The organism is Amycolatopsis sp. NPDC114503 (genome assembly GCF_055633655.1).
On record NZ_JBVKDT010000001.1, the window covers coordinates 301,112 to 412,969 of the forward strand.

Consider the following 111,858-nt stretch of genomic DNA (forward strand, 5'->3'; position numbering starts at 1 on the left):
CGGCGAACTCGTCGTCCCCGCGCACCGTCTCACCCCTGTTTCCCGGTTGTCCTGCTGTCCAGGTTACGGGGGCGGGAGACGTGCGTCGATGTAATGGCTGGTCAGTCTTGTCTCAATGCGACGCATGGTGTTCGGGGAGGTGCTTGGGGTCAGCGTTGGGCGCGCGGGTCGATCAACGAGTTCAGATCGAGCTTGATCGGTGCGCCCGCGACCTCCAGCTCGACGGAGCCGGAATGCTCGCCGGAATTCTCGTAATCACCGTCGATGAGCCGGTAGGCGATCATGCTCACCGGCGGATCCAGATCGACAATCCAGTAATGCTCGATTCCCGCATCGGCATACTCGAAAAGCTTCGCACCCAGATCGACGTGTTTGGTGCCCGGGGAAAGCACCTCGATCACCAGCTCGGCATCGGCCGCCGCGATGCGAGCCGGGTTGGCCTCCGCGACCTCAGCGGAGGTCACCACGACATCGGGGACACGGATCGTCAGCGGGTCTCGCACAGGAGCAGCTCCGCCTCGGCACCGGCGCTCATCTCCGGGCAGAGCCGCTCGTCGAGCAGGAAGGCCAACCGCGTCACGGACCGCAGGTGAAACCACATCGGACGCGGCGACGGGACAAGATTCCCGTCAACGACCTCGCATCGAGGCTCCAGATTCTCCGGAAAGCCCGCCCCATCAGCAAGAGGCAGCACGACGCGAGAGTCAGCGTTGGGCGCGCGGGTCGATCAACGAGTTCAGATCGAACTTCACCGGAACCCCCGCGACCTCCAGCTCCACCCCGCCGGAATACTCGCCGAAATTCTCGTAATCCCCGTCGATCAACCGATACGCGATCATGCTGATCGGCGAATCCAGATCGACAATCCAGTAATGCTCGATCCCCGCATCGGCATATTCAAACAGCTTCGCACCCTGGTCGACCTCCTTGGTGGCAGGCGAAAGCACTTCGACCACCAGGGAAACGTCGCTCGCCCCGATCCGCGGGATATTCGCTTCGATGAGGTCCGACGGCGCGATCAGCACGTCCGGCACCCGCACCGTGGGCGGGACGTCGGCCAGCACCGTCTCGAATTCCCCGACCGCCACCAGCTCCGGCGGCAGCTGCATCGTCAGCAGATACGGCAATCTGCTGATGATCAGCTGGTGGAGCGACATCGGACGCGGCGACACTGACAGGACCCCTTCGACGACCTCGACTCGAACCTCCGGGTGCGCCGGAAGGTCCGCCCAGTCGTCAAGGGTCAGGAGGTGGTGAGGCCATTCCAGGACACTCATGGCTTCTCCTTCACCGACAGTGACTGAGAGCAGTGTCCCATGTTACCCGGAGCATCCGCCAGCGCGTGACGCACCGTGTCCGGATCACTTCCCGCTGAAGTCACCCGACGGGGAGCCCCAGCCGGACGGGTCGTCCGACAGCGCGCGGCGGCGGGCGTTTTCCTCGCGGACCCGCTTCACCTCCGCCTCGATGTACTCCTCCTCGTAGCGCTGGAACACGCGCGCCGGGTTGCCCGCCACCAGCGAGCGCGCCGGGACGTCCTTCGCTACCACCGAGTTCGGCTGCACCGTCGCGAAGTCACCGATCGTGACGCCCGGCATGATCACCACGAGGCCGCCGATAAAGCAGCCCTTGCCGATTTTCACCGGCTTGCGTTCGATCAGATCGCTGCCGGAATGGTTTTCCAGCGCCATGTTCGCGAGCCAGCTCGAATGCGTGAACACGAGCGTGTTCAGCCCGATGCTGGTGTGCTCGCCGATTTCCAGCCCGCCGCTCGCGTCGAGGACCGCGCCCTCGCCGACCCAGCAGTGCTCGCCCATCGTGAGGTTGTCCGGGCTGACGATCTTGGCCCGTTCCCGCACGCGGCACGACTCCGGCAGGCCGAAGAACTTGGCCCGCTCGGCGTCGTTCATGTACTGCGTGACGAGGTCGTTCAGGATCATCGGGCGCAGCCGGTTGCTGCGCTCGTCGTCGAAGAACATCAGTTGTCCGCCACCAGTTTCGTGAGCACCCGCAGGTGTTCCTCGGCCACTACGTCCAGTCCGAAGTTGTCCCGGACCATCGACGCTTCCCGCTCGGCGATCCGCGCGCGTTCCTTCGGATCGTCCAAAAGGGACAGCACCGTGGTCGCGACCGCCTCGGCATCGTTGGGTCGCACCAGCAGGATGTTCTCGCCGTTGTGCAGTTCGATGCCGGGGTAGTTGTCCTCGGTGACCGACGCGATGGTCGCGGTGCCGGACAGCATCGCCTCCAGCGACGCGGTGCCGCAGCCGCCGTTGAGGTCGTGCGTGACGATGTCCGCGGCCGCGAAGTACGCGGGCACGTCCGCCTTCGGCACCGCGCCGGTGACGATCAGGGCGTCGGAAACGCCCAGTTCCTTGGCCCGCTGCTGGAAAGCGTCGTGATACACCCGGCCGACGACCACCACGCGCAGCCCGGGGTGCCGCTCCAGGATCGCGGGCAGCGCCTCGATCAGCGGCAGCCGGTCGCGCAGCGGGATCACGTGCCCGAGCGACACGATCAGCGGCGCGTCCCCGATTTCCAGTTCCGCTCGCACGTCCTTGGTCACCGGCTTCGCGAAATGCCCGGTGTCCACCGCGATCGGAAAGTACTCGGAGTTGTCGTCGCTCGTGCCGTAGCGCTGGACGCAGTAATCCACACCCTGCTTGTCGAGGATGATGTAGCGCGGGCGCAGGTACTTCAGCACCGGGTTGACCAGCATCGCGTCGAGCGCGCGGAACACCCGGCCGTACATCTTGTTCTCGCTGATCAGCAGCGTGTGAATGGTCAGCAGAACGGGCAGCTTGTGCCGGCGCGCGTAAATGCCGACCATCCAGGACAGGTCGAAGAACTGCCCGTGCAGGTGCACCGCGTCCGGTTTGAACTCGTTCAGCAGCCTCCACAGCCGCCGCCAGTTGCCCGGCCGCATCGACGCGAACGTCATGTCGAAGTCGATCGACAGGCCGAGCTGCGGCATTTTCACCGCGGGCAGGCGCACGACGCGGTATCCGTCGCGCTCCTCTTCCGCCGGCGCGTCACCGTAGGCAGCGGTGATCGCCAGCACTTCGTTCCCGGCGGCCGCGTACTCGGCGGCCAGCGAGGCCGACATGTGCGCGCTTCCGCCCACTCGCGGCGGGAAGAAGTTGTTCACCACCACGATCCGCATGGGCTTTCCTTCTGCCGGGCCCGCAGTGCTCATTACGCATTCCCCTCGGAAGACGCGCCGACGGAAGTACTCACTCGGAGTCCCGCACCAAGGCGCGCATGCCCTCTTCGACGGTGATGGTCGGCTCCCAGCCGAGCACCTCGCGGGCGCGGGTGATGTCCGCGGCGCGGCGGGAGACGAGGACGTCGCGCTTGTTGAAGACCGGCTCGACGTCGACGCCGACGGCCTCGATCAGGATCTTCGCCAGCGTGGCGATCGAGGTGTCGATGCCGGTGCCGATGTTGATCGGCATGTTCGACTGCTCCGACTCCAGCGCGGCGACGACGCCCTTGGCGAGGTCGGTCACGTGCACGAAGTCCATCGACTGGTCGCCGGCGCCGTCGATGATCGGCGGCTGGCCGGCGCGCAGGCGCTGGATGAAGTGGTTGATGACCGAGGTGTAGTACGCCTCGATCTTCTGGCCAGGGCCGTACACGTTGAAGAAGCGCAGCGCGTTCCAGGAGAGGCCCTTGGTGCGCTCGTAGAAGCCCAGCATGTCCTCGCCCGCGCGCTTGGAGATGCAGTACGGGGTGAGCGGGTTCAGCTTGTCGTCCTCGTGCATCGGCAGCCGCTCCGGCTCGCCGTACACCGAGGCGGTGGAGGCGAACACCAGGCGCTCGACGCCCTCGTCGGCCGCGGCCGAGAAGACGTTGTTGTTGCCGACCATGTTGATGTCGATCGACTCGCCCGGGTCCGCGACCGACTTGTTGATCGACACGGTGGCGAAGTGGATCGCGTGCGTGCAGCCGCGGATGGCCTCGCGGACGCCGACGCCGTAGCGCACGTCCTTCTCGACCAGTTCGACCTTGCCGGTGGCGACGAACTCGTTGACGCGGTCACGGTCGCCGCGGGTCATGTTGTCGAAGATCCGGATCGAGTAATCCTTCTCCAGCAGGATCGGGATCACGTGCGAGGCGATGAAACCGCCGGCACCGGTGAAGAAAACTTTCTTGTCGGACATGGGTTCTCCTCAGGAAGGTCGGCGGCTCAGGAAAGGGCGGACACGGCTTCGCGCACGGTGGTGACCACGCGCTCGACTTCGCTGTCGGTCAGTTCCGCGTGCATCGGGATCGCCAGCTGGCGGCGGAAAGCGTCGGCGGACACGGGCAGCGGCTGCTGCTCGCCGTACACCGGCTGCAAGTGGGAGGCGTAGGTGCCGAAGTTGCACTGCACGCCCTGTTCGCGGATCCGCAGAGCCAGCGCGTCGCGGCTGATCTCCGGGGCCACCGTCATCAGGTAGGCCTGCCACGGGTGTTCGCGGTCGGGCGCCTCGACGGGCACGGTCAGCGCGTCGACGTCCTCGAACGCCTCGTGGTAGCGCTTGGCGACCGAGCGGCGGGCGGAGAGCAGGTCGGGCAGCCGGTCGAGCTGCACGCCCATGATCGCGGCCTGGATGTCCGACAGCCGGAAGTTCCAGCCGAGCTCGTGGAACGTCGGGATCGGCAGTTCCTGCGAGCCTTCGCGGGTGAACGCGGGCTCGATGCCGTAGGTGTGGATCTTGCGCGCGTGCGCGATCAGGTCCTCGCGGTTCGAGACCAGCGCGCCGCCCTCGCCCGCGGTGATGCCCTTGCGGCCGTGGAAGGAGAACGCGGCCAGGTCGGCGAGGCTGCCGGCCGGGCGGTTGCGGTAGGTCGCGCCCGCGGAGCAGGCGGCGTCCTCGAACAGCCACAGGCCGTGCTTGTCGGCGATCGCGCGGTACTCGTCGAAGTCGCCGGGCTGGCCCGCGACGTCGACGGCCAGGATGCCGACCGTGCGCGGCGTGATGAGCGCTTCGATCGAGGCCGGGTCGGCGCTGAAGATGTCCGGGCGGATGTCGGCGAAGACCGGCTTCGCGCCGGCCTGTAGCACGGCGTGGCCGGTCGCCGGGAAGGTGTAGTCCCCGACGATCACCTCGTCGCCGGGCTGGACGCCGAGCACCTTCAGGCCAAGGAACAGGGCGGAGCCGCAGTTGCTGGTGGTCAGAGCGTGCGCGGTGCCGGTGGTCTGCGCGAACCGCTCCTCGAAGCGACGGCACGCCGGGCCCGCGCCGGCCAGCCAGCCGGAACGGAACACTTCGGCGACGGCTGCGAGCTCTTCGTCGCCGACGGTCGGCTTCCCGAGCAGGACGGGTTCGCCCACTGTAGATCTCCTGTGCATCGGGGTGTCCCGCATTGCGCGGGGTCGCGCCAAAGTGTATAGAAGTCGCGCTCGACGCCTGTTTCGGGGACAGAACCCACGGGTAAACACCCGATCCGGGCATAGGCTCGCGGGATGCGGATCGGGGTACTGGGGGCCGTCGTCGCGTGGGACGGCGCGGGCGGGACGGTCGCCGTGGGCGGCCCGCGAGGCCGGGCGCTGCTCGCGTTGCTCGCGGCGGACGCCGGGCGGTTCGTGTCCGCCGAGCGGCTCATCGACGGGCTTTACGGCGAGGAACCGCCCGACGGCGCGGCCAACGCGCTCCAATCACAGGTCTCCCGGCTGCGCAGCGCGCTGAAACTGCCGATCGAACTCACCTCGGCGGGGTACCGCCTCCGGATCGAACCGGACGAAGTGGACGCTCATCGTTTTGAACGACTGGCCACCGAAGGCCGTCGCGAACTTGCCGCGGGCGACCCGACCCGGGCTAGCGATCTGCTCGGCGAGGCGCTGGCGCTGTGGCGCGGGCCGGCGTTCGCGGACGTCCCCGCTGTGCCGGTCTGGGAGGTCCAAACCACCCGGCTGAACGAGCTGCGCGCCGAGGCAGCGGCGGACCGGGTCGATGCGGAGATCTCTCTCGGCCGCGCCGCCGACGTCCTCGACGAGCTGCGCACAGCCGTCGCCGAGAACCCCCTTCGCGAACGGTCACAGGCCCAGCTGGTGCGCGCCCTGCACGCGGCCGGCCGGACCGCCGAGGCGCTGGCCGCCTTCGAGGACGCCCGCCGCACGCTCGCCGACGAGCTGGGCGCGGACCCTGGTCCAGACCTCACCGAGGCGCATCTGGCCGCCCTGCGCGGCGAGTCCGCGAACGCCGCGACGCCGTTGCCCGCACAGCTCACCAGCTTCGTCGGCCGGGACAATGAACTGAAGCAGGTCGCCGATCTCCTGCGGCAGGCCCGGCTCATCACCCTGCTCGGTCCGGGCGGGACCGGGAAGACGCGGCTGGCCATCGAAGCCGCGGCGGACGCGGGACCCTGCGTCTTCGTGGAGCTGGCCCCGCACGTCGCCGACGACGTCCCGCAGGCCGTCCTCACCGCGCTAGGCCTGCGCGAGGGGGCTCGCGGCCGCCAGGATCCCGTCGAACGGCTTGTGTCGGCATTGCGCGACCAGGCGACCTTGCTGGTGCTGGACAACTGCGAACACGTCATCGCCGCGGCAGCGCGATTGGTCGCGCAGCTGCTGCCCGCCTGCCCCGGGCTGCGAGTGCTCGCGACGAGCCGGGAACCGCTCGGCATCACCGGCGAACAACTCGCGCCGATCCCCCGCCTGGCCGTTCCGCCGCCCGGCGATCCAGCCGCCGAGACCTATCCCGCGGTACGGCTGTTCCTCGACCGCGCTCGGGCGAGCGACCCCGCATTCCGGCTGACCGACGAAATCGCGGCCCACGTCGTACGGATCTGCACCGCACTCGACGGCCTTCCGCTCGCCTTGGAACTGGCCGCCGCCCGGGTGCGCACGCTGCCCGTCGCCGACATCGCCGCCCGGCTCGACGACCGCTTCCGCCTCCTCGCCCGAGGCAGCCGCACCGCCGACGAACGGCACCGCTCGCTCCGCGGCGTCGTCGAATGGAGCTGGGACCTCCTCGATGACGACGAACGCCGCCTCGCCCGCCGCCTGACCGTCTTCACCGGTGGCGCGACGCTCGCGTACGCCGAGCAGGTGTGCGACGTCCCCGTCGACCTGCTCACCGAACTCGCCGACAAGTCGCTCGTGGAACCTTCGAGCGGGCGCTACCGAATGCTGGAGACGATCCGCGCGTTCTGCGCGGAAAAGCTCGACGCCGCCGGCGAGACCGAACGCTTCCGGCACGCGCACGCACAGGCATTCCTGCGTCTCGCCGAGGAAGCCGACCCGAAGCTGCGTACCGCGGAACAGCTGGACTGGCTGCGGAAAATCGACGCCGAGTACGACAACATCGTGGCCGCGCTCCGCTGGTCGGCCGCAGCGGATCCCTCGACCGCCTTGCGGATCGCCACCGCGCTGTCGATGTATTGGTGGCTGCGCGGACGACGTTACGAAGGCGCGGCGCTTTCGATGGAAATCGTGCGCCACTGCCAAACGGAACCGCCGGAAGGGCACCGCGAGCAATTCCTCATGTGCCTGCTGACCGCGATGGCCGGTGCCCCCGAAGCCGCCGAGACGGCGAACTATCGGTCCTATGTGGAGCAGTACCTAGTGGACAGTTCCTGGACCCCGGAGCATCCGATGATGCTCATGCTGTCCGGCGTCGTGCTCGGACCTCCGGAGGACGACGATGCGCGGCTTCGGCTGTCCGGGCTCCAAAACCACCCCGACCCGTGGCTCACCGCGCTCGTGCCGATGGGCGACGGTCTGCGCTCGGTGCTCGCCGGAGAACTCGACGAAGCCGAGCGCGGCCTGCGAGAGGGCGAAGCGCGTTACCGAGCACTCGGCGAACGCTGGGGGCTGTCGATGGCGCTCGACCACCTGTCGCAACTGCTGGTTTTGCGCGGCCGTCACGAGGAAGCGCTTGCTGCGATGACCGAGTCCCTGTCGCTCATGCAGACGCTCGGCGCGACCGACGACTACGCGGACCTGCTGTGTCGCCGCGGCGACAGCCGGGCGTTGCGCGGCGACCTCGACGGCGCGAAGGCCGACTACGAGCAGACCGTCGAACTGGCCCACCGCACCGGGATGCCCGAGACGCGAGGCAGCGGCCACGTCGGACTGTCCGGCCTCGCCCGCCGCTCCGGCGATCTGGCCGCCGCGCGGGCTCTCGCCGAGCAGGCGCTCGCCGAATGCACGGCGGACTCGTTCTCGGCCGCCATGGTGCGGGCAGCGGCGTCGATCGCGCTCGGCTGGATCGACGTGGCTGAGCACCGCCCGGAGGACGCTCGCCGCCGGATGCGACTCGGGGTCGAGACCGCGCACCGCTGGCATGACCACGGGTCACTGGCCACCGCGTTCGAGGGCGTCGCCGGCGTCTTCGCCGAGGAGGGCCGGTTCGCCGACGCCGCCGCTCTGCTCGGCGCGGCAGCCGCGGTGCGCGGGGCCGCCGTGCCCGGCCAGCACGATGTCGCGCAGGTCACCGCAGCCGCGGAGAAGGCTCTCGGACCCGCCGGGTTCACCTCCGCTTACACCGCCGGTAAGCAGCTCGAACCGCATCAACGGCTCGCGTTGGCCGGATTGTCCCCGGTTCAGTGAACAGGTACCACGCCGTCGGGGGGTACGCAGCGCCGCACCGAAGCGCGTAGCCTTCCCTGCCGTGCGGAACGTCGTGGTGATCGGTGGGGGAATCGTCGGGCTGTCGGTCGCGTGGGAGCTGTCCCAGCGCGGGCAGGACGTGACGGTGCTCGAAAAGGAAGCTCGCTGGGCTGCGCACCAGACCGGGCACAACTCCAATGTCGTGCACGCCGGGCTCTACTACAAGCCGGGCTCGTTCAAGGCGCGGATGTCGGTCGGCGGCAACCGGTCCATTGTGGATTTCGCCCGGCAGTACGGGGTGCCCGTGCAGGTGTGCGGCAAGCTCGTGGTGGCCACGCGGGAGGAGGAGATCCCCGCGCTGGACACGCTCGCCGAGCGGGCCGAGGCCAATGGCGTGCCCGCCAAGCGGATCACCCCCGCGGAGGCCCGCGAGTACGAGCCGGAGGTGTCCTGCGTCGCCGCGCTGCGCGTGGAGTCGACCGGGATCATCGACTTCCCTGCGGTGTGCGCGGCGCTCGTGCGGCTGCTCGACGAGGCGGACGCGGACCTGCGGCTGAACACGCCCGCGCTGGGCATCCGCCCGGCTCGCGGCGGCGGCGTCGAGGTGGCCACCGGCACCGAGGTGCTGCACGCGGACGCACTGGTCAACTGCGCCGGCCTGCACGCGGACCGCGTCGCCGAAATGGCCGGCATCACGCCGAGCGCGCGCATCGTGCCGTTCCGCGGCGAGTACTACGAGCTGAAGCCGGAGCGCCGCCACCTCGTGCGCGGCCTGATCTACCCGGTGCCGGACCCGACGCTGCCGTTCCTGGGCGTGCACCTGACCCGGATGCTGGACGGCAGCGTCCACGCGGGCCCGAACGCCGTGCTCGCGCTGCGCCGCGAGGGCTACCGCTGGGCGGACGTGTCGGTGAAGGACCTCGCCGACGTCGCCCGTTTCCCCGGCGTCTGGAAGCTCGCGCGCAAGTACGCGTACCCGACGGGGCTCGAAGAGGTGCTGCGGTCGTTCTCCAAGAAGCGCTTCGCCGCCAGCCTCGCGCAGCTCGTGCCCGCAGTCACCGAGGACGACATCGTGCGCCACGGCTCCGGCGTGCGCGCGCAGGCGTTGCGGCCGGACGGTTCACTGGTGGACGACTTCCTCATCGAGTCCACAAAGGACCAGGTGCACGTGCTCAACGCGCCGAGCCCGGCGGCGACGAGCGCGCTGGAGATCGCCAAGTACATCGCCGACCAGGTGACCGACTGAGCCGTCCGATCTGTCCTATGTAGACGGTTCAGCCGGGCAGATTCCCCGACACCATCGGGATTCCGGCCTTGATGGCGTCGCATGCCTTGGTCTTGTCCGACAGCTGCCCGCTGACGATCTGGATCGAGGCGGTGTCCGAAACCGCGAGCCCGGCCGCGCAGATCACGCCGCCGGAATCGTTGAAGTTCGGGAACAGCGACCACTTCCGGCCGTTCGCGTCGATCTGCTCGGTCGGCGCGACCTCCATGCCGGGCCAGCGTTTCAGCGGTACATCCGGGCCGACCCAGACCTCGAACGGCTTCTGCCCGCCGTCTCCGTCGGTGTCCTTCCACAGGCAGTAGGTCACGTTCGGCGAGATGACCTTGGAGCTGTCCAGTTCGCCGTTCGGCACCATCTTCAACTGCTGCGCCTGCTCCGGCTTCAGCAGCTGACACGGGTTGACCGACGCGAGCGGCCCGGTCGGCGCGGTGCCTTCCGGCGGGGTGCTCGGCGCGATCGGCGGCGCGGGCTGTCCGCCCGGCAGATGCGCGGCGGCCTGCGGGACGACCTTCTTCGCGCGCTCGCACGCCTGCGCTTCGTCCGAAAAGGACACACTCACGAAGGCGAACGACTTAGGCCCGAGCGTGGTGTACAGGTCGCAGCTGCCGCCCATGAAGCCGGCGTAGCGCGTCCACGGAAACCCGCCGAGCTGCACCGGATCGGCCTTCTTGATGGCACCCTGGAGGTAGTCGTCGAGGCTCAGGTCCACCGACCAGCCGACGGACATGACGATCGTGTGCTCGGTGTCCGTCGCCGTCCACAGGCACATCGCGGGCGCGCGCTGCTCCTTGCTGGCCTTCACCGACCTGCCCTGCGGCTTGTAGCCCAGCCCGGCGAGCTGCTTCGCGTCGAGCAGCGCGCACGGGTCGACGACCGGCGTGACCGGCCCCTGCCCAGGCACCGGCGAAGCCACGCCGCTCACCTGCTGCGTGCACCCGGCGAGCAGCATCGCGGCCGCCGCCAGGGCGACCGCCGCACCTTTGAACCTCATCAGCTGCCTCCTCCGCTCCGCACCCTACTGACCAGTGCCGTTCCGCACCTGCGGAACGGGGAGGAACGACCCGGCGATCACGGCTTCGGCACCGCACGCCGCACGACGAGCGCGGACACCCCGGACGCCACCACGACCACCGCGGCGGCGGCGATCGCGATGGCCATCGTGGTTCCGCTCACCTGTGGCCGAAGGGGATGCGAGTTCGGCACCAGCAGCACGACGCCGGAGCCGATCGCCGCGAGCAGCAGCCCGAAAAGCCAGATCCGCAGCGAGCCCTGGCGAAGCGTCGCGAGAAACTGCGCGTCCGCCGACCGGAACATCGGCCGCCGGTCCCGCCCCCGGATCAGCATGACCCCGTTGACGACTAGGCAGAACGCCGCGCCGCCGATGCAGATCAGCCCGAACCGGAACGACGCGTGCGTCCCCTTTTCGGCGGTGAAGAGCAGCCAGCCAGCGGTCGCGAGCACCGCGAAAGCCAGCGCGTAGTCCGCTGCTGCCAGCGAACCCGCCTTGCGCAGAGCAGGAACCAGTGCTCTGCGAGATTCCATCTGAGGTTGTCTCGCCTTCGCGAAGTTCAGCGCTTGACCGGCTCCAGCACCTCGAGCCCGCCGAGGAACGGACGCAGCGCCACCGGCACCCGGACCGAACCGTCGGCCTGCTGGTGGTTCTCCACGATCGCGACGATCCAGCGCGTGGTCGCCAGCGTGCCGTTCAGCGTCGCGGCCGTCTGCGGTTTGCCGTTGTCGTCGCGGTAGCGGACCGACAGCCTGCGGGCCTGGAACGTGGTGCAGTTGGACGTCGACGTCAGCTCGCGGTAGGTCTCCTGCGTCGGGACCCACGCCTCGCAGTCGTACTTACGGTAGGCGGACGTGCCGAGGTCGCCGGTCGCGGTGTCGATGACCCGGTACGGGACCTCGATCGCGGCGAGCATGTCCTCTTCCCAGCCCAGCAGCCGCTCGTGCTCGGCCTCGGCGTCCTCCGGCTTGGCGAAGACGAACATCTCGACCTTGTCGAACTGGTGCACGCGGATGATGCCGCGGGTGTCCTTGCCGTACGACCCGGCCTCGCGGCGGTAGCAGGACGACCAGCCGGCGTAGCGGCGCGGACCGGAGCCGAGGTCGAGGATCTCGTCCGAGTGGTAGCCCGCGAGCGGGACCTCCGACGTGCCGACGAGGTACAGGTCGTCGTCGCGCAGCCGGTACACCTCCGAAGAGTGCGCGCCGAGGAAGCCGGTGCCGGCCATGATCTCCGGGCGGACCAGCGACGGGGTGATCATCGGCGTGAAGCCGTTCGCCATCGACCGCGCCACGGCCATGTTCAGCAACGCGAGCTGCAACTGCGCGCCGACGCCGGACAGGAAGTAGAACCGCGAGCCCGACACCTTCGCGCCGCGCTCCATGTCGAGCGCGCCGAGGCCTTCCATCAGCTCGAGGTGATCGCGCGGGGCGAAGTCGAACGACGGCACCTCGCCGACGGTCTTCAGCACCGCGAAGTCGTCCTCGCCGCCGATCGGCGCGTCCGGGTGCACGAGGTTCGGCAGGATGCGGAACAGCTGGTCGAACTCTTCAGAAGCCTCGTTCTGCTCGACTTCGGCGGCCTTGACCTGCGCCGACAGGTCCTTGGCGCGGGCCAGCAGGGCGGGCTTGTCCTCCGGAGAGGCCTTCGGCACCTGCTTGGACACGGACTTCTGCTCGGCCCGCAGCTTGTCGGCGGTGGCGATCGCAGAGCGGCGGCGCTGATCGAGGTCGAGCAGCTTGTCGACTACTCCCTCGTCCTCGCCACGGGCACGCTGCGACGCGCGCACGGCTTCCGGGTCTTCGCGCAGAGTCCTGGGGTCAATCACGCACAGAAGGGTAGTCGCAGGCCAGCCACGAGTTCGACGCGGTTTCCCGTACACACTGTGCGGCGCCCCGAAGACAACCCGACAGTCTGATCGTTGTCGCCCGTTTCCCGCGCTCCCCATACTCGCTAGAACCCGGAGCGGAGGGAACTCACATGACCGACGACCTGCTCTCGCGCCACCGCGCGGTGCTCCCGTCCTGGATGTCCCTGCTGTACGACGAGCCGATCGAAATCGTGCACGCGCAGGATCGCCGTCTCACCGATTCCACCGGCCGCACCTACCTCGACTTCTTCGCCGGCGTGCTCACCAACGCCATGGGTTACGACATCTCCGAGATCAGCGACGCGGTCCGCAAGCAGCTGGACACCGGCGTCCTGCACACCTCGACCCTGTACCTGATCCGCTCGCAGGTGGAGCTGGCCGAGCGGATCGCGCGGCGCTCCGGCATCCCGGACGCCAAGGTGTTCTTCACCAACTCCGGCAGCGAGGCCAACGACACCGCGCTGATGCTCGCCACCCAGTACCGCCGCAGCAACCAGGTGCTGGCGATGCGGAACTCGTATCACGGCCGGTCGTTCGGCACCGTCGCGATCACCGGCAACCGCGGCTGGTCCGCGTCCTCGCTGAGCCCGATCAAGGTCAACTACGTCCACGGCGGCTACCGCTACCGCAGCCCCTTCCGAGACCTGCCCGACGCGGCCTACATCGACGCCTGCGTTGCCGACCTGGTGGAGCTGCTGGAAACCGCCACCGCGGGCGACGTCGCCTGCCTGATCGCCGAACCGATCCAGGGCGTCGGCGGCTTCAGCGCCCCGCCGGACGGCCTGTTCAAGGCGATGAAGGAAGTCCTGGACGACCACGGCATCCTCTTCGTCTCCGACGAGGTCCAGACCGGTTGGGGCCGCACCGGCGACCACTACTGGGGCATCCAGGCCCACGACGTGGTGCCGGACATGATGACCTTCGCGAAGGGCCTGGGAAACGGCCTGGCAGTAGGCGGAGTGGTTGCCCGGGGCGACGTGATGGACTGCTTCAAAGCAGAGTCGTTCTCCACTTTCGGAGGCAACCCGGTGTCCATGCAGGGCGCGCTGGCCGTCCTGGACTACATCGACGACCACGACCTGCAAGCCAACTGCAAAGCCCGCGGCGACCAGCTGATGCGCGGCCTGCGCGCGGCGAACAGCCCGTTCGTCGGGGAGGTACGCGGCAAGGGTTTGATGATCGGCGTCGAACTCGTCGAACCGGGCACCACGACGCCGAACGTCCGCGCCGCCAAGCAAATGCTGGAAGAAACGAAAAACCGCGGCCTGCTCATCGGAAAGGGCGGGCTGCACAAAAACGTCCTGCGCATCGGACCGCCGATGACGCTCACCGAAGCCGAGGCAGCCGAGGGTCTGCAGATCCTGCTCGACTCCCTGGCCGCGCTGTCCTGACCGTTCGCTCCGGCGATTTTGTCGTACCCCGGTGCGAAGATCCGTGCTCGTGAACACCGAACAGTTCTGGGCGCTGATCGACGAGGCACGCCGCCAGGCCTCCGCACCGGAGGACAGCTACGAAGTAGCCGAACAAGCCTGCGCCCTGCTCGCCGCGCGTCCGCGGGAGGAGATCGTGGCCGCCCAGCAGATCGTCTGGGACCTGCTGGCCGACTCCTACCGCGGCCCGCTGTGGGCAGCCGCCTACCTGGCCAACGGCGGCTGCTCAGACGACGGCTTCGACTACTTCCGCGGCTGGCTGGTCCTGCAAGGCCGGGAGGTCTTCGAGCGGATCGTGGCCGCCCCGGACGAACTGGCCGACCTGCCCGCGGCGCGCGAGGCCGCGGGCAGCGGCGAAGAACTGGAGTGCGAAGCCACCCTGGGCCTCGCCTCAAGCGCGCACATCGACGCGACCGGAGAGGAGCTCCCCGCTGACTCGTTCACCATCCGGTACCCGCCGCTCGACCCCGACTGGGAGTTCGATTACGAGGACGCCGACGAGATGCGGCGCAGGTTGCCTCGCCTGGCCGCGGCCTACTTGAACTGACCCCCGTGCGGGAACTCCGCCAGCACGGCAGCCGGTCAGCGCCGGACGAAGCGGGCCACGTGCTCGGCGAGCGTCTCCCCCGCGTCCTCCTGCAGAAAATGCCCAGCCCCAGCGATCGTCGGATGGTCCAAACCAGCCGCCCCGCGCATCGAACGCTGCAAAATCGGCGCCATCGCCCCAGTAATCGGATCCCCGTCCGAAAACGCGCACAGGAACGGCACATCCAGCTCAGTCAACACAGCCCGAGCCGCCCGGTTCGCGTCCGAAGCCGGGTCGTCCGGCCGCGTCGGCACCAGCCCCGGCATCGCCCGCGGCCCGGCCTTGTACATCTCGTTCGGGAACGGCGCGTCATAAGCCGCCCGGACGTCTTCCGGCAGCGCGGTCTGGCAGCCGGACTGCACGCACCGCCCGACGTCCAGGATCTGCGCGCCCTCCACCGCCTCCCGGAACTTGTGCCACACCGGAGGCATGTCCACATCCCCGGTCGGCAGCCCGGTATTGGCCGCGACCACGCCGGCGAAGCGTCCCGGGTTCTCGGCCACCAGCCGCAGCCCGATCAGCCCGCCCCAGTCCTGTCCCACGACCGTGACGCCGTTCAGCCCCAGGACGTCGAACGAGAACCGGCGCATCCACTCCACGTGCCGCGCGTAACTGTGGTCGGCGATCTCCGCGGGCTTGTCCGACCGCCCGAACCCGACCAGGTCCGGCGCGATAGCCCGCAGCCCGGCGTCGGCCAGCACCGGAAGCATCTTCCGGTAGAGGAACGACCAGCTCGGCTCGCCGTGGAGCAGCAGAACCGGCGGCCCGTCGGCGGGTCCCGCCTCGACGTAGCCGACTCTGATCAGGCCGCCGTCCGGGTCGGACAGGTCGGTGTACTGAGGTTCGAACGCGAAGTCGGGCAGATCCGCAAACCGGTCTTCCGGCGTCCTGAGCAATCGCACGGTTCCCACGTTAGTGGGAACGGGACCGCGCGGCAGTGCGCGAACGCTACGAAATCGCGACCGCGACGACCAGCCCGAGCCCGAGGTGCGCCGCCGCGACGACGATGCTCGCCGGAGCGAACTTCTCGCTCTGGATCGTGGACCCGACATCGATCCGGGTCGCCCACTCCAGCAGCCGCACCGCCAGCACCTGCACGATGACGCCGATCAGGCCGTAGACCAGCGACGTGATCAGCCCGGCGGTCAGGTCGCTCGCGGAGCTGTAGATCGCCACGACCACGATGAACGCCATCGACAGCAGCCCTGACGCGGTCACGATCACCGCGTTCGGCAGACCGCGGGTGACGAGTTTCGACAGCTTGCCCGGCGTGGTGAAGTCGATCGCGTAGAAGCCGGCGAACATCAGCAGCAGGCCGACGATGCCGTACAGCAGGATCGCGCCGATCCCGCGCACGAGGTCGGATCCGAACGTTGCGGGCAGCGCGAGCGTCGAGGTCACGGGGTCTCCCTGGATGGCCAATTCAGCCGGTGGAATCGGACATCCAGGGTTGTATCACGACTCCGGGATCCGGTGCGGCACAAACGCCGCGCCGTCGTCCGTGACCAAACCGCTGGTCTCGCGGATGCCCAGCCCCGCCGACTGGTCGCCGACGATCCACGCGCCGAGCGCGGGCCGGTACCCGTCGAACTCCGGCAGCGGATCGAACGCCTGGTAGACGTAGCCTTCCGCGCCGTACACGCCGTCGGTCTGCGTCTCGTATCCGGTGGCCACGATCTGCACGTTCGCGCCCTCGCGGCCGAGCTTCGGCTTGCGCACGTACTCGGTGAGCAGGCCGGGGTCGTCAGCGAACGCGGGCAGCAGGTTCGGATGCCCGGGGTAGTTCTCCCACAGCACCGCGAGCAGCGTCTTGTTCGACAGCAGCATCTTCCACAGCGGTTCGACCCACAGCGTGCGCGGCATGGTCTCCACCGCGAACTTGCCGAACTCCTCGTCGACCACCCATTCCCACGGGTACAGCTTCACCACCGTGGACATCTGCGCCTCGGCGAGGTCGACGAACCGCTTGAGCACCGGGTCCCAGCCGATCTCCTCGATCGCGAGCCCGACCGTGTCGAGCCCGGCCTCGGCGGCGGTCTCCTGCAGGTACGCCGTGGTCACGTGGTCCTCGCCGCTCGGGTCGGCCGCGGACCAGGTGAAGTGCAGTTCGTTCGACGGCAGCTTGCCGCCGAGTTCCGCCCAGCGCTCCACCAGCTTCTCGTGGATGGAGTTCCACTGGTCGTCTTCCGGGAAGACGTCGGTCTTCCAGTGCCACTGCAGCAGCGACGCCTCCAGCAGCGTGGTCGGCGTGTCCGCGTTGTACTCCAGCAGCTTGGCAGGCGATTTGCCGTCGTAGCGCAGGTCGAAGCGGCCGTAGACGTGCGGGTCCTGGCGCTTCCACGACTCCGCGATGTGCGGCCACACCCACTCCGGGATGCCGAAGCGCTGGTACTGCTCGGTGGTCACGACGTTGTCGACGGCCTCCAGGCACATCGAATGCAGCAGTTCGACGTCCGCCTCGAGCGAGAGCACCTCGTCCATGTCGAAGACATAGTGCACCGACTCGTCCCAGTACGGCCGCGGCTTGCCGGTGCCGTCGCGTGCCGGGGTGCCGTAGACCAGGCCCTGCTCTTCGACGATCCGCTGCCAGTCGCGGCGCGGTTCCCGCCGGTCCCGATACACCTACGAGCCTCCGCTCTTGCCGGTCCCGCCGGTGCCTCCGGAGGTGCCGCTCTTGCCGCTGATGCCGAACCCGCCGCGCTGGACGCTGGTGCCCGACTTGGTCGAAACGTTGGTGTTGCCCGACGGCGCGGTGTAGCTGCCGCCGGAGACGTGCTGCCCGATGTTCCCGGTGCCGCCGTAGTTGTAGCGGTACTGGGTGAACCCGCCGCCGGGAATCGGGATGAACCAGAACCCGCCGCTGTAGTGCCCGCCGTTGCTGATCGCGTAGTTCTCGTCGCAGTACTTGTCGTCCTGAATGACCCCGTCGGACGTGACGCAGGACGCGGTGACCTCGGCGGGCTTCGCGATCGTGTAGAACGTCGCGACCAGCCCGACGAGACCGACAGTGACCCCGCTGCCGATCAGGATCTTGCGTTTCGTGGCCGCCTTCGCGTCGGCCGCCTCCCGCGCCGCGAGGGCTTCCTGCCGCTCGCGTTCCTGGTCGGCGATGGCCTGTTTGCGGGCCCGTTGTTCGGCCACCGAGGGCTGCCGCGGCTGCGTGTTCGCGTCCTGGAAACGCATCGAACCCGGCTTGGTCGGCTCCTCGGGCGGCTGCACGCCGCTGTTGTCGTCTTGCGTCATGTGCGCTCCGTAATCCCCCAGCACTGCAAACCCCGTGTTCCACCCTAATCGACCCGGCACACGCGCGGTTCATGCGGCGCGGGCATCATGGGTATCGATGTCTCAACGCTCGGAGCGGTTCCCTTCGCGTATGCAGACCCTGACCACCCGCGTGGTGATGGCCGGGGTGTTCTTCGGCGCGGTCATCGCGCTGGCCTTGAGCGTCGCCTTCTCCTGGACCGACACGCTCGCCGGCGGCGGCGCGGGCGGCGGGGAGGGCAAGCTCAGCGAGGCCGCCCAGCAGGCGTTCCACTCGCCGCCGGGCACCTGCCTGACCTGGAACGCCAAGGACGCCTCGGACGCGCACCAGGTGCCGTGCGCGCAGCCGCACCTGTTCGAGGTCACCACCGTGGTCGACATCGGCGCGAAGTTCCCGCAGCAGGCTCCGTTCCCGAGCCTCGACCAGTGGCAGGACATCGCGCAGCAGCAGTGCAACAGCGACGTGCGGCCGTACCTCGGCCATCCGCTCGACCCGTACGGCAAGCTCACCACCAACCTGCTGCGGCCCACGTCGGCGCAGTGGTCCGGCGGCGACCGCCAGCTGCGCTGCGGCCTGCAGTTCGCCGGTCCGGGCGGCGGCCTGCAGCCCACCACCGGCGCGGCGAAGACCCAGGACCAGTCGATGGTGTGGGCCCCGGGCACCTGTCTCGCGCTGGTCGGCAAGGGCGTCGGCGACCCGGTCGACTGCAGCAAGCCGCACTCCTACGAAATGATCGCCACGCTCGACCTTGCCTCGCACTTCAAGGACGGCTACCCGAAGCTGGACGACCAGAAGTCCTGGCTCGACACCGAGTGCAACAAGGCCGCGAAGGACTACACCGGCAGCTCCGACCTGTCGGCGAAGAAGCTCATCCTGGGCTGGGACTCGCGCGAGCAGGAGAGCTGGGACGCCGGGTCCACCAAGGTCAACTGCAAGGTCGCGGCCACGCTGCAGGACGGCAGCGGGTTCCAGGCGGTCACCGGCAGCGTGAAGAGCGGGTCCTCCGGGTCGTCCGGCCAGCAGCAGAGCCCGCCGCCGAGCTCGGGTTCCGGCGGGAACTGAAGCGGTGCCCGTCGAGATGAGCCAGGCCCGGTTCGAGGAACTCGTGGCCGACGCGCTCGACCAGGTGCCCGCGGAGTTCGCCGCGGCGATGGACAACGTCGTGGTGCTGGTCGAGGAGTTCAACGAGGAAGCACCGGACATCCTCGGGCTCTACCACGGCATCGCGCTCACCGAGCGCACCAGCCACTACAGCGGCGCGCTGCCGGACCGGATCTCGATCTACCGGGAGCCGATCCTCGACATCTGCGACACCGAGGACGACGTCGTCGAGGAAGTCCTGATCACCGTCATGCACGAACTCGGCCACCACTTCGGCATCGACGACGAGCGGCTGCACGAACTCGGCTGGGGCTGATTCCGGCGGAACCCCGCCGGCCCGTTGCTCTTCTCTGATCAACAACGCAGCGCCACCACGGAAACCACCGAAGGTCACCAAAGCGTCACGGAACGCGCCTGATCTCTTTAGACTGTCCTGATCAGGCAGTTTCCTGTTCCCGTGAGGTGGTTTGTGTCGCATCGGACGACGGACGGCCGGCTGCGCTGGCTGCTCGCTTCGAGCGGCACGTCGAACCTCGCCGACGGCATCGCCAAGGTCGCTTTCCCGCTGCTGGCCACCACGCTGACCCGCGACCCGGTCGAGATCGCCGCGCTGTCGGCGGTCCAGTTCCTCCCGTGGCTGCTGTTCGCCATCCCGGCGGGCACGCTCGTCGACCGGATCGACCGCAAGAAGGCGATGATCGCCGCGAACGCGGTGCGCGCGCTGGTGGTCGCCGGGGTCACCGCGCTGCTCGCGTTCGGCACGATGGAGATCTGGACGATCTACGTCGCGTCGCTGCTCGTGGGCATCGCGGAAACGGTCGCGGAGAGCGCGGCGAACGTGCTGCCGCCCGCGCTGGTCGGGGCGGACCGGCTGGAGAGCGCCAACAGCAAGCTGCAGGCGTGCGAGATCGTCGGCCAGACGTTCCTCGGCGGCCCGGTCGGCAGCGCCACCTTCGCGATGTTCGCGGTCTTCCCGTTCCTGCTCTCTTCGGTCGGTTTCGCGGTCGGCGCCGCGCTGCTGCTGGGCATGGCGGGCAGCTACCGGCCGCGGCAGGAGACCAAAACGCACATCCGGGCGGATTTCGCGGACGGCTTCCGCTGGCTGCGGCGGCATTCGCTGTTGCTGCGGCTGCTCGCGATCGCCGGCCTGCTCAGCCTGATCAGCGAGCTGGCCCAGGCGCAGCTGGTGCTGTACGCGCTGGAAGACCTGCATTTGTCCGACGCCACCTTCGGCGCTTTCGCGTTCGTCGGCGGTGCCGGAGGCCTGCTCGGAGCCGGGCTGACGCCGCGGCTGGTCCGGCGCATCGGACGGCGGGCTGTCCTAGTCGGCGGGGTGTTGTTCTGCGCGCTCGGCTTCGGCGGCATGGGACTGGTGCGCCAGCCTGTGGTGTCCGCGGTGCTGTTCGGCGTGTTCGCGGCGGCGGTGGTGGCGGTGAACGTGGTGCTCGCGACCGCGCGCCACACGCTCGTGCCGGGCGAGTTGCTCGGCCGCGTGCTCGGGGTCTGGCGGACGGTCGTCTGGGGCGCGATTCCGCTCGGCGCGCTCCTAGGCGGACTGCTCACGAAGCTGCTCGGCTCGGCGGGCGACACCTTCACTGCTTCCGGCGTTCTGCTGCTGTTCGTGACCGCTTACGCACTGTTCGCGCTGCGCGGACGCCCGCTCGATGACAAAACGGCTTCGACCGGAGACGGAGTCCGTTCGCAGCAGTGATCTGGCGCGGTTTTGGTGCTGGAATAGCACCTCACCCCGGCCGCCGGAGGTATGCGATGACTGCACTCGACACTCCGCCGCTGCCAGACGACGACCGTGACACCGACCTTGAGTCGCCGCCTTCCGCCGCACGACGGCCGCTCGTCCTCGCCGCCGTCGCCGGGTTCGTGCTCGGCACCTGCGTGGTCGGGCTGCTGTGGGGGTTGTCCGGCCAGCGCGCCGGAGCGAATGTCGACGCCGCGGCCGCGTGCGCCGCTTTCGCTCGCGCTGGGCACATCCCGGACACCACGGGTGGCGTCGACGCGGCGCAGTTCACCCGGATGTCCGACGATTCGGTGCACCGCGTCACCGGCGCGATGGAGCTGGCCAAGGCGGCGGCGACCTTCGACGGCACCTACCAGCCGCTGGCCAAGAGCCTCGAAGCGGTGAACAAGATGGTGCTCGCCAGCCGCTTCGACAACCGCGACGGGCAAGCCGCGGTCGTCCAGGCGGAACAACTCTGCGCGCGGGGCTGATCCCCACGCGCAGAGCCTCGCCTCAGGCCTTGTGCACGGTCTTCACGCCGAGCTGCTTGCCCGGGATGTTCGTGCCCGCGCAGCCGAGGCCGTCGAGCGGCACGAACTTCGACGCCGTCTCCTGCGGCAGGTACACGCGAAGGCCCTTGACCTGGGTCGGCTTGCAGACCGCCGGGTCGAAGTTGCGCACCTGCGCGAGCTGGAGGTCCGCCGCGGCGGACTGGCCGGGAGCCAGCTTCACCGGCGCGCCCTTGGCGCCGTCGCGATCGGCGGCCGGGCCGATTTGCGCCCCGTTCTCGCCGCCGACGTAGGACACGCCAGGGAAGCCCTGGATGGTGCACGGTTTGCCGCTGGTGTTCTTGATCAGCAGCGGCCGGTACTCCGAACCCGCGCCGGCGTCGCCGCCGCCCAGCGACAGGGAAACGTCGCCGGCCTTGCACAGGCCGTTGTCGGCGGGCGGCTTTTCGGCCGGTGCCGAGCCTCCGCTGGGTGCGGACGACGCGGAAGAAGGAGCGGACGACGCGGCGGACGACGCCGACGACATCGGGCTGCTCGACGGGGTGTCCGAACTCGCCGGGCCGCTCGCGGCGGGAGCGCCCTGGCCGCACGCGGAAAGCAGCAGCGCACCCGACGCGCCCACTGCGGACAGGAAGACCAGGGAAAACCACGGTTTCTTCGTGTTTGCCATCTCACTCGCCTCGCTGTGCTGGTGAACGCCGAACTGGGTGGAACCTCTTCCGGAGGACGTGCCAGGTCCGGACGGGGTTGCTCCGCATCCGGTGAGTTCCCCACCGGATGCGGGTTCACTCAGCGTTTCCCCGCACGAGTGATCAACCGCTCACGAAAGGCGGGTGTCCACCCACCGCAGGCACTCCCACCCGTGGTCCCGGGCTTCCAGCTCGACGAACTTCGTATTCGGGATCAACTCCTCGTTCGCCAGCTCGGCGGGCACATTCGAGGCCAGCCACTCCCCGGCGAGCCGGATCGCGCCACCGTGGCTGACCAGCACGACCACTCCGTCCGGCGACGTTTCCTCGTGCTTCGCCCGCAGCTCGTCGGCCGCGCCGAGCATCCGGTCGCGCACCTGCGTGCCGGTCTCCCCGCCGGGGATCGAGACGTCCATCTCGCCTTCCGTCCACGCCTTCACCACGCGCAGGTAGATGCCGATCGAGTCCAGGTCGGTGTTGCCCTCGAGGTCCCCGGCGTCGACCTCCTTGACCCCCTCGATCACCTGCACGTCGAATCCGAACACCTCGGCCAGCGGTGCCGCGGTCTGCTGCGCACGCACCGCCTCCGACGCGTACACCGCCACGATCGGTTCGGATTTCAGCTGCTCAGCGAGCGCCGCGGCCTGCTCCCGGCCGAGTTCGGTGAGCGGCGGACCAGGCAACGCGGTGTCGAGCGCGCGGCGGACGTTGCCCTCGGTTTGTCCGTGCCGGACCAGCAGCAACCTCATGCGCCCTCTCCCTTCAAAACCGCGCCGACCCACGCCTGGGCGTCGAGGAAATCCTGGTTCCCCGCGCCCTCCTCGATCGTCGCGGCGACCTCGTCGGCCCGCGGGTACGAACCGAGAAAGCGCAGGTGAGAGCGTCGGCGCAGGGCGGTCATCGCGTCGATGATCCGGGGTTCGGCGACGTGGCCCTCGAAGTCGATGAAGAACCGGTACTCGCCGAAGTTGCTGCGCGTCGGCCGGGCGTCGATCCGGGTCAGGTTGATCCCGCGACCGGCCAGCTCCACCAGCAGGTCGGACAGCGTCCCGGTGCGATTGACCGCGGCCGCGACGATCGACGTGCGGTCGGCTCCGGTGGGCGCGGGCAGTTCGCCCGGGCGACGCACCATGAGGAACCGGGTCTGCGCGTCGCGGACGTCGGCGACGCCGGTCGCCAGCTCCTCCAGCGGGTAGTGCTCGATCGCGACCGGCGCGGACACCGCCGCGTCGAAATCGCCCTCCACCACGCCGACCGCAGCCGCCGCGGTGGACGACGAGGCGACCGGGGTGGCGTCCGGCAGATTCGCCTCCAGCCACTCGCGCACCTGGGCGAGCGCGTGCGGATGGCTCGCGACGGTGCGGATTTCGCCGCTGCCCGGCCGTTTGAGCACGCTGAAGTGGATAGGCAGGATCGTCTCGGCCGTAGCGACGAGCGGATCCCCGTCGCTGAGCCCGTCGAGCGTCGCGGGGACCACGCCCTCGACGGAGTTCTCGATCGGCACGCACGCGGCGTCCGCGGCACCGTCGCGGACGGCCTGCAGCGCCAGCCGGACGGTCTCGTAGGGGGTCAGGTCCTCGCCCGGCGCGAGCGCGCGGGCGGCCTGCTCGGTGAACGTGCCCTGAGGGCCGAAATACGCGATCCGCAACACGAGAGCCAGGCTAGCGACCGCGTGCGTGGCGCTTTTCACTCGGACAGCCGGTGGCTAAACCGGTTACGCCGGGTGGCGTTTTTTGCCATGCTTGAACGGTGACCGCCGACTCAGGCACACACGCCGGGCACGGGGAAGCCGTTTCGCCGGATTCTCCCCGAACGCCGGAATTGGTGCTGTGCGCCGTCGATGAACCGCTGGCCGCGGCGTGGACCTCCGCCGTGGCGGGTTTAGGCGGCTCCGTACGGGTGCACCGCGGTTCGGTGCTCGACATCGCCGCGCAGGCGGTGGTCAGCCCGGCCAACTCCTACGGCTGGATGCGCGGCGGGATCGACGCGGTCTACGCACGGGCGTTCCCCGGCATCGAGCAGAGCGTGCGCAGCGCGGTACTGGCTTCTTACGGCGGTGAGCTGCCGATCGGCGAGTCGGTGATCGTCCCGACCGGCGAGTCCGAACCGGCGTGGCTGATCAGCGCGCCGACTATGCGCGAGCCCGGCGAACGGCTGCCCGCCGACACCGTCCACCCGTATCTCGCGGCGCGCGCGGTGTTCCTGCAGTGGCAGCGCGGACAGCTGGATTCCGGCCCGGTCGCCTCGGCGGTCCGGACGATCGCGATGCCCGGTCTCGGCACCGGCGTCGGCGGCGTGGCCCCGGCCGCCTGCGCCCGGCAGGTCGCCGCGGCATGGCAGGAAGTTTTCGGAGCCAACGGTCACCTTCGGTGATCGCATCCCCGCCGGTTGAGGGGTGCGTGCATCACATCACAGCGCGTTCACGCGCGGTAAGCCCTACCGTTGATACGGCGTTACGGAAGTAGCGCAGACGGAGCCAGCGCAGGCGACGGCCGAGGAGTGTGCGATGCCCACACGGGTCCGTGAACTCAGCCCTTATGTAGAGCTGCATCGGGAACAGTGGCGGGAGCTGCGCAGCTCCACTCCGCTGCCGCTGACCGCGGACGAGCTGGTCCGGCTCCGCGGGCTCGGGGAGCAAATCGATCTCGCCGAGGTCGCCGACGTGTACCTGCCGCTTTCGCGGCTGATCAACCTCCAGGTGAAGGCCCGGCAACAGCTGTACGAGGCCACCACGACGTTCCTCGGCGAAGACTGTCGCAACACCAAAGCGCCGTTCGTGATCGGCGTCGCGGGCAGTGTCGCGGTCGGCAAGTCGACCACCGCCCGGATCCTGCGCACCCTGCTCGCCCGCTGGCCCGACCACCCGCGCGTCGACCTCGTGACGACGGACGGGTTCCTCTACTCGCGCGACGAGCTGACCCGGCGCGGGATCATGCACCGCAAGGGTTTCCCGGAAAGCTACGACCGGCGCGCGCTGCTGCGGTTCGTCACCGAGGTGAAGTCCGGGGCCGAGCGGGTGTCCGCGCCGGTGTACTCGCACCTGGCCTACGACATCCTGCCGGACCAGGAGCAGGTCGTGGAGCGGCCGGACATCCTGATCATCGAGGGATTGAACGTCCTGCAGCCCGGCCCGAGCCTGACTGTCTCGGATCTGTTCGATTTCTCGATTTACGTCGACGCGCACATAGACGACATCGAGCATTGGTATGTCGAGCGATTCCTGAAGCTGCGGCACACCGCGTTCGCCGACCCGGCGTCGCACTTCCACCATTTCGCCGGCCTGGACGACGACGAGGCCCGCGAAGAAGCGCGGCACCTCTGGCGCACCATCAACGAGCCGAACCTGATGGAGAACATCAAGCCGACCCGGCCGCGTGCGACGCTCGTGCTCCGCAAGGACGCCGACCACGCCATCAACCGTGTTCGACTGCGGAAACTCTGACTTTCACCCACACGCGCCTCACCGGTCTCGCTCTGCACAAAGGTCGGATAATTGACCGATCGGCCAGCGTCTTCGTAACCACTTGGCCGATACCCGCGCATCCCTCCGCAAGCGACCCTGAAAGCAGCAGGAAGTCGCACCTGACCTGCGAAGGAGGCCACGATGTTGACTATCGTCCTGACCTGGGTCGGCGCGGTACTGGGATTGACGCTGCTGGTCGCGATGGCCGCGGGGGCGTTCGTCGTCGACTTCGACGACGCGCTGCGCGAACGGCGGCTGAAGGCACGCAGCACGGCGGAGCCGACCAGCTGAGGCCTGAGCTTCGGGTCCAGGCAAGATGTGCGGCATGAGTCCGGTGAGCCGCGCGCGCAAGAAGAGTTCCCTACCCACCGCCCCCAGCGTCAACGGTCTGTTCAAGGACGTGCTGCGGGACTTCTCCGCGGTCGCGGCCGAGCCCGGTCCGTTCGACATCGACCTGCTCGGTTCCGAGGTCGTCGGGCAGTGGCGGGACGTCGTCGTGGAGGACGAGCCGGAAAGCCAGCTCGGGCTTGAGCTGATCGCCTTCGCGCAGCGCAAGATCACGCCCGGCGCGGCGGCGCTGCTGGCCGCGCTGAAGGTACTGGCCGAGTCCGAAGAGGAGCGTTCGGCGGCGGCCGAGGCGCTGGGCGTCGTGCTCGGCCGCGGCATCCCGGAGCCGGAGTGGGCCGCCGAGGTCGGGCAGGTCAGCGTCGGCGAATGCTGGCGCACCGGGGATGTTTACGGCGACGAATCGTCGCTGCTGTGCGTCTTTTCCCGAGGCGACCACTCGCTCGGCCTGCTCGCGCTGCTGGACTTCACCGAGGGCGGCCGGGTGCGCGACCTGGTGGTCATCGAGGAGCCGCACGAGGTGCTCGCCGAAATGCGCTCGCAGGTCGAGGAAGACGGCGAGCTGGTCGTACTGGACAAGATCGAGCCCGCCGACGCGCACCGGCTGCTGGTGTCCGGGATCGCGGCCACGGACAGCCTGGACGAGCCGGACGTCGGCGAGGACTACACGCGATTCCACGCCATCGCGCTGACCTGGGCGCGTTCGCTGCCGGAGCCTTCCGCGGTTCCGCCGGTCGCCGAGTGGACTGCCGCGCAGCGCGAGGAAGCCGTCTCCCAATTCCTCGCGGACACGAACCTGCCGGACGCCGACGCCGCCCGCGAAATCGCCACCCTGCTGGTGGACCACGGCTGCCGCACCGAACCGGCCGCACCGCTGCGCGTCGGCCCGGAAAAGCTGGCGCGGTTCCTCGAATCCTTGCTGGACGGCGAATACGAGCTGGAAGACGAGGACGCCGTCGCGCCGGTCGTGCTGTCCTGGGCAAGCTGGGCCGCCGCTCGCGCCGGACTGTCCGAAGTCGCGATCGCGGCGTTGCTGGAAGAGGTCACCGAATACCTCGGCGAATACCTCTCGGACGACGACGAGGAAGACGACTTCAGCGATTACCTCGACGGCACCGAATCCGCCGAGGAAGCCCTGGAAGTGGTGGCCCGCCGCCGTTTCGCGGTGCCCGAACTGTCCACAGTGATCGGTGACGAGGAACTGACCGACCTCGACCCTGGCGACCCGGAACAGCGCCGGCTGCTGGTGATCGGCGCGCACCCGGAGTACCACGAGTCGCTGGCCGCGGAGGAATTCGACGGCGCCGACGGCCTCCGCCTCGCCCTTGAGACGTCCATTGTGGACCAGCTGTGGGACGACGAGCCCGCCGAAGTGTGGACCGCCGCGCAGAACCTGCTGCAGCAGGACCTTTCCCGTACCGATGTCCTCGAGCGCCTGGTGACTGTCCTCGAAGGACAGTTGACCGAAACCGAGGAGGAAGACCAGCTGGACTACGACCTGGACGCCTACCGCGCCGCCCTGGCCGAAATCTAGCCCTTCGGAAGCGCGATCCGGGCCGACCGGATCTCCGCGAGCAACCGGGTTTTGCGGCGGTGGACGTTCACCAGCTCGGCGACGTAGCCGGTGAACTCCTCCGCCGTGCCCGCTTGCTTGTGCAGGGTGCGCAGTTTTTTGAGGCACTGCGCGGCTTCCCGGTACGCGCCTGCTTCTTTTTGAGCGATCAGCTGCTCGATCCGCTCGCGGTATTCCGGTATGGAGTCTTCTTCTTTTTGCGGGGTTTCCGCCTGGCGCGGTGCCGCTTTCCGCCGCGGTGCTTCTTTCCGCTGCGGCTCCTCCACCCGCTCTGGCTTCTCCGCCCGCACCCGCGTCTCTGCCTGCTGCGGCTCCTCCGACCGCACCCGCCGCGACTTCTCCACCCGCTCCGGCTTCTCCGCCCGCGGCCCCTCCACCCGTCGCCGCGCCCCCGCCCGCTGCGGAGTCAGCACCCGCGCCGCGTAAGCAATCGCCTCGCCGTGCCGCCCGGCCGCCCGCAACACCCGGACAATCTTGAGACTGACGTCCACCCGAGGCGGCTTGGCCGCGAGAATGGCGACCAGCCCGTCCACGTCCCCGCTGGCCTCGGCGATTTCCTCCTGCAGCCGCCGCGCGATCTCGACCTTTTCGGGCTGCTTCACGCGCAACACTTCGTCCACAATGGACTTCATCCGCGCGAGCCCGCCCTCCCCGAGCGCCGCCGCGAAATCCGCCACCGCGACCGCCCGCCCGCTGAACGCCGCCTCCAGCACCCAGTCCGCGAGCTGCCCCGGCTCCGGCGGCCGAGCCGCACAAGCCCGCGCGTACAACGCGACCGCCTGGTCAAGCCGCTCCTCGAGGTCCGCCGCGAGGTCGCCGTGCTGCTCCAGCATGCCCACGATGTCGTCCACCGCCCGCCGAGCGAGCGGCGCGAGATCAGCGCGGCTGCCGGAGTCGAGCAGCCGCCGCACAGTATCGAGAACCGCACCGATTTTGGCGGTGTACTCGACCGGGTCGGGGACGCTCACGGGAACAGTCTGCCGTATGGCCCGTAACCGGCGTGTGGGCCAACGGCGTACTCTTTTCGGCCCAACCCGGACACCCCAGGTGAGCACCGCGCGTGATAGTCAGGTCCAGTGACCCTAGACGACCTCACCCAGCGCCTCCGCGACTTCGCCGCCGCCCGGGAGTGGGAACCGTTCCACACCCCGAAAAACCTGACGATGGCCCTGTCCGGCGAAGTAGGCGAACTGATCGCCCTGTTCCAGTGGCTGACGCCGGAGGAGGCCGCGAACTGGCGCGCGGACCCGACCCAGGAATTCAACGTCCAAGACGAAATCGCCGACGTCATGCTGTATCTCGTCCGGCTGGCGGACGTTCTGGGAATCGACCTGCTGGAAGCGGCGAACGCGAAGGTGGACCGCAACGAGAAGAGGTTCCCTCCGCTAGCCCGGTGAACCGGCCGCCGCCCGCTTCGTCTCGTCGAGGTACCAGCCGCCGACCAGCGCACCGACCGCGAACACGGCCAGAAAGATCCCCGGCCCCACCCCCGCACCGCCGAACATCGCGGCGACGGTGAGGACCATCAGGACGAGTCCGATTCCGATCAGCACCCGCCCGATGGTCACCTTGCCCGGCGGGGTCATGGCCGGCACTGCCTGGGCGACGGCGAACCGTTCGGTCCGGCTCGCCGCCTGCGGACGACTCTCCTCGACTGCCGGCTCATTCTCAGTCGGCGCGCTGCCGAACCCGAGCACCGCCGACGCCTCATCAAGCCTGACGACTCGCGCACCAAGTTCTCCCGCCCGGGCAAGCCGCGGCTCGGTCTCGCGCACGTCCGTGTCATAGACCAGGTGTGTGACCGAAGCAGTCAACTTCTTGGCCAGCTGTAACCCCTCCGCCAAGACCCGTGCTCGCACCTGGTCGGCCCCTGCGGTCGTGCCGAGCACCAATACCCTCGTCGCTTTCCGGCCAGCGGAGGTGACCCGAAGATCGGCCACCGCATCAGCTGCCCCAAGCGCCTCCGCGACCTGCCGCAACTCCCGTTCCTCGGCAGCTGTTACCACCCCATCGAATTCCGCCACCCGGCGCAATTCGGCGACGAATTCGGCATGCACCCGACGCACCTCCGCGTCGGACATCCCGGCTTCAGCCGCGAGACCGGCCAACGTCCAGGCCTCTTCTTCGGAGAGAAACTGGTCGCCCACCGCCTCCGCGAGCAGGTCAAGGTAAGCCCGATCGCCGTCCGCGAGGCCGACCCGGTCGACCGCTCCTGCCATCCAGCCCTTCTCGTCCACCAGTTCATCCCGACGCCGCACAGCGGGAGCGCCAGCCGCGTAGCGAGGCAACATCGCATAGCTCGGTGCCACGGGGAGCCGCAGACGGTGCGTTCCGATGAGGGCGGCGATTGCCTGCGCACAGGCACGCGCGGACGGTCCCGCGAGATACGCCGGAAAGTCGGCGATGCCGAGCGCGCTGGCGATCGTGCCAAGCCGATAGTTGGGCAGTTCCAACGCTGCCCGCGCGGCATCCGCGAGTGAAACCCCAGGCAAGGGAGGAAGCCGTACGCCGAGACGTGTTGTTTCGACAGCGAGAAAGCTCGAAGTCTGTGCCAGGTCGGCTGCCACCAGCACGGCACCTCGACATAGCTCGAGCAACGGGCCGAGAATATCGGCGAACGCCGGAGCGTCGCGCAGGTCCGCCGCAGTGACCCGGTGCAGATTGGTCCGGCCGCTACCGGCCTGCTCCCCAGGGGCGACCAAGGTCGTCAACTCCCCCAGCACTGTTCCGTCTCCGAGAAACCGCACCGCCCCGACCTCCACGACCCGTCCTGAGCGGAGGCCAGTGGTCTTGAAATCGATCGCGACGAACGAAATATCCTGGGCAGGCACCTGCCCGTCCGCAGTCAAAGACAGCGGTTCGATCAGCTCAGTCATCGTGGACGCTTTCTCCTGGGGTCGGCAAGACCATCGGAAGGAGAGGTCGTTTCGTCACCGCTCCGCCCTGGTTTCCTCGATTCGTGACGAACCCGTTACCCCGCCAATCCGCAATTCGCGTGATGATGGCTAGTTGCGCGTCCGGCGCGTAACGCCGAACGGGGCTTCCGCGAATACCCTTCGGCACGCGAACTTCCGGAACGAGGAATTTTCCCGAATGGACCCGACCTCGACTCGCCCTTGGCAGAGAATGCCGAAGTGGCTCACGATCACCCTCGGTGTTTTCGCCGTCCTCTTCGTCCTGGGCGCGATCTTCGGCAAGGCTCCGCAAGAGCCGACACCAGCCGTTGCAGCGGCACCTATGCCACCCACGCCCACTACATCGACGCTGGTCAGCACGACCACCACCTCGACGACGCCGCCGATCTCGTATACCGTGGAATCGGTGAACGACGGTGCCACAGTCGTCATCGCGGGCACCGACGGCTCGCATCGGACCGTTCAAGTCCTCGGCATCACCGTGGCCACCGGAAACAACTGTTACGCAGCCGAAACTCTTGCGTGGGCGAAACTCAAACTGACCAATGCCGCGGTGCGGGTGACAACGGACGCGACCGCAGGCGTGGCACTCACGTTGGCCGACGGCTCCGACTACGCGACCAGCGCGCTGCAGAGCGGCCACGCCCAGCTCGCCGCCAACGTCTCGTCAACTGCATTGGCCACCGCCGAGTCGGCTGCCAAACAAACGGCCGCCGGGCTATGGGCCGAGCCGTGCAAAGGAATGATCACCGCGCCGACGCCAGCGCCTCCGGCTCCTCCCGCGCCTCCGGTCACCCACGAAGAGCCGCCGCAGCCGCCGGCCGAAGAACAGCCGCGGCCCGACCCGAAGCCTGCGCAGGTCTATTACAAGAACTGCGCTGAAGCAACCGCCGCGGGTGCTGCTCCGATGAAGATCGGAGAACCGGGCTACCGCCCAGGCCTCGACCGGGACCACGACGGAACAGCCTGCGACAAATAGGGGCCTGGCGGCGGTGCCGGAAAGCACCGCCGTTCGCCCGATGATCACAGCGCCTGAACATTTTCCTCAAGGTCGTTCAGCAGAGCGTGCATCGGACCCCAGCACATCATCACCGTGTCGCGATCAAGCTGCAGCCGGTCGGCGAGTTCTTTGCGCGGGTGCACGAAGTTCCGAAAATCGCGGACGGTGTCCACGAACTTCGCCGCGTCAAGCTGAATCCAGTCCTTGCCGTGTGCGATGTCGATGAGTTCTTTAAGGCTGACCCGCTCAGCAGGTTTGCGTCCGTTTTTCGCACGCGCGTCCGGGAACCCTTGTGCGGACAGCTCCTCGTCCCGTTCGAGCAGCAGCTGAAGCAGCACTCCCTCGACCAGGCTGCCAATGCCGATCACAGCCATCGTGTAGGCACCGCCAGACTCGCAAATCCTGGTCTCATCCAGCCGTCGCACGAGCGTGTCGACCGTCCGCGGGTCGGCGATCAGCCGTTCGATCCGCCGGCGGAAGTCCGCAGGCTCCGCGAACGTCGGTCGATCGCCGTCGCTCTTGATCTCCCCGACCACCGGCCGACCCGACACATAGGTGACTGCCAAGCCTTCGGGAGCCAGCTTCTCGTTCACCGTCGTCCGGAACTCTTCGGCGATCACAGCCCCGTCGTCGTATTCGATCGGGTCGCACACCCGGCACAGCAATCGCTCGATTTCCGCCCGGTTGTCCGCGCGCTCCTCCATCTGCTCCCGCAACCACGAGATACGCGCGGACCCGTCGTACTCCGGCGGATCCGCCCATCCCGCGCGCTCCAGCAGTTCCGCGAGTTCGAACCCGCGCTTCTCGTAGGGGCCGCCGATGTCGGCGATCGCTTCGGCGAGCCGTCCGACAGTCCGCGCGTCGAGCGGAAACATCAGTCCTCCTCCTTGTTCGCGAGATCCTGCGCGATCTCGATGGCCCTGCCGAGGCGCTCCACGATCTTTCGTCCGCGCCGCTTGCACCCGAGTTCGTCCATCGCCTGTTTCAACCGGGCATCACGGTCGAGCAGCAACCCGTCCGACATCAACCACCGACAGATCTCGATCAGCTCTCGCTCGCTGTATTCCTGGATGGGCAGGCCAGGGACAACGGGCGGCCGCGAGCCGCGCTCCGCAGCGACTTGAGCAGGTTGGCTGACCGGCACCTGCAGAGGAGGCGGCGCGGCTGGCTCCGCGTCCAGTTCGGCCATTGCCTGCTCCCACGCTTTCACGATGCGATCAGTTTCCGTTGCCGGATCGGCGAACCACGCTGACGACCACAACCGGCGGAACCGCCAGCCGAGCCGTTCCAGATGCGTTTGCCGGAGCCGGTCGCGATCCCGCGCGCTGGCCGAGCGGTGGTAGCGGTCGCCGTCCGCTTCGACCGCCAAAACCATGCGGCCAGGTTCGGTGCGATGCCCGAGCGCGAAATCAATGCGGTATCCGGAGAAGCCCCACTGCGGGTACACCGGAATCCCACGAGCCCGCAACGCCGCATCGATGGCCTTCTCGAACCCGTTGAGCCCGACTGGTTCCTGTTGCCCTACCTGATTGATCTGGCCGCCCGAGGCGGCGAATTCCAAGTACTGGCGCAACAGCTCCGTGCCGGTCATGCGATCCGAAGGCGCAAGGTCGTGTGCGGTGAACGACGAGACCACCGTCATCCTTCGCTTGGCCCGGGTCACCGCGACGTTCAGCCGCCGTTGGCTGCCACTGCGGTTCAGGACACCGAAGCCTTGCCGGTTGATCCTCCCTGCCGCGTCACGGGCAACGCCGACGCTGAGGATGATGGCGTCCCGCTCGTCGCCTTGGACGCTTTCCAGATTCTTCACGAAGAACCTCCGGCCGACCGGGGCCTCCTGAGAGAAGAAATCGTCGAGTTCGCGATGCTGGGCACGAGCCTCGCTCAGCGCCCGTTCGATCCGAGCCTGGTGCGTCGTTCCGAGAGTGATCACCCCAAGGCTTTCCCCGGGACGCGTACGTGCGTGGTCGAGCGCTAACTCGACCACCCGTTGCACTTCCGCCGGAGACGAACCACGCTGTCCCGGCGACGCTTCCCCGGCCACCACCTCAAGGATGACCGGACTGTCCTGATGCGCGCCGGGGAAAGTGACCAGGCCATTGCCGTAAATCTTCTCGTTGGAGAAGGCGATCAGCCGTTCGTCAGCGCTGCGGTAGTGCCAGCTCAGCATGTGCGTCTGCCGATCCGGCACGATCGGACGCAGCGCGGTAAGCACCGACTCGTAGTCCGAGAGGATTCCCTCGGCTTCTTCGTCCCCTTCGTCGATGACGAGGGCCTTTTCGAAGAAGTCCGTCGGCGGCAGCTGCTCCTCGTCCCCCGCGACGACCAGCCGATGCCCTCGCATGACCGAGGTAATGGCGTCGTGCGGGCGAATCTGACTCGCTTCGTCGAAAATCACCAGGTCGAACAGGCGCTCCGCGGGGAGCATGCGACTCACAACGAGCGGGGACATCGCCCAGCACGGCCGGACCGCGAGAAGCACTTCGGAGGTCTGCTCCACCAGCTTCCGGACCGGCAGATGCCGAGATCGCAGACTTGCCTGCCGCTTCAGGATTTGCGTCTGATCGGGAAAGGCGTCCCTGGCCTCCATCGCCCGCCGCGCCACCTGCCTGCGCACTCGCGCCGCCGAGTTCTCCAGGTGTGCCACGTCCGATTTCTGGAATTCTCCTAACACCCGGTTCTGCCGATCGGCCACGAACTCACGGAACGCGGGGACTGTCAGCTTGAGTTCCTCGTCGATCGACCGCAGCCAGATCCGGTAAAAGACCGTCCACGCCTGCTCCGAACCGAGGTTCAGCTTGGCGATCTCCGCGATCAAGCCGCTCAGACCGAGCTGGCGGAACTCGTCGGAGAGTGCGGTCAGCGTCGGCATCCGAAACAGCAGGTCGCGATCCTGCTGCAGCTGGTCAATCCGGTGTTCCACCTCGGGAGTGGATTCGGTTTCCAGCTCAGGCCGCCGAGCGGACAACGCGACCACGGCGAGCTGGCGACGCAGCTCCGCGTACTGCGCCATCATCTCGCTCAGCCCGGTCACGTGAGCGGGCTGAGCGTGCGCACCGCCAAGCTCGCGCCACCGACGTCGTTGATCGACTATCTGTGTCAGCCTCACATGCAGCTCAGTTCGCTTCCGGATGCCGTGGGCCGACATCGCGCGCAACTGCTTCACCAGTGCCCGACGTTTACGCCAGGGCAGCTGCTGAGGGTATTTCGCGCGCGTGGTGCGGTCGGCGGTCGCGTAATGGAAGGCATCGAGCTGCATGCCGAAGATGTCGGGTCCGAACGCTTGCACGGTGCGTTCGACCTCGTCCAGCAGTTCGAGGATGACCTGCCAACCCGCGATGCCGGGCGGCTCGGCCAGACCGGCGCGGCCAAGCAGCGCCCGCATGTCGTTCTTGCCCTCGCGCAGAGTCTTCCCGGCCAGCCGGTCCAGCTCCACGAGCACTCGGCGGACATCCTCCTCGGTCCGGATTTCCGCCCTGCACCACTGTGTCGTCTCCGCAGCGACCCGCAGCCCGCCGAGTTCGACGTATTGCCGGAGTTGGCCTTGCAGTCTTTGGACCACGTCGCCGGTCAACGCGGCTAACTGTCCGCCCTGGAATACACCACTGATCTCCGGACCCGGACCAAGGGCCAGCAACCGCTCCCGCACTTCGTAACCGCTCAGACCCCACGGCCGGCGGGGCAGGTGCAGCTCGCTGGAGTGCTCCAGCAACCGTTGCCGTGCGGAGACCAACCGGGCATGCAGGTCTTTGCTATCGACCTGGCCCTGCTGCTGCAGCCTCTCCAAGCTGTCCCCGAGCTGCTTCGCGACCTCGCGCTTGGTCGCTTTCTGCTGGTGCAAGTCGAGGACCAGACCGTCCAGGTCGACCGCGGCCAGCCGGTTCAGCACTGCCTCGATAGCCGCCTGCTTCTCGGCGACGAACAGCACGTTCTTGCCGGTGGCGGCGGCCCCGGCGATGATGTTCGCGATGGTCTGACTCTTGCCTGTACCGGGCGGCCCCTCGATGAACACATGCCGCCCGGACAGTGCGGTGGAGATCGCCCGGTGCTGCGAAGAGTCGGCGTCCTGCACCAGGAACTCGCTCGCCGGTTGCAACTCGTCGACCGCGGGCGGGACGAACCCGGCCGCCTCTCCGAGCAGCGCCTCTTTAGCCTGTTCGTCGCCAGCCAGCGCGGCAATGACGTCGTGGCTCGCGAGCAGTTCGGTAGCGGCGGCGAGATCCTCGACCATCGGAAGCTTGGCGTAGTTGAAAACGCCGAGCACGACCGCGTTCTCCAAGCTGAGTTCGATGCCATGCCGGGCCGCCGCTTCAGCGAGCGCGCGAAACACCGCCTCGGCCTGCTCGCGATGGCCGGTTTCCTCGGCAAGCACGGATTCGACGTGTCCTGCGAACTCCGCTGGATCCACGGCCACGCCGTACTCCTCGTTGAGCACGTGCAGCAGGATCGGGTTGACTTCGGCCTCGTCGGTGACTTCGAGCGTGTAGTCGCTTTCGGACGCGGTGCGGGCCTTTACCGCCATCGCACGGATGAGCAGCGGGGCACGCAGCTTCAGCACCGGCTTGGCACCCTTGTGCTGTTCCGGAGCAGTCCGTACGAACCCGAACGCCATCCGGCCGACTTCGAGCCCTTGTTCCTCCTCGAACATCTGGATCTTCCGGCTGAGCGATCGAGCGCGTACACAGGCGTCGCGATGCCGCTCCCGGTCCGGAAACAGCTTCCGCAAGACCGCCTTTTCGCCGCTGAGCACGGTGCCGAGCGCCTCCGGGTCGGCATCGGTGAGGTCGAGACAGCCCTGTTTGGTGTTCTTGAACGCCAGCATCGTGTTCGAAGTACTGAAGTCGATCAGCATCTTGCGCCACTCGCTGGCTGCCTCGGCGACCTTCGCCAGCCGCCGCGGATCGATCTGCGCGGTCATCCCGCTTCCCCTCGCCAGAACGGTATTCCGGACCCGGTATCGCCAGGTGCCCGCCGTTCTGCGACGAGCCGTACAGAATGACAGACCCGCAGGCGCGGCGAAAGCGCTGCCGCTGTCCCTCCTGTCCGGCGACACTGGGGACATGATCGGCGCTCAGCCCTGAACTGTGACAATTCCGGACAATGATCCACTCGAACGGCCGTGTCCGACGGAGGCGACGTCACCCGCTGGTGTCGTGCGGCACGACCGGCAGACGAACCGCCCCATGCCCCGTAACCTGGACATATGCCGATCCAGGTGCTGCTAGTAGACGACCACGAACTCGTCCGGCGGGGCCTGCGCGACCTGCTCAGCGACGAGGCCGACCTGGAAGTGGTCGCCGAGGCCGGGAGCGTTGAAGAGGCGCTCGCGGTGGCTATGCACGTCGAGCCGGATGTCGCGGTCGTGGATGTGCGGCTCGGCGACGGCGACGGCATCACGCTCTGCCGCGAGCTGCGGTCCAAGCCGAATCCGCCGGCCTGTCTCATGCTCACCGCGTTCGACGACGAGGAAGCCATGGTCGGCGCGATCATGGCGGGGGCTTCGGGTTATCTGCTCAAGCAGGTGCGCGGTCAGGACGTGGTGAACGCGGTCCGCGAGGTCGCCGCCGGGCGGTCGTTGCTCGACCCGGTCAGCACCGCCCGCGTGCTCGACAAGCTGCGCCATCCGCCGACCGACGAGCTGGCCGCCCTCACCGATCGCGAACGCGACGTCCTGGAGCTGATCGGGCAGGGGCTGTCGAACCGCGAGATCGCCGAACGTCTTTTCCTCGCCGAAAAAACGGTGAAGAACTACGTGACGTCCGTGCTCGCGAAGCTCGGCATGCAGCGCCGCACCCAGGCCGCGGCGTGGATTGCCCGGCGCGGCAAGTGAATCAGCTTCCCGCGACGGCGCGTCCGTAGCGTTCGGACAGCAGCTGCAGCAACGGGATCAGCTCCGGCGGCGACTCGACGGTGAAGTCCATCATCAACATTCCAATGTAGACAGCCACCGTGTCCAGACTGTCCGCGCCGGTGACGAGGACGCACTGGTTCTCGCCGATGGGTTCGACGACGCCGACCGTCGGGTTGATCCGTGCCAGCACCTTCTCCACCGGAGCGTCGATGCGCAGGCGCGCGTGCACGAGCCAGCCGCTCGCCGCGATCGTGCGCATCGCGAAGGCCGTGTAATCCCCGCCAGGCAAGGGATTCGGCTCGAACCGGCGGCGGGTCGGCATGCGTGGCTCCATCAGGTCGATGCGGTAGGTCGCCCAGCTGCCGTCCTGCGGATCGCGGGCGACCAGGTACCAACGCCGCTGCCAGCTGAGCAACCGGTACGGCTCGACCAGCCGCAACTCGCCCGCGTAGTCGAACCGGAGCCATTCGACGTGCCGGATCGCCCGCGCGACCTCCTGCAAGACGGCTCCGTCGACCTCCGGATCAGGCGCGTCGGTGCCGGTGTTCTCCGGACCGCGGTCGATCGTCGACCGCAGAGCGTCGACCGTCGGACGCAGCCTCGCCGGCAACACCTGTTCCAGCTTCGCGAGCGCCCGGGTGCCTGCCTCGTCGATCCCGGAGATGCCCGCCGCGGCCCGCAGCCCGACCGTGACCGCCACCGCTTCCTCGTCGTCCAACAGGAGCGGAGGCAGCTTCCCGCCAGAACCGAGCCGGTAGCCGCCGACGTTCCCGCGCGTCGCCTCGACGGGATAGCCCAGGTCACGCAGCCGTTCGACGTCGTTCCGGATCGTCCGGGCCGAGACGCCCAGGCGTTCCGACAGCTCCCTGCCACTCCGCCCGGCCGCGCTCTGAAGCAGTGCGAGAAGCGCCAGCAACCGCGCCGTCGGATCGGCCATCGAAACTCCTTTTTCTATTAGGAACTGATCCTACCTATTAGCCTCCTAGTGTTCTTCTCATGACGAACGCAACCGCCTCCCTCACCCTCCGCCCCTTCGCCGTCGAGATCACCGACGCCGAACTCGCGGACCTGCACGACCGCCTTGCCCGCACCCGCCTGCCGCAGCCGTCGCCGACCGACGATTGGGACGCCGGCACCCCGAACGCCTACCTGCGGACGGCGATCGAGGCGTGGCGGCGCTTCGACTGGCGCGCCGCCGAAGCTCGGATCAACTCCTTCCCGCACTTCACCACCGAGATCGACGGCCAGACGTTCCACTTCATCCACGTCCGCTCCGCCCACCCCGGCGCGACGCCGCTGCTGCTCGCGCACACCTATCCCGGCTCGTCGGTCGACTACCTCGACCTGATCGACCGCCTCGTCGACCCGGTCGCTTACGGCGGCCGCGCCGAGGACGCCTTCGACGTCGTCGTCCCCGACGCGCCCGGCTACGGCTTCTCGCAGCCCGTCGCCGAGTCGGGCTGGACAGTCGCCCGCGTCGCCGCCGCGTACGACCGGCTGATGCGCGGCCTCGGGTACGAGAGCTACGGAATCCACGGCTCGGACAACGGCGCGATGACCGCCCGGGAGCTCGGTTTGCTGAACCCGGAGGGCTTCCTCGGCCTGCACGTCCTGCAGCTGTTCTCGTTCCCGTCCGGCGACCCGGCCGAGTTCGAGCGCCTCGACCCGGCCGACCACGCCGGTCTCGCGCACATGCAGTGGTTTCAATCAGTTGGTGGCTACAACACGATGAACGCCTCGCGCCCGCAAACGGTTTCCGTCGGCCTCAGTGACTCCCCGATCGGATTACTCGCCTACAGCGAGCTGTTCAACTCCTTCGGCAACGGCACTTCGCTTGTGCCGCTGGAAAAGATCCTGCTGGAGGTGAGCGTGAACTGGTTCGCCAACGCCGCTTCCGGGATGAGCCGCAGCTACCTGGAGAACGCCCGCGCGGAGGCCGAACCGAGGGTGAGCGACGCGCGCACCGGCGTGGCCGTGTTCAAGGACGACTTCCAGACCATCAAGACCTTCGCCGAACGCGACAACACGAACATCGTGCACTGGAGCCGCTTCGAGGAAGGCGGCCACTTCGCGGCGCTGGAACGCCCCGACCTCCTCGCCGGCGACATCCGCGCTTTCTTCGCTGCGCGCGACTGACTCCTGCTGATTCCACGCCCAAACCCCGCCCGCATTGCTGCGGACGGGGCTCTCGGCGTCCCAGACGAAGCTGAGGGTAGCCGACTGCCGTGGATTGATTCACCCAATTGAGTGCCGAATAGATGTTCGATTTCTCGATACCATGGGTGACGGCTCGGTGGCAGGCGGAAACGTGGGGAAGGAGCGTGTTCGATGACTCGTGAAGGCTGAATCTCTTGGTGCGCGGTGTGTTCACAGCGGTGGGTTCACAGCGGCGCGAGGTTGAGACAGCGTGTTTGCTGCGAGCGATTCGGGACAGAGGCAGTGCGTTCGCTGCGATTCCGAGGCGACGGATTCGATACGACGGTTGCGCGGTGGCTGGGTTTTAGGCAGCGGGTTTGAGGTGGCGGCCCGAAACAGTGCTAGGTCTCCGCAACACTGGGCCAGTGTGGCGTTTCAGTGTGGCGTTTCGGCGCGACGTTTCGGCACAGCACCAGGTCGGCACCATGCCGGATCGACGTGGCGTCTCGGCGCGGCACTAGGTCGCCGCAACGCGGGGTCGACGACACAGTGCAGGTTACGCAGCGCGGCTGACGTGACGAGTCCGACGCAATGACAGCTCGGTTGGCGATGTGGTTACCGCGACGTGCTCGTCGCGGCGCGGTAACTGCCGCCCAGGCTCGATGCCAGGCGGGCTATCGCGTTGCAGGACATGGCAATGCGGTTGCTGCGGTCGATGCAGGGCAAACCGTCACGGCCTGTTGCGGCGTGGCGGCCTCTTGCGGCATGGCAGCCCGTTGCGGCGTCGCGGCCGGTTGCGGCGTCGCGGCCCGTTGCTGAGTGGCAGCACGCTGCAGCGTCGCGACCTGTTGCGACGTGGCAGCACGCTGCAGCGTCGCGACCTGTTGCGACGTGGCAGCACGCTGGGGCGTGGCGGTCCGTTGCAGACGTCGAGTTGAAGCTGCGATCAGTGCCGTCGCGCTGCAGCACTTCCCTTGCGGCGAGACTGTTTTACCAGCCGTGCAGCGCGATAGCTGTACCGCAGTTTGACCGCGTCGCCAACCGCAGCGACGAGCTACTTCCTTGCGGGAAGCGCAATGCCACGCACCGTGAAACGTCACCGCGGCCGTGCTCCAAGGCACCGCACGACGTTGCCGCACGCGTGTCGATGCAATGCAGTCACCACGATGCGACTACCAAACCCCTGCACCACAACGTGATCACCCCAGCGGCAGATCAAACGCGACAAGCGTCCCCAAACTAGGCGAAGAATTGAGGAAAAACCGCCCACCAGCAGCATCAGCACGCTCGGCGAGATGCCGAAGCCCCCGGGTCGCCACCCCTTGCGGAACCCCGGATCCGTTGTCCCGCACGCGAAGCTTCACGCCCTCAGCGTCGCGGGTCAACGTCACGCGGGTTTCGCTGGCACCGGAGTGTCGGACCACATTGGACAGTGCCTCGCGCAGCGCAGCGCGGATGTGGTCGGCCCGCTCAGCCGGAATGTCGGCGAACTCGCCGGACAACTCCAGGGTAGGCGGATACCCGAGCAACTCGCCGGCGATGCGCACTTCGCCGCGCGCGGATTCGGCGAGGTCGGTCGGGGTGCCGGGGTCGTGGCGCGGCTCCGGGGAGCGCAATGCGCGCACGGTGCCGCGGATTTCCTCGATGGTCTGGTCCAGCTGGTCGATCGCGTCGGACAGCCGGGCCCCGTCGGCCTGCGCGAAGCGTTTGCGCATGTTGCGGCGGACCCGGTCCAGCTGCATCCCGGTGCCGTAGAGCCGTTGCACGATCACGTCGTGCAGCTCGCGGGCGATACGTTCGCGCTCCTGGTAAAGCGTCACGCGATGCCGAGCGTTCGCCCCCTCCGCCAGCGCGAGCACCACCCCGGCCTGCGCCGCGAACGCCGCGAGCATCTCAACCGTGCCCGCGGAAAACGGCTCGCGTCCCTGTCGTCGATACACCGTGAGCGCGCCAAGCACCCGCCCGCCAGACCCGAACGGCGCGGCCGCGAACGGCCCGTACCCGCGAAGTTCGTCCGGCACATACGGTGCCGTCCGCGGATCGACGATGAAGTCCTCCGCCGCGATCGGCTCGCTCCCGCGCGCGACCTGACCCGCCGCGGAGTCCGTCTCGAGCGTCAGCCCGCGCAACTCCCCGACCGGTCCGCCTTCGACGTCACCCGTCGGCGCCTCCGCGAGCAACCCGTCGACCCCATACGCCGCCTCGACCACGACGCGCCCGTCGTCGGCGCTGACCATCGCCAGGCCGAGGTCCGCGTCCGCGAGTTCAACAGCCCTGGCCACGACTGTTTCCAGCACCGCTTCCGGGTCGTCCCCGGACAGCGCGGTGCTGGTGATCTCCGTAGCCGCGGAGAGGGCGCGCGCGGCGAGTGTCGGGTCCATGAGCAACTCCGACCTTAGCGCGGACCCCAGCCCCAGACCCGAAATCGTGACCGTCACCAACAACCCTCCGTCACGCCGCCACCCGCGGCAACGCCCGCCGCACGACGCGCCCGTCCCGAACCTCGAAAACCATGTCCGCTTGCAGCTCTTCGTCCGCATTGTGCGTTACGTGGACAACCGTCCGTCCAGCAAGCTCCGTACGCAACATCGCCCGCAACGCCCGCGCCGTCGGCTCGTCAAGATGCGACGTCGGCTCGTCAAGCAGCACCAACTCCGCCGACGGAGCCGCCAGCAACGCCCGTGCCAGCGCCACCCGCTGCGCCTGCCCGCCGGACAACCCAGCCCCGGCACTGTCGAGAACCGTCGCCAAATCCAAGTCCGGCAACTGCGCCTGATCCAGCACCCGCCGCAACTCGGACGTCTCCGCCAGCGGATCCGCGAGCCGCACATTCTCCGCCACAGTCGTCGACACCAACATCGGCTCCTGCGGCGCCCAAGCCACCTTGCCCGGCACAACAACCTCGCCCGCTCGAGGCTGAAGGAACCCCAGCAGGGCCGCCACCAACGTCGACTTGCCAGCCCCGCTCGGCCCGACGACCGCCACATAAGCCCCGGTCGGCACGCTCAACTCGACGTCCTTCAGCACCGCCTCCCCGCCAGGCCACCCCAGCTCAGCACCCCGCAACCGGACCGCGGCTGGCCGGTCCAGGCCCGGTTCACCCCCAGGCTGAACGACCTCGTCCCGCACTCCCGCCGGTCGGGCAACCGCGCGAACTGCTTCCTCGCGCACGTCCTCGATCCCTGCAAGGTCCGTCGCGAGCTGCTCCCTCGGCGCTGCCCCGCCATCCCCGATGGCTGCCGCGCACTGCCCGCCTCGCGCCGTCGCGCCAACCCCGGCGACCGCAGCATCCGTCGCGAACTGCCCGCTTCCCGCCGTCTCGCCAGCCCTGGCAGCAGCAGCGTCCATCGCGCGCCGACCGCTTCCCGCCATCCCGCCAACCCCGACGACCGCAGCATCCATCGCGAGCCGCCCACTTCCCGCTGTCCCGCCAGCCCTGGCGGCAGCAGCATCCGTCGCGAACTGCCCACTTCCCGCCGTCCCGCCAACCCCGGCGACCGCAGCATCCATCACGCACCGACCGCCGCGCACAGCTCCGCCGTCGTCCGCAGCCTTCGAATCCGCTCCATGCTCGAGCCCGGCAGAACCGCCCGCACCCTGCGACCGCCCGATCTCCGGCTCGCCAACCACCGCACCAAGCCGAACCCGAGCCGCGCGCAGCGTGTCCCAATGCACCGCCGCCTGCGGAAGCAGCGCCAAAACCTCCGCCAACGCCAACGGCACCAACGCCAGCAGCGGTGCCATCACGCCCGCCAGCTCCCCGCGGCCGACCGCCCCCGCGGCCAGCATCGTGCTGACCACCGCAGCCGCCCCGGTCACCAGCGTGATCAGCGCATCCGCCGCGCCCGCACCGAACGCCTGCCGTCGGGTGTCGGCTGCCAGCTGAGTGTCCGTCGAGGCCAGGTCGCGGCGACGCGAAGCCGCCCGGCCGTAAGCAAGCAACTCCGCCGCCGACGAGAACAGCACCAAGACCCGCGCCGCGACGTCACGCCGTCCGGCCGCGAGGGCCGAAGTCGCGCGGCGTTCCAAGCGCAGCGCAATCGCTGGTGCGGCCAAACCGACCAACACCGTCAGGGCCAGCACCAAACCGGCCGACGGCAAGACCATCGTCTGCACCGCGATAGCCCCGGCCGCGACCAACCCGACCACGATCGGCGGCGAGACGACTCGCGGCAGCAAATCCCGCACAGTGTCGACATCCGTCACCAGTCGCCGCTGGCTCTCCCCGGCTTCGAGGCTGCGCGCCGGACCCAACCGCACCAACGCATTCCACAGCCGAACCCGCAACCGTCCGGCGATCCGGAAGGCGGCGTCGTGCGTCACGAGCCGTTCGACATACCTGAGTCCGGCCCGTCCCAGTCCGAAAGCGCGTACCCCGACGACGGCGACGGTCAAGGTCAGAATCGGCGGCTGCAAGGACGCTTTGGCGATCAGCCAACCGGAAGTCGCGGTAAGGGCGATCCCGGCCAAGAGCGCCAAGGCACCCAGGAAGGCACCGGAGAAGAGCCGTCGGTCGAGCAGCATGCGCCAGGGAATCGGTCGCGCATCGGGACTGTCCGAAGTGGACTCAACGACCACGTCAGGAGCTGAGTCCGCAACCGCCACCGCGGCAGAACGTTCGTGCGCAGCGATTACCGCCGCGGCCCCGTTTTCGACAGCTCGCTCGACGGCATCCAACACCCGCCGCGCGTTGACGTCGTCCAGGTGCGCGGTCGGCTCGTCCAGCAGCAGCAACCACGCGCCCGCTTGAATGCGCAGCAACGCCCGAGCGACGGCGACGCGCTGGCGTTGTCCCAAGGAAAGCCGGTCGACCGGACGGTCGGCGAGACCGTGCAAACCCAGTTCGCTGAGCACTGCGTCGACGTCAGGTCCAGCAAGCTCTTCCCGCACAGTGCCGCCGCTGAAGACCGGCGACTGCGGAACCCACGCGATGCCGGCACGCCACCGTTCGAGGTCGGCTTCGGCGAGCGGGACGTCACCGGCCATGACCGACCCGTCGTAGGACGGCACGAAACCCAGCAGTGTCGCCAGCGTTGTCGATTTGCCGCCACCGCTCGGTGCGCGCAGCCACACGATCTGGCCGCGGCGGACCTCGAAACTCTCGCCGTCCGGGGCGAATCCGCCGCGCCGGGCGACTTTTAGGTCGGACACAACCAACGATCCACAGGGTGCGGTGCGCGTTCCTTCGGCCGGGACCGGCTCCGCGAGCACCGCGGTCACCCGGCGGACCGCTTCCACCCCGTCCTCGCTCGCGTGGAATGCCGCGCCGACCGCGCGAATCGGCTGGTAGCACTCGGGAGCGAGGATCAGCACGCCGAGTCCGATCGCCAGCGGGAGCGATCCCGAGACGAGCCGGACTCCGATCACGACAGCAACCAGCGCGACCGACAGCGTCGCGGCGAGTTCCAGCACGAACGCCGAGGAGAACGCGACCTTCAACGTCTTGAGCGTCGCGCGACGATGCCGTTCCGACAGTTTCTGTACGGTTTCGGCCTGTGCGTCAGCCCGCCGGAACGCGGTGAGCACTGGCAGCGCCCGCACCAGTTCGAGCAGCAGACCGGACATCCGGTGTACCGCGTCCGTCGCGCCGGAGACGCGGTCGGCGGTGAATTTCCCTACCAGGACAGCGAACATCGGCAGCAACGGGACCGTCGCGGCGATGATCACCGCCGACGGCCAATCTGTCCACAGGATCGCCGCGCCTGCCGCGAGCGGGACGACCGCGGCGGTGACGAGCGCGGGGAGATACTCGCGGAAGTAGGAATCGAGTGCGTCGAGGCCACGCGTGACGAGCGTCGTGAGTTCGCCGTGGCCGCGTCGGGCCAGCCATTCCGGGCCGAGGCGCAACGCGTGATCGACGACGCGGGCGCGCAGGTCGCGTTGCACGGTCGCGGCGGCGCGTGCGGAGACAACCCGCACCGCCCAGCTGGTGCCCGCGCGGCCCACGACGAGCGCGAACAGGACAGCCAACTGGACGGTGCGGCCCCCTTCCCCCAGCCCCCGGGAGACTACGTCCGCGAGGATGTCTGCTAAGAGAAAAGCTTGTCCGACAAGGAAAACCGCGTTGCCGAACGACAGCACCGCGACCAGGATCAGCGCTCGGCGCGCGGCCGGCCCCAAGGCCGAGAGCGCGCCGAGCGGACCCTTGCCCGGCCGCACTGGGTCCATGGGGGACCCGGTGGCGGAAAGGGGTGCGCGGCCGGGAAGTTCAGTCATAGTCAGTGCGCCGCCGGGATGTGCTGGACGCCGATGCGCTTGCGGAAAACCCAGTAGGTCCAACCTTGGTAGATCAGCACCGCTGGCGCCCCGAACGCGCCGACCCAGGTCATCACCGTCAGCGTGTAGTGGCTGACCGCGGTGTTCATGATGGTCAGCGAGTGCGCCGGGTCCAATGTGGACGGAAGGACGTTCGGGTAGAGCGCGCCGAAGAAGGTCACCGCGGCACCCGTGATGACGACCGCCAGTGCGGCGAACGCCTGCCCATCGCGGTCGACGTAGAGCCGCAGCCAGGCCACCGCCGCGGCGAGGACGACGATCACCAGCGAGATGAGCGTCCACAGTTTGCCCTCGCGGACCTGGACGACCACGAGGAACGCGATCAGCGGCAGCAGCCCGGCCGGGAGGATGCGCAACGCCAGCGTGCGCGCACGTTCCCGCAGGTCACCGGTGGTTTTCAGGGCGAGGAATGCCGCACCGTGCACGAGCGAGAACCCGACGATGGCGACCGCGCCCAGGAGCGTGTCCCACCGGACGGACTCGAACGGCGACCCGACGCGGTTGCCCTGTGCATCGAGCGGCAGGCCGAGCACGGTGGTCGCGAGCAGCAGCCCGACGCCCAGCGGCGGAACCCAGGAACCGATGATGATCACGCGGTCCCAGACACGCCGCCAGCGCTCGGAGTCGACCTTGCCGCGGTACTCGAACGCGACGCCGCGCCCGATCAGCGCGATGAGGACGACCAGCAGCGGGAGGTACGCGCCCGAGAAAAGCGACGCGTACCAGCCGGGGAACGCCGCGAAGGTCGCCCCGGCCGCGACGATCAGCCAGACCTCGTTGCCGTCCCAGACCGGCCCGATCGTGTTGACGAGGACGCGCCGCTCGGTGTTCGTCTTCCCGAGCACCGGCAGCAGCATCCCGACGCCGAAGTCGAACCCTTCGAGGAAGAGATATCCCAGCCAGAACAGCGCGACGATCGCGAACCACAGCGTTTCGAGTGTCATGCCCACTCACCTCGCCCGGCACCCGCCGGCGTCATCCGGTCGGCCACCGGGTTGTCCCCACGATGGCCCTGAGTTATCCACAACCCGACGAGTTGTCCACAGATTTGCTGTGGGTAACCCGCGAGAGCCACCGCGCGATCACGCTGGGTACGGGGCGTCCCCCCGGTGAGGGTGGGGGCTGCGTTCGCGCGGGAAGGGGCTGCGGAAAGAGTTCGCGTCGGTTGGTGCATCCGGGCGGGATGAGCTGGGGTGAGGTCGCTCGGTTCCGCGGGCGGGGGCGTGAGGTGGTGCGTCGTCGCGGCGGACGGGTTCGTCGTGGGAGCGGCGGACCGGTGCGTCGCGGGAGCGGCTTGCCCGTCCAGCACTGCGGGGGCCCTGTCCAGCGTCGCGTTCATCTCCACCTCCGTCATTTCCATCGCACCAGCGGTCTCTCCAGGAGCGCCCGGACACCCTGTCCAGGCCAGTGGAGCGGGCCGCGCCCAGACCCGGCCCTCCGGGTCTTCTGGCGGCACCCCGGCCCGCTCCACCGGGTCAGTAGGCGAACGAAAGCGCCTGGTCATCGGAATCATCCGAACCGTCCGAATCTTTGGCTGAGGGGGCGGGCGGCATCACCGCGTCCACCCCGCCCCGGATGTACTTGCGCATCAGGTACAGCTCCACCACACCCAGCACCGCGTACAGCACCGTCAGAGAGATCAGCGACGTCAGCACCTCGCCGACGGTCAGCTTCGACACCGCCTGCGCCGTGAACATCCACATGCCCTCGACGCCGGTCGGATTGGGCGCGACCACGAACGGCTGCCGACCCATCTCCGTGAAAATCCAGCCAGCGCTGTTGCCGATGAACGGCGTCGCGATGCCGCCGAGCACCATCAGCGGGAACCAGCGTCCCCCGGGGATCCGGCCGCGCCGGGTGAGCCACAGGGCCAGCAGTCCGATGCCCGCCGAGACCGCGCCGAAGCCGATCATGATCCGGAAGCCCCAGTACGTCACCGGAAGGCTGGGCACGTAGTCGATCGGTTTGCCCGCCAGCGATCCGAGCGCCGGGTCGTTCGGGTAGTTCGTGCCGTATTTCGCCTGGTACTCGGTCACCAGGTTCTCCACGCCCTTGACCTCGGTCGAGAAGTCGTTGTGCGCCAGGAAAGACAGCAGCGCGGGCACGTTGAACGTCTTGACGTCCTCGCAGTTGGCGTTCGCCACGTCGCCGATCGCGATGATCGAGAAGCTCGCCGGCTTTTCCGTGTGGCACAACGCTTCCGCCGACGCCATCTTCATCGGCTGCTGCTCGAACATCAGCTTGCCCTGCATGTCGCCGGTGATCGCCAGCACCGCGAACGCCACCACGCCGACCCAGCCGCCGAGGCGCAGCGACGAGCGCCAGACGTCCCGGTGTTCGTCCGAGGCCGAGCGCTTACGCCACAGATGCCATCCGGCCACGCCCACCAGGAACGCCGCCGCCACCGAGAACGCGCCGGCCAGCGTGTGCGGGATCGCGGCGAGCGCGGTGTTGTTCGTGAGCACCGCGCCGATCGAGTTCATCGTCGGCTTGCCGTTCACGAACTCGACGCCCACCGGATGCTGCATCCACGAGTTCGCGGCGAGAATGAAGTACGCCGAAGCCATCGTGGCCAGCGAAAACGCCCAGGCGCAGGCCAGGTGCACACGACGAGGCAGCCGGTCCCAGCCGAAGATCCACAGGCCGAGGAAGACCGACTCGACGAAGAACGCGAGGAGGCCCTCCATCGCGAGCGGCGCGCCGAACACGTCGCCGACGAACCGGGAGTAGGCGCTCCAGCTCATCCCGAACTGGAACTCCTGCACGATCCCGGTGACCACGCCCATGGCGAAGTTGACGAGCAGCAGCTTGCCCCAGAACTTCGTCATCTTGAGGTGCCGCAGTTTGCCGGTGCGCACCCATGCCGTCTGCATGGCCGCGACCAGCACCGAAAGTCCGATGGTCAGCGGGACCATCAGGAAGTGGTAGACGGTGGTGATGCCGAACTGCCACCGCGCGAGCTCAAGGACATCCACGGGTTCGATCCTCCGCGCGGACACCCGGGCCAGCCAGTTCAACACGTCCTGAACAAGCCGGGACCAACGTCCTGCCGACCTGCCGAAACCCAGCGTCCGGAGCGGACCGAGCTACCCCCGATCAGGTGGCGGCTAGCGCGTCTCCTCCACGAGCCACGACAGGTACCGCGGGCTGCCGCCGATGATCGGCGTGACGATGACCTCGGGCAGGTCGTACGGATGCCGCACGTTCAGGAACTCCTCGAGCGCGCCGGACCGGTCCGCGGCCGTCTTGCATTCGACCCGCCATTCGGCCGCCGTCTGCACCTCTTCCTCCCACCGGAAGACGCTGGTGATCGGCCCCACGATCTGGGCGCACGCGGCGAGCCGGGCCTCGATGGCGCTCGCGGCGATGGTGCGCGCGGCGGCCTCGGAGTCGACGGTGGTCGTGACGACGACGTGGTCAGCAGACATGACCCGCACCGTACCGTAGCCGGAAAACAGAATTCGGCGCACCGAAAAAAATAATCCGGCGGACCGGCAGACAGCATTCTGCCGCCCTTATCAGGCAATTCGCGAAACCCATCAGCTTGCGGTTTTCTGAACCTCCCCTTTATCGTTGCAGTGAAAGGGGTGAGCACGAACCCATGTCTCCCGCATTGATCGCTCTGTTCAGCGCGTTCGGCCTGGTACTGGCCGTCGAGCTGCCGGACAAGACGCTCGTCGCGACCCTGGTGCTCACCACTCGTTTCCGTGCCTGGCCGGTATTCGCCGGAGTGTGCGTCGCGTTCGCCGTGCAATGTGTGATCGCGGTGGCTTTCGGAAGCCTGCTCACGCTCTTGCCGGAAACCCTTGTTTCGGTCCTGGTCGCCGCGATGTTCGGCGTCGGCGCGTTCCTGCTCCTGCGCGAAGGCTTCAGCGAAGGCAGCGAAGCGGGCGAGGACGCGTCGCGGACCGGACCCGGGCCGGTGTCGTTCCTGCGCTCCGCCCTCACGTCGTTCGGCGTGCTCTTCGCCGCGGAGTGGGGCGACGCCTCCCAGCTGGCGACAGCCGGCCTCGTCGCCCGCCTCGGCAACCCGTTCGCGGTCGGCGTCGGTGCGTTCGTCGCGCTGGTGTCGGTCGCCGGGCTGGCGGTGTTCATCGGCGCGAAGATCCGCGACCGGATCCGGCCGAAGCTGATCCAGCGGGTCGCCGGGTTCGTCTTCGCCGGGTTCGCCGCGTTCGCGCTGGCCCAGCTGCTCTGGTAACCGCGGTTTCACAGGAACGCCAGGTAACCTCTTCGGAACCCCCGAACGAGGACCAGGTGAACCCCCGGTGACGCCATGGCCTCCGCCATGACCGCCGAGGAGCGCCCGTGCCGACGACTTCACGCGCCGCCGTGTCTCCGGTTTCGCCGGTGCACGGCAGGCTCGCGCTGATCGGCATCGGGGCGGCCGTGGTCATCGCGACGGACCTGCACCTGCGGCTCTCCGCGCAAATCAGCCCGGTCTGGCAGACGCTGTCGGAGTACGTCTACGGCAGGCTCGGCGACCATTCGGCCGCGCGGCTGTTCGCCTTCATGTGCCTGGCCCTCGCGCTGGGTTCGCTGGCGTTGCTGGCCGGGCTCGTCAAGGCTCGCCGCTCGCCCGCAGTCGTCATCCTGCTCGGCGTCTGGTGCGCCGGCCTCACGATCTGCGCGACAGTCCCCGTCGACCCCAACGGCGAAGCCAGGTCCTTCGACGGCCAGCTCCACAACGCCGCCGCCCTCACCGCGTTCCTCGCGCTCCCCACCGCCGCCTGGCTGCTGACCCGACGCGGCGGTCGCGCATGCCCGTGGGAGCCGCGCCGGACGACGATCCGCCGGCTGGCCGTCGCGAGTTTCGCCAGCGTGGCGGTGGTGCTGGGCGGCTTCGTGTTCACCCTGATCACCGGGCCGGCACAGCAGGAAGTGACGCTCGGGCTGTTCGAGCGGCTGCTGTTCACGGTGGACCTGGCGCTGCTGCTGACCATGGTCCGGCCGCTGGTCGCCGCGTCCCGCCGCTAGGTCCGCAACACCTCGGCGAGCTTTCCAGCCGCCTCCAGCGCCAACGGCCCGACCTCGTCCGAAACCAACGGCTCCAACGAGATCACCCCGACGCTCGCCCGCAGCCCGGGAACGCCGCGCACCGGCGCGGCCACTCCCGAAGCGCCAGCCTCGATCTCGCCGGTCGAAACGGCCCACCGGTCAGTGCCACCGGGCCGCAACGCCATCGCCCGACCCGCCGCACCCGCGGCGAGCGCGTGCCTGCTGCCGACCCGGTAAGCCACGTGATAACTCGTCCACGACGGCTCGACCACCGCGACCGCCTGCGCGTGATCGCCCTGCGCGACCGTCAGATGCGCCGTAGCGCCGACCTTCTCGGCCAGCTCGCGCAACACCGGCCGCGCGGCCTCACGCAGCTGTGGCAGCACCTGACCGGCCAGCCGCAGCACTCCGACACCGAGCCGCACCTTCGTGCCGTCTCGCCAGATCAGGCCGCGTTCAGCCAACGGAACCAGCAGCCGGTACACCGCCGCGCGGCTCGCGCCGATGGTCACCGCAAGCTCGGAGATGGTCGCCGCCTGCTCGCCCGAATCGGCCACTGCTTGCAGCAGCGCCAGACCGCGGTCGAGGGTCAGCGACCCCTCCGTGCTCACAGCAGCTCGAGTTCACCCAGGTCGGCCACCGGCTCGGCGAACGAAGCCGCCGCGTAAGACCCGAAAAGCTCTCGCACCGCCTTCGCAGCAGGCTCCGGCAACGCGCGCGCCTCGTCGGCGAGAGCCTTGCCGTCGGTCGACTCCAGCGCTTCGCGGACGTCGCCGCCGGAGAGGCAGCGCGCCGACGCGACGAGCAGGTTCAAGAAGCCGTGATGCGTGAAGCCGGTCTCCGCGTCGACATGCCGGACCGCGCGGTGCAGGCTGTTCGTCGCCTTGAACGACGCCCCTGGCGAGCCGCTGACCACGGACAGGAAGTCGGCGACCTCGTCGACGCTGGGGAAGTTCTCCCCCGCCTTGCCGCCGCAGCGGATCTTCGGCCAGCTGCCGTGCTCGATCACGTTGCGGACGCCGTCCAGCCAGCCGACGCCGCGGCGCGGTTCGACCACCCGGATGACGTCCTCGGGCACGAACTCCGAGACGCGCTCGAGCCACACCTCGTCGACGTCGGACGGGGCGGGCATCTCGACCATCCGCAGCGACAGCAGCTCGCTGCGCGATTCGACGATCGAGATCGCCTTCGGAACGCCGCCGAGCCCGGTGTCGATGATCAGCGACAGCGGCAGCGGCTCCTTGGGTTTGATCTTGATCAGCTCGGTGATCAGCTCGGGCAGCCGCGAGGCCTGGCACAGGAAAACCCCGAGCACCCCGGCGTGTTCCCCGCCGCGCGACGCGAAGTGCGCGCGAAGCGCCTCCGGCATCGCGACGTCCGCCGGCGGGAAGAGCGCCGAGTCGTCGACGAGCCGCGCGAACAGGGGAGGAATTCCACGGGGGCCGGGGGGCGTGAGTTCCACAGCGCTTGACACGACTGACACGCTAGTAGCGTACGGCAAGAGGACAAAATCGTTCGCTCTGCGGACGCATCTCGAGCGCCTTTCTGGAACGGATCAACCGGTCCAATCCGCCGAATCCGCCCGGCCTCACCCTTCTTTCGGTCCTCTGACCAGCACTTTCCCGCCCCGTGGGTGATCTTCGCGCGCACTCTTCCCTTCGTGCGGCAATTCAGGTTAGGCTCACCTAAGTAGGAGGTGAGCCGTGACCGAGGCACCCGTATCCGTGCGCCGCCCGCCCGCGCCGAACCCCGCCGAACGCGCGAAGACGATCGCGACCCGAGGCGGCCCGGCGACGATCATGCCGACCGTCGAAAACGCCGGCTGCGAAGCCGAACGCGTCGAGCCAGTCCTGCATCACGTGCACCACAGCGGAAGCGTCAGCATTCTTCTGCCGGACGAGCACCCGATGGTGTGCGCGTCCCGGCAGGCTCAGCGCGGCGAGCTCGCCGTCATGGTCGAGCTCGCCGACCACGCCCCGGTAGCGCTGCGGGAACCGGTCCGCGGCCTGCTGTGGATCACCGGATGGCTCCGGCCGCTGACGGCGGTGTCGGCCCGCGCGCGTGCGGTGTCGATCGCCGAGCAGCGGCCGGACCACCGGCTCCTCGACGTCGGCCACGGCCTCACGCTGCTCCGGCTGACCCCGGCGTCGCTGGTGCTCGCCGACGCGGAGGGCACGCATTCGCTGCGGCCGCACATGTTCAGCGCGGCCCCGCCGGACCCGTTCCACGACTACGAGGCCGACTGGCTGCGACACCTGGAAAGCGACCATCCGGACGTGGTGGAACAGCTGGCCCGGCACCTGCCCGCGAACCTGCGCGGCGGCCGGATCCGCCCGCTCGGCCTCGACCGGTACGGCCTGCGCCTGCGCGTCGAATCAGCGGCGGGCGACCACGACGTCCGGCTGGCGTTCTCCCGGACGGTCGACAGCCCGCCGCAGCTGGCCGCGGAACTGCGGCGCTTGCTCGGCTGCCCGTTCCTCCGCCACCAGCACGGCGAGGAATGACTGGTCGTGAAGGACTCCTTGAGGGAATCAGATTCCCTCAAGGGCCCCTTCACGGACCTCAGTCGTCCGCCAGCTCGGGCGGGAACCCGCCGGTCGCGATCGGGCCCCAGCGGTCGATCGTGATCCGGATCAGGCTCTTGCCCTGTTTGCGCATCGCCTCGCGGTACTCGTCCCAGTTCGGGTGCTCGCCGGAGATGCTGCGGAAGTAGTCGACCAGCGGCTCGACCGAATCCGGCAGATCGATCACCTCCGCGGTCCCGTCGACCTGCACCCACGGGCCGTTCCACTCGTCCGACAGCACGCACACCGACACCTGGGGATTGCGCCGGAGGTTGACCGCCTTCGCGCGCTTCGGATACGTCGCGATGACGATCCGGCCCTCGTCGTCGACGCCGCACGTGTTCGGGGACAGCTGCGGCCGTCCGTCGGCGCGGGTGGTCACCAGGATCGCGTGGTGACGCGGCTTGAGGAACGCGACCAGTTCGGCGCGCTCGACCTTCGTGTTGGTGGCGATAGTCCTCGGCATACCCCGACGGTAGCGTGCGTTCATGCGCACCACAGAGCGTTCCGGAGGGCCCTCAGGCCTGCGATCCTGGCTCAATCCGGCACTTCCGGCGTTCCCGGCTCCGGTCACCGACGCCCGCGAGCGGCGTGCGATCAAGATCGAGCTGGTCCTCGTTTTCTGCATCACCCTCGGGCTGTCCGGTGCGCGCAGTCTGCTGTCCCTTGTGGACTCTCTGCTGCGCCCGACCCCGTTGGCACAGCAGCAAGTGCAGCTCAACGTTCCCCGCGCCGCCGCGAGCCTGCTGGACCTGCTCCAGCAACTGCTGAGCGCCGCGCAGCTGATCGGCTGGGGCGGGCTCGGGCTGTACCTGCTGTGGCGGGCCGGGCTGAAACTGCGGGAAATCGGGCTGAGCCGCCGGATTCGCTCCGACGCGCTCGTCACCGTCGGAATCGCCGCGCTGATCGGCATTCCCGGGATCGCGCTGTACTTCATCTCCTATCGCCTCGGGTTCAGCCTCGCGGTGCAACCGTCCACTTTGGGCGATACCTGGTGGCGGCCGATCGCGCTGACGCTTTCCGCGTTCGGCAACGCTTTCGCCGAGGAAGTGCTCGTGATCGGCTACCTGCTCACGCGGCTGCGCCAACTCGGCGTGCGCGAGAACGCGTCGCTGTTCGGAGCCGCGGTACTGCGCGGTTCCTACCACCTGTACCAAGGGTTCGGCGGGTTCGTCGGCAACCTCGTGATGGGGCTGGTGTTCGGCCGGGTGTGGCAGCGGACCAACCGGCTGTGGCCGCTCATCGCCGCGCATACTTTGTTCGATGTGGTGTCCTTCGTCGGCTATTCGTTGCTGAAAGGCCGTCTTTCCTGGCTCCCGTGATGCCCGCTCATTAGGCTCACCTTTCGTGAGCGAGACGAGCGAGATGACCGCACCTCCCAGGGTGGACAGCGAAGTCGGGCCGCTTCGGGCAGTCCTGCTGCACCGGCCGGGAAACGAGCTGAAACGGCTCACTCCCCGCAACAACGACAAGCTCCTTTTCGACTCCGTCCCGTGGGTGAGCCGCGCGCAACAGGAACACGACGCGTTCGCCGACGTCCTGCGCGGCCGCGGCGTCGAAGTGCTGCTGCTGGCCGACGTTCTCCGCACCGCGCTGGAAGATCAGCGCGCGCACGCCGCCGGGGTCCACGCCGCCGTGGACGGACGCCGTCTCGGCAACGACCTCGCGGATTCGCTTAGGTCGCACCTAACGAGCGTCGACGCGCCCACGCTCGCCGAAGTCCTGATGGCGGGCATGACGTTCGAGGAGCTGCCGTCCGCCGAGGGCGCGTCCCTGGTGCGGATGATGCACAATCCGCGCGACTTCGCCGTCGATCCGTTGCCCAACTTGCTGTTCACCCGCGATTCGTCGGCGTGGATCGGCGACCGCGTGGCGATCTCGTCGCTGACCATGCCCGCGCGGCGGCGGGAAACGGCGCTGCTCGACCTGATTTACGCCTACCACCCGCGATTCCGCCACGCCGCCCGCGCCTACGGCGCGCATTCCGCGCCGATCGAAGGCGGCGACGTCATGTTGCTGGCGCCCGGTGTCGTCGCGATCGGCGTCGGCGAACGCACGACTCCGGCCGGCGCCGAATCGCTCGCCCGTTCCGTATTCGCCGACGGACTCGCGCATACCGTCCTCGCGGTGCCGATCGAACAATCGCGCGCGACGATGCATCTCGACACCGTCTGCACGATGGTCGATGTCGACGCCGTCGTGATGTATCCGCTCGCGCGGGATTCCCTCACCGCTTTCACCATCAAGCCGACCGGCGACGGCGGCGTCAAAGTCGCCGGTCCGACGCCATTTCTCGAAGCCGCCGCGGAAGCGATGGAGATCGACCGGCTGCGGGTGATCGACACCGGCCTCGACCCGGTCACCGCGGAGCGCGAGCAGTGGGACGACGGCAACAACACGCTGGCCTTGGCCCCTGGCGTGGTCGTGGGGTACGAACGCAACGCGGAGACCAACGAACGGCTGACCGCGGCGGGAATCGAGGTGCTGCCGATCACCGGGTCCGAACTGGGATCCGGACGCGGCGGCCCGCGCTGCATGTCGTGCCCGGTGCGTCGCGATCCCCCGCCGAAGCGGTCCTGACCCCCGCGCGGGCGAAGTTAGCCTTTCCTTAATAAGGGTAAACGCATTAAGGGAAGGCTAACCAAAATAAGTGTTTCCTTCTTGAGGAATGGTAACCCTAATAGGGTGGAGATCACCAGCCAAAAGTGGAAAACAATCGGACATTGACGTACCGTGATGGACATGGCCGCTACGAAGAAAGAACCGCGCTCCAAGTTCTACGAACTGCTGCAGGCGCAGATCCACAACGAGTTCAACGCCTCCCAGCAGTACATCGCGCTCGCGGTCTGGTTCGACAACGAGGACCTGCCGCAGCTCGCGAAGCACTTCTACAAGCAGTCGGTCGAGGAGCGCAATCACGCGATGGCGCTCGTCCAGTACATGCTCGACCGGGACCACCACGTCGAGATTCCCGGCACCGGCCAGGTGCGCAACGACTTCTCCTCCCCGCTCGAGCTGATCGAGCTCGCCCTGGAGCAGGAGAAGGAGGTGGCCGCCGACATCTCCGCGCTCGCGAAGGCCGCCCGTGCCGAGGAGGACTACATCAGCGAGCAGTTCACCCAGTGGTTCCTCAAGGAGCAGGTCGAGGAGATCTCCCAGATGTCGACGCTCGTCACGGTCGCGCGCCGCGCGGGTGACAACGTCTACGAGATCGAGAAGTTCCTGCACCGCGAGGCCGTCGGCGACGCCGGCGCGGACGCCGGGATGCCCCCGGTCGCGGGTGGCGCGCTGTAACGCTCAAGCACGTCCGGAAGCCCGGTTGTCCCCATTGTGGACAACCGGGCTTCCCCATGTGGATAACTTGGTGGACAACTTCAGCGCCGCTCGTAGTGCGCGATGAGCACGCCGGTGGTGGTCGCGACGCTTCCGGTGAGCGTGAACTTGGTCAGCGGCGCGGGTCCTTCGAACAGCCGCGCGCCCCGGCCGAGCGTCAGCGGATGGATCAGCAACGTGTAGTTGTCGACCAGTCCGGCGGCGTGCAGCGAGCGCACGAGCGAAACGCTGCCGATGATCGCGAGATCCTTGCCGGGCAAGGCTTTCAGCTCCGCGACAGTCTCCACCGCCGAGCCGCGCAGCAGCACCGAGTTCTGCCAGGCGCCGGCGTTGTCGAGGGTGGTGGAGACGACGTACTTCGTCGCCGCGTTCATGTGCGCGGTGAACACGTTCCCGTCCGTCCGCGGCCCCCACGCGGTGGCGAAGTCTTCCCAGGTGCGCCGGCCGAACAACATGTCCCCAGGCCGGTCCATGCCCTTCCCCATCTCGCGCGCCAGGACGTCGTCGCCATAGCCGTTGCCCCATCCGCCTAGGTCGAACCCATTCTGGGTGTCTTCGTCGTCGCGACCGGGGCCTTGCACGACGCCGTCAAGGGTGGTGCTCAGGATGACGCTGATCGAACGCATCGGGAATGTCCTTCCGCTTCCGCGGACCGCGAACCGGCCCGTCACCCGCTACACGAGCGGCGGGCGGCCAGATCGACATCGGCTCGCCGGAATTTTCAGCTGGCGCAGTCCTGCGTCTTCGCCCGGACCTCAATGGCCTGGACAGCCCCGTCCGAATCCAGCGTGAAGTGATACGCGCCCTGGTCGCCAGTGGGCGACACGAGCGCACTCCCCGACTCCGACGTGCCCGGATAGGTCGACGCGACCTGGTCCTTCGGCGTCCCGTCGCCGATGCCTTCCGGGGTGTGCGCCGCACCGTCGGGCTTCACCGCGACCACGCCGTTGCCCGGCGAGACGACGGCTGTCGCGGCGGGAACACCAGCACCGCTGACGTCGTAGTAGGTGCAGCCAGCCGACTCTTTCACCGTCGTGAGCTGCATGCCCTGGGCCGTGAGCTGCTGCTCGGTCATGCCGAGCTTCACCGCACCCAAGCCGTCCGCAGTCACCAACGCTCCCGAAGCAGCCTTCGTCGGCGTGGTCTTCGGCGGTGCCGGCTTCGTGTGGTGCGGATGCGCGGGCGGCACCGGCGGTTCGGCCGTACCGTGTTGCGTCGATTCGACCGGCGCTTGCACCTGCGTCGATTCGGCGCTCGAAGGAGGCTCGGGGATCGAAGAAGGCACCGTGGGCTGGGCCGACGCGACCTGCTGGGCGGTGAAGTCAGTGGCCGCGGGCGGTGTGCGCAACTGAATCACCACCAGTCCGGCCGACGCGACCGCGAGCACGCAGGCCGCCCCGGCCGCGGACGTCAGGACGCGCTGCCTGCGCCGCCGTCGCCGCGCACCCGCCACGATGACCGACGCGGCGTCTTCGGCCGGTCGGACGGCTAGCCGGTCGTCGGCGAGGAGGGCGCGGAGCCGCTGTTCCAGATCTTCGGACTCGCTCACCCAGCGTCGCCTCCTTCCTGGTTCCTCAGTTTCGCCCGCAAGGACGCGATCGCCTTGCTCGCTTGGCTTTTCACCGTCCCCTGGCTGATGTCCAGCGCCTTGGCGATCTCCACTTCGGACAGTCCTTCGTAGTACCGCAACACCATCACCGTGCGCTGCCGCGGCGGGAGGTCGCGCAGCGCCTGCCACAACGGCTCGTGCTCGAACGGATCCTTCGGCGCGCTCGGGCTGGTCTCCGGCAGGTCCGCGACGAGGTTCTCCCGCCGCGTCCGGCGCCAGCGGCTGACGTGCGCGTTCGCCATCGAACGCCGCACGTACGCCAGCGGGTCGCCGGTCTTCTGCTGCACGTACGACCAGCGTGCGCCCATCTTCTCGAGCACGGTCTGGACGAGGTCCGCGGCGTCGTGCGGGTTTCCGGTGAGCACGTGGCCGTAGCGAAGCAGCCCGGGCAGGGCCTCGCGCACGAAATCGCCGAAGTCCGCGGTGATGTTGACGGCTTCCGCCTGCGGCCCGGCCCAGGACGGATCTCCGCTCGCGAGGGGCAACGCGGCAGCTGTCACCGTATCGCCCCTTCCTCGGATGACCGCGTCGAGCGACGGTTCCTCGTCATCCCCACCACGCATGAGCGCCCCCGAGGGTTGTCCCGTCTCCGTCGCTACTTTCCGTAGCTGTGGACAACTGAGGTCAGCGCACGGAAAGCGACTCGGGCAGCTTCAAGGAGCCGTCGGAGTCAATGGGGAAATCGTGTACCGAGACCACAGCGTTTCGCGGGATCGGACCGTAGATGTGCGGAAACTGGATTCCGCGCGGGTCCGGCGGCGCGCCGTCCTCCCAGCGGACGGGTGCGTCGACCAGCCGGGGATCGATTTCGAGCAGCACCAGACCGGGTTGGCCGCGGAAAAGCGCGTTGGCGGGCAGGGCGACGGTGCCCGGGTCCGAGCAGTGGATGAATCCGGCGTCCTCGAGCGACGGCGCACGGTATTCGCCGTCGGCGGGCACGGCGGCCCACTCGTCGCGGGTGCAGATGTGGAGGATCACGCTGAGATCGTCCCATCGACTTACCCACATGTGGACAACTCAGGTCGAGTTGTCCACATGTGGATACGTCAGCGAATGGTGAGCTGCCGCCCGATCAGACCGTCGCGGGCGCGCCGCTCGGTGGCGTTGAGCGGCTCGGAGTCGAGCGACTTGAGCGCCTCGTCCAGCCGGGCGCCGAGCTGGTCCTTGGGCTCGGCCCACTCCCGGGCGTGCGCCTCGGGGTCGAGGTCCCAGACCGGGACGAGCAGGCCGTGCGCGCGGAACGACCCGGCGTAGCGAGTGCCCTCGCCGAGGCCGAGGGTGCCCGCCGCGGACAGCCGCGCAAGCGCTTGCAGCAGCAGGTTCTCCGGTTCCGGACGGACCCAGCGCAGGTGCGCCTTCTCGCCGGCGAGCACCCAGTACGCGCCGGAGCCGAGCCGGTCGGTGGGCATGATCGCGGCGTTCGCGCGCTCGAGGGACACCGCGACGTCGCCGGTCGCGTCCGCGTCCTCGGGCAGCCACCACGCGAAGTCGCTGTGGAGGGCGACCTCCAGCTCCGCGCTCGGCACGAGCAGGTCCTGGAGCCGGTTGTGCTCGTCCGGGTCGGTGGGCGACGTCGTGTCCGGCACCGACAGCACGTCGCCCGGTCCGGCGTCGAGCAGCCAGCGAAGCGCGCGGCCGAGGTCGCGGCTGATGTCGGAGGAACGCGTCTGCACCTGGAGGCCGAGGAAGCGCTCGCCGTCCGAACGCACGAACGCCGCGGCGGCCATGGGCAGCACCGTGCCGAGCGTGACGTCTCCGCTGTCGGCGAGCGTGAGCTTCGCCGTGGCCGACGGGACGAACTCGCGCAGCGCGATCAGCTCCGGCTCCGCCGCCAGCCCCTCGAACGGCTGCCCGACGAAGACGTCGCGCACCTTCGGCTTGCGGTCCGGCTTGGGACCCTTCTTACGCGCGCCTTTACCCATTTCAGCCTCCTAGCGAACTCAAGGTCAGACGCTATCGAAGCGACCGGCCGCCCAGGCTCGCGGGTTAGAGTCTGCTCGTGTTCGACCCTCGCGATCCCGCCTTCCTCGCCGACCCGTATCCCGCGTTCGCCGCGCTGCGCACCGAAGGCGAGGTGCACCAGCACGACGGCCTCGGCATCGCGATCACGGTTTCGCACGCCGCGTCCGCCGCAGTCCTCCGGCACCGCGGACTAGGCCGGATCTGGACCGACGCACAGCCGCTGGAGCGGTTCGCGTCGTTCAACCTGTTGCACCGCAACTCGCTGCTGGAGAACGAACCTCCCGCGCACACCCGCCTCCGCCGCGTCATCGCGAGCGAGTTCGGCCGGGGTCACGTGCAGCGGCTGCGGCCGATGGTCGCGGAACTCGCGGAGTCCATGGTGGACACCCTGGCCGCGAAAATCGCCGCCGACGGCAGCGCGGACCTGCTGGAGCACCTGGCGCAGCCACTTCCGGTGGCAGTCATCGCGGAGCTGCTCGGCGTCCCGACGTCGGACGGCTCGCAGCTGGTGACGTGGAGCAACGCCATCGTGAAGATGTACGAATACGGCCTTTCCGAAGACGGCCGCGACGCCGCTGAGCAGGCCGCGGCTGACTTTGTTGCCTACCTGCGCGATGTTGTCGCCGACTCCCCGCGCGGAATTGTCCGAGACCTGACCGCGAGCGAACTGACTCCCGACGAGGTTGTCGCTACCGCAGTCCTGCTGCTGATGGCCGGACACGAGGCGACGGTGAACGTGATCGGCAATGGGGTGTCGGCGTTGTTGACCCACCGGACGGAATGGGAGCGACTTAGGTCCGACCCAACGTTGCTGGACTCGGCTGTGGAAGAACTGATCCGCTTCGACTCGCCGTTGCAGTTGTTCGAACGCACGGCGACTGAGGATGTGGAAATCGCTGGTCACCGGGTCGCGAAGGGCTCGAAGATCGGGGCGCTGCTGGGTGCCGCGGCGCGTGACCCGAAGGTGTTCGACGCTCCGGACACCTTGGATATCGGCCGGTCGCCGAACGCGCACCTCGGGTTCGGGATGGGGATTCATTATTGCGTCGGTGCGCCGCTGGCCCGGGTGGAGATCGCGGCCGCGCTGACGGCGTTGACGAAGCGGCTTCCGGAGTTGCGGCTGGCGGCGCCGCCGGAACGGAGGCCGGAATTCGTGATCCGGGGGCTGCGGACTTTGCCGGTGACTGCCTGAGGTTCGCGGGTCGGGGTTCGCGGGTTCGCAGGGTGGGGTGGTGAGTGCTGGATAATCGCGTGGGGCGGGTGGGATCCGCTTCCGGTGCAGGGCGTTTGCCGCTGCAGGGCGTTTGCCGCAAACCCGCGAACAGTCGGCTGTCGTCGCAGTGCGGTGCGTCCGCCGAGACCTCGGTTGAGCTCTCGCAGGCAGCCGAGCCGCGAGTCGCCCGGCAGCGCGATCATCACGTGCCTACCAAGGTCGCCCGGCAGCGCTATCACCACGCACCCAGCAGGGTCGTCCGCCACGACAACGCGGTGCGCCCACCGACATCGCATCGCGGTGCGCCCACCGGCACCTAATTCCGAGCTGGCACCGCCAGCCAAGACTCGCTTCCCGGCAAGCGCACTCGCCACAAACCCGCGAACGGTCCTGCACGCGCACTCGCCACAACCTGCGAACAGCCCGGCACGCACACTCGCCACAACCCGCGAACGGCCCGGCACGCGCACTCAACGCGGAACGGCCGCTGTCTCTTTCTTCGAACTGGCACCGGCAGTTCTGTCTTCGAACTGGCACCGCCAGCCAAGCCGCTTCCCTGGCAACACACTCACCGCAACCCGCGACCCGGCCCGGCCCCCACCGGCTCAACGCGACGCACCCACCGAAACCACCTCCGCGTTCGCACAAGCCGCCGAGAGCCCTTCCCCGCGTAGCGCCGCCGTCACCGCAACCCTGCGAACAAGTCGTCCTCCAACCCGGCACCGATCTCGACGGGACCGTTCGTGCGGGCCAGGTGGTAGTCCTCCCATGGCCACGCCTTTCGCTCGATCTCGCGCGAGTGCGCGAAAAACGGGTGCCCCGGATCCATCTGCGTCGCGTGCGCGCGCAACGCGGCATCCCGGGTCGCGAAATGGTCTTCGCAGCGGATGCGAGTGGTCACGGTGAGCACGTCGGCCGGCGGCAGTTCTTCCAGGACCGGGCCCATCATCGACTCTTGGCCAGCGGCAAGGGTCGCCTCGTGCATGGCTTCGAACCAGGATCGGCTGAGGGTGGCCAGGTAGTAGAGCTTGCGCGGGGTGCCGTCGTCGGACTCGTCGAAGGCGGCGGTCGTGATCTCGTGCGTGCGGATGTGGTCGGGGTGTGGATAACCGCCGGTTTCGTCGTAGGTGATCACTACCTGTGGACGGAATTCCCGCATCAGGTCCAGCAGCGGTTTTGCGGCTTCGGGCAAGGGGATTTCGGCGAAGCTTCCAGTGGGAGAGGGTTCCGTCAGGCCTGAATCCTCGTGACCCAGGAAAGTCTGGTGGACGCCGAGAATCCTTGCTGCGTCAGCCATTTCCCGACGTCGGATGGCGGGCAGATCCCGTCGGACGTCCTCTCGGTCCAAAGTTGGGTTGAGTACATCGCCGCGTTCGCCGCCGGTGCAGGTGGCTACCAGGACGTCGACGCCTTCGGCTGCGTAGCGGGCCAGGGTCGCGGCGCCTTTGCTTGATTCGTCATCCGGATGGGCGTGCACGGCCAGGAGGCGCAGCGTCATGCGTGGGTTCCTTTCGGGAAGAAGAGGGCGGGAATAATGCTCAGCAGGGAAAGGCCTAGCGCCCAGGTGAACGTAGTACCGAACGCGGCGGCACCAGACGGTTGCGCGTGCAGGACGGCTACCAGCAACGCTGTGCCCAGCGAGCCGCCGATACGGTTGACGACGTTGATCGCGCTCGCTGCACGCGGGATTTGGGTGCGTTCCAGCGAGGTGTAGAGCATTGTCATGCCGGGGGTGGACGTCGCGCCTAGGCCGAACCCACGGATCAGCAGCGAAACTGTCAACAGGGTCGGGCTTGGGGAATCGCCGAGTTGGGTGAAGGCGATCGTGCCTACGAGAGACAGTGCGATGCCGGTGAGCATGACTGTTCGCGAGCCGAAGCGGTCCAAGAGTTTGCCGCCCGCGATGAGGACGACGGCGGAGCCCAACGCCTGTGGGGCTAACAGGAGTCCGGCGGCGAGGGCGGAAGTGTGCTGGATTTGTTGGTAGTAAAGCGGAAGCAGCAGCATCGAGCTGTACAGCGACGCGCCCAGCAAGAAGGTACTCGCGCTCGCGACGGTGAAAGCCTTGTGCGCGAACAACTTCAGGTCGAGCAAAGGCGCTTGCACGCGACGGGCGTGCCAGGCGTAGGCGATCAGCAGCATGGCACCGGCGATGGCGAAGGTGTTGGAGCCTTCGCCTAGGCCGTAGCCGAGTGCGCCGAGCCCTGGCGGGAGCAGCAGGAGGCCGCGGACGTCGAGAGGATCGCGTGTGCCGGCGGGTTCCTCGCGAGGAAGCACCCGGACGGCGAGCAGCAAGGTGGCGACGCCGAACGGGACGATGCCGAAGAACAGCCAGCGCCAGCCAAGATCCTGGACGAGCGCGCCGCCGAGCATCGGGCCCAGCACCGGCGCGACGGTCGCGGGCAGCGTGACGACGCCGATCATCCGGCCCAGGCGAGGACCGGCCGCCTGGGCGAAAATCGCCTGGCCGACCGGTTGCATGAGACCGCCGCCGAGGCCGTGCAGCACGCGGAAGGCGATCAAGGCCGGTGCTGACCAGGCGAAACCGCACAGCACCGTGCCCAGCGTGAAGAGCGCGACGGCCGCGATCCACACCTGACGGCCGCCGAACCGGTCGGCGAGCCAGCCAGACAGCGGGATGGTGAGCGAGGCGGCCAGCAGGTACGCACTGGCGACCCACTGCACGGTCGGCAGCGAACTGTCCAGGTCACGCGCCATCACGCCGATCCCGACCGACACGATCGTCGCGTCCAGGATCGACAGCACCGCGCCCAGGATCAGCACCCCGCCGAGCCTGCGAAGGCCGGAATCGGAGACCGGAAGCCGCGTAGTCATCGAGTCGAGTCACCCCCTTCATTAGGTCGAACCTGAGATTAGGTCGGACCTAGTGAATAGGTCAAGCACAATTTTAGGTCGGACCTAGTACACTGGCCGGGGTGAGCCTCAGGGAGCAGAAGAAGCTGGAGACCAGGCAGACGATCTCGTCGGTGGCGACGCGGCTGTTCATCCAGCGCGGGTTCGACCAGGTGACGATCGCCGAGGTCGCGGAGGCGGCGCGGGTCGCCAAGATGACCGTGACGAATCACTTCAGCCGGAAGGAAGACCTGGTCTTCGACATCCGGATGGATTTCGTGGACTGGCCGGCGGACCTGGTCCGGGCCAATCCCGAGACACCAGCGCTCGAAGTCGTGCGGGACGAGTTCTTCGCCGAACTGGACAAGACGAGCGCGTTGCTCGGGTTCGCGGACGTGTCCTTCGTGCGGATGGTGCGGCAGAGCGAACGCCTCACGTCCGCGCTCCGGGACATGCACGCCGACCGGGAAACCCAGCTCGTCGCCGCGCTGCTCGACCGGCACCCGGACCGGGAGATGCTGTCGCGGACGGCCGGAGCGCACCTCACGTCAGTGCTGCGGCTTCTTCTCGACGACGTCTGGCAGCTGACCTGGCAGGACGTCAAGCTGGACGACCTGGTGGAGCAGATCCGCGACTCGGCGGCGGTCGCGTTCGGCCAGCTGGAACCGGCGCTCGGCGACCTCTAACGCGCGGCGCCGACCGGACGCGCGGTCCGCAGCTCCGGCTCCGGCGCGCCCTCGATCTTGACCACGCGGAGGTCGCGCAGCCGTTCCGGGGCGATCGGCGTCAGCAGATGCGAGAACCGCCGGATCACCAGCGCGGTGACGATCGCGAGCGCGGCCGCGGCGAGGTCGGTGAGCGCGACCAGCAGGACGCTGTCCGCCATCGCCTGCACACCCGGCCGGATTCGCCAGACGATCGTGACGACCAGCAGAACCCAGTTCGCCAACCATGTGCCCCACCAGCCGAGCACGAGCCGGGAAGGCTTCGGCCGAACATCGCGGGGACGGCGGAGGACGGCGTGCTCCAGCTCGCTGACCACGGACAACGCGAGCGGCAGATTCACGACCGGCACCAGCACGCCCACGAGCACCTGCCAGACCGGCCGCGGCGGCGCTTCCCCGGCCTCGTCGGCGGCGGCTTGCCGGGCGACCAGCAGCCACCAGACCGAAAGTCCCGCCGGCAGCAGCGAAAAGATCGTGGTGAGCAGCCCGGCGAGCATGACGAACGCGTCGGAAAACCCGACGACGCTGGTATTCAGCGCGGAATCGCGGCTCTCGACGAGGAGCGCGTACCGCCAGACCTCCGCCACCGCCGCGATCACCGCGAGGACGGCGAACGTCCAGAGGATCGTCGTGAGGCTCCGCGCGAGCACCGGAATCCGGTCGATCGGCCGGATCTCGCCGGACGCGGTGCCGGGCACGTTCGTCGGACGCCGCCAGGTCAGGTTCGGGAAGCCCCAACGCGGCGGCACCGGGTAGGACGGCGGGCCGGAGTAGGGCGTCGCGGGCACGGCACGGCGACGGCGGACGGCACTCGGCGGCGGGGAGGCGACCCAGCGCAGTTTGGCCGCCCGCTTCGGCGGAGTCGGCTGCGGCTGGTGCTGAACCGGTCGGTGGATCGCGCCTTGCGGGGCGGCGGTGAACGGGCGGGCGTATCCCGGATGCTGCTGGTACGCCTGCGCCGGGTAGTGCGGAGGCGCGGGGTATTGCGGCTGGTACGGAGTGGCGAACTGCTGGCCGGGGTGCGCGGCACCGGCTTGCGGCTGCGCCCAGTGGCCGGGGTACGGGGGCATTCCCGGCTGGACCTGCCCTGCTCCGCCGCTGGTGGAACCGGGCTGCGAAGCCACGCCCGGCTGCGCATACCCGGCAGCGCCGCCATGCTGGCCGGGATGCGGCTGCGCGCCGGATTGCGACGGCGGGGCAGGCTGGACGACGCCAGCTTGCCCGGCATTCACGCCACCGGGCTGCGCGGGATACGACTGTGCGCCGAACTGCCCGCCGCCAGTTGACCCTGCCTCCACGCCACCAGACTGGCCAGGCCGCGAAGCCGAACCAGCCCAGCCGGTACCAGGCCCATTCCCCTGCGGAGCGCCTGCCGCCAGCCCGGCCGGACTCACGCCCGGACCAGGCTGCCCGTAAGCCGCTTGAGACCCATCAGCGTCCGGCGCGCCAGAAGGCTCCCCCCGCCGGGAACTGTCCCCAGCGTCCCCCTCATCCCGGCCGAAGCCAGGCACGAAGGACGCCGGATCCGAGGATTCCGGCGGCTCGGGAACAGACTGGGCAGGCATCCGTCAGAGAACCTCGGGTTCAGCGTCGGGGTTTTCGCCCACCATGCGACGGCCTTCGCGAGCCCAGGCGCCCATGCCGCCCGCGACGTTGACCGCGTCCCAGCCGCTGGCGTTCAGCCAGGCCGTGGCGCGCGCCGAGCGACCGCCCGAGCGGCAGATGACGTAGACCGGGTTGTCCTCGGGGAATTCGGAGAGTTCGCCGACTCGCGCGGGCAGTTCGCCGAGCGGGATGTGCACCGCGGCGGGGGCGTGCCCGGCGGCCCACTCGTCGTCCTCGCGGACGTCGAGCAGTGCGACGTCCGCGGGAAGGTCGCGGACTTCGGCGGTCGGAATTTCAGCAGGGCTCACCACAGGTTCCATGCTCCCATGTCAGGACGTTGTACGCGTGTGAGGAACGCTAACCGCTACGCCTTGCGGTGCCGTCCCCGGCCGGCGCGCAGCTTCTCGTCGGCCTGGCCGAAGCGGGCGACCGCGCGGTCGCGCATCAGGCCGAGCGGGTCGGGGGCGTGCAGGCGCAGCATGATGTCGTTCACCAGTTCCGGGCGGCCGGACCGGGTCAGCCGGCTCACCACGTAGGTCGCCAGGAACGCCGCGGGCACCGAGATCAGCGCGGGCTGCACGGTGTACCACGGCATCTTGTCTCCGGTGTACTCGCAAACGATGTTGTACGCCAGCGAGCCGAGCACCAGCCCGCCGCCGACGACCATCCCGGCCAGCGCGCCCGGCCAGCTGAGCTTGCGCCACCAGATGCCGAGCAGCAGCAGCGGGCTGAACGTCGACGCGGCGAGCGCGAACGTCATCCCGATCGACAGCGAGATGTCCTCGGTGCGGAAGATCAGGGTGAGCGCCATCGGGCACACCGCGACCAGCAGCGTCGCGACCCGGAAGTCCTTGACCCGGCCCGGCAGCAGGTCCGTCGACACCACCCCGGCCACGCTCACCAGCAGTCCTGAGCAGCTCGAGAGGAACGCCGCGAAGGCACCCGCCGCCGTCACCGCCGCGAGGATCTGTCCTGGCCAACCTGGCAACACCGCAGTCGGCAACAGCAGCACGGCCGCGTCGGTGTTGCCGGTGAGCAGCAGCTGCGGCACGTACATCCGCGAGAGCGCGCCCAGCATCGTCGGGAACAGGTAGAACAGCCCGAGCAGCAGCAGCACGTGCACGGTGGTGCGGCGCGCGGCCTTGCCGTCGGGGTTGGTGTAGAAGCGGACCAGGACGTGCGGCAGGCCCATGGTGCCGAGGAACAGCGCGAAAATCAGCGAGTACGTCTGCAGCAGGTCGCTGATGCCGCTCGACGCCGGATGCAGCCACGCGTCGTTCGACGTGGGCGCGTCGCTCACGATCGGCACCGGCGTGCCCGCGGCGAATTCCAGCGTCGTCCCCGAGGACACCTTGTGCGGCACGAGCGGCGACCAGCGCGCCATGCCGCCCGCGGGACCGTCGTCAATGCGGCCGTGTGCGTAGAAGAACGTCTCGGTGGTGACCTTCACGGTGACGTCGGTCTGCACCGTCACCTTGGTGTCCGACGGGAACACCGGAGGCGCGGGCGCACCGAGCGCGCGCACTCCGCCCGGGCCGCCGCCGGCGAAGAAAACCATGCACAGCACGAAAGTCGGCACGGCGATCGCGAACAGCTTGAGCCAGTACTGGAACGCCTGGACCACCGTGATCGCGCGCATCCCGCCGGCCATCACGTTGACCGCGACCAGGACGATCACGAGAAGCGCGCCCGCCCACGCCGGTACCGGAACGATCTGCGCGAGCGTCAAACCGGCGGCTTGCAGCTGCGGGACCATGTAGAGGATCCCGATGAACACCGCGCACGCGGTCGCGAACCGGCGCAGGCCGATCGAACCGAGCCGGGCCTCCACGAAGTCCGGCAGCGTGTACGCGCCGGAACGGCGCAGCGGCGCGGCGACGAACAGCATCAGCGCGAGATACCCGGCGGTGAAGCCGATCGGGTACCAGGTTGCGTCCGCGCCCTGCTTCAGCACCATGCCCGCGACGCCGAGGAACGACGCCGCCGACAGGTATTCGCCGGAGATCGCCGCGGCGTTGCGGCTGGACCGCACGGTGCGGCGGGCGACGAGGAAATCGTGCGTGCTGGTGGCACCGCGCGACGAACGGAAGCCAAGGTAGAACGTCGCGAAGGCGACCAGCGCCAAGCCGGTCAACGTCCACGGGGTCAGCTGCACGGCGTGAATCCTCGCACGACCACACGGTTTCGCGACGCGCCGCCACCAGGGCGCGCATCCCCCGCGCGGGTCAGTTCTCGATCATGTCGACGAAGTCGCGTTCGTGCCGCTCGGCGAGCCGGTTGTACCAGAGGCCGACGGCGAAGAGGAACGGGAACGGAAGCAGGCCGAGCACGAGCCACGGGATCGGGATGCCGATCACGGTGAACCGCGCGACTGCCGGGAGGAAGTAGAACAAGGCGGGCAGCATCCCGAGCACGACCAGCACGAGCACCGCGAGCCACACCGACGTCCGCAACTGCACCTTCACCAGGTCGCGGACCAGCAGTTTTCCCCAGCTGGTCTGTTCTTCCAGCTCGACGCGCCCGCGCATCCGCCCGGACGACTGCCGCGAATCGGCGAGCACCACGCGTTCCCGCTTCGGCCGCACGTGCGCGGGTTCGCTGGACCGCGGGGCCGGCTCGGGAGCCGGCGGCACCGGTTCGACCACCGCGCGGTCCTCCGGCCGCACGCCCAGCGTCGGGTCCGGTTTGCGGACTCCGTTCTCGAGCCGGTGGTAAGGGTCTTCGGGCGAGGACATCGACGGCTAGCCGCCCCGGCCGGAACCGACGATGCGGTCCTTCAGCGCCCGGGTGTGCCGCCTGCTGACCGGAAGCACTTTCTCCTCGTTGCCGATCACGACCTGGTAGCCGCCCTGGCCCATCCGCATTTCGGTGATCAGCGGCAGCGCGACCAGGAACGACCGGTGGATCCGCACGAATCCGGCCTTCTCCCAGCGTTCCTCCAACTGGGCGAGCGGGATCCGGACCAGGTGGCTGCCCTCGGTGGTGAACAACCGCGCGTAGTCGCCCTGGGCCTCGACCCAGCGCACCGACGAACGCGGGATCAGCTTCGTGGTGCCGGCCAGTTCGACCGGGATGACCTCGTCGTCGTTCTTCACTGGCTCGGCGCCGCCCTGGCCGGCGGGCGGGCCCGCGACCGTGGCCAGCTTCTCGCGCACGCGCGCGACCGAACGGTCGAGCCGGTCCTGCTGGAACGGCTTCAGGACGTAGTCGACCGCGCCGAGGTCGAACGCGTTCACCGCTTCCTCGGCATGCCCGGTGACGAACACCAGTACCGGCGACGGGTTCATCGCCGCGATCACGCGCGACATCTCCATCCCGGACAGGCCGGGCATGTCGATGTCGGCGAACACGGCGTCGACCGTCGGCAGGCCGGTTGCCCGCCGGGCAGCCAGTTCCGGGTCGTCGTGCGAGAACAGCCGCAGCGCGTCGGAGGCGTCCGAGGCCTGGAAAACGCGGTGGATGTGCGGGTTGTTCTGGAGTCCGTGGCTGAGTTCGTCCAGCCCGGCCAGCTCGTCGTCCACGGCAAGGACGATGAGTTTCCGGGTGTCGTCGTGAGCACTCACAGTGAGACGCATCCTGCCGATTGCGAGGTGCATTGTCCAGACCCCAGCCGAGAGAGCCGCTTGTGAGTGGCGTATCGGAGCCGCCGCTCACCAGCTGTCACAGGCCGAAACGCGACCAGGCCGCCTTCGTGGTGATCGCGTCCAGCACCGCGCTCGCCGCCGCGGGCGCCCCGATCCCGAGCCGCGCGAGCAGTGGTTTCTTCGGCTCCGCCACGGAAATCTCGGCATCGGGATACCGCTTGGTGACGATCTCGCGCAGCGAACCGAGCCCGTCGACCAGGCCGAGGTCGACGGCCTTGTTCCCGAGCCAGACGTCACCGGTGAACAAATCGGTGGAATCGGTCAGCCGGTCGCCGCGGCGTTCCTTGACCCATTCGACGAACAGTTCGTGGAGCTGGCTGTGCATGTTCTTCAGCCACTCGACGTCCTCGGGCTTCTCCGGGCTGAACGGGTCGAGCCGCGATTTGTTCGCTCCCGCGGTGTGCAGCCTGCGCTCGATGCCGAAGCGTTCGAGCAGCCCGGTGAACCCGAACCCGCCGCTGATGACGCCGATCGAGCCGACCATGGACGTCCGGTGCGCGTAGATCTCGTCGGCCGCGCAGGCGAGCCAGTACCCGCCGGACGCGGCGACATCCTCGGCGAAAGCGAGGACGGGCACGCCCTTTTCGTCGGCCAGCTGCCGGATCCGCTCCGCGACCAGGCCGGACTGCGTCGGCGCGCCGCCGGGCGAGTTGATCTGCAGCGCGACCGCCTTGAGCCGGTCGTGCGCGAACGCCCTGGTGAGCGCGGACTCGACGGCGCCGAGGTTGATCGCGCCACGCGCCAGCGGCGACGGCGTCGGCGTGATCACGCCGTGCAGCTTCACCACGGCGACCACGTCCTTGCGGTCACCCCGGTCGCCGAGCAGGGGAAGGCGGGAAGTCAGCTTGTCGGTCACGCTCATCTGCCCAGGCTAACCAGTTCAGTGCGCGGGCAGCATTCCCGAACGCGAGCCGTGCACTCCGTCGGGTTCCGGATCCGGCTCGACCGGCGCGGGCGGTTGCTGCGGGACGTCCGCGGAGTAGTCCGGCATGTTCGGCCGCACGCCGAGCTTGAACTTCGGCACCCGCAACGCGACCTTCATCCCGGCACCCGGCGCGGTTTCGACGGTGAGCGCGTAATCCTCGCCGAACACTTGTCGCATGCGCTGGTTGATGTTGCCGAGCCCGACGTGCGCGCCAGTGCGGTGGGCGTTGCGCAGATCGGTGAGCTGACGCGGGTCCATCCCGATGCCGTCGTCCTCGACCGTGATCAGCGCTTCGTGCCCGTCGTCCCGCGCGATCACCGTGACGCAGCCACCGCTCGGCTTGCTGGCCAGGCCGTGTTTGACGGCGTTCTCGACGAGCGGCTGGATGATCAGGAACGGCACGACGACGCTGAGCACCTCGGGCGCGATCTTCATCCGCACCTCGAGCCTGCCGCCGAACCTCGCGTTCTCGATGGTCAGGTAACGGTCGATGTTGCGCAGTTCCTCGGCGAGCGTGGTGTACATGCCGGACGTGCGGAACGAATAGCGCGTGAAGTCCGCGAAGTCCTGAAGCAGTTCGCGCGCTTCCTCCGGATCGGTGCGGATGAGCGCGGAGATCGTGTTGAGCGCGTTGTAGACGAAGTGCGGCGAGATTTGTGCGCGGAGGGCTTTGATTTCCGCCTGCTGCAACTGATTGCGAGACTCTTCCAGCCGCGCGAGCTCGAACTGCGTGCAGACGAATTGCCCCACGGCTTCAGCCATCTGCACCAGCTTGCCGCGCGTGCGCCCGACGACGATCAGCGTCGCCTCAGCCTCGCCCTCAACAAGAATGGGAACGATCGCGGCGGTCTTCATCTTGCAAGTGCCACGGTGATTGCACGGCATCTTGTTGTGATCAGCGACGGCCCGGCGATGCTTGCGCAACGCGGTCCCGATGTCCTCGACGACGTCCAGATAGTGGTCGGTGGCCTCGCCAGCCCAGGACAGCAGCGTGCCTTCACTGTCCGTGATGCCGACGGCAAGACAGTCGAGCACCTCGAGCAGCTCCGCCGTCATGCGGTTGGCGGCCTCCTCGTCGAGCCCCGCCCGGAGATTGGGCGTGGCCTTGGACATCCGGTGGACGGCCTGCAGAACGGCGTCCTGGATGACGCCCTTGGGCCGGCGCGCCCGGAAGGCGAGGACCAGCACCACGAACACCAGGATGCCGACCAGGACCCACGGGACGACCAGCGCATAGGGGAAGTCGGACACGCCGTCCATGCTCTGCGCTCGACCGACCGGGTGCAAGGTCTGCTTCCCACTTTCTGTCCAGTAGCGACGCCGAGGGTGGGCAAACCCTACCGTCACTCCCGGTGAGCGTAAGGATCTTGCGCCATTCGGGTGGTGACGGTGGCTGTGTGTCGCCGGTGGGTGGAGTGAAGGGACCGTTCATGACTACGGATGGTTAGGGGTGAGGGGTCCCTTCATTGCTTGCTAGTGCGGATGAGGGTTCTTGGGGATGGGGTGGCCGGGTGGCCCGATTGCTAGACCGGATTGGCTCCTTGCACGCGGAGCGCACGAAGATCCGATGGCTCCGGGTGCGTCGCGAGGGAACCTCCCCGCACGCGCGGCAGGAGCAAGCAGACGGGGCGGCAGGAGCAAGTGGAGTGGATTTGCCCGCCAGCCTCACGGCACCTTCCCCGCGAGACCAACCGAGGCCCATCGAGACCAACCGCAGGCCTCGCCCCCAAGACCAACCGGCACCCGTGGAGATCAACCGCAAGCCTCGCCCCAAGACCAACCGGCACCCGTGGAGACCGACCAGCGACCTTGCCCCGCAAGACCAGCGAGGCCGTGACGGACCCCCTGAGGGAATCAGCGTCCGTGAGGGTTCCCCTCACGGACATCTACGCACCGCACGAGAAACCTCCACGGACCTAGCTGCCCCAAGCAGTCCTTCCCCCCCACCACCACCAAACCGCAGCAGACGCACCCAACTCACCAAGCACCCACACCACCCCCGCACCCCGATACGAAGCCAAAAATGCGGACGACGGGTGCTTGTCAAGGCATCTTTCCCGCCTTGACAAGCACCCGCCGTCCGTCATCACAATCGGGCTTCGGGGTGCCCCCACCCACCCGGGCGCAATGTCGCCCCCAGGCGACGAGCCGCCCCCGCACCCCCTACTTCAACAACCGAGACATCCGCCGATCAGCCAACGGCTTCCCCCCAGTCTGACAAGTCGCACAATACTGAAACGACTTATCCGCAAACGAAATCTCCCGAATAGTGTCCCCGCATACCGGACAAGGCAGCCCAGTCCGAGCATGCACCCGCAACCCCGACCGCTTCTCCCCCTTCAACCTCGCCGCCTTCTGCCCCACAGACCGCGAGACCGCGTCCGTCTCCACCTCGCGAATCGCCTCGGCCAAAACCTCTAACGCACCCTCGTCCAACTTCCCCACAGTCGCATAAGGCGACAACTTCGCCCGATGCATGATCTCGTCCGAATAAGCATTCCCGATCCCCGCGATCAACGACTGATCAGTCAACGCCCATTTCAGCCGAGTCCCCTTCCCCTGGAACAACTCCCGCAACTGCGAAGCATCGATCGCCAGCGCATCCGGCCCCAACCGAGCCACGCTCGCCACCTCGGAGGGATCCGCGACGATCCACACCGCCAGACCCTTCTTCGTCCCCGCCTCAGTCAGATCGAAGCCGGGCCCGGAGGCAGACTCCAGATGCACCCGCAGCGAGATCGGCCCCTTCCCTGGCTTCAACGGAGCCGGGGACAACCCGTCCGACCAGCGCAGCCAACCGGCCCGCGCCAGATGCACCACCAGGTGCAAGTCGCCAAGGACGACATCCAGATGCTTCCCGCGCCGCGTCGCGTCGGTGATCTCGCGGCCATGCAGCTCGGTGTACGGCGGCACCGCGGTCTTCAGCACGCTGAGCGACGCGACGTCGAGCCGGAAAACGGTGCTCCCCACGGCGTGTTCGCGCAGGTGATGGGCCAGTGCTTCGACCTCGGGCAACTCGGGCATGGCACCAGTCTCGCGCGCCGGTCCCGTTCCGGCCAGGCCTATTCGACCGGGTGCAGCGGACCGTCGAAGTCCGGCAGCGAATGCTTCTGGATCGTCTTCGAGATCCGCTTCACCTCGCCGGACACGGTGAACATGCCGCGGATCGTGCCGACCCAGCGCTCCGACGGCCGGTCTCCCGCGACGTCGCCCTCGGTCTCGGCGACCACCGTCCACGGACGGCGCAGGATCCACCGCAGCGGGAAGAACAGCACCACCAGCAGCAACGCCAGCAGCACCCACGCGGGCACCTTCACGACATCGGGCGTCCAGACCACCAAAGCGATCACGAGGAACACCATGACCACGATCATCGCGATGCCAGGTCCGTAACTGCCTGCGACGTCGTGCTCGAAATCGTCCGCGGTGGCGGGAGCCCGCCATTCCATCTGGGCACGGACCACCCAATGGCGACCGTCTTCGCCGCGCACCAGCCGGTTCATTCTGTTGCCTCCCGGGCGACGTCGAACTCGGTCAACGTTACCGTGACCGTGCCGTCGAGCGCGAGGTGCTCACTGAGAGTTACTGGCGGTTTGCCGGGTTTTGGCTGTTCGGGAGCTTGCGTCCGCTGAGGAATCGGCCGAACCGGTGACATCGTTCCCGGACGTGGAGTCCGTCCTCGACGACTTCGCCGGCTCCAAAGGCTTGGTCGGCTCGGCGGACCGGGCAGACTTGGCGGGCTCCGAAGACCGAGCCGGCCCCGAAGACTTCGAGGACTTCGGGCAGCCGGACGAGTAAGCCGAACTCGACGACTTCGGACCGCCAGGCGCGACGTGTCGCGACCCGGTCGGCGGCGTCGTGACCGACGGCGGCACGTATGAATCCGGCGACGGCACATACGACGAAGGCGGCGGAGCGTAAGTCGACTTCGTGTCGTCCGTCGTCGTGCTCAGCACGCCCGGGCTCGACGAGTTGGTGGACGTGTCCAGATCCGCCCGCGACTCGGTGCTCGACGACCGGCTCGTCATCGGCGAACCCGAATGACTGGTCTCCTGGCCGGGCAGATCGTCGCGCGGCGTCGAACCGGCCGAATCCGACGTCGCCGACTGCGCATCGGAGACCGGCTGAGACGCAGGCGCCAGATGGGGCACCTCGGCCGCGCCCAGATGCGGCGAAGCACCCGGATGGACCGCGCCGCGCGCCGGCCGAGCGCTCCCGTACAGCTTCCCGGCGATGATCCGCGGACCCTGCTGCGCCGGCGGCGGAGGCTGCTCCGGCGGCTGCAACGCCAGCTCCGGCGCACCCCCGCCCAACCCGACGTCCTGCACCGGATGCGACCCGAACACCAGCGGACCGGCGGTCAGGCTCACCGCACCCGCCGCCGCGGTCGACGCCAGCGCCAGCCCGATCTTCACCTTCGAGCCGAACACCACGCTCTTCACGGTCGCGAACGCGCCGCCGACCTTCCCGATCCCGGCCAGCGCCGGCACCGCGAGCACCAGCACCCCGGCATGCGCCCGCAGCGACGAACACACATCCCGCAGCTCGTCCTGCGTCGCCCGGCACGACGGACACCCCAGCAAATGCGCCTTGATCCGCTCCGCCTCCGCGCCGGTGACGCTGCCCGCGGTGAACCCGCCCAGCTTCTCCACCACCGCGCGACACGTTTCCGGACCGCGGTTCACCGACAAATGCGCCTGCAGATACGCCGCCCGCAACCCCTGCCGCGCGCGCCGTGCCAACGCCGCCGTCGCGTTCGCCGACAGCCCGAAATGCGGAGCCACCATCGACGGCTGCTCGCCCTCGACCTCGGTCTGCCACAAAACCGTGCGCCACCGCTCCGGCAAGCTCGTGAACGCCGTCGTGATCAACGTGTGCTCGGCCGTACGGGCGGGCGTGTCCACCCCAGCGCCGGCCCGGAACGTCAGCTCGTCGTCAGTCACCGGCACGTCGCGCCGCGCGCCGTGCCACTCCCACGACACCCGCCGCGCGACCGTCAGCAGATAAGCCCGGATGTAATCCCGCGGACCCGCACCGCGGCGCAACGCCTGCAGCACGCGGAAGAAGGTCTCCGCGGTGATGTCTTCGGCCTCAGAGCGATCGGAGGCGAGGCTCTGCGCCAATCTGCGCACCGCCGCCGCGTGCAGCTCGAACAACTCCCCGAACGCGGCATCCTCGCCGTCGCGCAGCCGCTTCAAAAGTGCCTGCTCGTCGGATTCCGAGGCCGCTGGTGGCGGCGCCGTGCCCAGCTCGGTCATCCGGCAAGGCACCTCCTCCCCCGAAGGACTCACCACTGAAGTCGATTGGGGACACCATACGGAGCAGAGCGCCCGTCGTCACCCCTTGTGCGCTCGGCGTGACGCGCAAGCACCGCATCTCAGCAGGTCCACGCGTATGTCGGGGCCCCCGAAAGTGTCACCGAGGCGACGGTATAGAGTGTCTTCAACACCGAGCACCAAGCGGTTAACGCGGATGTAGCGCAGCTGGTAGCGCATCACCTTGCCAAGGTGAGGGTCGCGGGTTCGAATCCCGTCATCCGCTCAGTTCCGAAGGGCCTGTATCCACAAAAAGCGTGGATACAGGCCCTTCGCCGTATCACCCGGGGGGCCGAGCCCCCCGGACCCCCGCGGTGCTAGTGGGTGCCGGTGGGGGGTGGGGCGCGTTTGCTTGCGCAGCAAGCTAAAAGAGGCAGAGTTGAAGCTCCGGGTCGAACCTCAGGGTCTTGCCGTGTTGGGTTTTGGTGGCTTTGTTTTTTATAGCTCGTAGGTGTCTAGGGCTGTGGGGGCTATGGGGGACAGGTGCGGGTCTTTTTGTTCTGTTAATTGGCCTCTTGCCATTCGGTATACCTGGAAGGCGTTGTCGTGTTCTGGGTGCTGGTCGTCCCAGATGTGCAGGAGGCCGTAGGAGCCGGGGGCCAGTTCTCCTACTCGGGCGAAGGTTTCCAGGAGTTGCGGAGTGATGGCTCCGCCGTGCTTGTCTAGACCACCCAGATGGAGCATGGGCAGGCCGGCGCTCCAGCGCAGGTCGACCAGGTCCAGCATCGCGGCGTCGCGCAGGGAGCGGTGGACTCGCTCGACCATGCGCTCCAGCAGAGCTGCGTCGTCGTCGCCGGTCGTGGTGGCGGCGATGGTCACCCAGCCGTGGTATTCGAACACGTGCGAGACGGTAGCAGCGGCGGTGCTCAGCGGGTCAGCGCAGAGGGCTGGCCGTCCCGGCGCAGCTGGTTCGTGAGGATGCCGTCGGCGTGCTTTTCGACCGCCGGGAGCAGTTTGTCGCCGAAAACGCACAGGGTGCGTTCCCACGGGTGGCCGAGGGTGCCGTAGCTGAAATCGGCGGCGAGGAACAGGTGGTAGTCGCCGCGCGGGAAGACCGAGACCGGCCAGGCCGCGTTCTGCTGCATGCGGTGCGGCCAGAACTTGAACGACTGGTGCTGCCAGTGCAGGACCCACAGCCACTCGTCCTCGGCGGTCGTCTCCTGCAGGGCGCCCAGCACCGCGCGGGCCACGTCGTGCTCTTCGACCGCGTACGGACCCAGGCGGAACTCCGCCGAGGCGCGGTCGTACTCGCCGGTGGAGAGATCCCAGGCCGCCGAAGGGCGCGGCTCATGGAAACCCGGCCAGTCGTGCGCGAAGGTGCTCGGCCAGAACCTGAGCTTGTCGTGCACCCAATACCAAGCGGGTTCGTCAGCCACTCGCGAGAGCGGCTCCCAGGCTGCAGCAGCGTTCACTTGTCGACCTCGAAGTCATCGACCGGGCTCGAAACTGCCGAAAGCTTCGTGTCCGGGGCCGGGATTGTCCAGTCCACCGGAGCCGAGCGCCAAGCTGTCACTCGACCGGGTGGCCTGCGGACCGGGAAACACCGCCCGGTCCGCAGCTACCTCTACCCCACGCCCCCGCCAGTCATGCACGCAGCCGTTATGCGGCGCGCCACAGCGTGACGAACGCCGACGCCTCGCTGGCCGCCCACGGCCGCAGCCGCTCGCGGTCCCGCGCCGACAAAGTGAACTCCTTCGCCCGGCGCACGTCCACGACCAGCGCTTCTCCGCCCGGCAGCAGATCCGGCATGCCCTCGGTGAGCAGCCACAACGCGAGCTGCGCGGCGTCCCGGGTGAGCGGCTCCTCCTTGAAGTACAGCCAGGTGGCGAACTTGCGGCCGTTCGACTTCCGCAACCCCAGCTGCGGGCTGATGCCGATCTCCAGCTCGCCGAGCTCGAACTTCGCCCGTCCGACCTCCACCAGCTTCGGATCGCGCCTGCCGAGGTAGCGCAGCCAGCCCTCGGCGATCGCCGCGTAATGCGGGCGGGTGCGCTCGTCGGCGTTGTTGACCAGCGCGCGCATGGCCACCTCGTCCTGCCGCGCCGCCCTTCCGGCCCGGACCGCGTTCGCCGCGCGCCGGTAGTAGTTGAACGCCGCCCGGGCCGGGTCCTCGTACAACCGGCGCTGCCTGCGGACGAACGACGAACGCGACGGGCCCTTGCTGGCGCTGTACCCGACAAACGTGGGCAGCGTGACGTATGCCTGCTGGGAACTAGTCATGGGCGGCCGCCTTCCGGTGGATGGTTTCCCCAGTACACGGCCAATTTTAGAACATATGTACGACAGTTTTTGCCGCTTAACGGGTGACTGGCGGCCAGGGACCGGCGAGTACCGCCCGCGCCTGCTGCAGCACCTGTTCCTCGCAGTAGCTGACCGGCGTGACGTCGGTCGGAATCCAGGTCGCGAGCATCGCCAGCCACTGGCGCAGCTCGGAGAGCGAGGCCGGGTGGCCGAGCCGTCCGTCGAAGGCTTTGACGCTCTTCGCGGCTTGGGCGAGCGGAACGTCGCCGCGCACCATCTCGCCGAGGTGTTCGCCGAGCAATTGCCATTGGGCGGCGGTGGCGTCGGCCGGGAGTTCGATGCCCAACTCCTCGACCACGTGCGAGAAGGCGTCGGACACCGCCTGGTGGTCGTGGTAGTCGAGGGCGGCCAGTTCCGGCAGGGAGGGCGCGTCGAGGCCCTCGCCGACGGCTCGCGCCCCAGCCTCGACGAGTTCGGCAGCGGTGATGTCGAGACCGGCGAGCCGATCCACGGCAAGGGCGGCGAGCGCACCGCGCGCGGAGGACATGCCCCGATCGTACGGACGCGGCGAGTTCGCGCGGCCGGACCGCGAAGCGGGTGCCTGATCTGGGCAGATCGCGGCTGATCTTGTGCACCTGAGCCCCACGGAGCCGAGGCGCGTGGAACACTATCGCCCGAACCGGTGACAGGGGGTTGCGTGATGAGCTGGCAGGAAGAGCTCCGCCGTTTGGACGCGGAGTTGGCCGCCGGCCGCCTCGGACACGCCGAACACCGCCGCCAGCGCGACGAACTGCTCGCCGAGGCGTCGGGCGGCGGGGCGGCTTCGCCCGTGGCGTCGCCGTTGCGGCAGGACGCGCCGCCGACCAGCGGGTCACCCACCTGGAGCACACCGGCCGCCCAGGCGACTCCCACGCCTTCCGGATCGGACAGCCAGGCAGCGTCGGAGCCGAGCACCCCGGCCGCGAACACCTCCGCCGAGAACGACGCGGCCACTACGCAGGTCGTGGCGACGATGACCGAGCACGATCCGTCGACCACACTCCGGGTGGGGCCAGAGAGCATCGCATCGCCGGGCACCCCGCCCGGAGGTGCCACGACGCCGGAGCAGGGCGCCGCCAACCCGGCAGCCTCGACCAATCCGTCGGCCTCGACCAACTCGGCAGCCTCGTCCAGCCAGGCACCCTCGCCCAGCCAGGCGACCTCGCCCGGCCAGGCAGCGCCGTTCTTCTCCCCGCCGCAGAGCCCGGCCACGCCGCCGCCGAGCATGCCGGGCCAGGCCAGCCCTCCCCCGCCGCATCAGCCCCAGCAGCAGATGCCCGCGCAGCCGGGAACCTGGCCGGGCGTCGCTCCCGTGCAGTGGCACACCCCCGGCCAGCAACCGAGCCAACAGCCGGGCCAGCAGCAACAGCCGGGCCAGCCGGTCGTCGGATGGGCCAGCACCAACCCGGCGATGCCCGCGCCGGAACCGCCCGCGGTCGAGTCGTTCCTGAACTCCGCGGCGGCGACCCAGGCGACCCCAGCACCCCAGGCGACCCCAGCGACCCCGGCTTCCGAGCAGACCCAGCCCGCCTTCGCGCACACCCCGGGCACCCCGTTCTCCACCGACCGGCCGACGACCGCGCCGAGCCCCGCCGACGACCGGCCCACCGCGGTCTTCGGGGCGATCCCGGCGAACGGCAACCAGCCGGAACCGCGTCGGCTCTGGGAGGACGACGCCAAACCGCGCCGTTCGAAGCCGACCTGGCTGTTCCTGTCGCTGGCCGTGCTCGTGGTGCTGGCGCTGGTCGTCGGCGGCATCTGGTTCCTCGGCAACAAGAACGATTCGAACGACACAGCAGCACAACCGCCCGCCGCGTCGTCCGCGCCGAACACCCAGCCGCCCTCGCTCGAGGACAAGCTGCCCGCGCTGCAAGGCACGCCGAGCCCGGAAAACTCCACCATGGCGCTGGACAAGGCTGTCCAGGCCAAGGCGGTTTCCGACGCCGACGCGAACCTCATGCGCGCCGCGGGCGCGGACCAGCTCGTCTTCCACGCCTACGGGAGCACCGACGGCGGCACGACGCTGATCGCCGTCCCGACGCCGTCGAAGGCGCAGGCCGGTCAGCTCGTCCAGGGGCTGCGGCAGAACCTCGTCACCGGCGGGTTCGACAGCAGCCCGCTCGGCCCGGCGGCCACCGACCTGCTCTACACCGGCAGCAGCCCGGCCGGACGCGTGCTGGCCTTCTGGTACACCTCCGGCGGCGTCTCGGTCGGCATCGGCGTGTCGGGGCCGGTCGGCCAGGATCCGGCGGCGCTGCGGTCCCGGATGGAAGAGATCCGCGCGAAGGTCGCGGCCGCGCTGCCCGCGAGCTGAACGCACCCCGGCGCACAAGGCGACCCGCCAGGTCACGTGGGGTCGCACCCGTGCACAATGTCCACGTCGTCACACACAATCGGGTAGCGACGACGCATTGACCGTCGCCATGCCGACAGATAAGGGGGGCCCTGGTGTCCTGGCAGGAGGAGCTGCGCCGGCTGGACGAGGAGCTCGCGTCAGGGCGACTCTCCGCGGACGACTATCGCATCCGGCGTGATCAGGTGCTGTCCTCGGCTGTCGGCCAGCAGGACCAGCCCGCCCCGCCGCCGCAGAACCAGAGCGCGGACTCGACGCAGGTGATCGCCCCGGTCAGCCCGCCGAGCGGCGTGCCGCAGCAGCAGCCGCAGGCCCCGCAACAGCAGCAGCCGCCCGCCGACGGCGGTGCCGAGCGCACCCAGGTCGTGCAGTCGTGGCAGACCCAGCAGCCGCCCGCGGACGCCGGTCCCGAGCGCACTCAGGTCGTGCAGCCGCAGCAGCACCAGCCGCAGGCGCACTACTCCCCGCCCGGCGGGTTCCCGCAGGGCGCGCCTGCCTCGCCTCCCGGGGGCTTCCCGCAGCAGCCGTGGAACGCGGCCGAGAGCGACCAGACCCCGCCGTGGGGCGGCGGGGATCTTCCGCCGCTCGGCCCGTCCGGGGGCGACTCCGAATGGGTCCGCCAGGGCCCGGAGTACTTCACTGACAAGCCGAAGAAGAGCAACGGCAAGAAGATCGGCGCGATCGTCGGCGCGGTCATCGTGCTGGCCGGCATCGCCTTCGGCGCGTACTGGCTGTGGGGCCGCGACAGCGGAGGCGGCGGCACCGAGCAGACCACCGCGCAGCACTCGCAGAGTTCGGCCGCGCCGAAGCCGCCGGACCCGCTCGGCGTCGCGAGCATGCCGGGCAAGGCCGAGACGCACGACGACATCACGTCGTTCTCGCAGGTCGACACCCTGCAGTACCTCAACCCGCAGGAACTGAGCGCCTACCAGGCGGCGGGCGCGTCCAAGGTCAAGTTCGTCGTGTACCACCTCGAGGACGGCAACCTGATCACGCTCTTCCTGGCACAGGCCAGCAGCCCGACCGCGGCGAAGACCGCGGCCGAGAAGCTGATGGAGGTCCAGACGACGAACGGGGCCAAGCGCGACACCACCGCCCCGAACGGCGTGTACGCGACCTCGATCGACGCGAAGGAAGGCCAGTCGGCCCAGTCGCGCGGGCACTACGCGCACGGCAACGTGATCGTCCGCGTCGAGGTGTCCGGCAAGGGCCAGACGAAGACCGACTTCACCACCGCACTGAACCAGCAGCTCACGGTACTGACCGCCGATGCCTGAGCCCGGGACCACCGCCTGCACGATCGTCGCCCGCAACTATGTGCCTGCCGCGCGCGTGCTGGCCCGCTCCTACCTCGAGCACCATCCGGGCGGCCGCTTCGTCATCGCGGTCATCGACGCCCCGCGCGAACAGTCGGACCGGGCCGGCGACGGACTCACCGTCGTCGGCCCGGCCGCGTTCGGCATCGACGAGGACGACTACCTGCGGATGGCGACCGCGTACTCGGTCACCGAACTCGCCACGTCGGTCAAGCCGTACCTGCTGCGCGAGCTGCTGAAAGAGTCCGAGGCCGCGATCTACCTCGACCCGGACATCGAGCTGTTCGCGCCGATCCCCGAGGTCGCCGAGCTGGCCAAGGAGCACGACATCGTGCTCGCGCCGCATTTCCTGACCCCGTTGCCGCAGGACGGCATGGAGCCGGACGACGCGGTGATCATGGGCACCGGGATGTTCAACCTCGGCTTCATCGGCGTCGGCCGCGGCGCCGGGCCGTTCCTCGACTTCTGGGCGGGCAGGCTGCGCCACGACGCGATCGTCGCGCCGGAGCAGCAGCTGTTCACCGACCAGCGCTGGGTCGACCAGGTGCCGTCGCTGTTCCGCCACCACGTCGTCACCGATCCTGGATTCGACGTCGCGTACTGGAACCTCCACGAGCGGCCGATCGGCCGTGACAAGGACGGCGACCTGACCGCCGGCGGCGCGAAGCTGCGGTTCTTCCACTTCAGCGGTTACCGGCCCGAGAAGCCGTGGCTGCTCAGCTTCCACTGCGCGCGCAAGCCGCGCGTGCTGCTGTCGCACAACGACGACCTTCGCGCCATCTGCGATTCGTACGGCACGAAGCTGCGCGAAGCGGGGTACGCCGAGTCGCTCGACTCGATTCCCTACGGCTTCAAGGACTTCCAGGACGGCACGCCGGTGCCGAAGCTCGCGCGGCGCGTTTTCCGCGAGGGCTGGATCAAGTCCGAGCGCAAGAAGAAGCCCGCGCCGCCGCACGCCTACGCCGAGGACGGCGGGCTCGCGCTGCGCGAATGGCTCGCCACCCCGGAGGACCAGGGCCAGGCCGCGGCTGGGTTGAACCGGCTGACGCACGCGATCTGGGCGTCCCGGATCGACCTGCAGATGGCGTTCCCGCACCCCTACGGCGACGACGCCGACGCCTTCCGCCACTGGTGCACCGGGTCCGGCGTTTCCGAGGCCGGGCTGCCGGAGTGGGCGCTGCCGTCGGAACCGGTCGCGACCCGTCCGCCGCACGACGAGTTCGGCGTGAACCTGCTCGGTTACCTGACCGCTGAGCTGGGGCTCGGCGAGATGGGCCGGATCGTGCTCGAGGCGATCGAAACCGGCGGCGTGCCGGTGGCCACCGTGCTGGAGGAGAAGGCGGTTTCGAACCGCACCGGCATCGAACGGCCGGCGACGGTCGGCGATCCGCGGTTCCCGGTCAGCGTGTTCGCGGTGAACGCGGACCAGACCCGCACGATCCTGACCAACCACCCCGAGGTCGGCGCGGGCCGCTACCGGATCGGGCTCTGGGCTTGGGAACTCGAGGATTTCCCGCAGTGGCAGCACGAAGCGTTCGGAATGCTCGACGAGGTCTGGACGGTCAGCGACTTCTGCCGCCGCGCGTTCGCCGAGCATTCGCCGATCCCGGTCAAGACGATTCCGGTGCCGGTGCGCGATCCGGGCGAGCCGTCCCCGCCCGCGCGGGACAAGGGCGAACCGGTGCGATTCCTGTTCGCCTTCGACTTCAACAGCGTCGCGGAGCGCAAAAACCCTTGGGGCGCGGTCGAAGCGTTCCAGCGGGCGTTCCCCGGCCGCGAGGACGTCCGGCTCACCGTCAAGGCGATCAACGCGAAGCTGCACCCGCAGGCCGCCGAACGGCTGCGCGCGGTGGTCCGCGGCGACGAGCGGATCGAACTGATCGAGCGCTACCTCAGCGTCGCGGAACTGCACAACCTGTACGAGACCAGCACCGCGTATGTTTCGCTGCACCGCAGCGAGGGCTTCGGGCTCACCGTCGCCGAGGCGATGGCGCGCGCGATGCCGGTGGTCTCGACGGATTACTCCAGCACCACCGAATTCCTCGACGCGTCCACCGGCTGGCCGATTCCGTACCGGCTGGTGCCGGTCGGCGACGGCAACTACCCGTACCACTCCGACGCGGTCTGGGCGGAGCCCGATCTGGACGCCGCCGCGGCCGCGATGGTGCAGATCGCCGACGACCCGGCCGAGGCGACCGCCCGCGGCAAGCGCGCCCGGGAGGTCATCCTGCGCGAGCGGTCGATGACGGCCGCCGCCGAGTGGATGCGGCGCGAACTGGAGCAGGCGCACGCGGCTTGGCAGGAGCGGCAGCGCACTGCGACACCGCCTCCGGAACACCCGCTCAGCCCGCTGGAGCAGGCGACTGAGGCGTTGCGCTGGCGTCCGGAAGCGGGCGCGCCGTCGCGGCTGCCCCTCGCGCCCGCGCTGCGCAAGGCCGTGCTGCGCGCGATCGACCACTACGACGTGCACCAGCGGCACGTGATGAGCGCGCTGCTCAGCGCCACCGAGGAAAGCAACCGGCGGCTGCTGGACCGGATCGAAGGCCTGGAACGCAACATCGACGAGTCTCGCCGAACCGCGCTGTCCACGCGCGCACTCGGCGAACGGCTCGAAGCGTTGCGCGGCACGGTCGACGAGCTGCGCCGGCAGACCCCGGAAACGGACCTCGCGCTGCGCAATCTCGAAGCGGACGTGGCGAAGCTGGCCGAGGGCTACGACGGGGTCGGCGCTCAGGTCGAAACCGCCGCGGGGACCGTGCACAAGATGTTCGCGACCCGCGACGAACGGCTCGACGCCGACGAGAAGGCCATCCAGCGGGTGACCCTCGACGTCAGCGCGATGCGGGACGCCGCCCGGCTCCGGCACGCTCCGGTGCCGCGCGGGGCGGACGTCGTCCAGTGCGACGTCGGCGCGCTGCTGATGCCGGTCGACGAGGTCATGCTCCCGTGGATCCTGTTCCACCGGTCCTGGGAGGACAGCGAGGCCGAGCTGATGGCGTCGCTGGCGGGCGGCGCGTTCCTCGACATCGGCGCGCACGTCGGCTACCACACGCTGCGGCTGCTGCGGGCCACGCCGGAAGTGACCAGGGTGATCGCGGTGGAGGCCGACCCGGTCAACGCCGCGTACCTGCGCCGCAACGTCGAGGTCAACCTGCCCGCCGCGGCGGGCGAGCTGGTCACCGTGGTCGAGTCGGCCGCGTGGGACGAGCCCGGCACCGTGCACCTGGCGCAGGCGACCCCGGGCAACAGCGGCGACAACCGCGTCACCACCGACGGCTCCGGCGTCGAGGTCCCCGCGGTGCGGCTGGACGCCGTGCCCGAGGTGACCGAGCAGCGGATCAGCCTGGTGAAGGTCGACCTGCAGGGCCGCGACCACCGCGCGCTGGCCGGTCTGGCCGAGGTGCTGCGCCGCGACCGGCCGCACGTCGTGTGCGAGTTCGACCCGGGCGCGATCGCGGAGCTGGGCGACGACCCGGCCGCCGTGCTCGCCGGGTACCGCTCGTTCGGCTACACGCCGAAGGTGGTCACCGACGACGGTCCGGCCGACGAGGTGCTCGAAGACTCGGCGATCATCGCCGCGGCCAAGGCGGACGAGAAGCAGTTCGTCACGCTCTGGCTCGCGCCCTGAGCTGATCGCGCACGTGGCGGCTCAGGGCGCCACGTGCGCGATGGTCAGCAGGAATGAGCCGTACCAAGCACTTCCGACGGTGATTACCGGCAGCAGCACCGCCAGTACCCGGTTCGGCAGCTTCGCCAGCATGAGCGCGACCGGCACGGTCAGCACGAACGCCGGCAGCAGGAAACGCGCGCGGGACTGGAAGAAATTCGACGAGCACAGCGCGATGATCACGGTGAGCGTGCCGTAGATCTGCCACGGCAACGGCAGCCGTGTCGCCCAGGTCCAGAACTGCAGCACCACCGCGGCGAGCACGACGAGCGCGGTCACGGTGATCCAGCTGGCGTCGTCCGAGGTGAGGCCGTCGCGGACCTGGGTCCAGGTGAAGACGCCGAAGTCGAAGTGCATCTGCCAGGCGTTCTGCAGCCAGAACCAGCCGTCCGGGCGGCCGGTCTGGATCCAGACGTAGCCGAGGTAGCCCAGCAGTCCGAGCGGTGCGAGCAGCCCGCCGACCCACGGCCGCCAGCCGTCGCGCCGCTGGAAGATCGCGATGAGCGCGGCGATGCCGACCGCGGCGATCAACGCGCCGGAACTCGCCCTGGTCAGCCCGGCCAGCACCGCGAACCCGCCCGCGACCAGCCATTCGCGCCGCGCGAGCATCACGAACGTCCAGGCCACGAGCGCCATCAGCAGCGATTCCGAATACGCCAGATGCAGCGCCGTCGAACCCGGCCCGATCGACCACAGCACGGCGACCAGCAGGCCCACGCGCGGTCCGGCCAGGTCGCGGCCCAGCACGAACAGCCCCCACGCCGCCGCGCAGCCGGCCAGCAGCGAGATCGTCACCCCGGCCGCCAGCGGCGGGATTCCGACCAGCGCCAGCAAGGCCACCGTCGCCGGGTAGAGCGGAAAGAACACCAGGCTGTTCTCGACCGGCAGCCCGTCGGTGCCGAGCGTGACCGGCTGGTCGTAGCCGTGCTGCGCGACGGACAGGAACCAGTTCGCGTCGAAGTTGTCGATGAACCGGCCCGGCGACACGTCGGCCTTCCAGCTCATCATCCACAGCACGCCGAACGCGAGGATCTGGAACAGCAGGTAGAGGCTGATCGCCGGGGCGGCTTGACGGAACGCGGCACGCAGGGTCGGCGAACGCTCGACGGCTCCGTCGAGACTGGACTGCTGCACGCTCCCCGAACTCCTGAACTACTTCGCGTGAACCGGACGAATTCCTGCCTGATCGTACCTGGCGACCACATAATCCGAGGCCAGAACGGGTGTTGTGACTTATCCCCCGCTTACCGCCAATTCCGGGGAGTACCTCCGGGCCGGGGGTGCGAGGCGGTAACCTTCACCAGGTTGTCGGTAGCGGAAGACGGGGGTGATCACGCTGGCCGAGCCGGATTCCGCTGCCTTGGCCGAGCTTTCGCCGCCGAAGAAAACCCGGATCGTCTTCATCGACATCGGTCGCGGCCTCGGCGCGCTGCTGGTCTTCTACAGCCACATCGCCCATCCGTGGATCATCGCGAAGAACGACAAAGCCCCGTACGTCGACTTCATCGAGGCGCTCACGAGCGCTCCGATGCACATGTCGAAGCAGGGCATCGGGCAGATCGCGGTGCCGTTCTTCTTCCTGGTCAGCGGTTTCGTCGTAACGCCGATCGCGCTGCGCCAGGGTACCGGGCGATTCGCGCTCAACCGGTTCATCCGGGTGTACGCGCCGATGCTGTTCGTGGTGCTGCTGACGGTGTTCCTGCTGCTGGTGAACCTGCACCCGCCGTCGACCGGGCAGGCGCAGACGCTGAACCCGCTCACCGTCCTCACCAACACCACGCTGGTCAACTACCTGATCTTCCCGCAGGTCGTGCTGGTGCCGGTGGCCTGGACGATGATCGTCGAGGTCATCTTCTACCTGCTGCTGATGGCGGTGCTGCCGCTGCTGCGCCGGTGGGTGTGGCTCGGGATCGCGGTGGAGCTGACGTTCGTCTTCGTGGTGATGATGAGCCGGTCGCAGTTCGGACCGTCGTGGTCGCTGTTCGCGGTGAACGTCTCGTACCTGCCCGCGATGCTGATCGGCCAGGTCGTCTGGGCGACGACCAAGAAGCAGATCCCGCTGTGGACCGGCGCGCTGTACGGCGGCTGCGCGTGGTCGCTGTACGTGCTGGCGGACATCATCGACGTCGGCCGCGTGGACAGCTCGTACAACCTCGCGCTGGCCTTCGCCGTCGCCTGCTTCCTGATGGGCATGTTCGCCGAGGACCGGCTGAAGCAGCGCAAGATCTGGACCATGCTGTCCGAGCGCAGCTACTCGATCTACCTGCTGCACATGCTGGTCACGTTCGTGCTGCTGCAGTTGCTGCGCCCGGCGGTGCCGCTGCCGATCGCGCTGCTGATCGTGATCCCGGCGGTGTTCGGGGTGGTCGAGTTCAGCTACCGGTTCGTGGAGCGGCCGAGCCACTCGCTGGCGCGGCGGCTGTCGCATCGGCCGAAGCCGCCTCCGCCCGCGCCGGAGACGCCCGAACCTCCGGTGGAACCGCCGGTCGAAACGCCAGGGGAAAAGACTCAGCTCGTCGACGACACCGAAGTGACCCTCGAAATCCCGAGGATTCCCGCCGAACCGGTGCCGCCGCGTCGTCCGGCGCCTCGGCCGCGTCCAGTGCCGAACGGGCGGATGCCGAGGAACGGTGCTCCGCCGCCGAACGACGCTCCGCGCGCGACGACACCTCGCGCGAATGGCGGCGCGCACCGGGCGCGTCCCGTCGAATCGGGCGTCGACCGCACCGCCGAACCTCCGGTGCGCCGGGCGATGCCGCCGCGTCGCCGACCGTCAGCTCCGCCGGAGCTGCGCTACCAGCCGGACCAGGAAAACCAGGGCCAGCGCGGCGACCACGACGATCTCCCACGCCACGGGAACTCCTTCCGCCACACCCCTCGCTGAAGGTGATGCTCTGCCTGTAGGGCGTGCGGGGGTGGGAGGACGTTCACCGACACGGCGTAACTCACACTCTCGGCTTAGCTCATTCGTGCGAGCCCTCGTGAGTGGCGCGGCCGGTTCTAACCGGCAGCGCCACTCACGAGCGGCGCGGGGTGACGAGGCCGGATTCGTACGCCAGCACCACGAGCTGCGCCCGGTCGCGAGCGCCGATCTTGGTCATGATGCGGCTGACGTGCGTGCGCGCTGTCGCCGTGGAGATCACCAGGTGGGCGGCGATTTCGTCGTTCGACAACCCGCCCGCGACCAGCGCCAGCACCTCGCGTTCGCGTTCGGTCACCTCCTGCACGGCCGAGGTGTCGATCCGCCGGTGCTCCGGCCGTCCGACGATCTCGGCGATCAGCCGGCGCGTGACGGTCGGGGCGAGCAGCGCCTCCCCCGCCGCGACGACGCGCAGCGCGTGCAGGAGTTCGACCGGCTCGGTGTCCTTCAGCAGGAAGCCGCTGGCCCCGGCGCGAAGTGCCTCGTAGACGTACTCGTCGACGTCGAAAGTGGTCAGGACCAGCACTTTCACCCCGGCGAGATCGGGGTGCGAGGTGATCCGGCGGGTCGCTTCGAGACCGTCGGTGCCGGGCATCCGGATGTCCATCACCACGATGTCCGGCCGGTGTTCGACCGCCTGCGCGACGGCCTGTTCGCCGTCGCTCGCCTCACCGGCCACCTCGAAGCCGTCCTCGGTGTCGAGCAGCAGCCGGAATCCGGCGCGGACCAGGGCCTGGTCGTCGGCCAGTACGACGCGGATGGTCATTTCTCCCCCTCCACGGGCAGTTCCGCCCGCACCTGGAAACCCTGCCCGGTGACACTCGCCTCGACGGTGCCGCCGAGCGCCGTCGCTCGCTCCCGCATGCCGCGCAGTCCGTGCCCGGGTGTCGGCTGGGCGGTGCCGCGGCCGTCGTCGCGCACGGTCAGGACCAGCGTGCCCGGCTTCCGCTCGAAGCGGACCTCGACGCGCTGTGCCCCGTCGGCATGCCGGACGACATTCGTGAGCGACTCCTGCAGGATCCGGTACGCCGCGCCGTCCACCGGCGCGGGCAGCTCGCCGGCTTCGCCGTGCAGCTCGACTTCCAGCCCAGCGGTGCGCGCGTGGTCAAGCAGCTCTTCGACCTGCGCAAGGCTCGGCGCGGGCGCGCGGTTCTCGCCGGAACGCAGCACGGCGAGCGTCGCGCGAAGGTCGTTGAGCGCGGACGCACTGGCCGCCTTGATGTTGAGCAGCGCCTCTTTCGCCTGCTCCGGCCGCCGGTCTGCGACGTGCGCGGCGACGCCTGCCTGGACGTTGATCATGGCGAGGCTGTGGGCGACGACGTCGTGCACCTCGCGGGCGATGCGGAGCCGCTCCTGCTCGGCCATCCGGTGCCGGTGCTCGTCGGCCTGCTCGCGCCGGGCAGCGACGGCCGCGAACTGGAACCGGACCGCGGTCGCGATGCCGATCACGGCGGACATCCAGACCACCGAGAACAGCGCCCAGGCACTGACCGCAAACGTTTGCGCAAGGATGATGTGGACGACGTAGGCCGCTGTGAGAACCACGGCCCCGGTGCTCCCCGCGACCACCGGACCCTTCCGCCGAGTGAGCACGAAGAGCGCGACAGTGGGGACGATGATCACCGGCCCGCCCGGTTCGGGCGACAGGTAGTACGCGTACGCCGAGGCCGCGGTGAGCACGAAGAGCGGCAGCGGGTAGCGGTGGACGAGCAGCAGGGTGAGCACGGTCGCGGCCAGCCACGCGGCGCCGAGCGGGCTCAGCGGGTGCGGAGCGTGCTGCCAGCGGCCGGACGCACTGGAGCCGCCGAGCACGAAGGCGAGCACCACGAAGGTCCGGAACACCCGCCCGAACCACGGGTTCCGCGCCCGCCACCAGTAGTGCATGGTGCGGAAACTACCGGGGAAGACCGCCGGGCGCGTCCGTCGTGAAGCGCGGGATCGGACTACGCGTGGCGCAGTATGTCGAGGACGTCCAACTGGCTCCGTTCCATGGGCAAACGACGGAAAAGGAGACGGTGATGGGCGAGGTAGTGGCCGGGGCGAGCATGTCGCTGGACGGTTTCGTGGCGGGACCGGGCGAATCGGGATTCGATCTGCTTTTCGGCTGGATGGCGGGCGGTACCGAGGAGGTGCCGACCGCGCAGCCGGGACGCGCGCTGCGCATGTCCCCGGCCAGCGCGAAGGTCATGCGCGCACAGCTGGAATCGACCGGGGCGATAGTGGTCGGACGGCGGCTGTTCGACCTGACCTCGGGATGGGGCGGGACGCATCCGTTCGGAGGGCCGGTGGTCGTGGTGACGCATCAGCCGCCTGCCGGATGGGAGGACTCGCCGTTCACCTTCGTCACCGAAGGCATCGAAGTCGCAGTGGCGCGGGCGAAGGAACTGGCCGACGGCCGCGACGTCGGCGTGAACTCCGGCGAGATGGCGCGGCAGTGCTTGCAGGCCGGACTGCTCGACGCGGTGCGGATCGATCTGGTGCCGGTGCTGCTCGGCGGCGGGGTGCCGTTCTTCGGCGAGTTCGGACTAGGACCGGTGCGCCTCGGCACGCCCGAAGTCACCCCTGGCGAAGGCGTGACCCACCTGTACTACCGCGTGGCCGGCACGAACTCCCGCAGCTTCTCCAGCGTCTCGTCGTTCGCCGGGGTGTAGACGGACATCCGGATTTCCGAACGTCGGCCTGCGTAAAGGTAGGTGAAGTCGAACGTCAGCAGGCCCGCCTCCGGGTGCAGATACCGCTTGGTCTTGGCCAGCTCGGTGTTCACGTCGTGCTGGCTCCACAGCTCCTCGAAGCACGGCGACTCCGCCCGAAGCCGTTTGACCAGCGACTTCCAGCCGGGCTCGCCCACGTGCTCGGCCATCGCCGCGCGGAAGGACGAGACCATCCGCGGCACGTTCTGCTCCCAGTCGACCATCCGCTCTTTCCACTGCGGATTGAGCAGGCACTGGACGAGCGTGTTGCGTTCCTCGTACGGGATCGCGTCGACGCCGCCCATCAGCCAGTCGTAGCCGGCGTTGTGGCCGAGCACGTCGAAGCGCGCGTTGCGGACCGCGACCGGGAACGGCTCCAGCTGGACCATCATGTCCCGCATCGACGGGGTGATCGCGGAGCAGTGCTTCTTCTCGGTCACCGGCTCCGGTGCGCCGGCGAGGGTGAACAGGTGCACGTGTTCGTGCGGATCGAGCCGGAGAGTGCGGGAGATCGCGCTGAGCACCTGCTCGGACGCGTTGATGTCGCGGCCCTGTTCGAGCCACGTGTACCAGGTGACGCCCACCCCGGCGAGCTGCGCGACCTCCTCGCGGCGCAGCCCCGGCGTGCGGCGGCGTCCGCTGAGCGGCAGGCCGACCTGCTCGGGCGTGATCCGCCCGCGCCGGTTGCGGAGGAACTCGCCCAACTCGGTCCGGCGCAGGCGGTCTTCGATGCCAGTGGTCACGACTACCAGGTAAGCACACCGCCGACCCTGTTACCAGGTAGTCGCAGTACCAGGATAAAAGCACACCTGGTACCAGGGTCGCGCGCGGCGGAACGTAGTACCCATGACGACTACCACCCCTGCCCCGGCGACGGCCACCGCTGCTGTCGGGACGCCGGCGAGGACGGGACTCACGTCCGCCGGCTTGATCACCGTGCTGCTGGGGGCAGCGCTGCCGATCATCGATTTCTTCATCGTCAACGTCGCCCTGCCCACGATCGATGCCGACCTGCGCGCGTCCACCGCGACCCTCGAACTGATCGTCGCCGGCTACGGCATCGCGTACGCGGTGCTGCTCGTGCTCGGCGGTCGACTCGGCGACACGTTCGGCCGCCGCAGGCTCTTCCTGCTCGGCCTCACGCTGTTCACGCTGACCTCGCTGGCCTGCGGCGTCGCTCCCGACGCGGGCACGCTGGTCATCGCGCGCGTCGCACAGGGCGCGGCTTCGGCGCTGCTGCTGCCGCAGGCGTTGTCGATCATCCAGGCCGGCACGTCCGGCGAACGCCGCTCCCGCGCGATCGGCCTCTACGGCGCGACCGGCGGCATCGCCACCGTGGTCGGGCAGCTGCTCGGCGGCGCGCTGGTGGCGGCCAACGTGTGGGACCTGAGCTGGCGGCCGATCTTCCTGGTCAACGTGCCGATCGGGATCATCGGGCTCCTGCTCGCGCGCCGCACGGTGCCGGACAGCCGGGCGAGCAACCCGCTCGGCGTCGACCGCTGGGGCACCGTGCTGCTGGCCGTTTCGCTGCTGTCGCTGCTGATCCCGATCATGGAAGGCCGCGCGCTCGGCTGGCCGTGGTGGAGCATCGCGCTGCTGGTGATCTTCCCGTTCGCGGCCTACGGCTTCGCCCGGGTGGAGCGGAAACTCGAGGCTGCGGGCGGTACTCCGCTGTTGCCGCCAGCCCTGCTGCGCACCGCGAGCGTGCGGCACGGCCTCACTGTCGCGGTGCCGTTCTTCTGCACCTTCGGTTCGTTCATGTTCGTCTACGCGGTGACCCTGCAGAACGGCCTTCACCTCGGTCCGCTCGGCGCTGGCCTGGCGTTGACCCCGATGGCCGTCGCGTACTTCACGACGTCGCTGGTCAGCAGTCACCTGGTCGCCCGGTTCGGGCGCAAGATCGTGCCGATCGGCGGGTCGATCCTCGCGGTCGGCCTGATCGCGCTCGCCGGCACCGCGCTGCTGGACTGGCCCGACCTGTCGATCTGGCAGCTGGCCCCGGCGATGGTGCTGATCGGCATCGGCAACGGGCTCGCGATGAGCACGCTGTTCCGGGTGGTGCTTTCGCGAGTGCCTGCCGACCTCGCGGGTGTCGGCGGCGGCGTGCTGACCACGACCCAGCAGACGTCGCTGGCGTTGGGCGTCGCAGTGCTCGGCAGTCTTTTCGCCAGCCTGAGCGTGCCCGGCGCGATGGGCTATCAAGGAGCGTTTGTGCTGGTCATCGGGATCTTGGCGGCACTAGCACTGCTGGTGACCGGGCTGGCTCGCAAGCTGCCCGATCCCCGCTGAGAAATTCGACCGACGGAAAACCCCGCTCCCGGACGACGATGGGGATGTGACGGAACCTCGGGTGCAGCCAGACCCGGCCTTCGCGCTGCTCGGCCTCTACGAGAAGGCCCTGCCGGAGGTCTATGGCTACCTGCTCGCGAGGTGCGGCAACCGCGTGCTGGCGGAGGAACTGACTTCGGAGACGTTCCTGAGCGCGGTCGCCGCCTGCCGCAAGGAGCACGCGCCGCCGGTGAGCACGCCCTGGTTGATCGGGGTGGCCCGGCACAAGCTGGCCGATCACTGGCGGCGCGCCGAACGGGAACAGCGCGGGCTGCGGCTCGTGCACGACGCCGGATGCGACGTCGAGGATCCCTGGGACGAACAGCTCGACGCCCTGCGCGCGCGGCAGGTGCTCGAAGCGCTGGCGTTCTCCCATCGGGCGGTGCTCACGCTGCGGTACGTCGACGGCCTTCCGGTGCGCGACGTCGCCGCGCATCTGGGCCGGACCATCCACGCGACGGAGGCGTTGCTGACGCGGGCCAAGACCGCGTTTCGCCGCAGCTACCAGGAGAAGGAGGGACGTGATGGCTGAACCGTTCGACGCGCTCGCGCTGCCCTCGACTCCGGCCGACCCCGATCCGGCCTTCGCCGACCAGCTGCGGGACGACCTCCGCCGTCTGATCCTGAACGGAGCGGAGATGACCACCACCGAAACCCAGCAGGCCCGAGCGGGTGCGCTGACGCCGTACCTGGTCGTGACCGACGCCCGGGCCGCGATCGATTTCTACGTCGAGGTCTTCGGCGCGCGCCGCCGGGCCGACCCGATCGTCATGGACGACGGCCGGGTCGGGCACGCCGAGCTGGACATCGGCGACAGCGTGCTGATGCTGGCCGAGGAATTCCCCGAGCTGGGCAACGTCGTCGCTCCCGAGGGCGGCGCGCTGGTGCGCGTCGAGGTGCCCGACCCGCATGGCGCCGCGCGGCGGGCGGTGGAACTGGGCGCGGAACTGCTGCGTCCGGTCGAGGACCGCGGCTACGGGCTGAACGGAGTGATCCGCGACCCGTACGGCCAGCGCTGGCTGATCGGAAAGGCCGCCCCGAGCGCGCAAACGCCCGGGGAGCGCACGTATCGGCACGGCGAGGCCGGGTACTTCACCTTCCAGGTGCCCGACGACGGCCGGGCCAAGGCGTTCTACGGCGCGGTGCTCGGCTGGCAGTTCCACCAGGGCAGCTTGCCGACCGCGTGGCGCATCGAAGGCGACGGTCTTCCCGGCGGGCTGTGGGGCGGGTCGGAACTGCAGAGCGGATGGAAGCTGATGTTCGCCGTCGACGACCTCGAAGCCGCGCTCGGCCGGGTGCGCGAGGCGGGCGGCCGGTCCGGCGAGGTGGAGAACCAGCCGTACGGCCGAACGGCGGATTGTGCCGACGACCAGGGGATCGAGTTCTGGTTGTGGGAACAGCCACGCACGTGACCTCGGCCAAAACCCCGGCGGCAAACCGGCCGCCGGGGCGCACACTCAAGGAATGGCCGCGCACTGGACGCCCCGCGACGAAGCCGAGCTGACCGCCGGTTGGCAGCTGTGGCTCGCGCTGGGCTCGTGCGCCTGGCCGGGACCGGATTGGGACGGTACGCCTGCCGAAGCCGTCCGCGGACTCGAACGCTGCTTCGCCGCGTGCGACGAGATTCTCGCCGCGCACGACCAGCCGGATTCCGCGGTCGCCGGGCTGGTGCGTTCGATGCTCCTGGCCGCCAACTGGACGCTCGAACTGTGGCGCGACGATGCGGATCCGCTTGATTCCGAACGCGCCGCGCTGCTGCACGGCGATCTGGCCGCGTTCGCCGACCACGCGGAAGGCGTCCGGACCTTGCTGGCCGCGGGCGGCGGGTGGGCCTCGCTTTCGCTGTGACCCGCCCGCCGTCCGTCGGCAAAGGACTTACCAGCTGGCCGGACGTTTCCGTTCCGGCTCGTACGGCTGGGTGATGACCTCGATCCCGTTTCCGCCCGGGTCAAGGAAATACACGCCGCGGCCGCCGTGGTTGTGGTTGATCTCGCCGGGGCCCTGCCCGCCCGGTCCGGCGTGGTACTCGACCCCGGATTCCTTCAGCCGCAGGAAAAACGCGTCGAAGTCGTCCTCCGGGATGAGGAAACAGTAGTGCTGCAGGGTGCGATCCCCGTCCGGGATCGTGGCGAAGTCCAGCCGGACGCCGTTGCTGGTTTCGACGGGGATGAACGGACCCCATTCCTCGCCGATCTCAAACCCCAGCAGGGTCGCGAAGAATTCGGCGGATTCCCGGTTGTTCCGGGACGGGACCATCAGATGATTCAGTTCAAGAGAAAGGGACACGAAGCAATGCCTCCAGAAGGCATCCCAGCACCTCCATGCCTCACCCAGCCGGTGACCGACACGCGATGCCGCCGGAGATCATAACCCAGCCCGCGCGAATCTCCAATCAGGAAATCGCCACTCGCCGCCGGGCCGCGCGCGGCCGTCCGACGCCCTGCCAGGACAGCCCCGCGTCGAGAATCATGCCCGGGTCAAGGAGATTGCGGGTGTCGACGACGTCGTCGCCTTCCATCGCGTCCGCGATCGCGACCCAGTCGAGGTTGCGGAACTCGGCCCATTCGGTAAGCACCACAACAACATCCGCGTCCTTGGCGACCTGGTACGGATCGTCCACGACGGTCATCCCGGCAATGCCGCCGGACACCGCCGGGTCGTACGCGGTGATCTCCGCGCCGAGCGCACCCAGCACCGAAGACACTGCCAGCGCTGGGGAATCGCGCAGATCGTTCGTGCCCGCCTTGAACGCCAGGCCCAGTACGCCGATCCGCGCGTTGGCCAGTGTTCCGCCGCAGGCGCCGGCGATCTTCGCCACAATGCGGTCGCGCTGGGCGATGTTCTCGTCGATCGCCGAGGTCAGCATCCGGAAGTCGTAGTCGACCGACTCGGCGACTTTGACCAGCGCGCTGGTGTCCTTGGGCAGGCACGAACCGCCCCATCCGGGGCCAGGCTTGAGGAACGTGCGGCCGATCCGCCGGTCGTAGCCCATGCCCTCGGTGACCAGGTCGATGTCCGCGCCGAGCCGTTCGCACAGCTCGGCAATCGAGTTCACATAGGACAGTTTGAGCGCGAGGAAGCAGTTCGCCGCGTACTTCACCAGTTCCGCGCTGGCCGCGTCGGCGACCACGATCGGTGCGGCGAGATCGCCGTACAACTGCCCGACCCACGCGGCCGCCGCGTGCGAATCCGACCCGACCACGATCCGGTCCGGGTTCAGGAAGTCTTGCACCGCAGTGCCTTCGCGCAGAAACTCCGGGTTGGACACCACCGGCACGTCGTCGCGGCCGACCATCGCACGGATCCGTTTCGCGGTGCCGACCGGCACCGTCGACTTCGTGATCAGCGCGCAGCCCGGCGGCAGCACGTCGCCGATCTCGGCGGTCACCGCCTCCACCGCACGCAAATCCGCGGACCCGCCCGCGCCCATCGGCGTCGGCACGCAGAGGAAGACACCTTCCGCGCCGCGAACGGCTTCCCGCGCGCCGACCACGAACGACAGCCGTCCGTTCGCCAGTCCGCGGGAGACCAATTCGGCCAGTCCTGGTTCGAGGATGTCCACGCGGCCGGCCGACAGCCGGTTCACTTTCGCCACGTCCACGTCCACACAGGTGACGCGGTGCCCGAGGCTCGCGAGACAAGCCCCCGTGGTCAATCCGACGTATCCCGTCCCTACCACCACGATCCGAGCTGAGCTCATGGTGCTGAAGGTGACAGCCGGAGTTGACCTCAGTGCTAACGGAAGCGGTCGCGACCGAATACTCCTCGCGACGAGACAGCGGGTGAGGCGACACACTCCGGCGCGCATGCGAACGAGCGTTAACCTGGGCGCGGAGGTGCACCGCGGCACCTGAGAGCAGGAGGAAGGCTGAAGATGCAGATCACCGACACCGCAGCGCTCGTCACGGGTGGCGCGTCCGGTCTCGGCGGCGCGACCGCCAAGGCACTGGCCGCGAAAGGCGCGCGGGTGTTCGCCCTCGACCTCGCGCCCTCGATCGAGAAGGCCGAGCAGGTCGACGGCGTCACCTACGTCGAGGCCGACGTGACCGACCCGGACCAGGTGCAGGCCGCCGTCGACACCGCGGCCGGCTCGGGCGTACCGCTGCGCACGGTGGTCAACTGCGCCGGCATCGGGCCGTCCGCGCGCATCCTGTCCAAGAAGGGCCGCCACGACCTCGGGCTGTACGCGAAGGTCATCCAGATCAACCTGATCGGCACTTTCAACGTGGTCACCATCGCCTCCGAGGCGATCGCGAAGACCGAGCCGCTGGCCGACGACGCACGCGGCGTCATCATCAACACCGCGTCCGTCGCCGCCTTCGACGGCCAGATCGGGCAGGTGGCGTACGCGTCGTCCAAGGGCGGCGTGGTCGGGATGACGCTGCCCGCCGCGCGCGACCTCGCCTCGCACGGCATCCGCGTGCTGACGATTGCGCCCGGCATCGTCGACACCCCGATGCTCGCCACCGTCAGCGACGAGTTCCGCGCCGGCCTCGCCGCCGGGGTGCCGTTCCCGAAGCGGCTGGCGCGCCCGGACGAGTACGCGCAGCTCGCCCTGTCGCTGATCGACCACGACTACCTCAACGGCGAGGTCGTCCGGATGGACGGCTCGCTGCGGATGGCCCCGCGCTGACCTGCTGAACAGCGGGTGTGCCGCCCCCTCGGCGGCACACCCGCTGTTCAGGTCACGCCTTGCGCATCCGCACCTCGAGGCCGATCCCGTCCGGGGTCACCTCGCAGGTGCGGAACTTGCTCTCGGCGACGGTCGCGCTGAACTGCTCCGGCGTGTACGCCCGCCGCCGCAGCCCGCGGAGCGTACGGGCGGTGGTGAACGTGGCCACCGGACCGAGATCCATCCGCGCGACCTCGGCGTCGAGCTCCGCGTCCGTGGTGCTCTTGCTCAAGTCCTGCACCAGCGCGACGCCGCCGGGCCGCAGCACCCGGTGCATCTCGTCGAGCGCGTCCACCGGGTCGGCGAAGTTCTTGAACGCCGCCTGGCAGATCAGGAAGTCGAACGAGCCGTCCGCGAACGGCATCGCCGCGACGTCGCCTCGGCGGAAGTCCACCGAGACGCCCTGTTCCCGCGCGTACTCCTTGGCCAGCTGGACAAACGTCCGGCTGACGTCCAGCCCGGTCACCTTGCACCGCCCGGTGCGAGCCAGCTCCACCGCGAAGAAACCCGGACCGGGCGCGACCTCGAGCAGGTCAGTGCCCTCGGCCAGGTCCGCGGCCAGCATTTCGGCAGATTCGCGGTACTGCACGAGCTGCGGTTCGGTGCGGCGCCCGCGCGCGTACGCCCGGGCGACCGGCCCCTCCATCTCCGGCAGCAGCTTCGTGCGATGACGTTTGACCTGGGTGTTCCCCATGTGCTTCTCCCCGTTCGGTTGAGACCGAACCGGTTGCCGCGGGGCCGGTATCCTTCTCGACGCAGCCTGAGGACAGATTCCGCACCAGCGGTTTCCAGTTCGACGGTTCCCGGTCCCGGCGGCGGTGTGCCAGCACCTCCTCCGGGACCTCTTCATTCGCCTTCGTTCTTGACGAAGACGCTCATGTCGGGCAGCTCCCCGGTTTCCCGGTAGTGCCGCCATTCCCCGACCCCCGGAATCGCTCCGGAGGCCAGCTCCTCGCGCAGCCCGCGGACCCATTCGGCCTCCGCGCGCCACATCGCCAGCTGGTATTCGCTCTCCACGAGAAACAGCCGGGACAGCTGTGTTCGCGCCTCCTCCAGCATCTGGACGCGGTCGTCGATCATCCGCTCCAGCTCGCCGATCCGGTGCCCCAGCTGCTGGTCGACGACGTCCGGCCCGACCGCGAGCATCACCGACAGCCCAGCGTGGAACCGCGTCGGCTCCGGATCGGGCGTCCCGAGCAGTTCGGCGACCCAATCCTCCAGCTCGGCCTGGCCGGGGTCGGTGATCCGGTAGACGGTCCGCTCCGGCCGGGCCCCGTCCCGCACGTTCTCGACCGCCTCGATGTAGCCGTGCTTTTCGAGGTTGCCGACCACGGTGTAGAACGAGCCCCACTTGATCTTCAGGTCGCCCTCTTTGCCGCGCCCCCGCAGGACGTTGCCGATTTCGTACGGGTGCATCGGCCGCTCGCACAACGTGGCCAGCACGGCGAGGCCCAGCATGTTGGACACCTTCCGCCGCTTCACCCTGGACCTCCTCGTGGACGAGTACTCGCCGACGAGTATAGCGGAAACACGACCGTGCGCCTAGGTCGGAGAAAATCTATGCCACCCGGGGTAGACATTCGGTGCCGATCATGGGTAGCATCCTTCTTGTACAAGAGAGACAACGTCAATCAGGCACGGGAGATGACGAACTGCCCGTGAGGTGAGACAAGACGGTCAAGCAGGACGAAGCCGCTTAACGAACGGGTTTCGACCGGGACCGTGCAGTAAACGCAGTTGCAGTAACGCAGTTGAAGTAAACGAAGTTGCAGTAAGCGCACTGGCAAGTCACGCAGTGCGGAAGCGGTCAGGTGGCCGGAGCCGATTTTCGACGGGGCTCCGGCCAGTGACCAGCGGCGTTACGCGTGCTGGGGCCGATCAGTGGAAGGGTTCCAGCCGGTGACGTTCGAAGCAGGAGAAGTAGCAGTAAAAGCAGTACCGGAAGTGCAACACCGCAAGAGGAAAACACCGGAAAGAAGGGAACGGGCACATCATTGGATCGCCCGCGGCGGCGGAGCAGCAGTGCCGCGCGGGTACCGCAGTCCCATCAGATTGGCAGGTGGTTCTCGGTTACGAATCAGCGATCTCCGCGCGGCATGTCCGGTGAACGGACCCCGCGGATACCAGAAGCCGGCTTCACGGCCGGTTGACAATGATGAAACCCAACCCTGGAACCCCGGGTGCCGCAATGGCACCCGGGGTTCCTTGTGATGTGGAGGTGGAATGATCCCTGACCCACGCGATACCCCGTCCGCCGGTTCCGGCGGGGCGGACAAGTTCGACGACGACGAGTACCCCGCTTACACGATGGGCCGGGCCGCCGAGATGCTCGGCACCAGCCAGAACTTCCTGCGCAGCCTGGACGAAGCCGGCCTGATCGAGCCGCAGCGCTCGTCCGGCGGGCATCGCCGCTACTCCCGCCAGCAGTTGCGTCTCGCCGCACGCGTGCGCGAACTGGTCGACCAGGGCACGGCCGTCGACGCCGCCTGCCGCATCGTCGCCCTTGAGGACCAGCTCCACGAGTCCCAGCGGGAAAACAAGAAACTGCGCGCGGGCGAATAACCTCCTGCCGGGTCAAGTGTGCTGCCCGAACACCGCAGCACACCCCCGGCGCCATTCGCGCCTCGCCTCGCGGCGGTCGGCCCCCTTGCCCCTGCCCCTGCCCCGAGGATCCGTGCGACACCCCCTTCGGAACCGCTAGCACTCGCTGAGCTGTCCCCGTGCGGAAATTCCGGGGCCGCCGCGGCTTCCGGGGAGGACTCAGATGTCCAGCATGTACGGGACCTCGTCCTGCGCCCGCCCGCTCATCCACTCCCGCAGAGCCTTGGTCGCCAAGACGTCGTCCTCGTTGTAGCGCAGCAGCCGCTCGCGCTGTTCGTCGTCGGGGATCTCGCCGTCCATGCCGACCGCGTCGCGGTACCACCGCATCGACGCCTCGCCGCCCGCTTCCGGATCCCGCCAGGCGAACCCGGCCACCGGCGCGATCACCTTCAGCCCCTTGCCCCGCGAGCACAGGAACTGATCCGTCACGCTGCGGAAAAGATCCACCCACTCGTCAGAGTCCACAAAGGACTGCACGGCCCGCTTCTCCGGCACCCCGGAATACTCCCCGAACCGCTCGACCGACCCGAACAGCCACCGGTTCTCCGCGAGCGCGTTGTAGCAGTACGCCCGGAAAGTCAGCCCCGCGGCGAGAGTCCGCTCCCGCACGTCGGTGAACCACGCCCAGAACTCGGCGAACGACCGCGCCTCGTCGACCGTCGGCAGCGGCTCCCAGGTCGCGAACGCCCGGTATCCCCGCGGCACCCCGATGTCCGCTCCGGACAGCAGCGTCCCCCACAGATAAGCGCCGGCGTCGCCGAAACTCTCCATGTCCACGTCGACCTCGACGTCCGCGCGCGGCACCTCGACCTGCGGCGTGCGGCGCACCACCGTCAGATCCGCCAGCCACGCGCGGGCGAGCATGATCGCGTCGGAGAACGTGCCGCCGGTCCAGTTCATCGGCGGCGCCTCGGCAGCCGGGTCCAGGGCGGCCAGCTTGTCTACAGTGGACACTCCGACCCGGCGCAGCTCTCCCGCGTCCTCGCCGCGCACCACCAGGCTCACGTCGCGCGTCTCGGTGAGCACGACCTCGCAGGTGGCCCAGAACGGGCACCGCCGGCACTCCAGCACCCGCGAAGGCGCGGCCAGCGCTTCGGCACCGGTGGCGGCTGCGGTCGCCACGGCAAGCCGATCCTCGAAGCGCGCGTCGTATTCGTCCAGCGCGCTGCGGCCGCCCGGCCAGGTGCCCGCGGTGAGGTCGTGCCACACGACGACATCAGCGTCGAGACCGATTACCCCGCCGACCGCGCCGCCGCTGGCCGCCAGCTGGTACGACTCCAGCATCCGCCGCAGATGCGCGAGCCGCAGCTGGTCTCGCGGCTGCGAACGCACCTTGCGCAGTTCGTCCGGCGAACGACGCGCTGGGTTCAGCTCCGTCATCGCGGTGGTGGGCGCGCCCTGGCCGCGGTCGGTGATCCGGTGCCGGACCACCAGCACCGGCACGTATCCCTCGCCGACGCGCACAAGCAGGTCGATCCCGCCGCGCCGGTGCCCGACCGGATCGGCGGGCAGCAGCGCGCCCCAGATGTACTGCGTGCCCTCGGCGAACGCCTCCTGGGTGAGCCGCACTCGCTCGCCCGCGGACGCGGTGCGCGGCACCCGCGCCCAGGTGGCCTCCGACCCCGAGGCCGCGACCAGCTGTTCGAGGATTTCCTCGCGGTGCGCGGTCGCATCGTCGATGCGCTGCTGCGCCGTCGGATCCGGCGGCGGCAGCGGCACGTCGCGCATCGCCGGGTCGTGTTCCAGGTGCACCCGGCGGCGGCAACGACTCACTGCTCCCGCGTCGAGCAACACCTCGTCTCCCATAGCGATCACAATAGATCGTGGGTACGACATTCCCCGCGCGAGCCGACATGCCCGTCACGTCGGGGACCAGTAAGTTCATCCGGAGAAGGCGTGGGAGGTAACGGCCATGGCGCGCAAGGCCAAGCAAGACAAGGCCAAACAGGACGAGGGTGAAGCCCGGATCACCCCGAAGAAGGCGAAGAACGCGGTCGCGGTGGCCAAGGTGCTCGGACCGGCGGTGCTGCCGGTGCTCGCGCCGTACGCGATCCGCGCGGCGGGCGCGGCGCGAGAGGCGTACGACCGCTACCAGGCCCGCAAGCTGGGCGTCGCCGTCGACCAGCTCGGCGAGTACACCGGCCGCGGCGCGGCGCTGCACGCCCGGATCGCGGGTCTCGTGCAGGGCCTCGGCGAGCTGAAGAAGTCGGCGAAGGCGACGGACGCGGACCAGAAGTTCGCCGCCGATACGCAGTCGACGCTGGAACAGCTGTCGGCCACGGTGCGCGCCGCCGAGCGCATGCCCGCGGCTCGGCGCAAGGCCGCGCACCGCGCGGTGACCGGCGAACTCGAACGGCTGGAAGACCAGCTGCTGCACCGCTTGGGCATCTGAATCTGAAAACGGGAAGGGCCCCTTGAGCGAACTCAAGGGGCCCTTCACCGGCAGCAAGCGCTACTTGATGAAGCCCTTCTCGAGCATCCAGTCGTGCGCGACGGTGCCGGCGTCCTTGCCGTCCACGTCGACCTTCTTGCACAGCTCGACCATCTGCTTGTTGTCGAGCGCCGCCGCCACCGTCTCCAGCGGTCCGCGGATCTCCGGGTGCTGGTTCAGGAACTCCGTGCGCAGCGTCGCCGCGGCGTTGTACTGCGGGAACGCCTTCTTGTCGTCCTCGAGCACGCGCAGGTTCAGCCCGGAGATCCGGCCGTCGGTGGTGAACACCTCGCCGACCGGGCAGGTGCCGTTGGCCACCGCCGAATAGATGGTGCCGATCCCGAAGTTCTCGATCTTCGGGTTCTTGAACCCGTACGCCTTGACCGCCGCCGGGAACCCGTCCTGGCGGCTGGTGAACTCCGTCTCCAGGCAGAACCGGTTCTGGTCCGGATGCGAGGTGAGGAACTTCGCCAGGTCCGAGGTCGACTTGAGGTTGTTCTTCGCCGCGTACGCCTCGGTGGTGGCGAACGCGTACTGGTCGTTGAGCGGCGAGTAGTTCAGCCAGGTGACGCCGTACTTCTCCGCGTCGGCCTTCTTCGTGGCCTCGTACTGCGCCTTCTCCCCGCCCGGAACCGGCAGCTCGTTGCCCTGGTAGTTGATCCAGCCGGTGCCGGTGTACTCCCAGGTCACGTCGGTCTGCCCGTTGAGCAGCGCCTGCCGGGACGAGTTCGACCCCTTGATGTCGGTGAGGTCGATGACGTCCGCGCCCGCCGCGCTCAGCGCCATTTCGGCCATGTAGCCGAGGATGATGTTCTCGGTGAAGTCCTTCGACCCGACGACCACCCGCTGGCCTTCGAGCGACGGGATCGGCCGGATCGAGCCCGGTTCGATCTTGAACGGGATCGCGGTGTTGACGTCGAGCCCGCACGCCGAGAGCGTCCCGGCGAGCAGGGCGGCGCCGACGAGCGCGCCCGCCTTTTTCAGGACGTTCATCAGCGCAGTCCCTTCGGTCCGAAGTACTGCTCGGCGACCGCGCCCAGCCAGTCCACCAGCAGCGCCAGCGCGACGGCCAGCACCGAACCGGTGATCAGCACCTTCGTGAGGTTGAGCTTGTAGCCGGTGTCGATCAAGAGGCCGAACCCGCCCGCGTTGACGAACATGCCGAACGTCGCGGTGCCGACCGCCAGCACGAGCGACGTGCGCAGGCCGGCGAGGGTCAGCGGGACGGCGAGCGGGACTTCCACCCGCCACAGCACCTTCTGCGCGGACATCCCGATGCCGCGGCCGGCGTCGATGAGCGACGGGTCGACCTGCTGGATGCCGACCATCGTGTTGCGCAGCACCGGGAGCAGCGAATAGAACGCCAGCGGCAGCGCGGCGACCCACAGCCCGCCGACCGCGCCGGTGAAGATGAACCACAGCACCAGCACGCCCAGCGCGGGCGCGGCCTGTCCGATGTTCGCGACCGCCAGGAAGATCGGCGCGAGCCATTTCGCCCACGGCCGGGTCACGATGATCCCGAGCGGCACCGCGACCAGTACCACGATCGCGGTGACCACGACGGTCATCGCCACGTGGTCGCGCAGCGCGGTGAGCAGCGACTCCGCGTTGAGCGTTTCCTTCTCGGTCGCGGTGAGCCCGCTGGCGAACACCCAGATGAGCGTGACCGCGACGATCAGCACGACCACCACGGGCTGGGCGAACAGCCGGACGCGTTCCGCGCGACGGGAGCCTGATTCGGTGCTGAAACCGGTATCGACGGCAGCGGTCATGCCGTGGCCCCGTCCTCGTCGACGTGGTCGTCGGCGTGCTCGTCACGGAGCTGCTGGATCGTCGCGATGACCGTGTCCAGCTTGATCGTGCCCGCGTATTCGCCGCGCGCGCCGGTGACCGGCACCGAACCGCCTTCGGCGAGCATCGCCTCGAGCGCATCCTGCAGGGTCGACTGGAGGCTCACGATGTCGCGCAGCGGCTTGCCGACCGAGCCCAGCGACGTGGCGTTGGTCAGCTCGCGCACGTGCACCCAGCGGATCGGCCGCCGCCGCTGGTCGAGCACCAGCGCGAACGGCTTGCGCGATTTGCTCAGCTTCTCCCGCACGTCGGCGGGCGATTCGTCGATCGTCGTGGTGAGCGCGTCCTGCTGGAGTTCGACGTCGCGCACGCGCAGCAGGGTCAGCTGCTTGAGCGAAGCGCCGGCGCCCACGAAACCGGCGACCGTGTCGTCCGCCGGGTTCGCCAGGATCGACTCCGGCGTGTCGTACTGCAGGATCTTCGACTGGTTGCCGAGCACCGCGATCCGGTCGCCGAGCTTGACCGCCTCGTCGAAGTCGTGCGTGACGAAGACGATCGTCTTCTTCAGGTCGGTCTGCAGCCGCAGCAGTTCGTCCTGCAGGTTGCCGCGGGTGATCGGGTCGACCGCACCGAACGGCTCGTCCATCAGCAGCACCGGCGGGTCCGCGGCGAGCGCGCGGGCCACGCCGACGCGCTGCTGCTGTCCGCCCGACAGCTGGCGCGGGTAGCGGTCGCGGAAATCGGCCGGATCGAGCCCGACCAGGTCCATCATCTCCTCGACCCGCGCGGTCACCTTCTTCTTGTCCCAGCCGAGCAGGCCGGGCACGACGGCGATGTTCTGCGAGACGGTGAAGTGCGGGAACAGCCCGGCCTGCTGGATCGCGTAGCCGATCTGGCGGCGCAGGGTGTCCACGTCGAGCTTCAACGCGTCCTGCCCGCCGATGGTGATCCGGCCGGACGACGGCTCGATCAGGCGGTTGATCATCCGCATCGTGGTGGTCTTGCCGCAGCCGGACGGGCCGACGAACACCACGATCTTGCCCGCGGGCACGACCATCGAGAAGTCGTCGACCGCCGGGGCGCGGGTGCCGGAGTAGCGCTTGGTGACGTGGTCCAGTTCGATCTCGACGCCGGAGACGTTTTCTTCGGTCGCAGTGTGCTCAGCCACGGACACCCCTAGAAATGGTGAATCGCTTGATCAGGACGTAGATGCCGTCGAGCACCAGCGCGAGGATGACCACGCCGACGGTGCCGGTGAGGGCCTGGTTGAGGGAGTTCGTGCTCCCGGCGTTGGTGAGGCCGGAGAAGACCTCCGCGCCGAGGCCGGGGCCCTTGGCGTAGGCCGCGATCACCGCGATGCCCATGAGCATCTGCGTGGCGACCCGCATGCCGGTGAGGATCGCCGGCCAGGCCAGCCGCAGTTCGACCCGGGTGAGCACGGAAAGCCTGCTCATCCCGATGCCGCGGGCGGCGTCGGTGATCGCCGGGTCGACCGCGTCGAGGCCGACGATCGTGTTGCGGACGATGGGCAGCAGGCCGTACAGCACGAGCGCGATCACCGCGGTGGTCGAGCCGAGGCCCGAGAGCGGGATCAGAAGACCCAGCAGGGCGAACGACGGGACGGTGAGGATCGTGCTGGCCAGCGCCGTGGCGACTGCGGAACCGATGGGGCTGCGATAGACGGCGATGCCGATCAGCACGCCAAGGATCGCGGCGAGGATCGTGCACTGCACGACCATGCTGGTGTGCAGCCACGCCTGGAGCAGCAGCCTTCCCCACCGGTCCGAGATGTACTCGAAGAGGTTCATCCGTATTCGTTCTCCCGCCAGCTTGCGAGCCCCGGACGTCACCCGTTCGGAGTAGCCCATCAATCGGCAGGGTGACTACCCGGAACGGATACGGTCGAAACCCCCACTTCTCGGTTGTGATTACCCACCGTTTCGCATCAGGGTGGGCTCGGCAACCGACACGGCGCGCTCGACCGGGCGGTCTTTACCGGATCGAAACCCGCCTACCTGTGCGTTTTCCGCAAGTGCTCACCATTCGAGACGCTTCAGTCACCCACCGGAGTGCCGTTAAGCTGCCCGAATGAGCACTCCGGCCCGGCATCGCGGCGCACTCGCCGCTGTCCGCGGCGGACTGCTCGCTCTGAGTTCGGCGTCACTCGCCGTCACCGCGCACGCGGCCGCCGACGGCGGACTGCCGGATCCCGCGCTCACCCTGCTGCTGACCGGCTTGCTCGGCTGGACCGCCACCGCGCTCGCCGGCCGGGCGCGCGGACCGCTGGGCACCATCGCGGTTCTCGGCGGCGGACAGCTCGTCATGCACCTAGTGCTGACGACGCTCGGCGGGCACGACCCGAGCGGTGCGGCTACCGCGCCCGACGGCTGGGCGATGACCGCGGCGCACGCCGTCGCGACCCTGCTCACCGCGCTGGTGCTGGCCCGGGCGGACGCGATGCTGCTCGCGGTGCTGCGCGTGGTGCGGGTGATTCTTCCGCTGCTGATCCGGCCGTTGCCGGTTCCGGTGGCGGCAGCCGGGATCACGCGGCCGCGTGCGGCTGGTGCGGTGCCGTTGCTGAGCGTTGAGCTGCGGCGAGTGCGGGGGCGACGCGGACCGCCGGGGTGCTCCTGAACTTCTCGTGAGTGTTCAAGCCGGTTAGAACCGGCTTTGCCGCTCACCACCCCATTCACTTTTCCGGCGCGGGCGTTGTCCTCCGCCGGCCCTTCCCTGTTCAGGAGCAGTTGTGTCCCACCATGTCTTCCGTCGCGCCGGCGTGCTCGCCGCGACCGTCGCCGCCACCGGTCTGCTCGGCGCCGGCATCGCGTCCGCGCACGTGACCGCCAACGTCTACGGCGACCAGCCGGCCAAGGGCGGCTACGGCACGATCTTCTTCCGCGTCCCCAACGAGGACGCGAAGCTCGGCACGATCAAGGTCGAGGTCGACGTCAAGCCGGAGTACGGCATCGGCAACATCCGCACCAAGCCGATCCCCGGCTGGACCGCCGAGGTCACCAAGTCGAAGCTGCCGCAGCCGGTGACCACCGCGTCCGGCACGAAGATCACCGAGGCCGTCACGAAGGTCGTCTGGACCGCGCAGCCGGGCACGAAGATCGGCTCGACCGAATTCCAGGAGTTCCAGATCAGCGGCGGTCCGCTGCCGTCGAACGTCGACCAGCTCGAGTTCCCGGCGATCCAGACGTACGAGGGTGGCAAAGTGGTGGACTGGAACCAGCCCACCCCGCCGAGTGGCGAGGAGCCGGAGCACCCCGCCCCGACGATCAAGCTCGCCGCCGAATCCTCGGAGCACGGCGGCGGCCACGCCAAGGCCACGGCCGCCGGGGAGAACGCGGAAGCCGCGTCGTCGTCGGACAACACGGCGCGCTGGCTCGGCGGGGCCGGCCTCGTGGTCGGCGCGCTCGGGCTCGGCGTCGGCGCGGGCGCGGTGCTGCGTTCCCGTCGTCCGGCCGCAGGAAAGACCGAAGGAAACAAGTAATGCGTAAAGCGCTTCTCGCGCTGGCGATTTCCGGGGTGGCCCTGCTCGGCACGGCCACCCCGGCGCTCGCGCACAACGTGCTGATCAACTCCGACCCGGCCAACGGCGCGTCGCTCGCCAAGGGCCCGGGGAAGGTCACGCTCACGTTCGACCAGTACGTGCAGAACGCCGACGTCAACCAGATCGCGGTGACCGGGCCGGACGGCAGCCAGTGGGCCGAAGGCCCGGTGACGGTGGAGAACAACGTGCTGAGCGCCCCGCTGCGGCCGCTCGGCCCGGCGGGCAAGTACACCGTCGGCTACCGGGTCCTCTCCGCCGACGGGCACCCGGTGTCCGGCGAGATCCCGTTCACCCTCACCGCCGCGGGCAACGGCACCCCGGCCAAGGGCGACGCGGCCAAGGCGGCCGGGGCTCCCGCCCAGTCGGCTCCGGCGGCTTCCTCGTCGTCGAGCGGCGTGCCGATCTGGGTGTGGATCGCCGGCGCGGTGGTGCTGCTCGCGATCGGCCTCACCGTCGCCCTGCGCACCGGCCGCGACCCCGGATCGGACAAGGCGGACCAGTGACGCGAGCCGAGACCACCTCCGCGGTCCGCTGGGCCACGCTCGCCTGCGTGCTCGTCGCGGGCCTGCTGGGCGCGCTGATCGGCATCGCGCTCACCGCGTCCTCGCCCATTCCGGGCGTGGTCGAACCCAGCGAGGTGGTCTCGGCGGCCATCCCGATCGTGCGCGTGCTGCTGGATCTGGCGGCGGTCGCGACGATCGGGCTGGCCCTGTTGTCCGTGCTGGTCGGCTACGACCGGCCGAAGCTCACCGAACCGGTCATGCGCCGGGCCCGTCCCGCCGCCGTCGCCGCCGCGCTGATCTGGGCGGCGACCGCGGTGGTCGCGCTGATCCTGCAGACCGCGGAGTACAAGCCGGGCAAGAAGATGCTGACCGGCGGCGACATCGGCAGCTACATCGCCGACGTCGGCGCGGGCAAGGCGCTGGTGATCGTGGCGGTGCTCGCGCTGCTGCACGCCGCGCTCGGCTTTGTCGCACTGCGCAAGGGCGAGAAGGTGCCCGCCGAGGTGCGGGTGGGCCTGGGCATGTTCGCGCTGCTGCCGTTGCCGGTCACCGGCCACGCGTCGAACTGGGCGTATCACGACTACACGATGATCTCGATGGAGCTGCACGTGATGAGCGCGGTCGCCTGGTGCGGCGGCCTCGGCGCGATGATCGTGCTGCTCGCGGCCAACCGGATGCTGCTCGCGCACGCGCTGCCCCGGTTCTCGAAACTGGCGACGCTGTGCCTTGCGCTCTCCGCGGTGACCGGCCTGTTCAACGGCATCGTGGAAATCCTGGCCAACCCGACGATCGGCTTCTGGGCGGGCGTCTTCACGACGCCGTACGGCCAGCTGATGGTGCTGAAGGTGCTGTGCACCGGTGCGATCGCGCTGCTGGCCGCCAACTTGCGGTGGCGGCTGATGCCGCGCATCGTGCGACACCAGCGGACGGCGCTCGCGTCGTGGGCCACGCTGGAACTGACCGTGATGGGGCTGGCTTTCGGCTTCGCCGTGGTGCTCACCCGGGCCCCGGTCGCGGTGTCCTGACGGGCCGAAGTGACGGCGGGTAGCCGCAACTTGCACAATGGGACTAGCAGTACGCTAAGTGGGGCGATCTGCCGGACCGAATTATCGCTGCGCAGCGATACCTCGCCAGCCATCGGCGGAAAGCGGCGAACGGTCATCTGCAGTCGGCGAATGCACGTGCAGAATCCCGCTCAACGGTATCTCGTCCACGCGGTGGCCGTCCGGCCGTCGCGCAGGTCCGCCAGCCGACGCCGCAGTTCAGCCCGCACCGGCGGATGACTGCGCAGAATCGGCAGCACGCTCGTCGTCAGCTTCAGCTCCCGCACCGCCCGGAGCACGGAAAACCCAGGCCAGGCCGTCACGTCGAAGCCGTAGGCCTCGGCGAACTCCGCATACCGGGCAGGCGGGTCACCGAACCGTTCGCGGCCGACGGCGAGCGGCGTCAGGTCCCATTCCGGCGGGCCGACGCAGGAGGAATCGAAATCGCACAGCACCGGGCCGTCCGGACCGGGCAGCACGTTGCCCGGATGCGCGTCGCCGTGCACGAATCCCCTGGCCAGCGGGAAATCCAGGGTGTCGAGCCGGTCCTGTACCTCGGCGCAGCGCTCCAGCAGGAACCGCTGGTCGGCGTCGGCGAGTTCCTCGGCGTCGGCGACCCTGGCCTCGATCGAGCGCAGCGGCTCCCATTCGGGCAGGCCGTCCGGCGGGGGCAGCGCGTGCACCTGGCGCAGCAGTCCGGCCAGGTCGGCAGGCGTCGGCGGCGGTCCGGCGAACGGCACCAAATCCCAGACCGTGACGAGATGTCCTTGCACGTCAAGCGGTTGCTCGACCCCGGCCAGCAGCCGGACCGCAGGCACATCGTGCCGGGCGAAATGCTCGGCCACGCGCACGACCGTGCCGACGCGGTGGCGCAGTCTGGTGGAGCCGACGATCCGCACGACGACCGGTGCGCCGGCCAGCGCGAAGACCGCGTTGTTGGTGAACCGCAGCAGGCGCGCGCCCGCCGGGTCGAGGTCCAGCCGAGCGCACGTGGCGGTCAGCACCCGGCGCAGTTTCGCAGGGGTGAACCTGCCTTCGGGCAAGGCGAATCCGGTCGGGCTCAGGCCGCGTAGAAGATCTTGAGCCGGTCGGCGAGATCGCGGGCGTCGGGGTTGTTGCGCCGCCGTTCGGCCTCGGCCTGCAGCGGCCGCATCCGGTCCTTGACCCGCGCGGACTTGATGCTTTCCGCACATTCGATGGCCTTGCCGCCGATCTTCACGCCGTGGTCGATATCGCCCTCGAGCAGGTGGTTCGTGGCGAGCGCGCTGAGCATGAACGCCTTGCTGCGGGCCATGTCGTCGGTGTAGGCGTCGACCGCCCGGCTCAGCGCCGGGATCGCGTACTTCGTGTGCTCGGGGTTCTTCATCGCCAGCACGGTGTGCACGGT

Annotated in this window: 107 protein-coding genes and 1 tRNA gene (2 of these 108 only partly in view); 42 read left to right on the top strand and 66 right to left on the bottom strand. The window is 68.9% G+C overall.

The genetic code is table 11. The annotated features are described in order from the left end of the window. From ACZ7OI_RS01555 to ACZ7OI_RS01585, 7 genes are all read right to left on the bottom strand, one after another. Positions 1 to 25, bottom strand: the 5' end (the start) of a protein-coding gene (locus ACZ7OI_RS01555; RefSeq protein ID WP_470262298.1) for a SigE family RNA polymerase sigma factor. 473 nt of this gene lie to the left of the window's left edge; 25 of the gene's 498 nt are visible here — the first part of the coding sequence; its start codon is at positions 23 to 25; its stop codon lies off the left edge, out of view. A 124-nt stretch (positions 26 to 149) separates the two neighbouring features. Then, a complete protein-coding gene (locus ACZ7OI_RS01560) occupies positions 150 to 503 on the bottom strand; it encodes a Uma2 family endonuclease (protein ID WP_470262299.1) in 354 nt (117 codons plus the stop codon). Between the two features lie 201 nt (positions 504 to 704). After that, entirely contained in the window at positions 705 to 1,277 is a 573-nt protein-coding gene (locus tag ACZ7OI_RS01565) for a Uma2 family endonuclease (protein ID WP_470262300.1), read from the bottom strand. 84 nt (positions 1,278 to 1,361) lie between these two features. Next, positions 1,362 to 1,979 carry an acyltransferase gene (locus ACZ7OI_RS01570; protein WP_470228849.1) on the bottom strand — a complete coding sequence of 206 codons (618 nt, stop codon included), beginning with the start codon at positions 1,977 to 1,979 and terminating at the stop codon, positions 1,362 to 1,364. Next, positions 1,979 to 3,163, bottom strand: a complete 1,185-nt coding sequence (locus ACZ7OI_RS01575) for a glycosyltransferase family 4 protein (RefSeq protein WP_470262301.1) — start codon at positions 3,161 to 3,163, stop codon at positions 1,979 to 1,981. The genes ACZ7OI_RS01570 and ACZ7OI_RS01575 overlap by 1 nt, the downstream gene beginning before the upstream one ends. Positions 3,164 to 3,233: 70 nt before the next feature. Beyond that, on the bottom strand, positions 3,234 to 4,163 hold the full coding sequence (locus tag ACZ7OI_RS01580) for an NAD-dependent epimerase/dehydratase family protein (protein WP_470228847.1): 930 nt from the start codon (positions 4,161 to 4,163) through the stop codon (positions 3,234 to 3,236). A 26-nt stretch (positions 4,164 to 4,189) separates the two neighbouring features. Beyond that, complete coding sequence (locus ACZ7OI_RS01585; protein WP_470262302.1) at positions 4,190 to 5,338, bottom strand: DegT/DnrJ/EryC1/StrS family aminotransferase; 1,149 nt, start codon at positions 5,336 to 5,338, stop codon at positions 4,190 to 4,192. A 114-nt stretch (positions 5,339 to 5,452) separates the two neighbouring features. On the opposite strand from ACZ7OI_RS01585, the gene ACZ7OI_RS01590 reads away from it, so the two are divergent. Both ACZ7OI_RS01590 and lhgO read left to right on the top strand, forming a co-directional pair. Then, on the top strand, positions 5,453 to 8,539 hold the full coding sequence (locus tag ACZ7OI_RS01590; protein ID WP_470262303.1) for an AfsR/SARP family transcriptional regulator: 3,087 nt from the start codon (positions 5,453 to 5,455) through the stop codon (positions 8,537 to 8,539). After that, positions 8,499 to 9,785: an L-2-hydroxyglutarate oxidase gene (gene lhgO, locus ACZ7OI_RS01595; protein WP_470263418.1), complete on the top strand. Its 1,287-nt coding sequence runs from the start codon at positions 8,499 to 8,501 to the stop codon at positions 9,783 to 9,785. The genes ACZ7OI_RS01590 and lhgO overlap by 41 nt, the downstream gene beginning before the upstream one ends. Before the next feature lie 28 nt (positions 9,786 to 9,813). On the opposite strand, the gene ACZ7OI_RS01600 is transcribed toward lhgO, so the two are convergent. The 3 genes from ACZ7OI_RS01600 to serS all read right to left on the bottom strand — a co-directional run bounded on the left by ACZ7OI_RS01600 (position 9,814) and on the right by serS (position 12,661). Further along, on the bottom strand, positions 9,814 to 10,815 hold the full coding sequence (locus tag ACZ7OI_RS01600) for a DUF3558 family protein (RefSeq protein ID WP_470262304.1): 1,002 nt from the start codon (positions 10,813 to 10,815) through the stop codon (positions 9,814 to 9,816). A 77-nt stretch (positions 10,816 to 10,892) separates the two neighbouring features. Continuing rightward, positions 10,893 to 11,366, bottom strand: a complete 474-nt coding sequence (locus tag ACZ7OI_RS01605) for a hypothetical protein (RefSeq protein WP_470262305.1) — start codon at positions 11,364 to 11,366, stop codon at positions 10,893 to 10,895. A 26-nt stretch (positions 11,367 to 11,392) separates the two neighbouring features. Continuing rightward, positions 11,393 to 12,661 carry a serine--tRNA ligase gene (gene serS, locus ACZ7OI_RS01610; RefSeq protein ID WP_470262306.1) on the bottom strand — a complete coding sequence of 423 codons (1,269 nt, stop codon included), beginning with the start codon at positions 12,659 to 12,661 and terminating at the stop codon, positions 11,393 to 11,395. Between the two features lie 152 nt (positions 12,662 to 12,813). On the opposite strand from serS, the gene ACZ7OI_RS01615 reads away from it, so the two are divergent. Next, positions 12,814 to 14,094 (top strand): aspartate aminotransferase family protein, encoded by a 1,281-nt coding sequence (locus tag ACZ7OI_RS01615; RefSeq protein ID WP_470262307.1) that lies wholly within the window; start codon positions 12,814 to 12,816, stop codon positions 14,092 to 14,094. 49 nt (positions 14,095 to 14,143) lie between these two features. After that, a complete protein-coding gene (locus ACZ7OI_RS01620; protein ID WP_470262308.1) occupies positions 14,144 to 14,680 on the top strand; it encodes a DUF4240 domain-containing protein in 537 nt (178 codons plus the stop codon). A 35-nt stretch (positions 14,681 to 14,715) separates the two neighbouring features. Here ACZ7OI_RS01620 and ACZ7OI_RS01625 read toward each other — a convergent pair whose 3' ends face one another. Genes ACZ7OI_RS01625 through ACZ7OI_RS01640 form a run of 4 tightly spaced genes read right to left on the bottom strand, consistent with a single transcriptional unit; the run spans position 14,716 to position 17,962 of the window. Continuing rightward, on the bottom strand, positions 14,716 to 15,630 hold the full coding sequence (locus ACZ7OI_RS01625) for a haloalkane dehalogenase (RefSeq protein ID WP_470262309.1): 915 nt from the start codon (positions 15,628 to 15,630) through the stop codon (positions 14,716 to 14,718). A 37-nt stretch (positions 15,631 to 15,667) separates the two neighbouring features. Then, positions 15,668 to 16,120: a DUF350 domain-containing protein gene (locus ACZ7OI_RS01630; RefSeq protein WP_451991591.1), complete on the bottom strand. Its 453-nt coding sequence runs from the start codon at positions 16,118 to 16,120 to the stop codon at positions 15,668 to 15,670. Between the two features lie 54 nt (positions 16,121 to 16,174). Further along, on the bottom strand, positions 16,175 to 17,341 hold the full coding sequence (locus ACZ7OI_RS01635; protein ID WP_470262310.1) for a glutathionylspermidine synthase family protein: 1,167 nt from the start codon (positions 17,339 to 17,341) through the stop codon (positions 16,175 to 16,177). Beyond that, entirely contained in the window at positions 17,342 to 17,962 is a 621-nt protein-coding gene (locus ACZ7OI_RS01640) for a hypothetical protein (protein ID WP_470262311.1), read from the bottom strand. A gap of 97 nt (positions 17,963 to 18,059) precedes the next feature. Here ACZ7OI_RS01640 and ACZ7OI_RS01645 point away from each other — a divergent pair, with 97 nt between their 5' ends. The 4 genes from ACZ7OI_RS01645 to ACZ7OI_RS01660 all read left to right on the top strand — a co-directional run bounded on the left by ACZ7OI_RS01645 (position 18,060) and on the right by ACZ7OI_RS01660 (position 21,308). Further along, a complete protein-coding gene (locus ACZ7OI_RS01645; protein WP_470262312.1) occupies positions 18,060 to 19,043 on the top strand; it encodes a septum formation family protein in 984 nt (327 codons plus the stop codon). A gap of 4 nt (positions 19,044 to 19,047) precedes the next feature. Continuing rightward, positions 19,048 to 19,398 carry a metallopeptidase family protein gene (locus tag ACZ7OI_RS01650; protein WP_344281862.1) on the top strand — a complete coding sequence of 117 codons (351 nt, stop codon included), beginning with the start codon at positions 19,048 to 19,050 and terminating at the stop codon, positions 19,396 to 19,398. 141 nt (positions 19,399 to 19,539) lie between these two features. Then, positions 19,540 to 20,793: an MFS transporter gene (locus ACZ7OI_RS01655; RefSeq protein ID WP_470262313.1), complete on the top strand. Its 1,254-nt coding sequence runs from the start codon at positions 19,540 to 19,542 to the stop codon at positions 20,791 to 20,793. Between the two features lie 56 nt (positions 20,794 to 20,849). After that, complete coding sequence (locus tag ACZ7OI_RS01660) at positions 20,850 to 21,308, top strand: hypothetical protein (RefSeq protein WP_470262314.1); 459 nt, start codon at positions 20,850 to 20,852, stop codon at positions 21,306 to 21,308. Between the two features lie 22 nt (positions 21,309 to 21,330). On the opposite strand, the gene ACZ7OI_RS01665 is transcribed toward ACZ7OI_RS01660, so the two are convergent. The 3 genes from ACZ7OI_RS01665 to pheA form a co-directional block, all read right to left on the bottom strand. Further along, positions 21,331 to 21,996 (bottom strand): DUF4232 domain-containing protein, encoded by a 666-nt coding sequence (locus tag ACZ7OI_RS01665; RefSeq protein WP_470262315.1) that lies wholly within the window; start codon positions 21,994 to 21,996, stop codon positions 21,331 to 21,333. Between the two features lie 150 nt (positions 21,997 to 22,146). Next, positions 22,147 to 22,764 carry a histidine phosphatase family protein gene (locus tag ACZ7OI_RS01670; RefSeq protein ID WP_470262316.1) on the bottom strand — a complete coding sequence of 206 codons (618 nt, stop codon included), beginning with the start codon at positions 22,762 to 22,764 and terminating at the stop codon, positions 22,147 to 22,149. Then, positions 22,761 to 23,666, bottom strand: coding sequence for a prephenate dehydratase (gene pheA / locus ACZ7OI_RS01675; RefSeq protein WP_470262317.1), 906 nt, complete (start codon positions 23,664 to 23,666; stop codon positions 22,761 to 22,763). Before pheA ends, ACZ7OI_RS01670 begins: the two co-directional genes overlap by 4 nt. 98 nt (positions 23,667 to 23,764) lie before the next feature. On the opposite strand from pheA, the gene ACZ7OI_RS01680 reads away from it, so the two are divergent. From ACZ7OI_RS01680 to ACZ7OI_RS01695, 4 genes are all read left to right on the top strand, one after another. Beyond that, positions 23,765 to 24,388, top strand: a complete 624-nt coding sequence (locus ACZ7OI_RS01680; protein WP_470262318.1) for a macro domain-containing protein — start codon at positions 23,765 to 23,767, stop codon at positions 24,386 to 24,388. A 133-nt stretch (positions 24,389 to 24,521) separates the two neighbouring features. Then, positions 24,522 to 25,457 carry a type I pantothenate kinase gene (gene coaA, locus ACZ7OI_RS01685; protein WP_370932613.1) on the top strand — a complete coding sequence of 312 codons (936 nt, stop codon included), beginning with the start codon at positions 24,522 to 24,524 and terminating at the stop codon, positions 25,455 to 25,457. A 162-nt stretch (positions 25,458 to 25,619) separates the two neighbouring features. After that, positions 25,620 to 25,769 carry a hypothetical protein gene (locus ACZ7OI_RS01690; protein WP_470262319.1) on the top strand — a complete coding sequence of 50 codons (150 nt, stop codon included), beginning with the start codon at positions 25,620 to 25,622 and terminating at the stop codon, positions 25,767 to 25,769. Between the two features lie 34 nt (positions 25,770 to 25,803). After that, a complete protein-coding gene (locus ACZ7OI_RS01695) occupies positions 25,804 to 27,357 on the top strand; it encodes a hypothetical protein (RefSeq protein WP_470262320.1) in 1,554 nt (517 codons plus the stop codon). On the opposite strand, the gene ACZ7OI_RS01700 is transcribed toward ACZ7OI_RS01695, so the two are convergent. After that, positions 27,354 to 28,364, bottom strand: a complete 1,011-nt coding sequence (locus ACZ7OI_RS01700; protein ID WP_470262321.1) for a hypothetical protein — start codon at positions 28,362 to 28,364, stop codon at positions 27,354 to 27,356. The genes ACZ7OI_RS01695 and ACZ7OI_RS01700 overlap by 4 nt on opposite strands. A gap of 108 nt (positions 28,365 to 28,472) precedes the next feature. On the opposite strand from ACZ7OI_RS01700, the gene ACZ7OI_RS01705 reads away from it, so the two are divergent. Then, on the top strand, positions 28,473 to 28,793 hold the full coding sequence (locus ACZ7OI_RS01705; protein WP_344281897.1) for a nucleotide pyrophosphohydrolase: 321 nt from the start codon (positions 28,473 to 28,475) through the stop codon (positions 28,791 to 28,793). Here the strand turns inward: ACZ7OI_RS01705 and ACZ7OI_RS01710 are convergent. Further along, positions 28,782 to 30,272: a 3'-5' exonuclease gene (locus ACZ7OI_RS01710; RefSeq protein ID WP_470262322.1), complete on the bottom strand. Its 1,491-nt coding sequence runs from the start codon at positions 30,270 to 30,272 to the stop codon at positions 28,782 to 28,784. The genes ACZ7OI_RS01705 and ACZ7OI_RS01710 overlap by 12 nt on opposite strands. A gap of 217 nt (positions 30,273 to 30,489) precedes the next feature. Between ACZ7OI_RS01710 and ACZ7OI_RS01715 the strand changes: the two genes are divergently transcribed. Continuing rightward, positions 30,490 to 31,290, top strand: coding sequence for an excalibur calcium-binding domain-containing protein (locus tag ACZ7OI_RS01715; RefSeq protein ID WP_470262323.1), 801 nt, complete (start codon positions 30,490 to 30,492; stop codon positions 31,288 to 31,290). 44 nt (positions 31,291 to 31,334) lie between these two features. Here the strand turns inward: ACZ7OI_RS01715 and ACZ7OI_RS01720 are convergent, their stop codons facing one another. Then, on the bottom strand, positions 31,335 to 32,186 hold the full coding sequence (locus tag ACZ7OI_RS01720) for a hypothetical protein (RefSeq protein WP_470262324.1): 852 nt from the start codon (positions 32,184 to 32,186) through the stop codon (positions 31,335 to 31,337). Further along, complete coding sequence (locus ACZ7OI_RS01725; RefSeq protein WP_470262325.1) at positions 32,186 to 36,229, bottom strand: AAA domain-containing protein; 4,044 nt, start codon at positions 36,227 to 36,229, stop codon at positions 32,186 to 32,188. Before ACZ7OI_RS01725 ends, ACZ7OI_RS01720 begins: the two co-directional genes overlap by 1 nt. Positions 36,230 to 36,514: 285 nt before the next feature. Here ACZ7OI_RS01725 and ACZ7OI_RS01730 point away from each other — a divergent pair, with 285 nt between their 5' ends. Then, positions 36,515 to 37,141, top strand: a complete 627-nt coding sequence (locus ACZ7OI_RS01730; RefSeq protein WP_009085782.1) for a response regulator — start codon at positions 36,515 to 36,517, stop codon at positions 37,139 to 37,141. A 1-nt stretch (position 37,142) separates the two neighbouring features. Here ACZ7OI_RS01730 and ACZ7OI_RS01735 read toward each other — a convergent pair whose 3' ends face one another. Continuing rightward, on the bottom strand, positions 37,143 to 38,099 hold the full coding sequence (locus tag ACZ7OI_RS01735; protein ID WP_470262326.1) for a helix-turn-helix transcriptional regulator: 957 nt from the start codon (positions 38,097 to 38,099) through the stop codon (positions 37,143 to 37,145). Positions 38,100 to 38,158: 59 nt separating this feature from the next. On the opposite strand from ACZ7OI_RS01735, the gene ACZ7OI_RS01740 reads away from it, so the two are divergent. Next, the gene (locus ACZ7OI_RS01740) at positions 38,159 to 39,298 is read left to right on the top strand and encodes an epoxide hydrolase family protein (RefSeq protein WP_470262327.1); all 1,140 of its coding nucleotides are present in this window, start codon (positions 38,159 to 38,161) and stop codon (positions 39,296 to 39,298) included. 1,199 nt (positions 39,299 to 40,497) lie between these two features. Here the strand turns inward: ACZ7OI_RS01740 and ACZ7OI_RS01745 are convergent. The 5 genes from ACZ7OI_RS01745 to cutA form a co-directional block, all read right to left on the bottom strand. Beyond that, positions 40,498 to 41,679, bottom strand: a complete 1,182-nt coding sequence (locus tag ACZ7OI_RS01745; protein WP_470262328.1) for a GAF domain-containing sensor histidine kinase — start codon at positions 41,677 to 41,679, stop codon at positions 40,498 to 40,500. A gap of 70 nt (positions 41,680 to 41,749) precedes the next feature. Next, positions 41,750 to 45,466 (bottom strand): thiol reductant ABC exporter subunit CydD, encoded by a 3,717-nt coding sequence (gene cydD / locus ACZ7OI_RS01750; protein ID WP_470262329.1) that lies wholly within the window; start codon positions 45,464 to 45,466, stop codon positions 41,750 to 41,752. 50 nt (positions 45,467 to 45,516) lie between these two features. Continuing rightward, complete coding sequence (cydB, locus tag ACZ7OI_RS01755) at positions 45,517 to 46,518, bottom strand: cytochrome d ubiquinol oxidase subunit II (RefSeq protein ID WP_470262330.1); 1,002 nt, start codon at positions 46,516 to 46,518, stop codon at positions 45,517 to 45,519. Between the two features lie 531 nt (positions 46,519 to 47,049). Further along, a complete protein-coding gene (locus ACZ7OI_RS01760; protein ID WP_470262331.1) occupies positions 47,050 to 48,549 on the bottom strand; it encodes a cytochrome ubiquinol oxidase subunit I in 1,500 nt (499 codons plus the stop codon). Positions 48,550 to 48,681: 132 nt separating this feature from the next. After that, a complete protein-coding gene (cutA, locus tag ACZ7OI_RS01765; RefSeq protein ID WP_470228814.1) occupies positions 48,682 to 49,002 on the bottom strand; it encodes a divalent-cation tolerance protein CutA in 321 nt (106 codons plus the stop codon). Between the two features lie 173 nt (positions 49,003 to 49,175). On the opposite strand from cutA, the gene ACZ7OI_RS01770 reads away from it, so the two are divergent. Then, positions 49,176 to 49,775, top strand: coding sequence for a TMEM165/GDT1 family protein (locus ACZ7OI_RS01770; protein WP_470262332.1), 600 nt, complete (start codon positions 49,176 to 49,178; stop codon positions 49,773 to 49,775). Positions 49,776 to 49,882: 107 nt separating this feature from the next. Then, the gene (locus tag ACZ7OI_RS01775; protein WP_470262333.1) at positions 49,883 to 50,551 is read left to right on the top strand and encodes a DUF998 domain-containing protein; all 669 of its coding nucleotides are present in this window, start codon (positions 49,883 to 49,885) and stop codon (positions 50,549 to 50,551) included. On the opposite strand, the gene ACZ7OI_RS01780 is transcribed toward ACZ7OI_RS01775, so the two are convergent. Further along, the gene (locus ACZ7OI_RS01780) at positions 50,548 to 51,183 is read right to left on the bottom strand and encodes an IclR family transcriptional regulator (protein WP_470262334.1); all 636 of its coding nucleotides are present in this window, start codon (positions 51,181 to 51,183) and stop codon (positions 50,548 to 50,550) included. The genes ACZ7OI_RS01775 and ACZ7OI_RS01780 overlap by 4 nt on opposite strands. Continuing rightward, positions 51,180 to 52,034 carry a hypothetical protein gene (locus ACZ7OI_RS01785; protein ID WP_344282875.1) on the bottom strand — a complete coding sequence of 285 codons (855 nt, stop codon included), beginning with the start codon at positions 52,032 to 52,034 and terminating at the stop codon, positions 51,180 to 51,182. The genes ACZ7OI_RS01780 and ACZ7OI_RS01785 overlap by 4 nt, the downstream gene beginning before the upstream one ends. Positions 52,035 to 52,275: 241 nt before the next feature. Here ACZ7OI_RS01785 and ACZ7OI_RS01790 point away from each other — a divergent pair, with 241 nt between their 5' ends. After that, the gene (locus ACZ7OI_RS01790) at positions 52,276 to 53,076 is read left to right on the top strand and encodes a DUF2470 domain-containing protein (RefSeq protein WP_470262335.1); all 801 of its coding nucleotides are present in this window, start codon (positions 52,276 to 52,278) and stop codon (positions 53,074 to 53,076) included. A 58-nt stretch (positions 53,077 to 53,134) separates the two neighbouring features. On the opposite strand, the gene ACZ7OI_RS01795 is transcribed toward ACZ7OI_RS01790, so the two are convergent. Beyond that, positions 53,135 to 53,602 (bottom strand): PPOX class F420-dependent oxidoreductase, encoded by a 468-nt coding sequence (locus ACZ7OI_RS01795; RefSeq protein WP_470262336.1) that lies wholly within the window; start codon positions 53,600 to 53,602, stop codon positions 53,135 to 53,137. 22 nt (positions 53,603 to 53,624) lie between these two features. Between ACZ7OI_RS01795 and ACZ7OI_RS01800 the strand changes: the two genes are divergently transcribed. From ACZ7OI_RS01800 to ACZ7OI_RS01810, 3 genes are all read left to right on the top strand, one after another. Continuing rightward, complete coding sequence (locus ACZ7OI_RS01800; RefSeq protein ID WP_470262337.1) at positions 53,625 to 54,458, top strand: CPBP family intramembrane glutamic endopeptidase; 834 nt, start codon at positions 53,625 to 53,627, stop codon at positions 54,456 to 54,458. A gap of 61 nt (positions 54,459 to 54,519) precedes the next feature. Further along, positions 54,520 to 55,716: an arginine deiminase gene (locus ACZ7OI_RS01805; RefSeq protein ID WP_470263419.1), complete on the top strand. Its 1,197-nt coding sequence runs from the start codon at positions 54,520 to 54,522 to the stop codon at positions 55,714 to 55,716. A 162-nt stretch (positions 55,717 to 55,878) separates the two neighbouring features. Then, entirely contained in the window at positions 55,879 to 56,430 is a 552-nt protein-coding gene (locus ACZ7OI_RS01810) for a ferritin (RefSeq protein ID WP_370932631.1), read from the top strand. Between the two features lie 80 nt (positions 56,431 to 56,510). Here ACZ7OI_RS01810 and ACZ7OI_RS01815 read toward each other — a convergent pair whose 3' ends face one another. From ACZ7OI_RS01815 to ACZ7OI_RS01835, 5 genes are all read right to left on the bottom strand, one after another. After that, the gene (locus ACZ7OI_RS01815; protein ID WP_470262338.1) at positions 56,511 to 57,095 is read right to left on the bottom strand and encodes a dihydrofolate reductase family protein; all 585 of its coding nucleotides are present in this window, start codon (positions 57,093 to 57,095) and stop codon (positions 56,511 to 56,513) included. 95 nt (positions 57,096 to 57,190) lie between these two features. Continuing rightward, on the bottom strand, positions 57,191 to 58,018 hold the full coding sequence (locus ACZ7OI_RS01820; RefSeq protein ID WP_470262339.1) for a hypothetical protein: 828 nt from the start codon (positions 58,016 to 58,018) through the stop codon (positions 57,191 to 57,193). After that, the gene (locus ACZ7OI_RS01825) at positions 58,015 to 58,578 is read right to left on the bottom strand and encodes a SigE family RNA polymerase sigma factor (protein WP_470262340.1); all 564 of its coding nucleotides are present in this window, start codon (positions 58,576 to 58,578) and stop codon (positions 58,015 to 58,017) included. Before ACZ7OI_RS01825 ends, ACZ7OI_RS01820 begins: the two co-directional genes overlap by 4 nt. A gap of 124 nt (positions 58,579 to 58,702) precedes the next feature. Beyond that, positions 58,703 to 59,056, bottom strand: coding sequence for a DUF952 domain-containing protein (locus tag ACZ7OI_RS01830; RefSeq protein WP_470262341.1), 354 nt, complete (start codon positions 59,054 to 59,056; stop codon positions 58,703 to 58,705). Between the two features lie 68 nt (positions 59,057 to 59,124). Then, the gene (locus tag ACZ7OI_RS01835; RefSeq protein ID WP_470262342.1) at positions 59,125 to 60,000 is read right to left on the bottom strand and encodes a DUF5926 family protein; all 876 of its coding nucleotides are present in this window, start codon (positions 59,998 to 60,000) and stop codon (positions 59,125 to 59,127) included. Positions 60,001 to 60,077: 77 nt separating this feature from the next. Between ACZ7OI_RS01835 and ACZ7OI_RS01840 the strand changes: the two genes are divergently transcribed. Next, positions 60,078 to 61,232 (top strand): cytochrome P450, encoded by a 1,155-nt coding sequence (locus tag ACZ7OI_RS01840; protein WP_470262343.1) that lies wholly within the window; start codon positions 60,078 to 60,080, stop codon positions 61,230 to 61,232. A gap of 703 nt (positions 61,233 to 61,935) precedes the next feature. On the opposite strand, the gene mca is transcribed toward ACZ7OI_RS01840, so the two are convergent. Beyond that, the gene (mca, locus tag ACZ7OI_RS01845; RefSeq protein WP_470262344.1) at positions 61,936 to 62,751 is read right to left on the bottom strand and encodes a mycothiol conjugate amidase Mca; all 816 of its coding nucleotides are present in this window, start codon (positions 62,749 to 62,751) and stop codon (positions 61,936 to 61,938) included. Next, positions 62,748 to 64,088 (bottom strand): DHA2 family efflux MFS transporter permease subunit, encoded by a 1,341-nt coding sequence (locus ACZ7OI_RS01850; protein ID WP_470262345.1) that lies wholly within the window; start codon positions 64,086 to 64,088, stop codon positions 62,748 to 62,750. Before ACZ7OI_RS01850 ends, mca begins: the two co-directional genes overlap by 4 nt. A gap of 101 nt (positions 64,089 to 64,189) precedes the next feature. Between ACZ7OI_RS01850 and ACZ7OI_RS01855 the strand changes: the two genes are divergently transcribed. Next, positions 64,190 to 64,792, top strand: a complete 603-nt coding sequence (locus ACZ7OI_RS01855; protein WP_470262346.1) for a TetR/AcrR family transcriptional regulator — start codon at positions 64,190 to 64,192, stop codon at positions 64,790 to 64,792. Here the strand turns inward: ACZ7OI_RS01855 and ACZ7OI_RS01860 are convergent. Next, positions 64,789 to 65,901, bottom strand: coding sequence for a DUF4328 domain-containing protein (locus ACZ7OI_RS01860; RefSeq protein ID WP_470262347.1), 1,113 nt, complete (start codon positions 65,899 to 65,901; stop codon positions 64,789 to 64,791). The two genes, ACZ7OI_RS01855 and ACZ7OI_RS01860, sit on opposite strands and share 4 nt — an antisense overlap. Between ACZ7OI_RS01860 and ACZ7OI_RS01865 the strand changes: the two genes are divergently transcribed. Further along, positions 65,881 to 66,117: a hypothetical protein gene (locus ACZ7OI_RS01865; protein ID WP_470262348.1), complete on the top strand. Its 237-nt coding sequence runs from the start codon at positions 65,881 to 65,883 to the stop codon at positions 66,115 to 66,117. The genes ACZ7OI_RS01860 and ACZ7OI_RS01865 overlap by 21 nt on opposite strands. A 282-nt stretch (positions 66,118 to 66,399) precedes the next feature. Here ACZ7OI_RS01865 and ACZ7OI_RS01870 read toward each other — a convergent pair whose 3' ends face one another. The 9 genes from ACZ7OI_RS01870 to ACZ7OI_RS01910 all read right to left on the bottom strand — a co-directional run bounded on the left by ACZ7OI_RS01870 (position 66,400) and on the right by ACZ7OI_RS01910 (position 76,263). Beyond that, entirely contained in the window at positions 66,400 to 66,756 is a 357-nt protein-coding gene (locus tag ACZ7OI_RS01870) for a rhodanese-like domain-containing protein (RefSeq protein WP_470262349.1), read from the bottom strand. Positions 66,757 to 66,800: 44 nt separating this feature from the next. Continuing rightward, positions 66,801 to 68,591 carry a sodium/solute symporter gene (locus ACZ7OI_RS01875; RefSeq protein ID WP_470262350.1) on the bottom strand — a complete coding sequence of 597 codons (1,791 nt, stop codon included), beginning with the start codon at positions 68,589 to 68,591 and terminating at the stop codon, positions 66,801 to 66,803. Between the two features lie 70 nt (positions 68,592 to 68,661). Continuing rightward, the gene (locus tag ACZ7OI_RS01880; protein ID WP_470228795.1) at positions 68,662 to 69,171 is read right to left on the bottom strand and encodes a hypothetical protein; all 510 of its coding nucleotides are present in this window, start codon (positions 69,169 to 69,171) and stop codon (positions 68,662 to 68,664) included. 6 nt (positions 69,172 to 69,177) lie between these two features. Then, positions 69,178 to 70,011 carry a LytR/AlgR family response regulator transcription factor gene (locus ACZ7OI_RS01885; protein ID WP_344281992.1) on the bottom strand — a complete coding sequence of 278 codons (834 nt, stop codon included), beginning with the start codon at positions 70,009 to 70,011 and terminating at the stop codon, positions 69,178 to 69,180. 85 nt (positions 70,012 to 70,096) lie between these two features. Further along, positions 70,097 to 70,942 (bottom strand): S49 family peptidase, encoded by an 846-nt coding sequence (locus ACZ7OI_RS01890; RefSeq protein WP_470262351.1) that lies wholly within the window; start codon positions 70,940 to 70,942, stop codon positions 70,097 to 70,099. A gap of 18 nt (positions 70,943 to 70,960) precedes the next feature. After that, entirely contained in the window at positions 70,961 to 72,265 is a 1,305-nt protein-coding gene (locus tag ACZ7OI_RS01895; protein ID WP_470262352.1) for a sensor histidine kinase, read from the bottom strand. A 903-nt stretch (positions 72,266 to 73,168) separates the two neighbouring features. Continuing rightward, positions 73,169 to 74,029, bottom strand: a complete 861-nt coding sequence (locus ACZ7OI_RS01900) for an Fpg/Nei family DNA glycosylase (protein ID WP_470262353.1) — start codon at positions 74,027 to 74,029, stop codon at positions 73,169 to 73,171. Between the two features lie 38 nt (positions 74,030 to 74,067). Beyond that, positions 74,068 to 74,508 (bottom strand): DUF983 domain-containing protein, encoded by a 441-nt coding sequence (locus ACZ7OI_RS01905; protein WP_067578516.1) that lies wholly within the window; start codon positions 74,506 to 74,508, stop codon positions 74,068 to 74,070. Positions 74,509 to 74,577: 69 nt separating this feature from the next. Beyond that, entirely contained in the window at positions 74,578 to 76,263 is a 1,686-nt protein-coding gene (locus ACZ7OI_RS01910) for a zf-HC2 domain-containing protein (protein ID WP_470262354.1), read from the bottom strand. A 210-nt stretch (positions 76,264 to 76,473) separates the two neighbouring features. Between ACZ7OI_RS01910 and ACZ7OI_RS01915 the strand changes: the two genes are divergently transcribed. Continuing rightward, positions 76,474 to 76,546 (top strand) — tRNA-Gly (locus ACZ7OI_RS01915). A 212-nt stretch (positions 76,547 to 76,758) separates the two neighbouring features. Here ACZ7OI_RS01915 and ACZ7OI_RS01920 read toward each other — a convergent pair. The 4 genes from ACZ7OI_RS01920 to ACZ7OI_RS01935 form a co-directional block, all read right to left on the bottom strand. Then, complete coding sequence (locus tag ACZ7OI_RS01920; RefSeq protein ID WP_470262355.1) at positions 76,759 to 77,160, bottom strand: Imm7 family immunity protein; 402 nt, start codon at positions 77,158 to 77,160, stop codon at positions 76,759 to 76,761. Between the two features lie 26 nt (positions 77,161 to 77,186). Continuing rightward, positions 77,187 to 77,696 (bottom strand): DUF2716 domain-containing protein, encoded by a 510-nt coding sequence (locus ACZ7OI_RS01925; protein ID WP_470263420.1) that lies wholly within the window; start codon positions 77,694 to 77,696, stop codon positions 77,187 to 77,189. Positions 77,697 to 77,919: 223 nt separating this feature from the next. After that, positions 77,920 to 78,540 carry a hypothetical protein gene (locus tag ACZ7OI_RS01930; RefSeq protein WP_470262356.1) on the bottom strand — a complete coding sequence of 207 codons (621 nt, stop codon included), beginning with the start codon at positions 78,538 to 78,540 and terminating at the stop codon, positions 77,920 to 77,922. A gap of 76 nt (positions 78,541 to 78,616) precedes the next feature. Continuing rightward, on the bottom strand, positions 78,617 to 79,108 hold the full coding sequence (locus ACZ7OI_RS01935) for a hypothetical protein (protein ID WP_470262357.1): 492 nt from the start codon (positions 79,106 to 79,108) through the stop codon (positions 78,617 to 78,619). 153 nt (positions 79,109 to 79,261) lie between these two features. Between ACZ7OI_RS01935 and ACZ7OI_RS01940 the strand changes: the two genes are divergently transcribed. From ACZ7OI_RS01940 to ACZ7OI_RS01950, 3 genes are all read left to right on the top strand, one after another. Then, positions 79,262 to 80,914, top strand: a complete 1,653-nt coding sequence (locus ACZ7OI_RS01940; protein ID WP_470262358.1) for a hypothetical protein — start codon at positions 79,262 to 79,264, stop codon at positions 80,912 to 80,914. A 134-nt stretch (positions 80,915 to 81,048) separates the two neighbouring features. Continuing rightward, positions 81,049 to 82,230, top strand: a complete 1,182-nt coding sequence (locus ACZ7OI_RS01945) for a hypothetical protein (protein WP_470262359.1) — start codon at positions 81,049 to 81,051, stop codon at positions 82,228 to 82,230. After that, positions 82,223 to 85,897, top strand: coding sequence for an FkbM family methyltransferase (locus ACZ7OI_RS01950; protein ID WP_470262360.1), 3,675 nt, complete (start codon positions 82,223 to 82,225; stop codon positions 85,895 to 85,897). Before ACZ7OI_RS01945 ends, ACZ7OI_RS01950 begins: the two co-directional genes overlap by 8 nt. Before the next feature lie 21 nt (positions 85,898 to 85,918). Here ACZ7OI_RS01950 and ACZ7OI_RS01955 read toward each other — a convergent pair whose 3' ends face one another. Continuing rightward, complete coding sequence (locus ACZ7OI_RS01955; RefSeq protein ID WP_470262361.1) at positions 85,919 to 87,070, bottom strand: hypothetical protein; 1,152 nt, start codon at positions 87,068 to 87,070, stop codon at positions 85,919 to 85,921. Positions 87,071 to 87,263: 193 nt separating this feature from the next. Between ACZ7OI_RS01955 and ACZ7OI_RS01960 the strand changes: the two genes are divergently transcribed. Continuing rightward, positions 87,264 to 88,820 (top strand): acyltransferase family protein, encoded by a 1,557-nt coding sequence (locus ACZ7OI_RS01960; RefSeq protein ID WP_470262362.1) that lies wholly within the window; start codon positions 87,264 to 87,266, stop codon positions 88,818 to 88,820. A 133-nt stretch (positions 88,821 to 88,953) separates the two neighbouring features. Here the strand turns inward: ACZ7OI_RS01960 and ACZ7OI_RS01965 are convergent, their stop codons facing one another. Together ACZ7OI_RS01965 and ACZ7OI_RS01970 are read right to left on the bottom strand one after the other, a co-directional pair. Then, entirely contained in the window at positions 88,954 to 89,622 is a 669-nt protein-coding gene (locus ACZ7OI_RS01965; protein ID WP_470262363.1) for a response regulator, read from the bottom strand. Next, complete coding sequence (locus tag ACZ7OI_RS01970) at positions 89,619 to 90,740, bottom strand: sensor histidine kinase (protein WP_470262364.1); 1,122 nt, start codon at positions 90,738 to 90,740, stop codon at positions 89,619 to 89,621. The genes ACZ7OI_RS01965 and ACZ7OI_RS01970 overlap by 4 nt, the downstream gene beginning before the upstream one ends. A 134-nt stretch (positions 90,741 to 90,874) precedes the next feature. Here ACZ7OI_RS01970 and ACZ7OI_RS01975 point away from each other — a divergent pair, with 134 nt between their 5' ends. Further along, the gene (locus tag ACZ7OI_RS01975) at positions 90,875 to 91,507 is read left to right on the top strand and encodes a dihydrofolate reductase family protein (RefSeq protein WP_470262365.1); all 633 of its coding nucleotides are present in this window, start codon (positions 90,875 to 90,877) and stop codon (positions 91,505 to 91,507) included. On the opposite strand, the gene ACZ7OI_RS01980 is transcribed toward ACZ7OI_RS01975, so the two are convergent. Further along, entirely contained in the window at positions 91,444 to 92,289 is an 846-nt protein-coding gene (locus ACZ7OI_RS01980) for a helix-turn-helix transcriptional regulator (RefSeq protein ID WP_470262366.1), read from the bottom strand. The two genes, ACZ7OI_RS01975 and ACZ7OI_RS01980, sit on opposite strands and share 64 nt — an antisense overlap. Before the next feature lie 103 nt (positions 92,290 to 92,392). On the opposite strand from ACZ7OI_RS01980, the gene ACZ7OI_RS01985 reads away from it, so the two are divergent. The 4 genes from ACZ7OI_RS01985 to ACZ7OI_RS02000 are packed head-to-tail and all read left to right on the top strand — an operon-like array spanning position 92,393 to position 95,722. Next, positions 92,393 to 93,835, top strand: coding sequence for an MFS transporter (locus ACZ7OI_RS01985; protein ID WP_470262367.1), 1,443 nt, complete (start codon positions 92,393 to 92,395; stop codon positions 93,833 to 93,835). Positions 93,836 to 93,881: 46 nt separating this feature from the next. After that, positions 93,882 to 94,406, top strand: a complete 525-nt coding sequence (locus tag ACZ7OI_RS01990; RefSeq protein WP_470262368.1) for an RNA polymerase sigma factor — start codon at positions 93,882 to 93,884, stop codon at positions 94,404 to 94,406. Then, complete coding sequence (locus ACZ7OI_RS01995) at positions 94,399 to 95,286, top strand: VOC family protein (protein WP_470262369.1); 888 nt, start codon at positions 94,399 to 94,401, stop codon at positions 95,284 to 95,286. Before ACZ7OI_RS01990 ends, ACZ7OI_RS01995 begins: the two co-directional genes overlap by 8 nt. Positions 95,287 to 95,338: 52 nt before the next feature. Beyond that, positions 95,339 to 95,722: a hypothetical protein gene (locus ACZ7OI_RS02000; RefSeq protein ID WP_470262370.1), complete on the top strand. Its 384-nt coding sequence runs from the start codon at positions 95,339 to 95,341 to the stop codon at positions 95,720 to 95,722. A gap of 27 nt (positions 95,723 to 95,749) precedes the next feature. Here ACZ7OI_RS02000 and ACZ7OI_RS02005 read toward each other — a convergent pair whose 3' ends face one another. Next, a complete protein-coding gene (locus ACZ7OI_RS02005) occupies positions 95,750 to 96,130 on the bottom strand; it encodes a VOC family protein (protein ID WP_470262371.1) in 381 nt (126 codons plus the stop codon). A gap of 136 nt (positions 96,131 to 96,266) precedes the next feature. After that, a complete protein-coding gene (locus ACZ7OI_RS02010) occupies positions 96,267 to 97,574 on the bottom strand; it encodes a UDP-glucose dehydrogenase family protein (RefSeq protein ID WP_470262372.1) in 1,308 nt (435 codons plus the stop codon). Positions 97,575 to 97,748: 174 nt separating this feature from the next. Here ACZ7OI_RS02010 and ACZ7OI_RS02015 point away from each other — a divergent pair, with 174 nt between their 5' ends. Next, complete coding sequence (locus ACZ7OI_RS02015; RefSeq protein ID WP_470262373.1) at positions 97,749 to 98,507, top strand: SDR family NAD(P)-dependent oxidoreductase; 759 nt, start codon at positions 97,749 to 97,751, stop codon at positions 98,505 to 98,507. Between the two features lie 52 nt (positions 98,508 to 98,559). Here the strand turns inward: ACZ7OI_RS02015 and ACZ7OI_RS02020 are convergent, their stop codons facing one another. Together ACZ7OI_RS02020 and ACZ7OI_RS02025 are read right to left on the bottom strand one after the other, a co-directional pair. Continuing rightward, positions 98,560 to 99,240 (bottom strand): class I SAM-dependent methyltransferase, encoded by a 681-nt coding sequence (locus ACZ7OI_RS02020; protein ID WP_470262374.1) that lies wholly within the window; start codon positions 99,238 to 99,240, stop codon positions 98,560 to 98,562. A 152-nt stretch (positions 99,241 to 99,392) separates the two neighbouring features. Continuing rightward, entirely contained in the window at positions 99,393 to 100,028 is a 636-nt protein-coding gene (locus ACZ7OI_RS02025; RefSeq protein WP_470262375.1) for a PadR family transcriptional regulator, read from the bottom strand. Positions 100,029 to 100,769: 741 nt separating this feature from the next. On the opposite strand from ACZ7OI_RS02025, the gene ACZ7OI_RS02030 reads away from it, so the two are divergent. Beyond that, on the top strand, positions 100,770 to 101,108 hold the full coding sequence (locus ACZ7OI_RS02030; RefSeq protein WP_470262376.1) for a MerR family transcriptional regulator: 339 nt from the start codon (positions 100,770 to 100,772) through the stop codon (positions 101,106 to 101,108). A gap of 198 nt (positions 101,109 to 101,306) precedes the next feature. On the opposite strand, the gene ACZ7OI_RS02035 is transcribed toward ACZ7OI_RS02030, so the two are convergent. Further along, a complete protein-coding gene (locus ACZ7OI_RS02035; protein WP_470262377.1) occupies positions 101,307 to 102,953 on the bottom strand; it encodes a TM0106 family RecB-like putative nuclease in 1,647 nt (548 codons plus the stop codon). A 106-nt stretch (positions 102,954 to 103,059) separates the two neighbouring features. Here ACZ7OI_RS02035 and ACZ7OI_RS02040 point away from each other — a divergent pair, with 106 nt between their 5' ends. After that, positions 103,060 to 103,539 (top strand): DUF6474 family protein, encoded by a 480-nt coding sequence (locus ACZ7OI_RS02040; protein ID WP_470262378.1) that lies wholly within the window; start codon positions 103,060 to 103,062, stop codon positions 103,537 to 103,539. A gap of 60 nt (positions 103,540 to 103,599) precedes the next feature. On the opposite strand, the gene ACZ7OI_RS02045 is transcribed toward ACZ7OI_RS02040, so the two are convergent. From ACZ7OI_RS02045 to ACZ7OI_RS02060, 4 genes are read right to left on the bottom strand one after another with little or no spacing between them, the layout of a single operon-like run. Continuing rightward, complete coding sequence (locus ACZ7OI_RS02045) at positions 103,600 to 104,571, bottom strand: glycine betaine ABC transporter substrate-binding protein (RefSeq protein ID WP_470262379.1); 972 nt, start codon at positions 104,569 to 104,571, stop codon at positions 103,600 to 103,602. Further along, positions 104,571 to 105,350, bottom strand: coding sequence for an ABC transporter permease (locus ACZ7OI_RS02050; RefSeq protein ID WP_470262380.1), 780 nt, complete (start codon positions 105,348 to 105,350; stop codon positions 104,571 to 104,573). The genes ACZ7OI_RS02045 and ACZ7OI_RS02050 overlap by 1 nt, the downstream gene beginning before the upstream one ends. Then, positions 105,347 to 106,543: an ABC transporter ATP-binding protein gene (locus ACZ7OI_RS02055; protein ID WP_470262381.1), complete on the bottom strand. Its 1,197-nt coding sequence runs from the start codon at positions 106,541 to 106,543 to the stop codon at positions 105,347 to 105,349. The genes ACZ7OI_RS02050 and ACZ7OI_RS02055 overlap by 4 nt, the downstream gene beginning before the upstream one ends. Next, positions 106,530 to 107,177: an ABC transporter permease gene (locus ACZ7OI_RS02060; protein WP_037806896.1), complete on the bottom strand. Its 648-nt coding sequence runs from the start codon at positions 107,175 to 107,177 to the stop codon at positions 106,530 to 106,532. The genes ACZ7OI_RS02055 and ACZ7OI_RS02060 overlap by 14 nt, the downstream gene beginning before the upstream one ends. Positions 107,178 to 107,457: 280 nt before the next feature. On the opposite strand from ACZ7OI_RS02060, the gene ACZ7OI_RS02065 reads away from it, so the two are divergent. The 4 genes from ACZ7OI_RS02065 to ACZ7OI_RS02080 all read left to right on the top strand — a co-directional run bounded on the left by ACZ7OI_RS02065 (position 107,458) and on the right by ACZ7OI_RS02080 (position 110,453). Next, on the top strand, positions 107,458 to 108,003 hold the full coding sequence (locus ACZ7OI_RS02065) for a hypothetical protein (protein WP_470262382.1): 546 nt from the start codon (positions 107,458 to 107,460) through the stop codon (positions 108,001 to 108,003). Between the two features lie 112 nt (positions 108,004 to 108,115). After that, entirely contained in the window at positions 108,116 to 108,865 is a 750-nt protein-coding gene (locus tag ACZ7OI_RS02070; RefSeq protein ID WP_470262383.1) for a YcnI family copper-binding membrane protein, read from the top strand. Then, positions 108,865 to 109,428, top strand: coding sequence for a copper resistance CopC family protein (locus ACZ7OI_RS02075; RefSeq protein ID WP_470262384.1), 564 nt, complete (start codon positions 108,865 to 108,867; stop codon positions 109,426 to 109,428). The genes ACZ7OI_RS02070 and ACZ7OI_RS02075 overlap by 1 nt, the downstream gene beginning before the upstream one ends. Then, entirely contained in the window at positions 109,425 to 110,453 is a 1,029-nt protein-coding gene (locus ACZ7OI_RS02080) for a copper resistance D family protein (RefSeq protein ID WP_470262385.1), read from the top strand. The genes ACZ7OI_RS02075 and ACZ7OI_RS02080 overlap by 4 nt, the downstream gene beginning before the upstream one ends. 170 nt (positions 110,454 to 110,623) lie before the next feature. Here ACZ7OI_RS02080 and ACZ7OI_RS02085 read toward each other — a convergent pair whose 3' ends face one another. Then, a complete protein-coding gene (locus tag ACZ7OI_RS02085; protein WP_470262386.1) occupies positions 110,624 to 111,514 on the bottom strand; it encodes a phosphotransferase enzyme family protein in 891 nt (296 codons plus the stop codon). Between the two features lie 17 nt (positions 111,515 to 111,531). Next, on the bottom strand, positions 111,532 to 111,858 hold the 3' portion of the coding sequence (locus ACZ7OI_RS02090; protein WP_470262387.1) for a tetratricopeptide repeat protein. It continues 981 nt past the right edge of the window; the window shows 327 of its 1,308 coding nt (coding positions 982-1,308); its start codon lies off the right edge, out of view; its stop codon occupies positions 111,532 to 111,534.

Bases quoted from the DNA above. Each gene is read 5' to 3' on its own strand.
- ACZ7OI_RS01565 (WP_470262300.1), bottom strand. From the start codon at position 1,277: ATGAGTGTCCTGGAATGGCCTCACCACCTCCTGACCCTTGACGACTGG.
- ACZ7OI_RS01570 (WP_470228849.1), bottom strand. From the start codon at position 1,979: ATGTTCTTCGACGACGAGCGCAGCAACCGGCTGCGCCCGATGATCCTG.
- ACZ7OI_RS01575 (WP_470262301.1), bottom strand. From the start codon at position 3,163: ATGCGGATCGTGGTGGTGAACAACTTCTTCCCGCCGCGAGTGGGCGGA.
- ACZ7OI_RS01580 (WP_470228847.1), bottom strand. From the start codon at position 4,163: ATGTCCGACAAGAAAGTTTTCTTCACCGGTGCCGGCGGTTTCATCGCC.
- ACZ7OI_RS01585 (WP_470262302.1), bottom strand. From the start codon at position 5,338: ATGCACAGGAGATCTACAGTGGGCGAACCCGTCCTGCTCGGGAAGCCG.
- ACZ7OI_RS01590 (WP_470262303.1), top strand. From the start codon at position 5,453: ATGCGGATCGGGGTACTGGGGGCCGTCGTCGCGTGGGACGGCGCGGGC.
- ACZ7OI_RS01600 (WP_470262304.1), bottom strand. From the start codon at position 10,815: ATGAGGTTCAAAGGTGCGGCGGTCGCCCTGGCGGCGGCCGCGATGCTG.
- ACZ7OI_RS01605 (WP_470262305.1), bottom strand. From the start codon at position 11,366: ATGGAATCTCGCAGAGCACTGGTTCCTGCTCTGCGCAAGGCGGGTTCG.
- ACZ7OI_RS01615 (WP_470262307.1), top strand. From the start codon at position 12,814: ATGACCGACGACCTGCTCTCGCGCCACCGCGCGGTGCTCCCGTCCTGG.
- ACZ7OI_RS01640 (WP_470262311.1), bottom strand. From the start codon at position 17,962: ATGACGCAAGACGACAACAGCGGCGTGCAGCCGCCCGAGGAGCCGACC.
- ACZ7OI_RS01645 (WP_470262312.1), top strand. From the start codon at position 18,060: ATGTCTCAACGCTCGGAGCGGTTCCCTTCGCGTATGCAGACCCTGACC.
- ACZ7OI_RS01660 (WP_470262314.1), top strand. From the start codon at position 20,850: ATGACTGCACTCGACACTCCGCCGCTGCCAGACGACGACCGTGACACC.
- ACZ7OI_RS01665 (WP_470262315.1), bottom strand. From the start codon at position 21,996: ATGGCAAACACGAAGAAACCGTGGTTTTCCCTGGTCTTCCTGTCCGCA.
- ACZ7OI_RS01670 (WP_470262316.1), bottom strand. From the start codon at position 22,764: ATGAGGTTGCTGCTGGTCCGGCACGGACAAACCGAGGGCAACGTCCGC.
- coaA (WP_370932613.1), top strand. From the start codon at position 24,522: ATGCCCACACGGGTCCGTGAACTCAGCCCTTATGTAGAGCTGCATCGG.
- ACZ7OI_RS01690 (WP_470262319.1), top strand. From the start codon at position 25,620: ATGTTGACTATCGTCCTGACCTGGGTCGGCGCGGTACTGGGATTGACG.
- ACZ7OI_RS01695 (WP_470262320.1), top strand. From the start codon at position 25,804: ATGAGTCCGGTGAGCCGCGCGCGCAAGAAGAGTTCCCTACCCACCGCC.
- ACZ7OI_RS01710 (WP_470262322.1), bottom strand. From the start codon at position 30,272: ATGACTGAGCTGATCGAACCGCTGTCTTTGACTGCGGACGGGCAGGTG.
- ACZ7OI_RS01715 (WP_470262323.1), top strand. From the start codon at position 30,490: ATGGACCCGACCTCGACTCGCCCTTGGCAGAGAATGCCGAAGTGGCTC.
- ACZ7OI_RS01720 (WP_470262324.1), bottom strand. From the start codon at position 32,186: ATGTTTCCGCTCGACGCGCGGACTGTCGGACGGCTCGCCGAAGCGATC.
- ACZ7OI_RS01725 (WP_470262325.1), bottom strand. From the start codon at position 36,229: ATGACCGCGCAGATCGATCCGCGGCGGCTGGCGAAGGTCGCCGAGGCA.
- ACZ7OI_RS01730 (WP_009085782.1), top strand. From the start codon at position 36,515: ATGCCGATCCAGGTGCTGCTAGTAGACGACCACGAACTCGTCCGGCGG.
- ACZ7OI_RS01735 (WP_470262326.1), bottom strand. From the start codon at position 38,099: ATGGCCGATCCGACGGCGCGGTTGCTGGCGCTTCTCGCACTGCTTCAG.
- ACZ7OI_RS01740 (WP_470262327.1), top strand. From the start codon at position 38,159: ATGACGAACGCAACCGCCTCCCTCACCCTCCGCCCCTTCGCCGTCGAG.
- ACZ7OI_RS01745 (WP_470262328.1), bottom strand. From the start codon at position 41,679: ATGGACCCGACACTCGCCGCGCGCGCCCTCTCCGCGGCTACGGAGATC.
- cydD (WP_470262329.1), bottom strand. From the start codon at position 45,466: ATGGACCCAGTGCGGCCGGGCAAGGGTCCGCTCGGCGCGCTCTCGGCC.
- cydB (WP_470262330.1), bottom strand. From the start codon at position 46,518: ATGACACTCGAAACGCTGTGGTTCGCGATCGTCGCGCTGTTCTGGCTG.
- cutA (WP_470228814.1), bottom strand. From the start codon at position 49,002: ATGTCTGCTGACCACGTCGTCGTCACGACCACCGTCGACTCCGAGGCC.
- ACZ7OI_RS01770 (WP_470262332.1), top strand. From the start codon at position 49,176: ATGTCTCCCGCATTGATCGCTCTGTTCAGCGCGTTCGGCCTGGTACTG.
- ACZ7OI_RS01795 (WP_470262336.1), bottom strand. From the start codon at position 53,602: ATGCCGAGGACTATCGCCACCAACACGAAGGTCGAGCGCGCCGAACTG.
- ACZ7OI_RS01800 (WP_470262337.1), top strand. From the start codon at position 53,625: ATGCGCACCACAGAGCGTTCCGGAGGGCCCTCAGGCCTGCGATCCTGG.
- ACZ7OI_RS01810 (WP_370932631.1), top strand. From the start codon at position 55,879: ATGGCCGCTACGAAGAAAGAACCGCGCTCCAAGTTCTACGAACTGCTG.
- ACZ7OI_RS01815 (WP_470262338.1), bottom strand. From the start codon at position 57,095: ATGCGTTCGATCAGCGTCATCCTGAGCACCACCCTTGACGGCGTCGTG.
- ACZ7OI_RS01835 (WP_470262342.1), bottom strand. From the start codon at position 60,000: ATGGGTAAAGGCGCGCGTAAGAAGGGTCCCAAGCCGGACCGCAAGCCG.
- mca (WP_470262344.1), bottom strand. From the start codon at position 62,751: ATGACGCTGCGCCTCCTGGCCGTGCACGCCCATCCGGATGACGAATCA.
- ACZ7OI_RS01850 (WP_470262345.1), bottom strand. From the start codon at position 64,088: ATGACTACGCGGCTTCCGGTCTCCGATTCCGGCCTTCGCAGGCTCGGC.
- ACZ7OI_RS01860 (WP_470262347.1), bottom strand. From the start codon at position 65,901: ATGCCCCCGTACCCCGGCCACTGGGCGCAGCCGCAAGCCGGTGCCGCG.
- ACZ7OI_RS01870 (WP_470262349.1), bottom strand. From the start codon at position 66,756: ATGGAACCTGTGGTGAGCCCTGCTGAAATTCCGACCGCCGAAGTCCGC.
- ACZ7OI_RS01880 (WP_470228795.1), bottom strand. From the start codon at position 69,171: ATGTCCTCGCCCGAAGACCCTTACCACCGGCTCGAGAACGGAGTCCGC.
- ACZ7OI_RS01885 (WP_344281992.1), bottom strand. From the start codon at position 70,011: ATGCGTCTCACTGTGAGTGCTCACGACGACACCCGGAAACTCATCGTC.
- ACZ7OI_RS01890 (WP_470262351.1), bottom strand. From the start codon at position 70,942: ATGAGCGTGACCGACAAGCTGACTTCCCGCCTTCCCCTGCTCGGCGAC.
- ACZ7OI_RS01895 (WP_470262352.1), bottom strand. From the start codon at position 72,265: ATGGACGGCGTGTCCGACTTCCCCTATGCGCTGGTCGTCCCGTGGGTC.
- ACZ7OI_RS01900 (WP_470262353.1), bottom strand. From the start codon at position 74,029: ATGCCCGAGTTGCCCGAGGTCGAAGCACTGGCCCATCACCTGCGCGAA.
- ACZ7OI_RS01905 (WP_067578516.1), bottom strand. From the start codon at position 74,508: ATGAACCGGCTGGTGCGCGGCGAAGACGGTCGCCATTGGGTGGTCCGT.
- ACZ7OI_RS01910 (WP_470262354.1), bottom strand. From the start codon at position 76,263: ATGACCGAGCTGGGCACGGCGCCGCCACCAGCGGCCTCGGAATCCGAC.
- ACZ7OI_RS01930 (WP_470262356.1), bottom strand. From the start codon at position 78,540: ATGACTAGTTCCCAGCAGGCATACGTCACGCTGCCCACGTTTGTCGGG.
- ACZ7OI_RS01935 (WP_470262357.1), bottom strand. From the start codon at position 79,108: ATGTCCTCCGCGCGCGGTGCGCTCGCCGCCCTTGCCGTGGATCGGCTC.
- ACZ7OI_RS01940 (WP_470262358.1), top strand. From the start codon at position 79,262: ATGAGCTGGCAGGAAGAGCTCCGCCGTTTGGACGCGGAGTTGGCCGCC.
- ACZ7OI_RS01950 (WP_470262360.1), top strand. From the start codon at position 82,223: ATGCCTGAGCCCGGGACCACCGCCTGCACGATCGTCGCCCGCAACTAT.
- ACZ7OI_RS01965 (WP_470262363.1), bottom strand. From the start codon at position 89,622: ATGACCATCCGCGTCGTACTGGCCGACGACCAGGCCCTGGTCCGCGCC.
- ACZ7OI_RS01970 (WP_470262364.1), bottom strand. From the start codon at position 90,740: ATGCACTACTGGTGGCGGGCGCGGAACCCGTGGTTCGGGCGGGTGTTC.
- ACZ7OI_RS01975 (WP_470262365.1), top strand. From the start codon at position 90,875: ATGGGCGAGGTAGTGGCCGGGGCGAGCATGTCGCTGGACGGTTTCGTG.
- ACZ7OI_RS01985 (WP_470262367.1), top strand. From the start codon at position 92,393: ATGACGACTACCACCCCTGCCCCGGCGACGGCCACCGCTGCTGTCGGG.
- ACZ7OI_RS01995 (WP_470262369.1), top strand. From the start codon at position 94,399: ATGGCTGAACCGTTCGACGCGCTCGCGCTGCCCTCGACTCCGGCCGAC.
- ACZ7OI_RS02000 (WP_470262370.1), top strand. From the start codon at position 95,339: ATGGCCGCGCACTGGACGCCCCGCGACGAAGCCGAGCTGACCGCCGGT.
- ACZ7OI_RS02005 (WP_470262371.1), bottom strand. From the start codon at position 96,130: ATGGTCCCGTCCCGGAACAACCGGGAATCCGCCGAATTCTTCGCGACC.
- ACZ7OI_RS02010 (WP_470262372.1), bottom strand. From the start codon at position 97,574: ATGAGCTCAGCTCGGATCGTGGTGGTAGGGACGGGATACGTCGGATTG.
- ACZ7OI_RS02015 (WP_470262373.1), top strand. From the start codon at position 97,749: ATGCAGATCACCGACACCGCAGCGCTCGTCACGGGTGGCGCGTCCGGT.
- ACZ7OI_RS02020 (WP_470262374.1), bottom strand. From the start codon at position 99,240: ATGGGGAACACCCAGGTCAAACGTCATCGCACGAAGCTGCTGCCGGAG.
- ACZ7OI_RS02030 (WP_470262376.1), top strand. From the start codon at position 100,770: ATGATCCCTGACCCACGCGATACCCCGTCCGCCGGTTCCGGCGGGGCG.
- ACZ7OI_RS02035 (WP_470262377.1), bottom strand. From the start codon at position 102,953: ATGGGAGACGAGGTGTTGCTCGACGCGGGAGCAGTGAGTCGTTGCCGC.
- ACZ7OI_RS02040 (WP_470262378.1), top strand. From the start codon at position 103,060: ATGGCGCGCAAGGCCAAGCAAGACAAGGCCAAACAGGACGAGGGTGAA.
- ACZ7OI_RS02045 (WP_470262379.1), bottom strand. From the start codon at position 104,571: ATGAACGTCCTGAAAAAGGCGGGCGCGCTCGTCGGCGCCGCCCTGCTC.
- ACZ7OI_RS02050 (WP_470262380.1), bottom strand. From the start codon at position 105,350: ATGACCGCTGCCGTCGATACCGGTTTCAGCACCGAATCAGGCTCCCGT.
- ACZ7OI_RS02060 (WP_037806896.1), bottom strand. From the start codon at position 107,177: ATGAACCTCTTCGAGTACATCTCGGACCGGTGGGGAAGGCTGCTGCTC.
- ACZ7OI_RS02065 (WP_470262382.1), top strand. From the start codon at position 107,458: ATGAGCACTCCGGCCCGGCATCGCGGCGCACTCGCCGCTGTCCGCGGC.
- ACZ7OI_RS02075 (WP_470262384.1), top strand. From the start codon at position 108,865: ATGCGTAAAGCGCTTCTCGCGCTGGCGATTTCCGGGGTGGCCCTGCTC.